Here is a 114,542-nt window from a genome sequence, read left to right as displayed (position 1 = left end):
AGATCGGGCTTTTTCCGTTGCAGAGGAAGGACCATGGAAAAGCTGGAAAAAACCCTGGAAGAATGGCGGGCGATGCTCGATCCGGAGCAGTACAACGTCTGTCGCCTCAAGGGCACGGAGCGGCCCTTTTCGGGCAAGTACAACGCCACCAAGACCGACGGGGTCTATCACTGCGTCTGCTGCAGCGAGCCGTTGTTCGATTCCAGGGCCAAATTCGACTCCGGTTGTGGCTGGCCCAGCTTCTACGAGCCGATTGCCGACAGCGCGATGATCGAGATCCGCGACCTGAGCCACGGCATGATCCGTACCGAAGTGGTCTGCGGCAAATGCGACGCCCACCTGGGCCATGTGTTCCCGGATGGCCCGCCACCCACCGGGCTGCGTTACTGCATCAACTCGGTGTGCCTGGACCTGGTGCCCCGCTAGAGCGACAGGCGGCTCCCGGGAGCCGCCTGATTTTTACTGATTTAAATTGCGTGCAATTTAATTGAGTACTACTTTTATCCCTTCTTATCCACCCATGGAGTCGCTGTCATGACCGATGCACTGCTGACCATCCCCTGCACCACCATCAAGGGCGAACAGAAAACCCTGGCGGATTACGCCGGCAAGGCCGTACTGGTGGTCAATACCGCCAGCAAGTGCGGCTTCACCCCGCAGTACAAGGGCCTGGAGCAGCTGTGGCAGACCTACAAGGACCAGGGCCTGGTGGTACTGGGCTTTCCCTGCAACCAGTTCGGCAAGCAGGAACCGGGTAACGAAGGGGCCATTTCCGAGTTCTGCGAGCTGAACTACGGCGTCAGCTTCCCCCTGTTCAAGAAGATCGAGGTCAACGGCGCCGGCGCCCATCCGCTGTTCGTGCAGTTGAAGAAGCGCGCCCCCGGGGTGCTCGGTTCCCAGGGCATCAAATGGAACTTCACCAAGTTCCTGATCGACCGGGACGGCAAGCTGGTCAAGCGTTTCGCCCCGGCAACCAAGCCCCAGGACCTGAGCCGCGAGATCGAAGCCCTGCTCAAATGAACGAACTGCCCGTGGATTCACTCAAGCTCGACCGCCAGCTGTGCTTCAAGCTGTACGCCGCGTCGCGAGCGGTGGTGCGTGGCTACAAGCCAATGCTCGACCGCCTGGGCCTGACCTACCCGCAATACCTGGTGATGCTGGTGTTGTGGGAATGGCAGGAACAGCCGCCACCATTGCCCACGGTCAAGGCCCTGGGCGAACGCCTGGCCCTGGATTCCGGGACCCTGACTCCGCTGCTCAAGCGCCTGGAGCAACTGCAACTGGTGCAGCGCCAGCGCTCTGGGCGCGACGAGCGTGAAGTGCACCTGAGCCTCAGCGCCTCGGGCTGGGCCCTGCGCGAGCAGGTGCCGTCGCTCAAGGCGGCGCTGTTGTGCGACAGCGGGGTCGACCTGAATAACCTGGATCAGCTGCGCGACGGTCTCGACCGGCTGCTGCAGCAGATCAGAGCCTGGTCGTAGTCGGTACCCAAAGGTCCAGCAGGGCGATCAGCTCTTCGCGACGAAACGGCTTGGCCAGGTAGTCGCTCATGCCGGCGGCGCGGCAGCGGTCGCGCTCCTCGGGCATGGCGTTGGCGGTCAGGGCGATGATCGGCAGGTCCGGCCAACGCCCGCTGCGGCGGATCTGCCGACTGGCTTCGTAGCCATCCATCACCGGCATATTGCAGTCCATCAGCACCAGGTCGAAACGGCCCTGCTCCAGCTGATTGAGGGCCTCGGCGCCATGGGCGGCCACGGTCACGGTGCAGCCCAGCTTGCTCAGCATGCCCTTGGCCACCAGTTGGTTCACCGGGTTGTCTTCCACCAGCAGGATAGTGGCCCGGCGGCTGGGGGTCGGCATTTCCAGCTGCGCATCGTTGAGGGTGATGGTTTCCGCAAGCAGCGAGCGGCGCAGGGTCTGGTACAGGGCATTGCGCGCCAGGGGCCGGGCCTGTTGCTGGAGCGGCGCCAGGGCGCTGGCCTGTTCGCTGGGCAGGAAGTTGCCGTAGGCGGTCACCAGCAGGATCGGCGCGGTAATGGCCGGGCGCAGGCCGAACAGGCATTCGGGGCAGTCGGTGATCAGCAGGTCGGGGTTGCGTCCGGCCAGGGAGTCCTCGATATCGCAGCGCTGGTAGTCCAGGCCCCAGGCCGGCAGCAGGCTGGCCAGCAGCTCGGCCAGGCCGCTGCCGGCCTCGGTGATGGCGATGATCTTGCCCGACAGCGCCGGCACCACGGCGGCTGGAGTGTGGCTGGGCAGCGGCAGGTCGGCGCAGAACTGGCTGCCGAAGCCCACTTCGGAGCTGATGCTCAGGCGCCCGTCCATGGCCTCGCAGAGGTTGTAGGTCAGGGCCAGGCCCAGCCCGGTGCCGCCGTATTGGCGAGTGATACCGGCCCCGGCCTGGGTATAGGGCTGGAAGATCTTGGCCTGGGCTTCCTGGGCGATGCCGATGCCGGTGTCGCAGACTTCGATGCGCACCCCGTTGCCCTGGGTGCTGAGGCGCACATCGACCCGGCCGAAGCGGGTGAACTTGAGGGCGTTGGACAGCAGGTTGCTGACGATCTGCCGTACCCGGGTCGGGTCCCCCAGCACCGTGGCCGGAAAGTCCGGGGCGATCAGGCACGCCAGTTCGACGCTGGCCGCGGCGTTCTGCGACAGCAGGTTGGCGGTGTCTTCCACCAGCACCCCGAGATCGAAGGGAATGCGCTCCAGCTCCAGTTGCCCGGCGTCGAACTTGGACATGTCGAGAATATCGTTGAGCAGTTCCACCAGGACCTTGCCCGAGTCGTGGGCAATGGACAACTGCTGGCGCTGCTCGGGGTTCAGCGGGCTGTCCAGGGACAGGGCGATCATCCCCAGCAGGCCGTTGAGCGGGGTGCGGATCTCATGGCTCATGTTGGCCAGGAAGGCGGAGCGGGCCTGGGCCATGTCCAGGGCGGTGCGCCGCGCCACTTCCAGTTCCTCATTGGACTGGCTGAGCCGGGTGTTGCTCGCCTTGAGCTCGGTGGTGCGCGCGGAAACGATGTTTTCCAGCTGGCCGAGGTACTCGGTCAGGCGGTTTTCGGCGTTGCGTCGTTGCTGGATTTCAGTGGCCATGATGTCGAACTGCTGGTTGGCGACCTTGACCAGCACCCCCACCTCATCCAGTTCATGGCCGTGGGGAAAGTCCAGCTTGGCCTGGTGCGAACTGCGCGGGTCACGGCTGCTGAGTTCGCGGATCACCCCCACCAGTGGCTTGGTCAGCATCACGTAGAACAGCGCCAGGAGAATCCCGGTGAGGATCAGGCTGCGGGCGAAACCGTTGATCAGGGTGACCTCGGCGCGGCGCAGGAAGCGGCTGCCGAAGGCGTAGGTGTCGACATCCAGGTGCAGGGTGCCGAGGGATTCGTCCGGCAGGTGGCTGAGGAACAGGCGGTCTTCGAACTGCCGGTCGGCACCGAACAGGAAGTCGCTCAAGGCCCGGTAGCCGCTCTCCTGCGGCGGGCGTTCGACATTGGCCAGCAAGGTATTGTTGTTGTCGATCAGCTGCGCGCGAATGATCGCCGGGGAACGCAGCAGGCCCAGGGTCAGTTCCTGGGCCAGTTCGGAGTCGATGTTGTAGGCAATGCGCGAGGCCGGGTTGTGACTGATTTCCAGCAGCGACTGGATTTCCCGGTTGATGGAGGCGTCTTCACTGGCATAATCGATGCCGATTTGCAGCAGACTGAGTGCGGTCCCCAATATAAAGCCCACCAGCACGGTGAGCCGGGCCTGTTTATAGGACAGGCGGTTGGTGAACTTGATATCCATGGGGGGCTGAACCACTTTCGTTTCCCTTCGCTGCGCAAGCATAGCTGATCATTTTCGGTTGCCGGCCTGGCCTGGCAGCAGCTGATAAGGCAGTTGACCCCTTGATCAGGGCTGCGTTTCGTCTGCGTGCCGCATCATTACCTTGAACGTGCCTGAGGAAAAGTCGTGGATGCTCGATTGATTGCATTTCTTGAACGTGCCGATGCGGTGCTGGCCCGGATCGAGCCGCTGTTGCCCACCCTGCGCCAGGCGATTGACTGGAACCAGTGCCTGGCGGCCCGTTGGCAGCGGGAAGGGCGCAGCGGTTTCCTGCTGCCCCTGGAGGTGAGCCTGGACATGCGCCTGAGCGACCTGATCGGGGTCGACAAGCAGCGCGAGCAGCTGGCGCGCAACACCCAGCAGTTCCTCGATGGCCTGCCGGCCAACCATGCGCTGCTTTGGGGTTCCCGTGGCACGGGTAAATCCTCCCTGGTGCGGGCGCTGCTGGCCGAACACGCCAAGGGCGGCCTGCGGCTGATCGAGATCGAGCGCGATCACCTGGCGGACCTGCCGCGGGTGGTGGAGCAACTGGTCAAGCTGCCCCAGCGTTTCGTGCTGTTCTGCGATGACTTGTCGTTCGAATCCGGCGAAGGTGACTACCGGGTGCTCAAGAGCGTGCTCGACGGCTCCCTGGAGCAGGCGCCGGAAAATGTCCTGCTATACGCCACCTCCAACCGCCGCCACCTGGTGCCGGAAAAGGAAAGCGACAACGAGAACTGGAAGCGTGTCGACGGCGAACTGCACCCCAGCGAGGCGGTGGAGGACAAGATCGCCCTGTCGGATCGCTTCGGCCTGTGGCTGTCGTTCTATCCCTTTACCCAGGAACACTTCCTCAATGTGGTGGAACACTGGATCGGCGAGCTGGCGCGCAAGGCCGGCCTGAGCTGGCAGCGCAGTGAAGAGCTGGACATCCTGGCGGTGCGCTGGGCCACCGGCCGGGGTAACCGCAATGGCCGTTGTGCCTATCAATTTGCCCGCTATTGGGTGGGCTTGCAGTTGTTGGAGCAAAAAGCATGATCGATTTGCAAAGTGCCGGCCAAGGCCTGGACGGCTATGGGCTGCTGTGTGCGCAGTTGGAGTCGCTGCTGGCCGATGAGCGTGATTTCATCGCCAATGCCGCGCAGTTCTCGGCCTTCCTGTTCAGCCAGCTGGATGATCTGAACTGGGCGGGTTTCTACCTCAACCGCAACCAGGAACTGGTGCTCGGCCCGTTCCAGGGGCAGATCGCCTGCGTGCGGATTCCCTTTGGCCGTGGCGTCTGCGGCACCGCGGCGGCCACCCTGCAGACCCAACGGGTGGAAGACGTGCATGCCTTCGCCGGGCATATCGCCTGTGACAGCGCTTCCAACAGCGAGCTGGTGGTGCCGTTGATCAAGGATGGCCGGCTGCTCGGCGTGCTCGACCTGGACAGCCCGCGCCTGGCGCGCTTTGGCGTTGCGGACCAAGCGGGTATCGAGCGCCTGGCGGCCATCTTCCTGCGCCTGACCGATTGCTGAGGCTTCAGCCGCTCAGCCCGGCCTTGTGCAGCAAGGCCGCCTGATCCACCGGGTCGATCTGCTGCGTGGTGAGGAAGCGCTCGGCGTACTGCTGGTAGATCCGCTGCTGGATAAACAGCTCGAACAGTTCCGGGTCGATATGCGCATCGCGGCACATCATCGCCATGATGTTCAGCGCTTCGCTCAGGGTCTTGCCCTTCTTGTAGGGCCGGTCTGCGGCGGTCAGGGCTTCGAAGATATCGGCGATGGCCATCATCCGCGCCGGCAGGCTCATCTGCTCGCGCTTGAGCTGCCTGGGGTAACCGCTGCCGTCCATCTTCTCGTGATGGCCGCCGGCGATCTCCGCCACGTTCTGCAGGTGGCTGGGGAAGGGCAGGCGCTCGAGCATGATGATGGTCTGCACTATGTGGTGGTTGATCACATAGCGCTCCTCGGCGGTCAGGGTGCCGCGGGGAATGCTCAGGTTGTACAGCTCGCCGCGGTTGTACTTGTGGGCCGGCACCTGCAGCTTGAAACCCCAGGGATTGTCCGCCGCCAGCAGGTCGCTGGCGCTGCGTTGCAGAAGGTGTTCGGGCTTGTCCGCCAGCAGTGGCTCCAGCACCGGCAGGCTTGGCGCGGGAGTGCGCTCCTGGCGACGCAGCTCTTCCCAGGACACCCCCAGGCGATCGTCCAGGGTACGGCTCCAGGTGCGCTGGGCAATGTTCTGCAGGCGTGCCTGGTCGGCCTCGGCCATGAATTCCGCGCCCAGGTTGCAGCGCGCGACAAAGGCGAATTCCTCATCCAGCTCCTGCAGCCGCGCATCGCGCTGGCTGGCTGGGAACGCTTCCCCGGTGCCTTCGGCCAGGGCGCGCCAGTAGTCGATCCAGGCATCGCGCTTGAGCACCTCGAAACGGGTGCGAATCTCATGGATGCGGTCGTTCAGGGTTTCCAGCTTGGTGGCCTTGTCCACCACGTATTCCGGGGTGGTGACCTTGCCGCAGTCATGCAGCCAGGCGGCAATATGCAAGGCTTCCCATTCGTCCTCGCTGGGCTGGTAGGCGGCGAACCTCGGGTCCTGGCTGGCGGCCGCGGCCTCGGCCAGCATCAACGCCAGGGCCGGCACCCGCTGGCAATGGCCGCCGGTGTAGGGGCTCTTGGCGTCGATAGCCCCGGCCAGCAGCTGGATAAAGGCGTCCAGCAGTTGCTTCTGCTTGTTCTGCAGGCGCTGGCTTTCGATGCACAGGGCCGCAGTAGCGGACACCGCCTGGACAAAGGCGATGCGGTCCGCGCTGAGCTTTTCCAAATCGGCTTCGGTGCCGCTGTCTACCAGCAGCAACAGCAGCATGCCCAGGGTTTCGTTATGCCGGTTGCGCAGGCGGATGCCCACCAGGTGGGCGCTGGGGCTGTCCAGGGCCTGCAGTACGCACTGCAGGTCGGCGGCCTGCTCGAAGCCCAGGGTGGTGACCAGGCTGTCATCACGGGTCAATTGCCTGAGCCATTCGGGGGTGGCGCTGTCGGCCAGGTCGCGGTTGCCGATGGGGTAGCTTTCCAGGTCCTGGGGCTGGCCGTCGATGATCAGGCCGTGGGGCTCCAGTTGCGTACCCTTGTTCTCGCAGAGGTAGATCAGCCCGGCCTGGGCCTGGGCGATCTTCACCGTTTCGAACAGCACCCGTTGCAGCAGGGGGTCGAAGCGGGTTTCGGCGGACAGGCTGGCGTTGATCTCGAAGAAACTCGCCAGGGTGTCCTTCATCCGCGCCATCGACAGGCTCAGTTGGTCCACCTCCAGCACCGGTGAACGCCGGGACACCGGGTAATCGAAATCGAAGCTGCGGATGGCGTCGGCCTCCTGCACCAGGGCGTGCAGCGGTCGCACCAGAATCCGCGAGATCAGCCAGCCCAGGGGCAGGCACAGCAGCAGGGTGGTCAGGGTGATCAAAGCACCCTGCCAGCGCAGGCGGTAGGCGTCGGCCAGCAGCTCGTCCTCGGGCACCAGCAGCGCCAGTTGCAGGCCGCCGGGACCGCCCTCGGCGATATGGCTGCTGGCGACTATCCAACTGCGCTCCTGGGCTTGCAGGCGGTTGTTCAAGATACGCCCATGCAGCAGCGCTTCGAGCACCGGGCTCAGGTCCTCGCCCTTGATCAGGCGCGCGCTGCGCTGCTCGGGCAACAGCTTGTGACTGTCGGGATAGGCCACCACATTGCCCTGGTCGTCCAGCAGGGCCACCTCGGTGGTGGGGGTGACCCGGTGCTTGGCCAGGGTCGCCGACAGTTGCTCGAGGGTCAGGTCGGCGGCGATCACCGCCATCTTGCCGCTGCGCCGGGCCAGGGTGGTGCCGACATTCAGGGTGGAATAGAACACATAGGGGCGGGTGGTGATCTGGTCGGTATTGCCCCGGGCATTGGCGAACCAGTCGCGGGTGCGCGGGTCGTAGCGCTCATCGCTACGCTCCAGGCGCTCGATCAGCGACAGCTCGCTGTCGTAGAACAGCGATTGCGAGTGGACCTGGCCGTTGTGCTCATCGCGCTCGATGCTCCAGACCTCATAGGCGCTGTTCGCCGGGGCCTGGCGTTTTTCCCTGAGTTCGGCCGTGCGCAGGGGGCGCACCATGAAGAAGTCGCCATTGGCGTAGCCCAGGTACAGCGAGGCCAGGTCCGGGTTGTCGCTCAGCGCCTGGCTGAAGGGCCGCAGCAGCGCCAGCCGTTGTACCAGGTCCGGGGCCTGGGCTGCCGGTGCTCCGGCCAGCAGGCTGAGCAGGTGGCGGATGGGTTCGTAGGTAGCCTTGAGGTCGCTGTGCACATCCTGTTCGATGCGCTGGAAGAGCTTTTCGCTGCTGCCCAAAATTAGGCGCGTGGTCTGCTGGTAGTTGTAGATCCCCAGCACCACTCCGGTCATGAGCAGCAATAGGGTGAACATCGCACTGATATGGATATGCAGAGGAAAGCGGCGTTGTACGGGCGCTGGCGTGCTCGGCATTCCAATACTCTCCAAAGGCGCATGCGGCATGGCTCAGGCCCCAAGCATAGTTAAGGCAGGCAGTCCCTGCCTCGGCACTGCCGGGGGATTGAAAGCGTGGTGGTTGCGTTAGCGCGAGTTGACGGAATGCAGCCAATCGCCGAGCAATACTGGCCTTTTGATATTTTTCTCGCAAGAGGGGTTTATGGCCGGTCCTGCAGGTCGGGGACATTGGGAGTTCGGCCTTGCACGGGTGCACCTGGCGCCTGGGCGGCGGCGTCGAGGTGGTGGTGCAAGGATTGGGCGAAGCGCACCAGGGCCAGGTCCAGGGCGCGAATCGCGCTGTCTGTCGGTGTGTTGGCGGGATCGAGGCAGGCCTGCTCCAGCGCTTCGCAGGCGGCTTGCAAGGGCTCGGCGCCGACCATCAGCGCCGAGCCCTTGATCTTGTGGGCCAGGGCTTCCAGGGCTCGAGGATCATCGGCGGCGATCAACCCCAGCTGGCGTCGGTCTGCACCGGCACAGCGCAGCAGTTCGTCGAGCATGCGCCGGGCGAACAGGGGCTCGCCACGGGTCAGGGTACGCAGGGTGTGCATGCTGAAACTGTCGACCCTGGGCAGCGGCGTAACCGCGGCCAGGCGCCGGCCCAGCAACTCGAGGCCCAGGGGCTTGCACAGGCAGTCCTGCATGCCGGCTTGCAGGCCGCGCTGCCGGGTCTGTGGATCGTCGCTGGCGCTGCAGCCGAGCAGGGTCACCGCTGGTCGCCGTTGCTGGCGTTCGCTGCGGCGGATGGCCCGGGCCAGTTGGTAGCCATCCATCGACGGCATGTTGCAGTCGAGGATCAGCAGGTCGAAATCCCCTTCCAACCACAGTTGATAGGCCTGCATGCCGTCCTCGGCGCAGGTGACCCGATGCCCGAGGTATTCCAGTTGGTCCTGCAGCAGGGTCAGGCTGGCGTGGTGGTCGTCCGCCAGCAGGATATCCAGGGGCGCGCCCGTGCTCGCAGCCAGGGTTTCCCCCGGGCTTGGCGCAGGGGCAGCGCGCCCGGCCAGGGTCAGTTGCACCCGCACCTCGCTGCCGGGCCCCTCGCGCCCGTGCAGGCTCAGGCTGCCGCCCATCTGCAGGCACAGCTGGTGGCTGATCGGCAGCCCGAGCCCGGTGCTGTCGCGGGGCGACTGGCGGCTCGGGTCAATCTGGGCAAAGGGCAGCAACAGGCGTTGGCGTTCCTCTTCGGGAATCCCGATGCCGCTGTCCAGTACCTGCAATTGCAGGTCGAAATACCCGGTGCGCGCCGTCGGCCGCAGCTGCAACCTGACCTGTACCTCTCCTTCGTGGGTGAACTTGATTGCGTTGCTCAGCAGGTTGCCCAGTACCTGTTTGAAGCGCAGGGCATCGATCAGCACTTGCGGCTCGGGGCTGGGCGCCTCGAACTCCAGGCTCAGTTGCAGGTGCTTCTGCCGGGCCAGGACCTGGAACACCCCCATTACGGCATCGACGCTGTCGCGCAGGTCGGCCCAGGCCGGGTTCAGTTGCAACTGCGCCGACTCGATGCGGCTGATATCCAGCAGGTCGCCGAGCAGTTCCCGCAGGTCCCGGGCAGCGCCCAGGGCCAATTGCAGCGAGGCGTAATTGCGCGAGTGGGCCTCGCTGCGTTGCAGCACCAGTTCCAGCAGGCCGATCAAGGCGTTCAGCGGGGTGCGGATTTCATGGCCGATCTGGCCCAGGAAGTGGCTTTTGCGCTGACTGGCTTCCTCGGCCCGGCATTTGTCCTTGGCCAGGGCGGCGTTCGTGCGCGCCAGGGCTTGCAGTTGCCCGTGGCTCTGGCGCCATTGCCAGCAGAACCAGGCCGAAGCCAGCAGCGGGAGCAGTAGCCAGACGAGGCCCGGAGGCTGGAGCAGGGCGGCGATCATCGCTGCAGTACTCGGTGCGGGTAGGGCTTTGGGGGCTGGCGTTTCATATCAGTTCGTTGCGCTTGGCCATTTCCACCAGTTCATTCATCGAGGTGGTGGCCATTTTCTGCATGATGCGTTTCTTGTAGGTGCTCACCGTCTTGTTGCTGAGAAACATGCCCGTGGCTATTTCCTTGTTGGTCTGGCCCATGGCGAACAGTTGCAAAACCATCAATTCCCGATCGTTCAGCGAGTTGAACTGCGCCAGTTCCAGGGTGATGCCAAAACCGCCGCGGCCCACTTGCAGGGCCTGGCTGGGGAAATAGTTGTAGCCGCTGCTGATGGCCTTGATGGCGCTGACCAGCTCGCTCAGCTCCTCTTGCTTGCACACATAGCCGCTGGCTCCGGCGCGCATGCAGCGGTTGGCGAACAGGGATGCCGACTGCGCTGTTAGCACCAGGGTACGCAAGGGTTTGGGCTGACCGTTGAGGCGCTCCAGCAGCTCCAGGCCGTCGAGCTTGGGAATGCAGATATCGAGGATGATCAGGTCCGGTTCGCACTCGCGGATCATCTGCAATGCATCGACGCCGTTATCGGTTTCACCGGCGATCCGATAGCCCTCGTGCTCCAGCAAAATGCGGATGGCCAGGCGTATGACCGGATGATCGTCAATGATAAGTACCGAACCCATGCTGGCCTCCTGTCGCTGGGGGAAAGCCCGAACAGTAGCCCAGCTGCAGTGGCGGATATAGGCGCAAAAGTGCCCTAAGACTCATTCTAAGACGGGTCTTACAGTGAATAAGGGGAGGGATTACAGGCAGTTGGCAGCGAAGGGAAATTGCGGCCGATAAGGCCGCCCTCCGGCAGGAGGGCGGCCCGGTCCTTATGGCTTGGGTTGATCGATACCGGCTTGCAGTTCCTGGCTGTCACTGTGACCGCCGATGCGCAGCGGGCCAAGGTTGAACACCTGGTCCTGGCGGGTGGCGTCATCCTGTTTGCGGGTCAGCTCGGCACCGCTGCCCAGGGCAACGTTGACCGGTGACTTGGACAGGTTGGCCCCGACATCCACGCGGTAGTCCGAGCCGGCCAGGGTGTTGCGGTTGACCTTGGAGCCACCGAGTTCGACCCGGCCCTGTTCGGTGCCGATGCGCGCCCCGATGAGGTTGGTTGCGCCGCTCACCCGCAGGTCGACGCCCTGTTGGGCACCGATGCCCGAGGCCTGTTCCACGCTGTCCTTGCTGGCGTGGCTGAGGTTCAGGTTGAGGGTCGGGGTGTAGTTGGTCTTGCCGCTCTTGTCGCCGAACAGCACGCCTTCGGCGGTATCGGCCACCTTGCTGCCGGTGCTGTCCTTGCCACTGACCGTGTAGCTGTCGCTGGTCTTGGGCCAGAAGCGCTCCTTCAGGCTGGAGAAACGGTTGCCCACGGCGTCGGCCTTGTCGGCCAGGTAGCCCTTGGCCTTGTCCACGCCATTGCCCAGGGCCCCGCGGGGTTCCGGGTTGACCTCATAGCTGCCGCTGCGGCTGAGTTTTTCCCCCAGGCGCTCCTTGGCGTCGCTGGCCTGGGCCACCAGGCTGTCCTTGGCCGAACCGAGCTTGTCGGCGCCCTTGTCGACGACCTTTTCCAGCTTCTCGCGGTGCTGCTCGAAGCCTTTCTCGGCCTTGGCCTGCAACTCGCCCTTGAGCGGGCCTGCGGGCTTGGCCAGCTTGCTCACCAGCCCTGGCTGGTTTTTCTCCACATCCAGCTTGGCATCGAGGTTGACCTGGGTGCTGCGCACCTGATCCTGGCGGCTTTCGATGTTCAGGTCGCCGCCAATCGCGCCGTCGACCCGTTGTGCATCGATCCGCGCACCGGCCAGGTGCAGGTCACCGGCGCTCTTGACCGTTACCTGGTCGGCCTTGACCAGGCTGTTGTGCTGGGTGAGGTTCTGGCGCCGATCGACATCGATCTTGGCCCGGGCATTGATCCCGCGGTCGATTTTCGCCGAGTCGTGCTCAGTGGCGTCGGCCTGGATGGTCTTGCCCATGCTGCCGCCGGCGCCCAGGGTCAGGCCCCAGTTGTTGTGCACCTGGGTGGACTGCGCCGATTCCTGGTAGATACCGCCCTGGGCGGCGTCCAGTACTACTTTGCCGGCATCGATCCGCGTGCCTTCGAGGTGAACCGCATCGCTACCGCTGGCGTTGCTGCCCAACAGCACCTGGCCCTGGCTGTAGAGCTGGGCGCCGCGCTGGCTCTGGTCGTTTTCCGAGACCCGGCCAATGTTGAAGTTGGCGCTGAGGTTGGCGCTCTTGCCGCTGCTTTGCTCGCTGCTGGTCTTGCTGCCACCGGCGGTCAGGCCGCCACCCAGGTTGCTGCCCTGGCTGGCGTGGCTGTCCCGCGCGGCTTGCAGGTCGAGCTTGCCGCCGGCGTTCAGGCTGATATCGCCAGCGGGGCGCGCGGCATTGCCGATTTGCGTGCCTTGCAGGGTCAGGCCGGCGCCGCTGTTGAGCTGCACCGGGCCCTGGCCCTGGATGCTGGCCACCCGGGCCTGGCTGTCTTGCTGGTCCAGGCGCTTGTGGTCCAGTTGCAGCCCGGCGCCGAGGTTGAGGTTGCTGCCGCTGGTGCCCGGGGTGGTGCCGACGGTCAACGAGGCATCGCCGCGCAGGCTGGAGTTGCCGCTGGTTTGGCGGTCATTGGCCTGGTTCAGCGCCAGCTCGCCGCCGCTGTCGATGCGCACGCCACTCTGGCCGCCATTGAACTGACTGCCTTCGAAGCGGCCATCGCCGGCCAGCTTGATCTCCACCCCCTGGCTGCCGGCATAGCTGCCGACCTGGGCCTTGTCGCTGCTGCTGGTGACCGTGCTGCTGCCACCGGCGCCACTGCCGCGAACATTCAGGTCTTCACCGGTATTGGTGTAGACCCGAACCCCGACCTTGGCGTCCAGGGCCTGTTCGCTGCTGCTCTGGCTATTGCTGGCGGCGCTGGCCACCAGGCTCTCGGCGCCGATTTTCAGGCTGCCGTCGGTGGCGCGGTACTGGGTGCCCTGGTCACGCAACTGGCCGTCGGCCTTGACCGTGACTTGCGCGCCGCTCAGCTGGCTGACCTGCGCGGTCTGGGCTGAGTTGTCGCTCTGGCGGTTCTGGTGGCTGACATCCACATCCAGGCCGACGTTGGGCTGGCCCAGGGCGTCGAGCACGCCGGGTTGATGGAACTTGCGCTGGGCCACGCCCTGGATGGCTTTCTCGATCGGCCGGGTGACGTCCTTGTATTCAACGTTGGCGCCCACATCCACCGCCCAGTTGTTTTCCCGGTGCTGGCTGCTTTCGCTGTTGTACGCGGCGCGGTTGTCGATCTCCCCGGCGTTGACCTGCAAGGCACCACCCGCCTGGACCTGGGCACCTTCGGTAGTCAGGCGATTGCCGGCAGTGATGCTGAGGTTGCCGCTGGCGTTGATGCCACTGGTTTGCGCGTTGTGCTGGCTGCTGCTGTCCTCGCTGCTGCGGTGTGCCACTTCCAGGCCATTGCCGGCACGATCCAGGCCGCCGGTGTAGTAGAAACCGCCACCGGTGGTGCGGCTGTCGCTGTGCTGCTCGGTGCTGTTGTCGGCGGCCAGCAATTGCACGTTCTTGCCGCTGAGGCTGGCATCGCCGGCGGTGGCCGTCACTTTGCTGCCTTGCACCTGCAGTTCGTCGCCGGCGCTCACGGCTAAGGTCGCGCCGCTGAGGCTGGAACCCTGCTGCCGGGTGCTGTCGCTGCTGGCGCTGCGCTGCTCATCCTGGTAACGCACGCCGGCGCGATATTGCCGGGTGCCCGGGGCGTTTTCCTTGGCGTAGGCGTCGAAGCCGCGCTGTTGCGAGCTGCTGCTGTCGTGCTGGGTGTCGGCGGCGGCCGTGACCTTGACCGAGCCCTTGGCGCTGGCGTCCAGCTGACCTGCAGCGGCCACTTGGGAACCGCTGATGTCGAGGTCTGCGGCACTCTGCAACTTGAGGTTGCTGTCCGAGCGCAACTGGCTGCCGACCGTGGTGCTGTGCTTGCTCTGCTGGCGGCTCTCGTCTTTGCTGATGCCGAAGAACTTGCTGTCATTGCTGTGGCTGTTGCTGTGGGCGGTGTCTTGCACGCCGTCGATGGTCAGCGAACCCTGCTCGCTGATCACGCTGGCCTGGGTGCCGCCACGGGCCTGGCTGCCGCTGATGCGCACGCTGTCGGCGCGGACGATCAGCTTGCCGTCGGCATTGACCTTGCTGCCCTGGTTTTCGGTCTTGCCCTGGTCGCCATCGGCGTTCTTGCCGAAGAAACCACCGCCCACCAGGTCGCCGGAGTAGTGCTGGTTGCTCTGGCTCTGCTGGCGGCTGGCGCTGTTGATGTCCACTTCCTTGGCCGCCAGCTGGATGTCGCCCTGGCTGTGCAGCTCGGCGCCCTGCAGTTGCAGTTTCTGCTGGCTGTTCAGGTCCAACTGCTTGCCGCTCTTGAGCTGGCTGGTGACGCTGCGCTGCTGGCTGCTGGCGTTGTCCCAGTTTTCCTTCCACAGGTGCTTGCGGTGCTGGCCCTGGTCGCGCTGGGTGTGGGTTTCGGTGGCGGCGGTGAGTTGCAGGTCGCCGCCGCTCTGGGCGCTCAGGCGCTGGCCGGCCTCGACACGGCTGCCCTGGATCTGGGTGTTGGCGCCGGATTTCAGCTCGGCGTCCTGCTGCGCCAGCACCTGGGTGCCGTGCTGACGGCTGTCGCTGTCGGTCTCGGTGCGCTCGTAGGTTTCCCAGGTGATGCCGATGGTGCTGTTGTCCCACTGCTGGCGCTTTTCCTGGAGCTTGCGGCTTTCGATGCTGCTCAGGGTCAGGTTGCGCCCGGCGTCGAGCTTGACGTTGCGGCCGTTGACGTCGGTGGCGGCGAGGCTCAGGTCCTTGGCCCCGTGCAACTCGATATCGCCCTGGCTGCGCACCCCGGCGCGGGTCGCGTCGAGGCTGTTGTCCACGGCCTGGCCGCGGATATCCAGGTCACCTGCGGAGCTCAGCTTGACCCCGTCACGGCCGTCCACCTGCACCGCGCCAACCCGTACCCCGGCGCCTTCGGCGGTGCTGACGATATTGATCCGCCCGGCCTGCATGGCGCCGAACAGGCTGGCGTCGATGCGCTGCTCCTGGGTGCGGCTGGCCGGATCGACATTCAGCACCTTGCCGCTGGGGTAATCCAGCTGGTTGCGGCCGACAGTGACATTCAGCTGGTCGCGGGCCTTGAGGGCACCCTGGCTGTCGATGCGCGGCGCGATCAGGTTGATCGAGCCCTCGGCGTTGGCCAGGCCCTTGCCGTGGATATCCAGCTGGCCGCGGGCGTCCTGGGTGTTGAGCCCTTGCAGCTTGCCGTCCTGGAGTTCCGGGCGGCCCACCACCAGGCTGGCGTTGGGGGTGTTGATAAAGCTGCCGCCATTGACCGAGATACCATTGGGGTTGGCCAGCACGAAGTCGGCGGCGTGGCCGAAGATTTCCTGGGCGCCATTGAGCTGGGAGGCGTTGCGGCTGATCACTTCATTGAGGATCACGCTGGCCGCCTGGCCCTGGAACTGGGCGTTGGCCGCCAGTTGCCCGGCCAGTTGCGACTGCCCGGCCTGCAAGGCGTTGTTCAGCACCACGCCCTGTTGCCCGACGTTGTAGTCGAGGAACTGGTTGTGGGACAGGCCGCCGGCATTGGGCGCGACGATATTGACGATGGGCACACCGCCCTGGTCCCGCAATTGCGGGGTGCCGCCGGGGCCGGTGACCACGGTGATGCCGCCGGCCAGGGCCAGGGGCAGGTGGGCGGCCAGCAACAGGCCGGCGATGGTCCAGCGCAAGGTGCCCTGGGGTGAAAGGTGAAAGCTGTGTGTGTTGTCAGGCATGAGAACCTCGTTCTGACTGGTTGAGCCGGGCGTTGCTTTCTGGGTGGCAACGGCGCTTGGGGCTCAGGTTCATCGGGTGATTCAGGCTAATCGGCGATCGCTCAAAGTTGCAGGCTGACCCTGGCCAGCCAGACTTCCGGCTCCGTTCGGAAGCCCTGTGGGGTGGTGAGACTGCGTTGGTAGTCGAGGTCGAACTGGAGGTTTTTCCAGGCCAGGTTGAGTCCCAGGCTGGCACCGCCCAGGCGCCGCCCCTGGGCTCCGTGCTCGGCCTTGAGCCAGCCGTTGTCCAGGCCCAGGCGCGGGGTGATGCTGACCGGCAGGTCAGTGTTCAGCGGCAGGCGCAGGGTGTTGCGCCACACCGCGCCGATGGCGCCGGAAGCACTGTTGAGGCGATAACCGCGCACCGCTGAATCGTCGGTGCCCAGCAGTTGTTCGATGGCCGGCAGCGGGTCGGCGCTGTATTGCGCCGAGAGCTGGCTCTGCCATTGCCAGCGCTGGTCGCCCAGCTGGCCGTTGCGCCACTGGCTGAGGCCGGCGCGGTACTTGCGAAACTGCGCCTGGGGCAGGTTGCGCTGCACCTGCTGCGAGTCGCGGTCGGCACCGAACCAGGTCAGGCCCTGGGCGTAGTTGAAATCCAGGTTCCACACTGCGCTGTCGAGCCAGAACAGGTTGAGCCCGGCTTCGGCCACGGTCAGGGTCGGGCTCTGGATCTGCAGGTGGGCCTTTTGCAGGTAGCTGTCGACGTCCTTGTAGGCCAGTTGCAGGTTGGCGCTGAGCTGGTGGCTCTGGTCGCGCCACAGCACCCGGTCGGCGCGGCCGCTGACCATGTCGGTGCGACCGCTGTTGTACAAGGTGGTGCGAGCCAGTTTCAGTGGCGCGCGGTATTCGGCATGGCTGGCGAACAGGCTGTAGGTCCAGTAGCCGTAGGGCACCGAGTAGAACAGGCTGCTGCTGCGGCTATAGCGCGGGCCCTGGTTGAGGGTGTCGCTGTAGTTCAGGTTCAGCGCGTCGTTGATCTGCAGCGGGCTGTCGAGGTTGAAGTTGATCGACTGCCGGTCGCGGCCGGTGCTGGCGCTGCCCAGGTTATCCACACCCAGGCCCAGGCCCCAGCGCACGGCGCTGCTGCGCGAGCGCAGGATGATTCGCGAGGCGCCGGGTTGGCTGCCGGGGGCGATATCGGCGGTCAGGTTCAGGGAGCGCAGGCGGTTCAGCTGATCCAGGCCCTGTTCCAGGTCACGCAGGTTCAGCGGCTGGCCGAGCATGCCGGGGAAGGCCCCGCGCAAGGATACCGGCAGGCTCTGGTCGGCCAGTTCGATGGCCTCCACGTAGCCTTCGTCCACCAGGATATCCAGGCTGTGCCCGGCCGCCGGGGCGCTGGCCAGATAAGGACGACTGGCGATATAGCCGGCCTCGACATAGAGCCGGGTAATGGCCGCCAGCAACTGGTTGATCTGGTTGACCCCCATGCACGGTGCTACATAGGGCTTGATGAAGTCGTTGAGCCGGGCCTTGGCGAACAGGCTGACGCCGCCGATGCGGGTGCCGCTCAGTGGCCAGCAGCGGCTGTCGCTGGCACCTGGTTCCGCCTGCTGCGGGGTGACCGGGCTGCTGCTGAAACTGCCGCGTTGCATCTGCCGCTGGCGCTGTTCCAACTGCAACTGTTGCAAGTCCCGCTGCTGTTGCTGCTGCAGGCGCAGGGCTTCCTGGCCGGGTTGAAGGCCGTCGCCCAGGGCCGGTGTCAGGGGCGCCAGGGCCAGCAGCAAGCCCAGGCAGCAATGGGTGCTGTAGCGCGGACGGGAACTGTCGGTATGTGATGTATAGGGCACTTGGCATCCTTACTTGAAAAGACCAAGTGACGAACAACAGAAAAGCCAGTCGTTGCGGCTCAACTAGTGACGTCGCTTCCAATTTCGCTCTGTAAACATAAGGCCCATTCGGCAGTGATATCCGGGGACTATGTTCACGTGCTCGCGAGTGACAATTCCTGATTGAGAGTTAGATGAAACAGTGCAAATTCAGGTATGACAAAAGGGTTGAGTGAGTTGCGGTGGAAAGATTACAGCGCAGAGCGGAATTATTTTATCGGAGGCGTTCGGCGGGGAAATTTCCTGTTGAAATCGAGACTATCCGAAACTAAAAAATCGATTTGTATGTAAATTGTAAATGCATAGAAGGCTAACAATATTTTCCTGCAAGCCTTGAACGGCAAGGGGCCTGGTCAATATTGTAGATTCTGAAAGGTAGGATCTTTGGTTGAATAGGCAGCGGAGTCGTTGAATTTGTAAACTTGGCCGGTTGTCCACTGCGCGAATAACAAGTGCGGATTGCTAGTTGCTGTTTTTATCTGAGTAGTTGCTCTATTTCTGTTTGTTCATGAACTAATTTTCATCGTTAAGGGAATGCCCTAGCTCTGTTTCCTGGGCTTTTGGCGGCAGTATGCCCGGCAGGCGGGCGCCTCGGCGAAGTGCTCGGTCAAGGGTTCAAGATTTGCCCCTAGGGGAATCCCTTAGTTGTGCGGCGAGCATTGCTCGCTGATATCCGGCACTTGGCGCTGTGCCAGGTGCCGGATGGGCGGGGTTATTGCGGGCTGGAGCGGCCGGTCATTTCCCGGGCCATTTCGCTGGCATAGCTGTCGGTCATGCCTGCGATAAAGTCGATCATCCGCAGGAATGACTTGTGCAACGGCCAGTGCGGGTCCGGTGCGTTGATGCCCAGCAGATCGAGAATCCGCCGGTTCTTGAATGATGGGGTCCTGCCGCCATGCTGCTCCAGCGCTGCGCCGCAGAAGGAGTTCAGGAGGATCTCCAGGGTGGTGTAGGCGCCGATCTCGTGCAGGGTCTTGCGCTTGTCCTGGAAGATCTTGCGCCGCGCCACGTCCTTGGCATTGAGCACGCAGCGTTTGGCCGGGCCGTGCATATGCTCCACCAGGTCGCCGTGCAGGGTGCCGGCCAGCAGGGCGTCCTGCTGCTCGACGAAGGCCCGGGCAGCGGCATTGGTCAGGTGCTCGATGGCCTTGCCGCGCAGGATCGCCAGGCGTCGCCGGCGCGAATCACTGGGGCCCAGCTGGCGATAGGTTTCCGGCAGGTCGTCGCCCACCAGGCCCAGCAGCAGCGCTTCGACCTCGGCGTACTCCAGCAGGTCCATTTCCAGGCCGTCCTCGAGATCGATCAGGGCGTAGCAGATGTCGTCCGCGGCCTCCATCAGGTACACCAGCGGATGCCGGGCCCAGCGCTGCTCCTCCAACTGCGGCAGGCCGAGCTTGTGGGCGATCTGCTCGAGCAACGGCAGTTCGCTCTGATAGCAGCCGAACTTGTGCTTCTTGTAGCCCAGGGCGTCGGCGTGGCGCGCGGTCCAGGGGTACTTGAGGTAGGTGCCGAGGGTGGCGTAGGTCAGTCGGGTGCCGCCGTCGAACTGGTGGTATTCGAGCTGAGTCAGCACCCGGAAGCCCTGGGCATTGCCTTCGAAATTGAGGAAGTCCAGGCGCTCGGTCTCGCTCATGGCATCCAGCCAGCCACGCCCGGCGGCCTGCTGGAACCAGTGGCGGATGGCGTCTTCGCCGGAATGGCCGAAGGGTGGGTTGCCGATGTCGTGGGCCAGGCAGGCCGATTGCACGATCATCCCCAGGTCGCTGGGTTCGCACCAGTCGGGCAGGGCGCCGCGCAGGGTCTCGCCAACGCGCATGCCCAGGGAGCGGCCGACACAGCTGACTTCCAGGGAGTGGGTCAGGCGCGTGTGGATATGGTCGTTACTCGACACCGGGTGCACCTGGGTCTTGCGCCCCAGGCGGCGGAAGGCGCCAGAGAAGATGATGCGGTCATGGTCTTTGTGGAAAGGGCTACGGCCAAGTTCTTCCGGGCTGTGCACTGGCTTTCCGAGGCGTTCGCGGTTGAGCAGGGTCTGCCAATCCAAGGCGGGTCTCTCCGAGAAATAACTGAGGCGCCCAGCTTCCGGGTTCCCGGCCATGGCCGCAAGAGGAAGAAAGGGCGCCATGGCCGCTACAGGCCGGCGGCATCGATATCGATCAGCAGCAGGCGCTGGCCATTGGCGAAGAACTGCCCGGCGGTCAGGCAGTACTGGTTGCTGGTGGCGTCACGGTAGGTGCTGGAGAGAATCAGCCGGCGCTCCTCCCAGCCTTCGGCCAGCAGGTGGTAGAAGTACGGGCGCCAGGACCAGTTGTGGCCCACATAGCTGCTGTCGGCCTGCCAACTGTTGTGCCGCCATTCCAGGTTCGGGGTCAGCTGGGTGCCGTGGCGGTCGCATTGGTAGAAGCGCAGCAGCCAGGGAAAGGCCTCGACCGTCGGCAGTTGGCTGATGGGCGCCTGGGCCTGGGCCCAGGCCTGCAGCAGGGTCATCAGTTGTGCCAGCTGCTGGCGCAGGCGCATCAGCCGGTTGCGCTCGGCCAGCTTGTGCCGCACATAGCGTTCGCGCAGGCGGGCAAAGGGCTGGACGAAGGCATCGCTGGCGAACAGCTGTTCCTCGGCCCGGGCAAACAGGAAACCCTGCACATAGCGCGAACCGCACTCCAGGGCGAAATCCAGTTCGGCCTCGGTCTCCACCCCTTCGGCGATGATCCAGCAACCGGTTTTTTCCGCCATCTGCGCCAGGGCCTTGACCACGTCGCTGCTGGGGCCGCCCCGAGCCGCGGCCTGGAACAGGCGCATGTCGAGCTTGAGAATGTCCGGTTGCAGGGCCAGCACCCGATCGAGCTGTGAATAGCCGGCGCCGAAGTCGTCGATGGCGATGCGTGCCCCGGCCTGGCGATAGCGCGCTACCACTTCCGCCAGGCGCTGGCTGTTGCCCCCCAGCTCGGTGATCTCGAAGACGATGCGTCGTGGATCGATGCCGTGCTGCTGCAACTGCCTGAGGCTGGGCAAGGGTTGCCCGGGGCGTAGCTGGCTGATCCAGCGCGGAGAGATGTTCAAGCTCAGGAACCAGTCCGCCGGGGCCTCGGGGAGGCGGCGCAAGGCGTCGTCGCGCACCTGGCGGTCGAGCCGGCGCAGGGCGCTGGAGGGGCTGCGGGGATCGGCGAACAGCGGGCCCACCGAGGCCAGTTGGCCATCGCCCTGGCGCAGGCGGCCCAGGGCTTCGACCCCGGCGATACGCCCGGTGGCGGTGTCGATAAAGGGCTGGAAGCAGGCGAGCGGTTGCCCGTCGATCACGGGGCCTCCTTAGTAGGCGTCTTGTTGGCGTGGCGTCGCGGCTGGCGGTTAGTCAGCCGGGAGCGCGGCCCCTGGGTTGAAGGGGCCGATCCGGGTTGCTTAGCAAGAATGCAGCCAGGTGTACCGCCGGCAGATCGCTACCGGCGGCGCAGGGCTCAGGGTTTGCGCGAGGCGCCTTGCAGCACCAGCTTGAGCAAGGGCAGCAAGCCAGTGCCCAGGCGCACCAGGCGCAGCAGATTGCCGCCACCGCCCTTGGCGCCCTTGCCGGTAATGAAACCCAGCACGGTGACCAGGGCCACGCCCCAGAGTGGCGCGTGCTTGATCCCCAGGCCCTGCTGCCAGCTCTGACCCAGGCCGCGGATGCGTTGCAGGGGTTGCAGCAGCTGCCGGGATTCGTTGCGGATTTCCTGGCGGTGCATTTCCATGCGCAGGCGGATCAGGGCCTTGCGCATTTCCTGGCGTGAAGCGTTCTGCGGGATATCAGGCAACTTCATGGCAGCAGTCGCTCCCGATCATTGGCCAGCTCTTCCAGCGTGGCGTGGAAGGGCGAGGACTCGTCGAACACCGCGGCCTTCAGGCGCAGGCCGCAGAACAGCGCCGCCAGGGCATAGAACAGGCACAGGCCGATGATCCCGGCCAGGCGATAGCTGTCCCACAGCAGGATCAGCACCAGGGCCGACAGCCCCACCAGCAACAGCAGGGCAAACACCAGGGCCAGCCCGGCGAACAGCAGCAGGCTGACGGTGCGTGCCTTCTGTTCCTGCAATTCGATGCCGAACAGTTCGACGTGGCTGTGCAACAGGCCCAGGACCGCAGCCCCCAGGCGTCGTGAAGAGGCGCTCGGGCCGCCGTCAGATGCAGTGGATGAGTCGTTGCTCATATCAGCGCCGCGTCGCCAGGAGGCCGATCAGGAAACCCACGCCGGCGGCGATGCCCACCGATTGCCAAGGGTTGCTTTGCACGTAGTCTTCGGCGGCGCTGACCGCGGCCTGGCCGCGCTGGCGCAGGGACTCCTCGGTCAGTTGCAGGGTCTCCCGGGCCTTGAGCAGGCTGTCGTGGATCTGTTCGCGCAGTTCATCGGCCTGGTCGCCGGCCAGGGTCGCGGTGTGTTCCAGCAGGCGTTCGGTGTCGCTGACCAGTGCCTGAAAATCCGCCATCAGTACTTCTTGAGCCGTCTTTGCCGTTTTGCTGGCCATGCTTGTTACTCCGTTGGTGGCTTGTGAGAGCTATGAGTGTGAGCCCTGCGTGAAGGTTCACTGCAATGGGCTGGTACAGCTTTTGCTACGTCCTGGTGCGCGCGGCCCCTGGTTTGCGCCGAAAACGAGCGAGGGTGGCGCGCTAGCCCGCGTAAACCCTGGCCAAAAAAAACCAACCCCCAGGTCAATCGCTTCCCGCTGACCTCGCGTCCGGCCCGTGACGCGCCAAAACGGTTCACCGATAGCGCGCCATGGCGCCTGCGGGGGCCAACTTGGTGCAAGGTCGAGCCAGGTATGCGGGCAGATGATGGCTGATTTCGGATCTGCCTACTCCATGGAAAATCTGCAAAGCGCTGTGGACACCCTGGTCCACGGTTCCAATACCCTGTTCATCCTGATCGGGGCGGTCATGGTCCTGGCCATGCACGCCGGTTTCGCCTTCCTTGAAGTCGGCACGGTGCGGCAGAAGAATCAGGTCAATGCCCTGTCGAAGATCCTCAGCGACTTCGCCGTCTCGACCCTGGCCTACTTCTTTATAGGCTACTGGATCTCCTACGGCGTGAGCTTCCTGCAACCGGCGGCGGTGATCAGCGCCGATCACGGTTACGGCCTGGTGAAGTTCTTCTTCCTGCTGACCTTTGCCGCGGCCATTCCGGCGATTATCTCTGGCGGCATCGCCGAGCGCGCGCGTTTTGTCCCGCAATTGTGTGCCACGGTGTTGATCGTGGCCCTGGTCTATCCGTTTTTCGAGGGCCTGGTGTGGAACGGCAACTTCGGCGTGCAGGCCTGGTTGCAGCAGCGCTTTGGCGCCGCCTTCCATGATTTCGCCGGCTCGGTGGTGGTGCATGCCATGGGCGGCTGGCTGGCGCTGGCGGCGGTGCTGTTGCTGGGCCCGCGTAATGGTCGTTATCGCGACGGCAAGCTGGTGGCGTTCGCGCCGTCGAGCATTCCCTTCCTGGCCCTGGGGTCGTGGATTCTGATTGTCGGCTGGTTCGGCTTCAACGTGATGAGCGCCCAGACCCTGCAAGGGGTCAGCGGGCTGGTGGCGGTGAATTCGCTGATGGCCATGGTCGGTGGCACGGTGGCGGCGCTGATCGTCGGCCGCAATGACCCGGGCTTCTTGCACAACGGGCCCTTGGCCGGGCTGGTGGCGGTGTGTGCCGGTTCGGACCTGATGCATCCGGTGGGCGCACTGCTGACCGGGGCGATTGCCGGGGCGCTGTTCGTCTGGTGTTTTATCGCCACCCAGAGCAAATGGAAGATCGACGATGTGCTCGGGGTCTGGCCACTGCATGGCTTGTGCGGCGTCTGGGGCGGCATCGCCTGCGGGATCTTCGGCCAGAGCGCCTTGGGCGGCCTGGGCGGTGTCAGCCTGATCAGCCAGTTGCTCGGCACCAGCCTCGGGGTGACGGTGGCGTTGCTCGGGGGCTTTGCCGTGTATGGCCTGATCAAGGCCACGTGCGGGCTGCGCCTGACCCAGGAGCAGGAGTACTACGGCGCCGATCTGTCGCTGCACAAGATCGGCGCGGTGAGCCAGGACTGACCGGCATCCACGGGCGGCCTGCCAGGCTTTAGCCACCCTGCAGGCGCGCCTCGCAGGCTTCGATCGCGGCCTGGGTGCCACAGATCAGCACCCGGTCGCCGGCCTGCAGGCGCGGTGCCGGGTTCAGCGGCAGGTCGCTGCCGTTGCGCTGGACGGCGCGCACATCCACGCCCAACTGGTCCAGGCCAAGCTCGGCCAGCAAGTGGTTGCAGGCATGGGCATCGGCGTCGAGGCTCACGGCATGCATCTGCACCGTCGGCGGTTCGTGGTTGTCCAGGGCGCTGTCCTGGGCGCCGTGGTAGAAACCGTGCAGCAGGCGATAGCGGCTGTGGCGCACTTCATCCACCGTGCGTTGCACCCGCTGCTCCGGCAGGCCGAGCATGATCAGTGCATTGGAGGCGAGCATCAGGCTTGACTCCAGGAGCTCGGGCACCACCTCATTGGCCCCGGCGGCCTTGAGCTCCGCCAGCTGGCTGTCGTCCCGGGTGCGCACCAGGATCGGCACGTTGCGATCCAGGCGCCGGGCGGCCTTGAGCACGGTCAGGGCGATGTCGCTTTTATCCACCGCAATCACCAGCAGGCGCGCCCGCTCCAGGCCCACCGCGGCCAGCAGGTCGGCGCGCCGGCAATCGCCGTAATGCACGCAGCTTTCCGCCGCCGAGGCTTCCTGGACCCGCACCGGGTCATCGTCCAGGGCGATGTAGCGCAGCTGTTCATGGCGCAGGAAGCGACCGATGGACTGGCCAACCCGGCCATAACCGCAGATCAGCACATGGCCTTGCAACTGGGCATTCTGCGCGCTGATTTCCTCCAGCTGTGCGGCCTGGTTGGGCTTGCGGTGCAGGCGCGCGGTGATGCGTGGTGCGGCACGCAGCAGCAGGGGGGTCAGCAGCATGGAGCAGAAGGTGGCGGCCAGCAGCAGGTTGCCAATGTGTGCGGGCAGCATCTGGTTGAGTTGCATCTGCGCCATCAGGGCGAAGCAGAATTCGCCGCCCTGGGCCAGGGCCAGGCCGCTGCGCCAGGCGGTTTCACCGTCGCTGCCGCGCAGCTTGAGCAGGGCCGCCACCACCGAACCCTTGATCAGCAGCAGGGCCAGGGTCAGGCCGAGGATCAACGGCGCATTCTGGATGAACAACTGCAGGTCGATGAGCATGCCGATGCTGACAAAGAACAGCCCCAGGAGAATGTCGCGAAAGGGCCGGATATCGGCTTCGATCTGGTGCCGGTAATGGCTTTCCCCCAGCAGCATGCCGGCGAGGAAGGCCCCCAGGGCCGGTGACAGGCCCAGCAGGTGGGTGAGCCAGGCGGTTAGCAGCACTATCACCAGGGCCAGCAGCACGAACAGCTCGGCGGAATGGGACGCGGCGACTTCATGGAACAGCCGTGGCAGCAGCCAGCGGCTGGCCAGCAGCAGGCCGAAGAACAGGATCAGGGTCTTGCCCAGGGTCAGGGGCAGGGCCCAGTACCAGGCCTGGTCGCTGCTGCCGGCGAACACCGGTACCAGGGTCAGCAGCAGCACCGCCACCACGTCCTGGAACAGCAGCACGCCAATGGCGTTCTGCCCGTGGCTGCTGAAGATCTCGCCGAGGCTGGTGAGTTCCTTGCTGACGATGGCGGTGGACGACAGGGCCAGGCCGGTGCCCAGCATCAGTGCCGCGCTCAGGGGCATGCCGAACAGTGTCAGCAGCGCACCGAGGATCAGGCCGCTGCACAGCACTTGCAGGCTGCCCAGGCCAAACACCACGCGACGCAGGGCGAGCATCTTCGACAGGGAGAATTCCAGGCCCAGGGAGAACAGCAGGAACACCACCCCCAGTTCCGCCAGGTGTGGCAGGTCTTCACTGTCGTCGACCCAGTCCAGGGCGGTGGGCGCCACCATCAGGCCGACGCTCAGGTAACCCAGCACCGGTGGCAGGCTCAGGCGCCGGAACAGCGCGATAACCACCAGCGAGGAGGCGAGAATGATCAGCAGATTGGCAAACAACGGGCATCTCCGGACAAGGGGCGAGCAGGGCAAAGCCTAGAGGCAAAAGGTTGCGAGAATCACCTGCAGGACAAAAAAGCGCCCTGACGCAGATCATTCTTGGTTGCGAATGTCTCATATTCACCAGCCTTCGCTATGCTCAAAAACTGTCGATAAAGGCTGTGCCAGGGCCACCGGATCAATGGCCGAAGCCCGCCAGTGTGGAGCCGGAGAGGTATATGGAGCGTCTGTATTCGCTGCAAGGGTTGCGCGGCGCCGCGGTGCTGGGGGTGGTGCTGTTCCACATGATGTCGGTTGAAAGCAAATACTCCGGTGGCGACACCCTGCTGCCCAGCGTGCTGAATTTCTTCCAGCTCGGGGTCGATCTGTTCTTTGTCATCAGCGGCTTCGTGATGGTCATCGTCAGCCGCGGGCGCTTCCAGAGCAGCGTCGAGACCCAGCGTTTTCTGTTCAATCGCCTGTCGCGGATCTACCCGACCTACTGGCTGTATTTCTTCATCACCCTGGGGGTGTACCTGTGGCAGCCGGGGTTGGTGAACAGCAGCCATGGCGGCTCGAACCTGTGGATGTCCTTCCTGCTGCTGCCCAATGACCGGGTGCTGTTGGTGATGGTGGCCTGGTCGCTGCTGTTCGAACTGTGGTTCTACCTGATGTTCACCCTGTTCCTGTTCTTCAAGGAGCGCTGGCTGCCACTGATCTTGCTGCTGTGGGCGCTGTTGCTGGTGGCGTTCAACCTGCTGCAGGACTGGCAGGACTATTCCCCGGCCCTGAAGATCATGCTGCACCCCTATGCCCTGGAATTTATCGTCGGCAGTGCCCTGGCCCTGTTCTTCTATGGGCCCTATAGCGCCAGGGTGCCCACGGCACTGGTCTGGGGCGTGCTGGCGGCGGCCTTGCTGGTGGGCTTTCCGCTGATCCATGTCTACCAGTTGTTCTTCACCGAGGGCTTGCCGAGGATGTTGGCGGTGGGCCTGACATTCGGCAGCCTGGTGCTGTCCCTGGCCTTGCTGGAGCGGCGTGAGTTGATTCGTATGCCGGCGTTTCTTACCGCCACGGGGGATATGTCCTACACCATCTACCTGTCCCATTTGCTGGTGCTGGGGGTGATCGGCAGGGCCTGGCAGGTGATAGGTGCCTGGCCCGCCAGCTATGTGGATAACCTGATTTTCTGCCTGCTGATGATGGCCGCGGTGGTCTGCTATGGCTGGCTGGGCTACCAGTTCTACGAGAAGCCGATCCTCGATCGTGCTACGGCCTACTGCAAGCGGCGCTTCAGTTCCGTGGCCCGGCGCAAACATTACGATCCGGTGTGATGTGCAGGATTCTCCCAGCCCGTTCGAGTAGCCATCGATGTCGAAAGTCCTGAATGCCAATCTTGATGCGCTGAAAGTCCTGCTGGCGATCATGGTGGTGGCCTTGCACTGCAAGCTGCTGGGGGGCAATTACACCTGGGCCGGCTATTTGCTGTGCAACGGCCTGTTCCGGGTGGCGGTGCCGACCTTCTTTATCGTCAACGGCTACTACCTGTACCAGACCCTCAATGGCGGGCATTCCTTTGCCCAGTGGTTCAAGCGCGGCTTGCTGATCTATCTGTTCTGGATGCTGGTCTACAGCCCGCAGTACGTCGACCCCGCAACCGTCGCCAGCCTTGGCGGGCTGCTGGGCATAGTGAAGAAGCTGCTGATCGGTTATTTCCACCTCTGGTACCTGCTGGGCATGCTCGGCGGCGGGGTGCTGTTGCTGGTGCTGCGCAAGCGCTCTTCGACGGTGCTGATCGGCCTGGCCCTGGCGGCCTTCCTGACAGGCCTGGGCCTGCAATATGCGCGAGTCTATGTGGAGTTCGCCAATGGCTTTGTCCAGCACTTCAACCAGAACGATTACACGGCGCGCAATTTCCTGTTCATGGGCTTTCCATTCATGGCCATCGGCTTTCTCTGTGCCCGCCATCAACTGGCGCAGCGCTTCAGCCGGCGTAGCCTGTGGTGCTGGCTGGTGCTGGGGCTGGCGGCGATCTTCGGCGAGGCGGCGTTGAATTTCGCGCTGCGGGCGGATGTCGAGCAGAACTTCGATTTCCTCCTGTCGCTGCTGGTGATAGCCCCGGCGCTGTTCCTGTTGCCGCTGGCGTACTTTCGCGCCGGCCACAGCAACTTCAGCGCCAAGCTGTCTTCGGCGGTTTACTACCTGCACCCCTGGTTCATCTATGGCGCGCTGGGGCTAGGCATGGCCTACGGCAACCTGATGGCGCTGCTGGTACTGCTGCTGGCCTTTGGCGTGGCGCCGTTGCTGGTCCTGGCCAGTCGCCGGGTCGCTTTCATTCTCTGAAGGGGCGGCGGTCGACGGCGGTTATTCCCGAGCCTAGAATGACCGCCTGTTCTTCAAGGGTTGTCCTGTCATGCCTTCCGAATGCCAATTGTTCGGCACCCTGGGTTGCCATCTGTGCGAGCTCGCCGAGGCCGAGCTGATGCCGCTGGTAGAGCACGGCCTGCTGGTCGAGCTGGTGGATATCGCCGACAGTCAGGAACTGTTCGAAGCCTATGGCCTGCGCATTCCGGTGCTACGCCGGGTCGACAATGGCGCCGAGCTGGGCTGGCCCTTCGATGCCGAGCAGGTGGTGGCTTTCCTGCGTTGACGAGGGTGCGCTAGCGGCAGGTTTCCATCTGTCGCCCGCGGTTGGAATTCGTTGGCGAGATCCGTCGATTGGTTTACTGTATATGCATACAGCTATCGAGGAGCCTCGCCATGTCTCTCACTTTCCTGACCCCTACTGCGCGTTCGCAGCCGCTGCCAACTTCCTTCCTGGATCTGCGCGACGGCGCTTGCCAGGCCCAGGAGCCCTGCGGCAGCGGTTTCTCCCTCGATCGCAGCCTGGGCCTGGGCGCTCCAGAGATCCATGGCCTGTCAGTTGATGACGAAACCTTGCTGGGCTTCGGCATCTACCCTGGTGATCGGCTGATCGTCGATCGTTCGGCCACGCCGGTGGTGGATCAATACCTGATAGTGCGTGCCGCGGGCGCCAGCGAATTCTCGCTGCGCCTGCTGGCGCACGACCCCCGTGGCGGCCTGCTGCTCAAGGCGGCGCGGCCTTCAATCCCTTCCGTGGTGCTGGATGATCTGGGCTCGATCGAGATCTGGGGCGTGGTGCTGTGGGTGGTCAGTTATGTGGGGCGCAAAGAGCCCTGATGGACGTGGCGCAAGCTTCACACCGTTAAAGGAATAGATGATGGTCAATGTTGAACAATTGAAGAACAGCGTGAACCGCATGTCCGCTGATGTGGTCCGCGAGGCAGTGCTGGAATTGCGCCTGGATGGTTTGGTGACCGAAGGCAAGACGCCCTTCAACAAGCTACATTTCAATACCTGCTTCGCCGAGATCGAGGCCTTGTTCCAGCGCGCGGGTTATCACCGGCAACTGGATGTGGTGGGTTACCAGGGGCTGCTGTATGCCCTCTATGATCCGGGGCGCTGGGAGGCTGTGGATGTGCTGCGCTGGCTCAAGGAGTTCACCGAGGCGGCAGCCGAGGGTAGGCAGTCCTGCGCTTGAGGTTGGCCTAGGCTCCTGGAGTGCGCTGTTGGATAATGCCGTCTTGCATTGGTCCTTCGAGCTTTTGTATGTCTTCCGCGAGTTTTTCCGCTGCACAGCATCAGGCCAGTACCTTGTACCTGCCTCCCGGTTCCTGGGCGACGGTACTGGATTGCCTGTGCGATCACTTCAAGGCCATCAGTCGCGAGCAATGGCTGGACCGCATCGCCCGTGGCCGGGTGCTGGATGGCAATGGGCAACCCATCGACCTGGGCCTGGCCTATCGCGAAGGTCTGCGCATTCACTACTTCCGCGAGGTGCCGGATGAGAAGGTGATCGCGGTGCAGGAGAGCATCCTGTATGCCGACGAGCATCTGGTGGTGGCGGACAAACCGCATTTCCTGCCGGTGACGCCTGCGGGCGAATACGTTGAGCAGACCTTGCTGCGGCGCCTGATCCGGCGCCTGGACAACCCCCATCTGGTGCCCCTGCACCGTATCGACCGGCACACGGCGGGGCTGGTGCTGTTTTCCGCTCACCCCGACAGCCGCTCGGCCTATCAGGCGCTGTTCCCCACCCGACAGATCGAGAAACGCTACGAAGCCATAGCCCCTGCCTTGCCGCAGCTGAACTTTCCCCTGGTGCATAAAAGCCGCCTGGTGGATGGCGAACCCTTCTTTCGCATGCAGGAAGGCGAGGGCGTGAGCAATACCGAAACCGCCATCGAGGTTCGAGAAAAACACGGCGACCTGTGGCGCTATGCGCTGTTCCCGGTAACGGGCAAGAAGCATCAGTTGCGGGTGCATATGAGCGCCCTGGGCGCGGCGATCTGCAATGACCCCTTCTATCCCGATGTGCTTCGGGATGCCGAAGACGATTTTGCCAAGCCCCTGAAGCTGTTGGCCCAGGGCCTGCGTTTCAGCGATCCGCTGACCGGGCAGGCGCGCGAGTTCGAAAGTCGCATCAGCCTGCAGTGGTGAAATTCCAGGCCACAGAAACAATAAAACCCGCAGCAAGCGGGTTTTATTCAGGACGGGTCGACAGGCGTCAGGCTTACAGCTCCTTGACGGTACGAACCTGATCCTTGTTGATGCGGGTCTTCTTGCCGTCCAGTTGTTCGAACTCGTAGAAGCCCGAATCCTTGTCGTAGTGCGGGGTGTCGACGGCCTGGATTTCGCGACCGTCATTCAGGGTGAGCACTGTCGGCGAAGCGCAACCGGCGAGAGTGGCCAGGCCCAGGGCGAGCATGAGAGTGGCGAGGGTCCGTTGAATCATTGTCTGTCTCCGAAATGGGGTCTTTAAAGTGCTGGTCTTCAGACGTATACAACGTCTGCAAGTTCCTTGGCCAGGGACATTCTGCCACGTCGCCAGGCGGATCGCAGGGGGGACTGTGGAAGATTAGCGCACGGCTTGTCGCCGTTCACGGACGGCGGGGCCAGGCGCTGTGATATAACTCCGGGCTGTTTTTTAACCTCTGGATCGAGCCTATGAAAGCCAAGGCTGATGTACCTTTTGTGCCCCTGAACATCGCGGTGCTGACTGTCAGTGACACCCGCACTCTGGAAACCGACACCTCCGGACAGGTCTTCGTCGAGCGCCTGGGCGCCGCAGGCCATCGGCTGGCGGCACGGGTCCTGCTCAAGGACGATCTGTACAAGATCCGCGCCCAGGTCGCCACCTGGATCGCCGACGATCTGGTGCAGGTGGTGTTGATCACGGGCGGCACCGGCTTTACCGGACGCGACAGCACCCCGGAAGCGGTGAGCTGCCTGCTGGACAAACAGGTCGATGGCTTTGGCGAGTTGTTCCGGCAGATCTCGGTGGCCGACATCGGCACCTCCACCGTGCAGTCCCGGGCATTGGCCGGCCTGGCCAATGGCACCCTGGTGTGCTGCCTGCCGGGCTCTACCAACGCGGTGCGTACCGGCTGGGACGGGATTCTTGCCGAACAGCTGGACTCGCGTCATCGCCCGTGCAACTTCGTTCCTCACCTGAAACAGGCCGCGCCCTGTGAATCCCGTGGGTAAGCCGGGCAAGCTCGGCACCTTGATGCCGGTGGAGGAGGCGCTGCAGCGCCTGCTGGCCATGGCCGAAGCGGCGCCCATCGTCGAGCGCGAACGCTTGCCCCTGGCGGCGACCCAGGGCCGGGTGCTGGCTGAGGCCCTGATTTCCGGACTGGACCTGCCGCCCTGGCCCAATAGCGCCATGGATGGCTACGCCTTGCGTCTGGAGGACTGCAAGGGCGAGCCGCTGCCGGTGAGCCAGCGGATTTTCGCCGGGCAGAGCCCAGAGCCACTGCAACCAGGCACCTGTGCGCGAATTTTTACCGGCGCACCGATGCCGGCCGGCGCCGATTGCGTCGAGATGCAGGAGAACGTCCAGGTCGAGGATGACCAGCGAGTACGGTTTCGCGAGCCGCTGAAGCTTGGCCAGAACATCCGCCCTCAAGGCCAGGAAACCACCGTGGGCGAGCAGGTACTGGCGGCGGGAAGCCGATTGGGCCCGATCGAGCAGGGCCTGGCCGCCTCCCTTGGGTGCGCCGAGCTGGAGGTGGTACGCCGAGTACGGGTGGCAGTGCTGTCCACCGGTGATGAATTGGTGGAACCGGGCCAGCCCCTGGGCCCGGGGCAGATCTACAACAGCAATCGGGTGCTGCTGTGCAGCTGGCTGCAACGCCTGGGTTGCGAGGTGCTGGACGCCGGAATCCTGCCGGACGACCTGCCCGCGACCCGCCAGCGCCTGGCGCAGTTGGCGGATGTCGACCTGATTCTGTCCACCGGCGGGGTCTCGGTGGGCGAGGCGGATTTCCTCGGCATCGCCCTGCGTGAAGCCGGCGAGCTGGCCTTGTGGAAGCTGGCGATCAAACCCGGCAAGCCCCTGACGTTCGGGCATTTTCGTGGGGTGCCGGTGATTGGCCTGCCAGGCAACCCGGCCTCCACCCTGGTGACCTTCGCCCTGCTGGCGCGGCCTTATCTGTTGCGCCGCCAGGGCGTGCAGCAGGTGCAGCCCCTGAGTTTTCCGGTGCCGGCAGGTTTTGCCTGGCCCCAGGCCGGCAATCGTCGCGAGTACCTGCGTGGGCGCCTGGAGAACGGTCGGGCGATCATCTACCGCAACCAGAGTTCAGGTGTATTGCGCAGTGCGGCCTGGGCCGAGGGTTTGGTGGAGGTGCAGGAAGGGCGGACTCTGGTGGAAGGTGATCAGGTCAATTTCATTCCCTTGAGTGAAGTGCTGGATTGACCCGGCGGGCCCGGCTCGACGCCGGGCCCGTGGCTTGCCGTTCAACGCAGCAGCAATAACAGCAGCAGGCCGAAACGGCTGTGGAAACCCCAGGTCAGCAGCCCCGCCAGTATTGATCCCGCCAGTGCCAGCCAAGCCAGGCGCCGAAGAATCGGCAGCAACCTGGAATGAGGCGGATGTGCTGGCGCGGTGAGCGGCAGATCGAAGTTCCGGGCGGGCTCGTCACTGAGCCAGGAACTGTCCTTGATGCGCTTGAGCGGCGAGTGCGCCCGTGGATAAAACCCCTTGTCGTTCATGACTCTGCACTTCCTTGTATCAGGCGTCAGCGCCTGCCCAGCACAGTCACTGATTGGCTCAAAAGGGTCAATTCAGGCAATTCTCTTTCTTCCGTCAGAAAATTCGCTTTAACTCTCGGACCGCGATTCAGGCGTAGGGGCTGTCCCAGTAACCCCGGTACATGCCGAGGTTTTTCTTCAGGCCCAGGGGCAGGTAGCGCTCCTGCTGGCTGAGTTTGTAGGCGAACAGTTTCACTGCGTTGCGCAGCAGCGACCCCGGCCACTCCAACAGGCGCCTGGGCCCGAGGAACTGCAATTCGGATTTGACATAGCGCAGCCCCTCGCCACCGGCACCGCCGAACGCCTGGCGGATCCAGGGTTCGCGGGCATGGAACACGCCGATGTCGAAATAGCGGCGAAATTCTTCCTTGAGGCTGTAGTTGTGGGAATGGCGACAGCAGGCCTGGCCTGCGTAGGCCACCTTCCAGCCCGCCAGGAGCATCTTGGCGGCGACGTACATGTCTTCAGAAAGGATCACATGGTTGGGAAAACCGCCGGCTTGCATCAACGCCTCGCGTCGGTAGGCGGAGAAGGAATTGGACATGAACGCGGTCTTGATCCCTAGCGCGGGGATGTCGGCCAGGCTTTTCACCTGGGAGCTCGCCGGGTAGTTGAACAGCCGTGCGTGGGTGGCCAGGGGGCTGGCATCCAGATGCGGCAGTTGGCGGCCGCACACGGCACCGACTTGCGGGTCGGCGAAGGGCGCGACGATGCGGGCGATGCCCTCGGCATCCTCCAGGTAGGCGTCCTGGGTCATGAACACGTAGACGTCGAAGTCGGGGTTGCGCTCCACCATCAGCTGTCGGGTGCCGCCGTGGTTGAAGTCGCGGCTGTCGATGCGCAGCACGTTGGCACAGCGCGACAGGGCCAGTTCATAGCTGCCGTCGCGGGAGCTGGAATCGACGATCAGGGTGGTGAACGGCGCGCTCTGCCGCTCCAGGGAATCCAGCAAGCGGGCCAGGTCCTGGCAGCCGTTGTAGGTGGGGATCACACAGGCCACGCGCAAGGTCGACATTGTCCATGCCTCCGTTCAGGTCAGGTTCTGCCGCCAGGGGCGCAGCCAGGCCGCCAGCAGCAGCAACAGCAGCAGGCCGCAGGCGCTGCTCAGGCCCAGTTGCCACCAGATCGAGGTCAGCGGATGCAGGAACAGCGCCGCCAGCGCCATGCCGCCGATACCGCTCAGCCAATGGCTGCGCCAGGGCACCGAGCCCAGCAACTGTTGACGGCGCATCAGCAGCAGGCCGGTGAGGATCACGCCGCAAATGGCCGCCAGGGCAATGCCGATCAGACCGAAGAAATACGGCAGCACGGCCAGCAGCAGGGCATTCAACAGGCTCCCGGTCAGCTCGCAGTTGAGCGGCATGCGGGTGTCGCCCGCGGCATAGGCGTAACGCGCCAGCAGGGCATTCCAGGCGCCGAACATCAAGGGCACCGAGAACCAGGCCAGCAGCTCCGGCAGCGGGCTGTCGGCGGCCTGATTGGGCAGCAGCAAATGCACCAGCGCGGCGGCCGCGCCAATCAGCCCCACCACCGCCGGGAGGGTCAGCAAGGTGGCGCCGCTCAGGCCCTTGCGCAGCAGGCTCAGGCGCGCTTCGCCGGAGGCACCGCTCATCAGTCCCAGCAGCACCTGGTTGAGGCTCATCAGGGCAATCAGTGGCAGGTTGATCAGCTTGCGCGCCAGGTTGATCCAGGTCACCGCTCCTTCGCCCAGTAGCGATGCCGCCATGCGTTCCAGCAGGGCCAGGCCCTGGCTGGCCAGATTGCTGCTGAGCAAGGGACCGATGCGTTGCAACAGCTCGCGCCCGGCGCCTGGGGCGGCCTCTAGGCGCCAGGGTCGCCAGCCGTCCCGCAGCAGGCTCGGCAGCAGCGCCGTGGGCATCAGCACACTGCCCAGCAGGCAGGCTGCGGCCAGTCCGTCGGGGGTCGAAGCCTGATGCAAGCTGACCAGGTAGATTACCGGCGGCAGGTTGAACAGCAGCGAGCCCAGGCCCGCCAGGACAAAACGCGCGCGGGCCTGCAAGGGCACGCAGAACAGGCTATGCAGGATAAACCCCGGTGCGCACCAGGCCAGCCAGTGCAGGCCGCCGCTGGCCAGGGCGTAGCCGTCGTTGCCCAGGCCGGGGCCGATCAGCCGTACCCACAGTGGCGCGCCAAGGCTGAGCAGGCCCCCCAGCAGCAGGCCGCAAAGCAGCAGGCGCGGCGCCAGGGCGTTGAGCCAGGCGCCTTGTTCCGCCTCCGTGCGTTGCTGGTAGAGGGGCAGCGCCGCAGCGCTGAGCAGCCCGGCGGCCAGGGCCATGCGCAGGGCCTCGGGCAGGAACATTGCCACCAGGAAACCGTCGCTCTGGCCGCCGGCGCCCCAGGCGGCCACCAGCAGCCATTCCCGGGCAAAGCCGGCGGCCAGCCCGGTCAGGGTCGCCAGGGTCAGCCACAGCGTCGCGCCGAACATGGGGCGGCTTCAGTGGAACAAAGTGAACAGGCCTTTGCCGCCCACTTTGTAGTTGAGGTTGCGGCAGCGTTCACCCTTGATCGCGGCATCCGGGCCACTGACGATGGCATAGGGCGGCACCGGCTTGGACACCACCGACTGGCCGCCGACCACCGCGCCTTCGCCGATATCGGCACCGAAGGACAGCAGCGCGCGGCTGGCGATCCAGGCGTAGTCGTGGATGTAGATCGGCCCGCCGATGGCCCAGAATTCCGGTTCCTTGAGGTCATGGCCGCCGGCGATGATCAGCACGTGGGAGGCGATGGTCACATGGTCGCCGATGATCAGCCCGCCCCGGGCATCGAGCTGGCAGTGCCAGGCCACGGTGCTGTCCTGGCCGATGCGCAGGCTGTCGACCCCGAGCACTTCGGTATTGCGCCACACGGTGGAACCCTTGCCGATCTTCGCCCCGCCCAGGCGCAGCCAGAACAGGCGCAGGGTGTGGCTGGGGATCTTGCAGATCAGAATGTTGTAGGCCTGCTCCCAGACCCGCAGCATGCGGTCGCGCAGGGTCGGCCAGTTGATCCCGTACATGGGGATCAGCGCGCCCTTGAGCTCGCGCCCCAGCAGGGCATAGAAGCGCCGGGGCAGGGCCGGCTCGATCTTCGATTCGATATTCAAGTAGCTGATATAGGTCAGCACATTGCCCTTGAGCGGCTGCTCGAAGATCACCTGGTTGTCCAGCATCCACTGGTAGGCGACCTCCAGTTCCTCGAGGCTCACACCCATTTTCTGCGCATATTCAGGCAGGGCCTGTTTCAGGTTCTGCGAATGGAAGAGGCGATGTTTCATCGATGAATTCCTGAGAGAAGGGAGTCTGGGATGGCCCTGGGCGCTGCGCTCCGGGCCTTGAGCTGCAGGCGCCGGGCTTCATGCAGGTTGAGCCCCAGCAGCAGCCAGAACAGTGCGATCAACACCTGGGTGAAACTGAAGTAGTGGTCGAACAGGCCGCTGATCAGGGCCGCGCTGAGGCCCGCGCCGCTACCGAGCCAGAGGGCGTTGTCGCGGTCGAGCTTGATCGGCAGCCCGCTGCTGCGGGTTTCGCGCCACCAGCTCCAGATCACCGCGACGAACAGCAGCATGCCGGGCACGCCGATCTTGTAGATGAAGTTCAGCCACAGGTTGGAAATTCCCCACAGGCCGCTGCCGGGCACGGGCGGGTCGACCTTGAAGCCGATGCCGAAGGGGAACATCGCCATGGCTGCGGGGAAGTGCGAGTACTCGTCGACGCGCACGCTGGTACTGGCGTCGTTGGAGCTGAACAGGGTCAGCAGCCGATCTTGCAGCGGTGGATAGGACATCAGCAGCAAGGCACCGAAAAACAGGCCGCCCAGCAGCATGCGCCCGGTGTAGGGCACGCGCTGGCGGGCCATCCAGATCAGCACCAGCAACAGGCTGAGCAAGGCGCCCCGCGAGCCCGAGAGCAGCAGCCCGGCAGCGCCGAGCAGGGCCACTGCCAGCCCCAGTTTGCGTTGCCAGCCGTCGCGGGTCAGTCCAATGCAGAAGGCCAGGGGCAGGGTCAGCGCCATGGCGCCGCCGGTGACGTTGGGGTGCATCCAGGGCGAGCCCATGCGATCGGCCAGGGCGCTGAGGCTGTCCCCCAGTACCGCGATACCGCCATAGCCGAGCTTCTCCAGGATCGGCGTCATGGCGGTGGCGCTGCCATTTTTCAGGAACACCGGGATCGACAGCAGCAACAGCAGCAGGGTCCCCAGCAGCAGGCCGCACACCAGCTGTTCCCGAGCCTTGGTTTCCTGCAGCAGGCGTCGCACCAGAAACAGCGCCGACAGGTTGAGCAGCCAGCGCACCCAGTTCACCGGCCCATTGCCATCGGCATTGATCGTCAACTGGCCAATCAGGAACGGCAGGGCACTGAAGGCCATCAGCGCCAGCAGCAGCTTCTCGGTGCGCAGCAGCCTGGGCGCTTGGGGCAGGTTGGAAAACAGCCCCTGCACCAGGATGCCGGCCCAGACCAACAGCAGCAGGGCTTCGGAAACCGTGGTACGCAGGCCGATCTGCACCGTGGAGTAGGGCAGGAAGGTCGCCAGCACCGCGAACAGCAGCAAGCCGCGCAGGGGCAGGCGGATGATGCTGATCGCCGCGACGATGCCGAGCATCAGTACCAGCACTTTCAAGGGCGGCAGCAGCCAGATCAGCACGCCGAACACCAGGCTGAAGATCAGCGCCAGCGGCATTGCGATGGGCATTACTTGAGCTCCTCGAGCAGTTCATCCAGGCGTTGCCGATAGGCCGTTTCGGCGTAGCCGGCGGCCCAGGCCTTGAGCGGCTCGGGGTCTGGTGCCTGGGCATTGGCCAGTTGCAGCATCAGCTGGCTTAGGGCGGCGCTGTCGGTGGGCGAGAAGCGCGGGCTGTCACCCGGGGTGATTTCATCCAGGGCCGAGCCGTTGGCCACCGCCACCGGGGTGCCGAGGCTCAGGGCCTCGATCACCGGCAGGCCGAAGCCTTCGGCGTAGGAGGGCTGCCATAGGCGCAGGGCCTGGAGGTAGACAGCGTGCAACTGGCTGTCGCTGAGCCCGCTGAGAAAGTGCAGGCCATGCAGGTTGCGCAGTTCGCCGGGCAGGTGCTCCGGGGCGCCGATCAAAACCAGCTCCGGCACCTCGGGCGATTGTTGGCGTGCAGCCTGCCAGGCGCCGATAAACCAGGGAATGTTCTTGCGCGGCTCGCGAGTGCCCACCAGCAGCCAGTAGCGCTCGGGCAGTTGCAGGTCGCTGATATCGGCGGGTTCGCCGGCAAAGCCGCTGACCAGGTTGGGCAGTACCCGGACCTTGTCCCGGGCCCCGGGAAAGAGTTTTACCAGCTCGTTGGCGGTGTACTGCGAAGGGGTCCAGACGCGATCGGCCTGCTGCACCGCATAGCCGATGGACAGCTTGTCGCTGAGCTTGTAGAAGCGTGCCTTGAGCCTTGAGCCGTGGCTGTTGTCCAGGGTCAGCTGGAACAGGTCGTGCAGTTGCAGGACATAGCGCATGCCCTGGGGTTTCTTGCCCAGGGGCAGGCCCATGTTGAAATTGCAGATATACAGCTCGATGCCGGCTTCACGCAGGGCACCGGGCAAGAAGCCACCCTCGAAACGCAGGCGCCCCGGCAACCGGTGGATGCCTTCGAAGGGCGCGCCCCAGCGCGGGCAATGCACCCGACGCCGCAGGGGATGGTCTTCCGGCGCCAGGCCGAAGAGTTGCAGGCTGACCTGCGGGTTGGCCCGCAGCGCCTGTTCCAGGGCCAGGTTCTGCCGGCCGATTCCTGTTTGGCTGTAGCCTGCGGTGGTGCGGTAATCCAGACCTATGCGCATACGGACACTTCTTCCTTGGCTGGGGGGAGTTGCTGGTAGACCGCTTCCAGTTGCGCGGCGGCGGCGCTCCAGTCGTGTTCGGCGCGCACGTAGTCGCGTCCGGCGGCGCCAATGCGTTGCAGGCGCTCGGGGTCGGCCAGCACTTCGGCCAGTAGTTGCGCCAGGGCGCCGGGGTCTTCGCTGCCCAGGTAATGCCGGCCGTTTTCCACCTGCAGGCCCGAGCTGCCCTGGGCCGTGGTGACCACCGGCAGGCCGGCGGCCATGGCTTCCAGCACCTTGAGCTTGGAGCCGCCGCCCTGGCGCAAGGGTGCGAAGAACAGCGCCGAGCGCCGCTGCAACTCGCGCAGGTCGGGGACGAAGCCTTGCCATTCGATGCGCGGGTCGCTCCAGCGCTGGCGGAAGGCGTCCGGCAGGGCATAACCGCAGATGGCGAAGCGCACCTGCGGGTTGAGCGCCCACAGGCGCGGCAGGATCTGCTCCAGCGCCCATTCCACGGCGTCCAGGTTGGGGCTGTATTCGTAGTTGCCGATAAACAGCAGGCGTTGGCTGCTGGGGTCTGGTTGCACCGAGGCGTAGTAGCCGCAGTCCACGCCGTTGACCACCACGGCAGCGGGCTTGCCGCTCAGGCGCGCCAGCACCTGCGCGTCCTGCTCGGTCACCGCCACCACCCTGGCTGCCTGCTGGAACACCCGGCGCTCCCAGCGGCGGTAGCGCCACTGGTCGTAGCGAGTGAAGGGCTTGGCCCAGGCCGGCAGGCGGTCGTAGCTGGCCGCACCCAGGGCCGACTCGACGTTGTGCTCGGTGAGGATAAAGTCTCGCCCGTGCTGCTTCAGCGGTTGCTCGAAGGGCTGGAAACTGTAGCTGTGTTCGATCTGCACCACGTCCCAGGGTTCCTCCAGCAGTTGGCCAAAACGCTGTTGCAGCGGCTCTGCCAGGCCGTTGATGGTGGTCAGCATGGGGTAGGGCGCCAGCAGCACCGAAAGCAAGGTCCTGAGGCTGCGCAAGGGCCGCCGCGGCAGCACGATCAGGCGTTCTAGCCAGGGTTCCAGGGCGGCGCGGCTGGCTTCGTCCAGCGGGGTTTTTGACTGCACCAGCAAGGTGATGCGGTGTCCACGGGCGGCCAGGGCCCGCAACAGGTGGTATTGCCGGGTCTTGCCGCCGCTGGTGGCGGGCCAGGGCAGGTAGGGCAGGGTCCAGAGAATTTTCATTGTCACCACACCAGAAGTTGCAGGCTGGTTTTCAACGGCACGCTGATCCCTTGCGCGCCACTCAAGGCGGTCTGGGTGCCGGCCAGCGGGTCGTGCAGGGTCGCCGCGCTGAGCGCGGGAATCTGCAAGCTGCTGCCGCTGGCACTCCAGAACATCCACACATGGGAGCCGTTGGGTCGGGTCCAGGCGATGCTGTACAGGTCGCTCGGGGCGTTGCTCAGCGCTGGCGCAGTATCGGGGGCCAGGCTGGGGCCGGTGATCTCGAAGAAGTACTTGAGGGCGCGGTACACCGGCTTGGGTTCGCCAGCCAGGTCCACCAGGCCATAGGACTGATCGCGGTTGCTGGCCCGGGCATCGAGGTCGCTGAGGTTGAACAGGAAGATCCGCTGGTAATCCATGGTGGCCATCAGCGCCAGGCGCCGCAGGGTGTAGTCGGCTTGGCCGTCGACTCCGATCATCGCCTGCATTTCCCGCTCGCCGCTGGTGTAGCTCGACCAGCCCCATTCCGTGGCCCAGACCTGTTGCACGCCCTGGCCATGCAGGCCGCTGTTGAGGAAGTTGCCGCGCACCAGGAAGTCCTGGGCGGCAGGGTCGTCGCCTTCCGGGTATTCGGAATAGGGGTGATAGGCGGCCACCAGGTTCTGGTTGCCCAGGCCCTGTTGCAGCAGGTCTTCGAGCATCAGCCCCGGGGTGCTGCGCATCTGGCTGTAGTAGGCCATGCCCGCGGTGGCCACGGGCTTGCCGGGAATCGCGCTGCGAATCGCGCTGGTGCTGGCGTCGAGCAGGCGGTCATAGGCGTCCGGGTCTTCCTTGGGCAACCAGACGATGTTGGGCTCGTTCCAGACCTGCCAGGTGTTCACCTGGGGATAGCGCTGGGCAAGCATGCGCATGCGCTGGGCGAAGACATTGAAATCCTTGGGCGGGTACTGGTCGGAAGGCGTGGCGCCGGCGGGCACGTTGGCGGCAAACGGCGCCGAGCCCACCAGGTAGGCGAGGATGTTGTATTGCCGACTCTGCATGGCGCTCATGGCGCCATCCAGGCTATCGAGCTGCAGGTCGTTCTCGGCAGGCTCGATCATTGCCCAGTGAATCGACAGGCGTACCCAGTTCAGGCCGAGGGCGTCGAGGCGATCCATCTGCTTCTGGTAGGCGCTGGGGCTGAAGTACTGGAACTGCGCATTGACCCCGAGAAAGTCCTTCCACACCACGGGGCGTGGCGCCCGCAGGCTGTTGTCTGCCAGGGCCGGACCGCACAGGCAGGCGAGGATCAGCAGGCCGCAGGCGCTAGGTCGCATAAGCATGGGCAGGGTCTCCACAGGCATCGGCGAACACTCGGGCAAAGCGTTCGGCGGTATGGCTCCAGACCCGCCGCGTACCTATCACCGCAGCGTGCTCGGCCCAGCGCTCCACCCGTTCCGGGCGGGTGTACAGGTGGCTGAGTTCGGCGGCCAGGGCGGCGACGTTGCCCTGGGGAAAGATCACCCCGTTGTCCTGGGCCACTTCTTCGGCAAAGGAGCGGGCATCGGAAGTAATGGCCCCGCGGCCGCAGGCCACGGCCCAGGACAGCGCGCCGCTGGTGCCCCGCAACTGGCCCAGGAGCCTGAGCTTGCTCGATTCGCGATAGGGCAGAACCATCACGTGGTGCGCCTGGATCACCTTGGGAATATCGCTGGCCGGCAAATCCAGCTGCCAGTCGATGCTGTGCTGCAGGTTCAGGCGCTGGATATGCTGGCGCAGTTGGTCGAGGTAGCTGCCGCCGCCGCCGAAGGCCATTTCCGGTTCGCTGCCGCCGGCCAGGGTCAGGCGCATGCTCTGGCGCATCCCGGGGTGCTGGGTGAAGGCCATGGCCAGGGCGTCCAGCAGGTCTTCGATGCCCTTGCCCCGGTAGATAAAACCGAAATACAGCAGCCGCAGTGGCGCCAGCGGTGGCAGCGGCTGTGCCGCAATCGCCAGGTTGCCATGGGGGATCACCACCATCTGCTCGGCCCGCAGGCCCATGCGCTGGCGCAGGCAGTCGCCGCCGGCATGGGTCAGGGTGATCAGACGGTCGAGGCTGCGGGCCAGCTGTTTTTCCTCATGCAGGCACAGTGGATCGGTCAGCACCGTGGCCACCTGGGGCAGCGGCGAGGGCAGCCGGGTGGCCAGTGACAGCGGCCAGGGCAGGCTGGCTCGGCGCCACACCAGGCGCTCGGGGTCATGCACCGTGGCGCAGAGTGGCAGCTTGGGGAAGCGTTGGCGCAAGGCACGCAGCGCATGGAACTCCGCCAGGCGCCCGCCGCCCAGCTCGGCGTGCACCAGGTCGACCCCTTGCCAGTCGTGTTGCGCCACCCGTTCCACGGCCCGCTGCGGATCGTTGCCCAGCCCCGCCAGGGGCGTGCTGATGTGCAATCCCAGGCCTTGCAGGGCGCTGCACAAGTGCGCGGCGTAGTCGGCGATGCCGTTCTGTTCGGGGGGCATGGGGGCCAGCAGCGCGATATGCATCAGTTGTGACTCCTGATCCGGGCCAGGAAGTTCAGCACGTTTTCCGGGATGCCGAAGCGCCGACGGTTGATGATGATGCCGTCGACCCGCTTAAAAGCCGTATTGAGAATCGACAGGGCGTTCTGCAGCACTGGCACTGTGGTGGTTTCAGCTTCGATGATCAGGGCGATCAGGTCGGCTTCGCGCAGGCTGACGAAGGCTTCCTGGTTGGAAAAGAAGCCCGAGGCTTCCAGCAGCACTATCTCTCCGGGGGAAGCCTTGGTGGCGCCATTGATCCTCACCTCGTGGCCGCGCTCCTGCAGCAGGTCGCGCAAGTGGCCGGTAACGAAACTCACCCCTTCGCCGCGCCGCGCCGAGGTCAGGCCGATCACCAGCCCCTGCTCGGCGACTCGCTCGAGCGGCAACACGCCGTACAGCCGGTAGAGACTGGCGGTGAAAGCGCTGTTGCGTTGTGGCAGGTGGCTGTCCAGGTCTTGCAGGCTGCTCCAGACCTTGACGCCGAAGCGCTCCTCGATCTGGTCGCCGTCATGGATGCGCTGGTCCAGCAGATAGAAGAAGTACAGCGCCAGAAGGCCCACCGCCAGGCTCAGGGGAATCGCCGCCAGAAGCATGCTCAGGCTCTTGGGGAACACCCGGCTGGGCTTGAAGGTGGCCTCCTCGATCACCGCGATATTGCTGATCTGGCTCTGGTCCAGCTCGCGGTCGATGCGGGCTTTCTCGGTGCTGTCGCTGTACAGCGCAAAGCTTTTCTCCGCCGCGCTGAGTTCCCGTTGTAGGCGTGCCAGTTCCGGTTCCAGGGCCAGGGCCTGGCGCCGGTCCTGTTCCAGCTTGAGCAGCTGGGTCTGCTGTTGCGCGGCTTGGGTCTGCAAGCGGCTGAGGCTTGCCTGCTGGTCGGCGAAACTGTTCTGCAGGCGGGTGTAGACCGGGTTTGGCGCCAGGTTCTCGCTGCGCTGCACGGTGCTGTTTTCCGACTTCAGCAAGGCTTGCAGGTTGGCAATCGCGGCGTCCATGGCGCGCACCGGCGGCGCCCCTTCCTTGAAGGTGCGGAGCATCTCCTGGCGCTCGATCTGCTTGGCGTTGATCCGCTGCTGCAGGTCCTGGCGATCGGGGTTGAGGCTCATCTGGCGGCCGATGCTGATTTCTTTCTTCATGCTGTTGAGCTGCTGCTGGATGGTGTCCAGGCCGCTCTTGGTGGAGGCCACCGCACGGGTGGTGTTGAGGTGCTCGCCGCGCAGGTTGTTGAGGTTGCGCGAGATATCGTTGAGCCGCTCGCTGATGCTGACTGCGCCCAGCTGGTTGAGGTAGTCGGTGATCTGCTTCTTGTAGCCGAGGATGCGCTGGTTGGTGTTGCTGCTTTCCCCTTCATAGAAGGCATAGAGGCTCTTGCGGCCCAGGGTCTGTGCGCGTTCCTGCTGGTATTGCTCGATCCAGCTCCTGACCACGGTCTGCGCCACTTGCGGGTCGTCCCAGGTGAAGCTGACCTCCATCACCGACGAGCCTGCGGCGTGGGTCACGCTGAAGTTCTTCAGCATGCGTTCGGTGAGGCGCTCGACCGGGGTCTGTTTCTCCACCAGCCCGACCAGTTGCAGGGCACCGCGCAGCAGATCGACGATGCCCTGCAGGGCGCCTTTGACCGCGCTTTTCAGCGAACCCAGAAAGCCGCCGGGCTGGGGCTGGCGGGACAGGTCGTCGAGGTACTTTTCCGCCACCTTGCGAGCAATGGGTTCGCCACCGAGAATGCGCTCCTCATCGAGGATCGGGTCTCGCTGGGCGCTGGGAATCACCACCGCCTGGCGGTCGGCGATCTCGATCGGCAGGGTGCTGGTGTCGCGTCCCGGCTTGACCAGCAGCAGGGCGGTGGATTCGAAGCGGTTGGGCAGCAGGAAGGCCCCGAGGACGATGATGATAAAGGTCACCAGCACGGTGATCTTGAATTCACGCTTGAAGATGAAGAACAACCGCAGCAAATCGCGAAAGGAACGGATATTGATCATGGGCGCTGTCCTTGGCGATCAGTTGGCCGATTGGCGGTTGATTTCGTAGCTGGCGCCAATACCGATCGACTTGGTGAACGGAATCAGCTGGTTGAGGTACACATCCACCCATTCGATGCCGTTGCCGACGCTGGACTTGGGTACGAACACCACGTCGCCACGTTGCAGCAGCACCGGCGCGGCCCCTGCGTTGCCGGCGATCATGAATTTGCGATAGTCGAAGAAGTAGGTCTTGTAGCGGCCATCCTCGCCTTCGCGCAGCAGGGCGATATTGCGGCTGTCGCCCACCGATAGCAGGCCGCCGGCGCCGACTATGGCTTGCTCCAGGGTGGTGGTCACGGTCACTGGCAGGGACGCCGGGTTGCGCACCGAGCCGCCGACAAACACCGTGTTGCCCGGCGCCTGGTTGATGTTCACGGTCAGGGCCGAGTCCTGGTAGATGTTCTTCAGCTTGCTTTCCAGCATCTGGGTCAGTTGCTGCGGCGTCAGCCCTGCCGCCTTGATCTGCCCGGCATAGGGGTAGGCGAAGGTGCCGTCGTTGAGCACGGTGAACAGGGTCAGCTCGTAGATCGAGTTGGCGGTGAAGGCCGAGATCGAAGGCGCCTCGCCGGTGTTGCGGACAATGCGCAGGGTGTCGCCGGGGCGGATCCGCTGCGGGGGCAGCGGCTGGCCGGCCAGGGCCTCACCGGCCCGATGAGCGGCTTGCAGGTCCTGGCCGGGAGGCAGTTCGACTTTCGCTGGAATGGAACAGGCACAGAGCACGAGAACACTGGAAATCAGCAGAAGTGTTTTCATCAAGCGGTCTTCCTGGCATGCATAGTCACTACTCCCTGTCGGGCCAGATTCAAGCCTGAAGCGCGGTATCAGCCCTTGCCGGGGTCGGCGGGGGCCCGTCCGTATATATCGTTGAAGCGCACAATGTCGTCTTCGCCAAGGTATTCGCCGCTCTGTACTTCGATCATCACCAGGTCGATCACCCCGGGGTTGACCAGGCGATGGGTGCGACCGGGCTTGATAAAGGTCGACTCATTGGTGTTGAGCAGGAATTCATCCTCGCCGTTGGTCACCCGGGCCATGCCGCTGACAACTATCCAGTGTTCGCTGCGGTGGTGGTGCATCTGCAGCGACAGCGAGGCATTGGGCTTGACCACGATGCGCTTGATCTTGAAGCGCGGTCCTTCCTCGAGCACGGTGTAGGTGCCCCAGGGCCGGGTCACGGTGCGGTGCAGCTTGTAGGTATCGTGGCCCTGGCGCTTGAGTTCCTGGGCGATCAGCTTGACGTCCTGGCTGCGCTCGCCGTCGGCGATCAGCAGCGCGTCCGGGGTGTCGATGATGATCAGGTTGTCCAGGCCGACCCCGCCCACCAGGCGCTGGCGCGAATCGATGTAGCAGTTGTGCACGTCATACAGCACGGTCTCGCCGTTGCACTGGTTGCCGTGCTCGTCTGCCGGGGTTAGTTCGCGCACCGCCTGCCACGAGCCGATATCGCTCCAGCCGAGCTGGCAGGGCACCACGGCGACCTTCTGCGAACGCTCCATCACTGCGTAGTCGATGGAAATGTCCGGGGCCAGGGCGAAGCTGTCGCCGTCCAGTTCCACTTGCAGTTCGTGCTTGCCGTCCTTGCGGTGGCTCTGCTCCAGGCAATGCTCGACAGCGCTGACCACCTCCGGGACGAGCTCGCGCAGTTCCTGCAGGATCACGTCGGCGCGCATGCAGAACATGCCGCCGTTCCACAGGTGCAGGCCGCCGTCCACATAGCGCTGGGCGGTGGCGGCATCGGGTTTTTCCACAAAGCGTGCAACCTGGAAGCTCTCGCTGCCCAGGGCCTGGCCCTTCTCGATATAGCCAAAGCCGGTTTCGGCATGGGTCGGCATCAGGCCGAAGGTCACCAGCCAGCCCTGGTCGGCCAGTTGCCGGGCGCGGTCCACGGCGGCGGCAAAGGCCGCCAGGTCCTTGATCAGGTGGTCGGCGGGCAGTACCAGCAACTGGGCATCGTCGCCGTACAGGCGGCTGACGTGCAGCGCCGCCGCGGCAATGGCCGGCGCGGTGTTGCGGCCGAAAGGTTCAAGGATGAAGTCCAGCTCGACCCGGGTCTTGTTCAGCAGGCGGTAGTCGTCGAGGGTGCGGAAGAATACCTCGCGGTTGGTCACCGTCAGCAAACGCTCAACGCCGTTGAGTGCCGTGGCACGGACAAAGGTTTTCTGCAGCAGGCTTTCGCCATCCGGCAGGCGCATGAAGGGTTTGGGCATTGCCTCGCGGGAAACCGGCCACAGGCGGGTGCCGGCGCCGCCAGCAATGATGCAGGGAATGAGAGTGCTCATTCAGAAGGCCTCGCGGGTCATGATGACGGACGGAACGGTGCGGAACAGGATGTACAGATCGAACCAGACCGACCAGTTTTCGATGTACTCCAGGTCGAATTCGACACGCTTCTCGATTTTCTCCAGGGTGTCGGTTTCACCTCGGTAGCCGTTGATTTGCGCCAACCCGGTGATCCCCGGCTTGACCCGGTGGCGCGACGTGTATTCCTTGACCGCTTCCTCGAAGAGGATGCCCGCTGCCTTGGTCGCGGTGGCGTGGGGGCGCGGGCCGACCATGGACATGCTGCCGCCGAACACATTGAACAGCTGCGGTAGTTCGTCGAGGCTGCTCTTGCGGATAAAGCGCCCGACCCGGGTGATCCGCGGATCGCCGCGAGTGGTCTGTTTTTCGGCGTTGGCATCGCTCAGGTGCTGGTGCATCGAGCGGAACTTGTAGACCTCGATCAGCCGGTTGTTGTAGCCATAGCGCTTCTGCTTGAACAGCACCGGGCCCTTGGAGTCGAGCTTGATCGCCAGGGCCACCAGCAGCATTACCGGTGCCAGCAGCACCAGGGCGATGCTCGACAGCAGCATGTCCTCCAGGCGCTTGAAGAATGGCGACCAGCCGCGCAACGGCACTTCGGAGGCATTGAACATCGGCAGGTTGGCGACTTCGGTGATGCGGTTATGGGCGTGCCGGAAGGCCACCATGTCCGGCACCAGCAGCACGTTCACCGGCAGCCGACGCAGTTCGCGAATCACATAGGCCATGCGGTTTTCCGCCGACCAGGGCAACGCCACTAGCACCTGGGTGACCTTTTCTTCGCGGATTAGCCGTTCCAGGTCGCTGGAGTTGCCCAGCAACGGCAGGTTGCACAGGGTCTTGGGCAGGCGGCCGATGCGGTCGTCGATAAAGCCGATGACCCCGGAGCGAATGTCCTGGTGCTGGGCCAGGTATTCGGCCAGGCGCTGGCCGTTTTCCGTGGCGCCGAGGATCACCGCGTTCTGCAGGAACACCCCGCGTTGCATCAGTTGCTGGAACAGGGTCAGGAGAATCAGCCGTTCGATGCCCAGCAGCACGAAGCTGGCGACGAACCAGGCGAGCAGTTGCGGGTTGTCGATGTTCTCGAACATCTGCATCGAATGATGCATGAACAACAGCACACAGAAGGACGAGGCCCAGGCGAACAGGGTTAGCTGGAAGCGCAGCCGGTTGCTGAAGATGGATTCGGCGTAGACCCCCAGCGCCTGGAAGATCAGCACGCTGATCACGCCGAAGAACAGCAGGATGGTCAGTTCGCTTTTCAACTCGTTCGGACTGCCGTTCGACAGCAGGAGCAGCAACAGCCCGGGGAAGATGGCGGTGATGCCATGGACCACACGGATGCCGAACAGAAAGTACTCGACCATGCTCGGGCGAGTCAGTAACAGGCTGTCTACAGGTTGCAAGCGCATAAGATCATTCCCTCGACCCAAGGCAAACGGGCTGACGGATAGGCGCGCCGGGAAGTTCGTAATAGTTACTGCCCGGCGCCCGCTCGCGCCCCCTGAAAAATCACGTCCACTTTTCCTTGCGTGGTCGGAATTCCCGTGAAGAGACAGAAGCCCATATCGGCACTGCTTGGGGCCCCCGACCCCAGACATGGCTTTATCTGCACCCCTTCATATAAGCGACTGGGGGTCAGTAAAGCTCATGAAACAGCGCCTGGCGAATCAAGATCCGACAGAGGTGAAAAATTTTTCCAGGGCCCGCACCAGACCCCATGATTGCCAGCACGCGCGCCGGCCAGACTGGCTGCGGCAAAAAAATAACCGCTGCGACAGACTTTTTTCCGCACCTCGAGGGTCAACATCCTTCATGCAATCGCCGAATGGAGGCAAGGTCGATGAATGAGCGCAGAGCACTGTTGATATTGCACGGCAAGCAAGCCCTCAACGAAGAGGTGCGGGCCGCGGTCGAGGCCAAGCGTGCGGCCGGCTGGGAGCTTGCGGTACGCCTGACCTGGGAAGCGGGGGATGCCCAGCGCCTGGTGCATGAAGCCCTGGCCGCCGGTCAGCGCCGGCTGATTGCCGGCGGTGGCGATGGCACCTTGCGCGATATCGCCGAGGCCCTGGCCCAGGCCGAGGCGCCGGCCAGCCTGGCATTGCTGCCGCTGGGTACGGCCAACGACTTTGCTCGGGCTGCGGGAGTGCCCCTGGAACCCGCCGCAGCCCTGGAGCTGCTGGAGGCTCCCGCCCGGGCGGTGGATCTGGGGGAGGTCGGCGGGCAGCTGTTTCTCAATATGGCTACCGGTGGCTTTGGCAGCCAGGTTACGGCCAACACCTCCGAAGACCTGAAGAAGGTCCTGGGGGGAGCGGCCTATCTGTTTACCGGGTTGTCGCGCTTTGCCGAGTTGAGTGCTGCCTATGGCGAGTTGCAGGGTCCGGATTTTCACTGGCGTGGCGAGTTGCTGGCCCTGGGGATCGGCAATGGCCGGCAGGCGGGGGGCGGGCATGAGTTGTGCCCGCAAGCCCTGGCCGACGACGGGCTGCTGGATGTCAGCATCCTGCCTGCCCCCAAGGACCTGGTGGGCACCTTGAAGGACCTGCTGGCCGGGGGGCTGGGCGTCGACAACCTGTTTGTCCGGGCGCGTCTGCCCTGGGTTGAAATCAAGGCTGCCCGTGGGCTGGACATCAACCTCGACGGCGAGCCGCTGCAAGGTGAAAGCCTGCGTTTCAGCGCCCGTCGCGCGGCCTTGCAGATGCATCTGCCGGCGAACTCACCCTTGCTGGCCGGGCCTTGAGTCAGTCGTCGAGGCTGATGATGCGTTCGCGCACGGCGAACAGCACCAGCCCGGCAACGTCAAAGATCTGCAGGCGCTTCATGATCTGCGAACGGTGGGTTTCCACGGTCTTGATGCTCAGGCCCAGGCCCAGGGCGATCTCCCGGGTCGATTTGCCGCGCACGATCAGCCGCAGGATCTCCAGCTGGCGGGCCGTGAGGTTGTGATTGTCCACCGGCTGCGGCTGTTGCTTCTGCGCGGCGCGGGTCAGGGCCTGGTTGATCACTGTATGGGCGATGGCCGGGCTCAGGTAGCGCTCATTGTTGCGCAGGGCTTGCAGGGCATGTTCCAGCTCGGTGGCGGTGGTGTCCTTGAGCAGGTAGCCGTGGGCGCCGGATTCCAGGGCTTGCATGATCAGCGTCGGATCGGTGTGCATCGAGAGGATCAGCACCCGGCTCTGCGGATGCACCTGCTTGAGCCGGCGCAGGGCGTCGAGGCCGCCGGTGCGCTTCATCGACAGGTCCAGCAGGATAATGTCCGGATGCAGTTTCTCCACCAGCTCCAGCAGGTGCGCGCCGTCATCGGCTTCGCCGACCACCGCGTACCCGGGAATATCCATGACCAGGGCGCGCACGCCAGCCCTGATGAGCGAGTGGTCATCCACCAACAGTAAATTACAGGTCAAGGTAAAGCCTTATTCGTGCGGGCCCGCTCCGCGGTGCGGGGAGCCCAGGGGAAGAGTGCTTCGATCTGAGTGCCTTGGTCGGCCTCGCTGGTGACCTTCAGCAGGCCGCCGAACTGGCTGATCCGTTCCTGCATCCCGGCCATGCCGCGCTGGCCCTGGGCGCCGGGGTCGGTCGCCGGGGCAAAGCCCTGGCCATCGTCGCTGATAAACAGCGAAAGGCCTTCGGGCAGCCGTTGCAGGCGCACCAGCAGGTTCTTCGCCTGGGCGTGGCGCAGCATGTTGGTCACCGCTTCCTGGGTGATGCGAAAGGCCGCGACGGCCATTTCCTCGGGAATGCCCGTCATGTGCTGGCGGCATTCCAGGCTCCAGTGCAGCGAGGTGTTTTCCAGGGCCTTGATCAGGTGCGCACGCAGGCTGGCTTCCAGCCCGAGGCTGGTCAGTTGCCGGGGATTGAGAATGGCCGATACATCGCGGACCTTGGTCAGGGTTTCTTCCAGGGTCGTGCCGAGCACCGCGCAGGAGTCTTGCAAGTCGTCCGGCAGGCGGCGCTTGAGCCAGTCGGCCTGCAGTTTCGCGGCTGTCAGCAACTGGCCGATATCATCATGCAGTTCGCGGCTGAGGCGGTGGCGTTCGTTTTCCTTGACCTGCAGCAGGCGCTCGGCGAGTTCCTGGGGCTGCAAACGGATGGATTTGCGCGAATAGCCGTACTGCACCCAGATGCAGGTCAACGCTGCGATATTGAGAACCAGCAGGGACAGTGGCAGGGGCTGGTCCAGGCAGTAGATCAGTACGTTGCCCAAGACCGTGCAGGAGCACAGCAGCAGGCTGAGCCCGCGCAGATGATCTCGAGAAGGGGGCCAAGAAAAGAGTGACTTGAGGCTGGCGTACATAGCGGATGGAGCCAATGAATGTTCGCTGCAAAGAGCCCGGTCAGGTTTGAACGACCGGGCTTGTTTGATAAACGCTAGGGCTTGAATAGCCGGTTTCAATCAACATTGTCTGTTTATCTTCCACAGGCCAAGTTATGGCGGTCGACAATGAAGTCAATGTGCCACTAACTATGTCCGTTTGTGCGCGGCATAATACCACCGAAGATACCGTTGGTCGCGTTTATACGCACAGTTATATATGTCTTGAAAGTCAGGAACAGGTTGGTTTGGGTACGATCGTGCCACTTTTCGCGGGTGTCCCTGGAGCACACCGCAATGCTGTGTTCGAGCTTGGTTTCATGGGGCTCAGCCTCTTCAAAAGGCCATTCCAGAGGGGCTGCTAGTTGCTGTTTGCGCTGGGCTGATGTCGCTTTTGGCTACGAATTATTCAAATACGACCGGGTGCTACAGGCTGCCCGATGTTTTATCGATGTTGTCTAACTTACGGGTTATTGCTGGGAGGAATTCTTATCCGCAGTCCGTCGCGCTAAGTACAACTTCAATGGCGGCAAGAAGCATCGGCACAGGTGCAGTTCTGTGACACTTGATCCGTCAGTTCCTCAATCAGCATCACCTGTTCGCTGTCGTCCAGATTAAGCTGGCCGTTGCGTGGATCTATCAGTTCCAGTTGCCAGGCCATCAGGGTCAGGCAGCTTTTCAAGGCGCCGAGGATCGGATCGTTGATATCCAGCGGGTGCTGGGTGCGTTGCAGTACGCCCAAGATATGCCGGGAGAACTCGGCCAGCGGGCTGATGGCATGGCGGGTAGCGATCTGTGCCAGGCACTGCAGGCTGGTGAGCAGGCAACTGATGGCTTCATCGTCGTTGCGGATCAGGTGCAGATGGCTCAGGCAGTCTTCCGACCTGGCCAGCAGGGTCTGGGCTTCCAGCAGGAACTCGGGCAAGGGTGTTGCGCCCTCATGGCCGTCCTTTAGCATGCTTATCTCCATGGCTGGGTGTCCGCTGGCGGGATAGGGCGTTGGCTGAACGGTTTAACCGTGGAACGCGGTTTCTGCAGTTGGCTATAGAACGAATCCGGGCAGTTATCAACGATCGCAACCTGGCGCGAAAAGCGATTTTCACCGTTTTCGCAGGCTTGCCAAACGCCGGCCACAGCGAAGCGGCGCATGGGCGCTGGGGCTGGATAAGCAAGGGAATTAAGGCTTGAAAGGGTGCCGAGCCACCTTTCTGCGATCAAAAACAAAAGCCTGACTCCATTCATGCAATGAGAATGGCGTCACATTAATGGCTATTGGATATTGCGAATATCAGGATGGTCCTGATTGTTACTAGGGGAATCCCCTAGGCGCGGGAACCTTCCACCGGAAACAGGGTCGTGCCGTCGGAGAGTTGTGCTGCTGAATTGACCGCTTCAGTAAACCATGATGTTAATGTGACATCAATGGCTTTGCATGGCATTTCGCATGCGGGTCAAGATCCGGCGCAGCCCGCCGATATCAGTCTTTAGTGAATTCATCAGAACAAGCCCAGGAGTCATTAATGGCCGGCATTCTCGACACGGTAGATCAACGCACGCAGCTGGTGGGTGAGAATCGCCTGGAAATTCTCATGTTCCGCCTGGCCGGTCGGCAATTGTTTGCGATCAACGTGTTCAAGGTCCAGGAAGTGCTGCAACTGCCGAAACTGACCCTGATGCCCCAGCGCCACCCGTTCGTCTGCGGCGTGGTCAACCTGCGTGGCCAGACCCTGCCGGTGATCGATCTGTCCCAGGCCATTGGCATGCGTCCACTGGTGCCGGGGCCCAACAGCACCATCATCGTCACCGAGTACAACCGCTCGGTGCAGGCGTTCCTGGTGGGCGGCGTGGACCGCATCGTCAACATGAACTGGGAAGCCATCATGCCACCGCCGACCAGCGCCGGGCGCCAGCATTACCTGACCGCCATCAGCAAGGTCGACGACCAACTGGTGGAAATCATCGACGTCGAGAAGGTGCTGGCCGAGATCGTGCCCTACAACGCCAAGGTTTCCCGGGACAAGCTCGACGACCCGGTCCTGGCTCGGGCCCGTGATCGCGAAGTGCTGCTGGTGGACGACTCCAATGTAGCCCTGTCGCAGTTGCGCGATACCCTCGGCCAGTTGGGGGTGAAGATGCATATCGCCAGCGATGGCCTCAAGGCCCTGAACATGCTCAAGGCCTGGGCCGACACCGGGGTCAATATGACCGACAAGCTGCTGATGGTGTTCACCGATGCCGAGATGCCGGAAATGGACGGCTACCGCCTGACCACCGAAATCCGCAACGATCCGCGCCTGCGCGGGCTTTATGTGGTGCTGCATACGTCCTTGTCCGGCAGCTTCAACGAATCCATGGTGAAGAAGGTTGGCTGCGACAACTTCCTCTCCAAGTTCCAGCCGGACAAGCTGGTGGACGTGGTGCGCCAGCGCCTGATGATGGATGGAGTCAGCGCCTGATTTGCCGCGATTCTTGCCCGTTACCGGCGTGCTTCTTTGTTTGCGCGAAGCGCTGGTATAGGGTGAGGGTTTTGTCCCCACAGGGAGCTGGACATGCGTCTTAGCGCGCTTTATCGATACCCGTTGAAATCTGCCAAGGGCGAAGCCCTGCAACAGATCGGCCTGGACAAGCTCGGCCTGCAAGGCGATCGCCGCTGGATGCTGGTGGATGAGGCCAGTGGGCGTTTCCTCACCCAACGCGCCGTGGCACGCATGAGCCAGCTGTCGGCCTTGTGGAATGAGCAGGGCGGCCTGACCTTGAGCGCCTCCGGCCATGCCCGCCTTGAAGTGGCGCTGCCGACGGCCGATGCGCCCTTGCGCGGCGTGACTATCTGGCAGGACAGCTTGCGGGTTCCCGACGCCGGGGATGAAGCCGCGGCATGGGTCAGCCAATTCGTCGGCAAGCCTACCCGTCTGGTGCAGGTGCCCCTGGAGCGCGCCCGGAGCACTGCCGCCGGCTACGGCAAGGACGATGACCAGGTAGCCTTCGCCGATGGTTTCCCGCTGCTGCTGATTGGCCAGGCTTCGCTCGAAGAGCTGTCGGGCCGTGTCGGGCGCCCGCTGGAGATGCTGCGCTTTCGTCCCAACCTGGTGATCGAAGGCAGCGAGGCCTTTGCCGAGGACGGTTGGAAGCGGGTGCGTATCGGCGATGTCGAGTTTCGCGTGGTCAAGCCCTGTGCCCGCTGCATCCTGACCACCATCGACCCGCAGACCGGCGAGCGCAGTGGCGATCGCGAGCCCCTGGCCACCCTGCAGAAATACCGTGCCAACGAGCATGGCGCGATGTTCGGGCAGAACCTGGTCAACGATGGCGCCGGGCAGTTGCAGGTGGGGATGCCGGTAACGGTGCTCGAGTAACCTGCCTCACCATGAAAAATGCCCGTCTCCTGGGAGACGGGCATTTTTTTTGCGATAAGGCCGCAGGCTCGATCAGCCGCGGTATTCGCACAGGTAAGCGGTGTCCACGGCGACTTTCAGCTGGAACTTGCTGTTGGCCGGTACGTTGAACTGGCTGCCGGCGGGGAAGGTTTCCCAGTCGGCGCTGTCGGGCAGGCGTACGGTCAGGGCGCCGGACACCACATGCATGATTTCCCGTTGTGCGGTGCCGAACTCGTATTCGCCCGGGGCCATGACGCCGATGGTGGCGGGGCCTTCGGCCGTGCCGAAGGCAATCGACTTGACGGTGCCGTCGAAGTACTCGTTGACTTTAAACATGGGCGATTCCTCAAGAAAGGGTCAAAAAGGCCGGCCAGTATGCACAAGGCCTTCGGGGTCGTCACCTGCTGCCATCAAGGAAGAATCAGCGGCAATAAACGCGCCGTATTGCGCGCATCTTCCAGGGCTCGATGCTGCTGGCCGCTGAACTGCATGCCCGCCAACTGCAAGGCTGCATTCAGGCCCAGGGGCCGTTCCAGACGCCTGGCCTTGGCAAAGCGCTGCTTGAGGTTCATGTGCGGCACATCATTGAGCAGGCTGTGCAACTGCTGGTTGTGCCACTCCAGTTGTAACTGCTTGCGGTCGTAGTCGCCCCAACTGGCCCAGCCCTCCAGGCGCGGCTGATGTTGCCCCAGCCAGCGCTCGAACAGGGTCCAGACCTCACTCAAGGGCGCGGCGCTGTCGATATTGGCCTGAGTGATATGGGTCAGTTCACGGCAGAAAGGGGTTAGACGGGGGCGGCGCAAGGGCCTTACAAACCGCTGGAAGTGGTCCTGTTCGCGGCCCTGGCGGTTAACCAGGGTGGCGCCGATTTCAATGATTTCCATCTCGCTCACCGGCCAACCCCCCTCGTCCGTTGTGGCTTCCAGATCTATTACCAGCCAGTGGGGCATCGTGCATTCCAGCCTTGAGCATCTTGATGAGCCTTGAGCGTAGCCAATGCCGCGGCATCCGCCTAGGGGCTCGCAGCGCGAGCTGGGCTATTGCACCTCCAGCAGGATCTGGCGGTTTTTCACCTGATCGCCGAGGTTGACCTGCAGTCGGGTGACTACGCCATCGATTCCGGCCTTGAGCGGGTGCTCCATCTTCATCGCCTCCAGCACCAGCAACAGTTGGCCCTGGCTGACGCGCATGCCCTCGCTGACCAGCACATCGACAATCGCCCCATCCATGGGGGCCTTGAGGGTGCCGGAATGGGCGCCCTGCTGGCCCTGGACTGGTGCCCGGGTCAAATCCTGCAGATGCAGGCCGGCATTGCCGCTGTCGAGCCAGATATCACCGTCCTGTACCTGATAGGCATAACGGCGGCGGATGCCGTCAAGCTCCAGGGTGGCGTAGCGGCCATCGGCGTCGATGATCTTCAGCGCCAACTGTTCCTGCTCCAACTGTTCCTGCTCCAGCTGTACCTGCAACAAGCCCGAGGTCGACGGGTTCAATTGCAGCGTCCATTGCCGGTCGTGGTGACCCAGGCGATAGCACAGGGGCACGCCGGCATTATTACGCCAGGCGCTGAGGGGCCCGGCGTGGGCCAGGGCACTGTGCTGGTACAGCAGCGCGGCGCCTATGGCCAGGTCCGCCGCGCTGGGCACCAGGGGTTGCAGGCTGGGGTCGTCGGCAAAATGCTCGGCGATAAAGGCGGTGCTGAACTCGCCGCTGGCAAACACCGGGTGACGCAGCAGATTGGCCAGCAACCGTTTGTTGCTGTGCAGTCCCAGCAGCAGGCAGTCCTCGACCCCGCGCAACAGCTTGCGCCGCGCTTCCTCGCGGTTGGCGCCGTGGGCGATCAGCTTGCCCAGCAGCGGATCATAGAAGGGGCTGACCCATTGGCCTTCCTGCAAGCCATGGTCGGTGCGGATTCCCAGCGCCGGTTGCCAGCGCAGCACCTGGCCGGTCTGTGGCAGAAAACCTTGCGCCGGGTCCTCGGCGTACAGCCGCACTTCAATGGCATGGCCATTGAGCTGCACCTGTTCCTGGCCCAGGGGCAGCGGCTCGCCGGCCGCTACCTGAAGTTGCAGGGCCACCAGGTCGAGGCCGGTGACCAGCTCGGTCACCGGATGCTCCACCTGCAGGCGGGTGTTCATTTCCAGGAAATAGAACCGGCCACGGGCATCCAGCAGGAATTCCACGGTACCGGCGCCGACATAGTTCACCGCGCGCCCGGCCTGGAGCGCGGTCTCGCCCATGGCCCGGCGCAGCTCCTCGGTCATCACCGGGCAGGGCGCCTCTTCGACGACCTTCTGATGGCGGCGCTGGATCGAACAGTCCCGTTCCCCCAGGTAGATAAGCCCGCCGTGCTGGTCGCCGAAGATCTGCACTTCCACATGCCGGGGCTCGATCAGCGCCTGTTCCAGAATCAGCTCGTCGCTGCCGAAGGCATGCAGGGCCTCGGAGCGCGCGGTGCGCAACTGTTCCAGCAACTGCTCGGGCTGGTGCACCAGGCGCATGCCGCGCCCGCCACCGCCGGCACTGGCCTTGATCATCAGCGGGTAGCCGATGCGCTGCGCTTCGCGGGTCAGGGTGGCGTCGTCCTGGGCTTCGTCCTGGTAACCCTGGATGCAGGGCACGCCGGCTTCGAGCATGGCGATCTTCGAACGGCGCTTGCTGCCCATCAATTCGATGGCGGCGGCGCTGGGGCCGATAAAGGTCAGGCCGGCTGCTACGCAGGCCGCGGCGAACTCGGCGTTCTCCGAGAGAAAGCCGTAGCCGGGGTGGATGGCGTCGGCGCCGCTGCGCCGGGCGGCATCGAGAATCGCCGCACTGTCGAGATACGACTGCTGCACCGCCGAGGGGCCGATATGCACCGCTTCGTCGGCCATCTGCACATGCAGGGCCTGGGCATCGGCGTCGCTGAACACGGCCACGGTGCGGTAACCCAGGGCTTGGGCGGTGCGCTGGATGCGGCAGGCGATTTCGCCACGGTTGGCGATCAGGATCTTATTGAAAGCGGGCATACAGGCTCCCGGGAATCGGTGGAGGGCGTTCGCCGGCAAGCCGGCTCCTACAAGGGCTCAGCTGGCCCAGGCCGGCTTGCGTTTCTGCACAAAGGCCAGAGTGCCTTCGAGGCCTTCCGCACCGGTGACAGCCTGGGCAAAGTCTTCGGCGGCCTGATCCAGCAAGGCCCCCAGAGGCTGGTCGACGCTGGCCAGGAGTAGGGCCTTGGTCGCAGCGTTGGCCCCGGGCGCGCAGCGCAGGACTTGCGACAACTGCTGTTCAAGGCGTTCTTCCAGGGCCCGGGGATCAGCCTCGGCAAAATGCACCAGGCCCAGGCGCTGAGCTTCGACAGCGTCGAAACGGGCGGCGCTCAGGGCCAGGCGCCGGGCCTGGGTCAGGCCGATGCGCTGCACCACGAAAGGGGCGATCTGCGCCGGCAGCAGGCCGAGGCTGGTTTCCGGCATGCCGAACTGGGCGCTGTGCTCGGCGATGGCGATATCGCTGACGCAAGCCAAGCCGAAACCGCCCCCCAGCACCGCGCCTTGCAGCACGCAAATCAGCACCTGAGGCACCTGTTGCGCCTCTTCCAGCAAGGCGCCGAAGGCCCGGTTCAGCTCGCGGTAGGCGCTGCTGCCGTGGGCCCGGGCGCCGGCCATGTCCTTGAGGTCGCCGCCGGCGCAGAAGTGCCCGTCGGCACCGCGCAGCACCAGGGCGCGCACGCTGCGCCGTTCCTGCACCGTGGCCAGTACCGTGCGCAGTTCCGCGACCATCTGCAGGCTCATGGCATTGCGGCTGTCGGGGCGGTTGAGGGTGATCGACAGCACCCCCTGCTGCAGGTCCAGCAGCAGGGTCTGGCAGTGGGGCAGCGGGCTCATTTCCTTTTCCCCGGCAAGATGCCCATCAGCTTGCAGATGATCCCCAGCATGATCTCGTCGGCACCGCCGCCGATGGACACCAGGCGTACATCGCGATAGGCCCGGGCCACCGGGTTGTCCCACATGAAACCCATGCCGCCCCAGTATTGCAGGCAACTGTCGCTGACCTCGCGGCCCAGGCGCCCGGCCTTGAGCTTGGCCATGGAGGCCAGGCGAGTCACGTCCTGGCCGCGCACGTACTGCTCGGTGGCCTGGTACACCAGGGCCCGCAGGCACTCGATCTCGGTGGACAGTTCGGCCAGGCGGAAGTGGATCACCTGGTTGTCGATCAGCGGGCTGCCGAAGGTCCGGCGTTCCTTGCAGTACTCGATGGTGCTGTCCACGCAGTACTCCAGGCCCTTGATCATGTTCGCGGCGCCGAACAGCCGCTCTTCCTGGAATTGCAGCATCTGCATCATGAAGCCCGCGCCTTCATGGCCGATGCGATTGCGCTGGGGCACCCGCACATTGTCGAAGAACACCTGGGCGGTTTCCGAACTGCGCATGCCGAGTTTGTCCAGGTGCGAGCTGAGGCTGATGCCCGGGGTGTTCATCGGCACCATGATCAGCGACTTGTTGACGTGGGGCTTGTCGTCCGAGGTATTGGCCAGTAGGCAGATGAAGTCGGCGCTGGGGGAGTTGGTGATCCACATCTTGCTGCCGTTGATCACATAGTCGTCGCCGTCCTTGCGGGCGTGGGTCTTGAGCCCCGCCACATCGGAGCCGGCGCCCACTTCGGAAACACCGATACAGCCCACCTGCTCGCCGCTGATGGCCGGACGCAGGAACTCATCGCGCAGCTCATCGGAGCCGAAGCGCGCCAGGGCCGGGGTGCACATGTCGGTCTGCACGCCGATGGACATGGGAATGCCGCCGCAATGGATGGTGCCGAACTCCTCGGCGGCGACTATCGAGTAGCTGTAGTCCAGGCCCATGCCACCGAACTTTTCCGGCTTGGAAATCCCCAGCAGCCCCAGCTCGCCGGCCTGGCGGAAAATCTCGTGGATGGGAAAGCGCCCGGCCTTCTCCCATTCCTCCACATGGGGGTTGATCTCGCGGTCGACAAATTGGCGCACCGTGCGCCGCAGTTCTTCGTGTTCCTGGGTGAAGATCATTCTGGTTGTGCTCCTCAAGTGGGGTCAGACCGCGAAGTTCCCTATCAAAAGCGTGCCACGCCAAAACTGTTGGGCTGCAAGCTGCGCACCTCGGCCTCATGGCAGATATCCAGCAGATAGCCCAGCAGGGTGCGGGTATCCCGTGGGTCGATCAGGCCGTCGTCCCACAGGTTGGCGCTGCCGTACAGGGCGGTGGACTGGCTGTCGAGTTTCTGCGCCGTGACCTGTTCCAGCATGTCGAGCATTTTCGGATCGGCCTCCTGGCCGCTTTTCGCATGCTTGGCCTCGGTGACGATGCGCAGCACCTTGCCGGCCTGGGCACCGCCCATCACCGCGGTGCGGCTGTTGGGCCAGGCGAAGATAAAGCGCGGGTCCAGGCCACGGCCGCACATGGCATAGTTGCCGGCGCCGTAGGAACCGCCCACGACTATGGTCAGCTTCGGCACTCGGGCATTGGCCACCGCCTGGATCAGCTTGGAGCCGTGCTTGATCACCCCTTGCTGCTCGGATTCGGTGCCCACCATGAAACCCGTGGTGTTGTGGAAGAACAGCAGCGGCGTGCGGCTCTGGTCGCAGAGCTGGATAAACTGCGCGGCCTTGCTGGCGCCCTGGGGAGTGATCGGGCCGTTGTTGCCGATAAAGCCGCAGGCCCGGCCCTGGATCTGCAAGTGGCCGCAAAGGGTCTGGGCGTCGAACTCACCCTTGAACTCCAGGAACTGCGAACCATCGGCCAGGCGCGCGACGATCTCCCGGGCGTCGTAGGGCTTTTTCGGGTCGGCGGGAATCAGCCCCAGCAGTTCCTCCTGCGGATACAGCGGCTCGCTCCAGGTCCTGGCGGGCGTCACTGGCAGCTGCGCGTTCCATGGCAGTAGGCTGACGATCTCGCGCACGATGCGAATGCCATCGGCGTCGTTTTCCGCCAGGTACTCGGCGGTGCCGGCCACCTGGGCATGCATCTCGGCGCCTCCCAGTTCCTCGTCGGTGGCCACTTCGCCGGTGGCGGCCTTGAGCAGCGGCGGCCCGGCGAGAAACAGCTTGGCCTTGCCGCGCACCACCACCACATAGTCCGAAAGCCCCGGCTGATAGGCCCCGCCGGCGGTGGCCGAACCGTGCACCACGGTGATTTGCGGCAGGCCCATGGCCGACATCCGCGCTTGATTGGCAAAGCTGCGCGCGCCTTCGACGAAAATCTCCGCCGCGTAATTGAGGTTGGCGCCACCGCTTTCCGCCAAGGTCACCACCGGCAGTTTGTTTTCCATGGCGATCTGCTGCAGGCGCAGGGATTTCTTCAGGCCGCTGGGGGAAATGGTGCCGCCCTTGATCGCACTGTTGTTGGCCACCACCAGCATGCGCACCCCGCACACATAACCGATGCCGGCGATCAAGCCGCCACCGGCCTGGCTGCCGTCCTTGTCATCGTGCAGCTTGTAGCCGGCGAGGCTGGCCAGTTCGAGAAAGGGCGCCCCCGGGTCCAGCAACAGGTTGAGGCGCTCCCGAGGCAGCAACTGGCCGCGCTGATCGAACTTGGCCTTGGCCTCGGCGGCCTTGTGCAGCAGGTTCTGTTGCAGCGCTTGCAGCTGTTCCAGGCCCGCCAGCAGGGCGGCGCGGTTCTCGGCGAATTCCGGGCAATGGGGGTCGAGCTGGGAGTGGATCACCGGCATGGCTTAGTCCTCGCCCTTGAGCACGTCGGGCAGATAGGCACGATGGAAGCCGTTGTAGGCGTGGCTGTTGCGCGCCTTGGTCAAGGGCCAGGCGCGGCTGCCGAGGCTGGCGGCGCCGTCGATGCGCAGGGTGCTGCCGCTGATAAAGGCCGCACCGGGGCTGAGCAGGAAGACGATGGCCGCGCTGACTTCCGACTCGCTGCCGATGCGCTTGAGCGGCACATGCTCGCGCAGGGTGGGAATCACCGCCTTGAACGCGCCTTCGTAGGTGTCCATGCCGCTGGAGGCGATCCAGCCCGGCGCCACCGCATTGACCCGCACCCCGGCGTGACCCCATTCGTAGGCGGCGGTCTTGGTGAAGTTGTCCATCCCCGAACGCGCGGCCCCGGAGTGGCCCATGCCGGGCATGCCGCCCCACATGTCGGCGAGCATATTGACGATGCTGCCGCCATGCTTGCTCATGGACTGGTTGAACACTTCACGGGCCATGAGGAAACCGCCCACCAGATTGGTGCGCAGCACGGTCTCGAAACCTTTCTGGTTGATCGAGGCCAGGGGCGCCGGGTACTGGCCGCCGGCATTGTTCACCAGGCCATGGATAGTCCCGTGCTGCTCGAGCAACTGGGCCACCAGGGCCTTGACCGCCTCCTCGTCGCGGATGTCGCAGGCCTGCCAATGGGCCTGGCCGCCATCCTCGATGATCTCGCCGGCAACCTTCTGCAGTTTTTCCGCCTTGCGCCCCACCAGCAGCACCCGGGCACCCAGGGCCGCCAGTTCGTGGGCGGTGCAACGGCCGATGCCGCTACCGCCGCCAGTCACGACTATGTTCTGGCCGGCAAACAATTGAGCTTTGAAGATCGAGTCGTACACCAGGGCAGCTCCTTTAGTTGAGGGCATCGGCGATGTGCTGGGGCAGCGGAATCTGGATTTCCAGCAACTGCTGGGCGAAGGCCTTGCCTTGCGGGTCGATGCGCAGGCTGGCGACCCCGCCGCCGCCCAGGGCATTTTCCAGGAGGAAATTCAGGCTGTGGCTGCCCGGCAGGTACCAGCGCTGCACCCGGCCGTGAAGTGGGTCCAGCACGTGGCCCATCCAGTCCACCAGCACTTCGGGGGTCAGGGCTTCGGCGATCCACGGCAGGTATTCGGGGCGGCGCGCCATGACCCCGATATTGCTGTGGTTGCCCTTGTCGCCGGAGCGCGCCACCGCCAGCTTGATCAGCGGCACGCTGGTATCGGCCCGGCCCTGGGGCACCGGTAGCGCATGGGCGAGGGGCAGGCTGGCGCTGTCCAGGTGGCCCGCCGCGGGCAGGGCGCAAGGGTGGCGCTGGCCGGCGAAGTCGATCTGCAACTGGCAGGCGTCCTTGTCCAACAGGAAGGAAAACAGGCGAATCACCGGGTACACCGTCGGCCGCCCGCCGACTATCCCGGTCAAGCCCGGGGCCATGCCAGTGGCCGCCTGGGCGATCTCCCGGGAGAACAGCACCAGCGCCGCCTTGTTCGGGTGGCGCACGGCCAGCTTGATCACCACTTCGCGGCTGTCCTGGCGCCGGCCGTGGGGGCCGTAGGTGGCTTCACTGCCCAAGAGCTCGATATTCACTTCGCTGTAGTCGGCCCAGCCACGCTGGCTGAACATCTCCCGGGTCTTGTCGATGATCGCCTGGCTGACCCGACGGGCCTTGGCCACCGCATCGATGCCGGCCATCAGGCAACTGGCGGTGCAGCGAAAACCATCCGGGTAGGTGGCGCTGACCTTGTACTGGTGGCTCGGCGGCAAGCCCTTGGCGCCCAGCACCCGCACCTCGTTGGGCGCCTGCTGCAGCAGCTGCACTTGGGAAAAGTCGCACACCACATCCGGGAGCAGGTAGGCCTGTGGGTTGCCGATTTCGTACAGCAGTTGCTCACCCACCGACAGCGGGCTGATCAGGCCACCGGTGCCGGGGGCCTTGCTCACCACAAAGCCGGCGTCGGCATCCACGGTAACGATGGGAAAGCCGATGTGCTCGTAGTCCGGCACCTCGCGCCAGTCGGTGAAGTTGCCGCCGGTGCATTGGGCGCCGCATTCGATGATGTGCCCGGCCAGGGCGGCCTGGGCCAGGCGGTCATAGTCCTGCCACGACCAGCCGAATTCATGCACCAGGGCGGCGCTGACTACCGCACTGTCGACGCCGCGCCCGGTGATCACGATATCCGCCCCCAGGCGCAGGGCTTCGACTATGCCCGGGGCGCCCAGGTAGGCATTGATGGACACGCACGCCGACGGCAGCGGCGCGTCGCTGAACATTTCCCGGACCCCGGCGCCGGCCAGCTGCTTGAGCTGCGGTTGCAAGTCATCGCCCAGCAGCACGGCGATCTTCAGGGGCACCCCGGCCCGCTCGCAGGCGGCCCGCAAGGCGTCGGCGCAGGCCAGCGGGTTGACCCCGCCGGCATTGCTGATCACCCGGATCTGTTGCTCGTGGATAGCCCCCAGCAGCGGTTGCAGCACCTCGACGAAATCCGTGGCGTAACCCGCTGTCGGGTCCTTCATGCGGGCCCCGGCCATGATCGACAGGGTGATCTCGGCCAGGTAGTCGAACACCAGGTAATCCAGGTGTGCGCCGTGCACCAGCTGGGCGGCGGCGCTGCTGGTGTCGCCCCAGAAGGCACTGGCGCAACCGATTCTTATGGTCTTGGACATGGCAGGGCTCTCGGAAAAACAACTGCGAGGAGGCTACCAAGCAAGCGCTTGGTTTGTAAATGCCCCGGCGGATTCTTTCGCCCAAGCGCTTGCTTGGTAACGGTCGGAGGCTTAAATTGCGCGCGCTACAGCCGTTTTCAGGCTGAGTTATTGCGCAAGTGAAGGTAGGAGAATGCCGGTGGACGAGCAAAAAGCCCTGCAAGTCGTACGCGAGCTTATCGCCAGCGGACAAGTGACCGACCCCGAGAGTGCCCGGGGCAAGCTGTTGCAGACCGCCGCGCACCTGTTTCGCAACAAGGGCTATGAGCGCACCACGGTGCGCGACCTGGCCAGTGCGGTGGGTATCCAGTCCGGCAGCATCTTTCACCACTTCAAGAGCAAGGACGACATCCTGCGGGCGGTGATGCAGGAAACCATCCACTACAACACCGCGCTGATGCGCGCCGAACTGGCCGAAGCCGGCAGTGTGCGCGAGCGAGTGCTGGCGCTGATCCGCTGTGAATTGCAATCGATCATGGGCGGCAGCGGCGAAGCCATGGCGGTGCTGGTCTACGAGTGGCGCTCGCTGTCGCCCGAGGGCCAGGTCGCGGTGCTGGCACTGCGCGATATCTACGAGCAGATCTGGTTGCAGGTGCTGGGCGAGGCCAAGGATGCCGGGTTTATCCGGGGCGATGTATTCATTACCCGGCGTTTTCTCACCGGCGCCCTGTCCTGGACCACCACCTGGTTTCGTGCCCAGGGCAGCATGACCCTCGAGCAATTGGCCGAGGAGGCCTTGCTGTTGGTGCTCAAGGAAGCTTGAGAGGCGGACTAATTGTTGGCCGCAACATTGTCGAAGCGCCTGAAAACGCCTAGCTTTAGCGCATTCATTTTCATTATTTCCGAGGTGTGTTGCCTTGATGTCCTTGCCGCTGCGGTCAGCCTTGCGAATGCTTCTGCTGGCGCTGGCAACACTCTGGGTTGCGCCGGTCTTTTCGGCGCAACTGGTGCGGGTTGCGGCGGCGCATTTCCCGCCCTATACCGTACGCCCCGAAAGTGGTGCCGACACCGGCTTGCTGCCGCAACTGGTAGAAGCCCTGAACCAGTTGCAGGGCGATTACCAGTTCGTGCTGGTGCCCACCTCGATTCCCCGGCGTTTTCGCGATTTCGAGCAAGGCCGGGTTGACCTGGCGATCTTCGAGAACCCGGCCTGGGGCTGGCAGAACATTGAGCACACCAGTGTCGACATGGGCCTGGAAGACGCGGAAATCTTCGTCGCCCAGCGTCAGTCGGGGCGCCAGGAGGATTACTTCAAGGACCTTTCAGGCAAGCGCCTGGCGCTGTTCAGCGGCTATCACTACGCCTTTGCCCAGTTCAACGCCGACCCCAAGTACCTGGCCGATACCTACAACGCCACGCTCACCTATTCCCACGACAGCAACCTGCTGATGGTGCTCCGGGGCAGGGCGGACATCGCCCTGGTGACCCGTTCCTACCTCAGCGACTTTCTCGCCCGTAACGCCGATAACAACGACAAGCTGCTGATTTCCCAGCGCATCGACCAGGTCTATCACCATTACAGCCTGATCCGCCCGCAGGCACCCATCAGCGCCAAGGCCTTTGCCGGGCTGTTGCAGAAACTCCGAGACAACGGCCAGATGCACAAGATCTTCGATCCCTATCGCATCGTGGTGATGCCCGTCCCCCGCAGTTGAGCCCGCGCCCTGTCGCGGCGGGCTAAATTTCCTACGGCGGCCCACGTCACTTGGTTGAAGCCCAACCAAAGGTGACGCTCGCCATGGCCGTCGTTAACTCGCTAAGTGTTGCTACCGCACCCGCGGTCACGGCAGGCATCGATGAAATCGGCGCCCGCCAGGTGCTGTTCGAGGCATTGCGGGGCAGGGCGGCGGAGCCGGTGGCGCTCAGCTCCCAGGCCGCTGAAGCGGCTCGTGAGGATCGCCTGGCCTTCTGGCTCTCGGCCCAGGTACATGCCCTGCACCTGGACCCACCCGGCACCCAGCGGCCTGTGCCGCCCAGCCCTGCGCACACCTGCGCGGCGTCCGACCGTTGCCGGTACTGTCAGCAGGAGTTCGATCTGTTGCACAAGCGTGCGGCGTTGCTGGTTCTTGGCCAGAGCGGCCTGCTTGAGTGGTGAGTGCTGCTCAAGCCGGATACTGCGCGGCGCCATGGGGTGGCGCCGATCGCGGCTCAGCGACGGGCGAAGGTGTCGGGGCGGTTGCCCGAGACTTTGCGGCAATGCACCAGGGCATCACGAATCATGAAGTTCACCAGGGTCGGCGACACGCCCAGTTCCTTGGCGATGTCCTTTTGTGGCACGCCGTGCAGGCGATACATCTCGAAGGCGTAGCGGGTGCGGCTGGGCAGCTCGGTCAGGGCGTCGGCGATGTTTTCCAGGGTGGAAAAGTTCATGTGCGAGGTTTCAGGCGAGGCGCCGTGCACCACCACGTTCAAGCCTTCCTCTTCGCTGCCTGAATACTTCTGCTCCAGCGCCTGCTTGCGGTAGTGATCGATGGCCAGGTTGCGCACGATCTGGAACAGGTAGCTGAGCTGGGCCTTGAACGAGGAGGTGATCTGCGGTGCCGACTGCAGGCGGAAAAAGGCGTCTTGAACCACATCTTCGGCCCGGGATCGGCAGCCGGTAATGCGCGCTGCGATCTTGACCAGGATCAGACGGTTGTCGACAAAGGCCTGGAGTAATGGTGAATCGCACCTGCTTGTGGATACTGGTTCCGTCATGGAAATCACCTGGTGGCAAAGAGGTTAGTGGGACGTCAGATAAATCCGACCTGTCCTACACATCGAGCGACAAATTAGGCTGAATGATAATGATTGTCAATTGAGAAAAAGAACTAATGCACTCTGCCGTTGCAGATTGAGAACGACGGCTCGTTCCCCCTCCCGATCGATGCCTGCCAAGCAGGATGCGGACTAATTATTTCAAGACGTCATCCGTTCTCATTGGAGAAAGATTCCGGGCAGCAGAGCCGCCCAGGGCCGCCTCAGGACGTCCATGTTTTTTTATAACTATTTGATATTCAAATAGTTTTTATATTCATGGCGGCGCCGGCCCCGATCTCCCTTGCATGCACACTCCTGGCAGGAAATCCCATGACGGACGCGTTCGAACTCCCCAGCACCCTGGCCCAAGCCCTGCAACGCCGGGCGGCGCAGACCCCCGACCAAGTGGCCTTGCGCTTCCTTGCCGAAGAGCAGGAACAGAGTGTGGTGCTCAGTTATCGGGACCTGGACCTTCGCGCGCGAAGCATTGCCGCCGCGCTGCAGGCCCATGCCGGCGTGGGCGATCGCGCGGTGCTGCTGTTCCCCAGTGGTCCGGATTACGTCGCCGCGTTCTTTGGCTGCCTGTACGCCGGGGTGATCGCGGTGCCGGCCTATCCACCGGAGTCGGCCCGACGCCATCACCAGGAGCGTTTGCTGTCGATCATGGCCGACGCCGAGCCGCGCCTGCTGCTGACCAGCGCCGGGCTGCGCGATGGGCTGTTGCAGATGGATGAACTGCAGGCCCAGGGCGCGCCGCAACTGCTGTGCGTCGATACCCTGGCAAGCGAACTGGCCGAGACCTGGCAGCCGGTGGAACTGGCGGATGACACTATCGCCTTCCTGCAATACACCTCCGGTTCCACCGCCTTGCCCAAGGGTGTGCAGGTCAGCCATGGCAACCTGGTGGCCAACGAACTGCTGATCCGCCGTGGCTTTGGCATCGACCTCAATCCGGACGATGTGATCGTCAGCTGGCTGCCGCTGTACCACGACATGGGCCTGATCGGCGGCCTGTTGCAACCGATCTTCAGTGGCGTGCCCTGCGTGCTGATGTCGCCGGCCTATTTCCTCGCTCGGCCACTGCGCTGGCTGGAAGCCATCAGCCAATACGGCGGCACCATCAGCGGCGGTCCGGATTTCGCCTACCGCCTGTGCAGCGAGCGGGTCAGCGAGGCCGCCCTGGAACGGCTCGACCTCAGCCGCTGGCGCGTGGCCTATTCCGGCTCCGAGCCAATCCGCCTGGACACCCTGGAACGCTTTGCCGAGAAGTTCAGCGCCTGTGGCTTTTGCGCCGAGAATTTCCTTGCGTCCTACGGCCTGGCCGAAGCCACCCTGTTCGTTGCCGGTGGCGTGCGTGGCCAGGGCATTCCGGCCCTGCACCTGGACGACCAGGCCCTGGCGCAAAACCGCGCCGAACCGGGGCAGGGCAGCGCCATGCTGAGCTGCGGCTACAGCCAGCCGGAGCACGCGGTGCTGCTGATGGACCCGCAGCAGCTCACGGAACTGCCGGACAACCGTATCGGCGAAGTCTGGGCCGCCGGGCCGAGCATCGCCCACGGCTACTGGCGCAACCCCGAAGCCACGGCCAAGACCTTTGTCCAGCACGCCGGCCGCACCTGGCTGCGCACCGGCGACCTGGGCTTTATGCGCGAGGGCCAGCTGTACATCACCGGTCGCCTGAAAGACCTGCTGATCGTGCGTGGGCACAACCTCTACCCCCAGGACATCGAGAAAACCATCGAGCGTGAAGTGGACGTGGTGCGCAAGGGCCGGGTGGCCGCCTTTGCCGTCACCGACCAGGGCCAGGAAGGCATTGGCATCGCCGCGGAAATCAGCCGCAGCGTGCAGAAAATCCTGCCCCCCGAAGCGCTGATCAAGGCCATCCGCCAGGCCGTGGCCGAAGCCTGCCAAGAAGCGCCGAGCGTGGTGGTGCTGCTCAACCCCGGGGCCTTGCCGAAAACCTCCAGCGGCAAGTTGCAGCGTTCCGCCTGCCGCACCCGCCTGGCCGATGGCAGCCTGGATCATTACGCGCTGTTCCCAGAGGTCGGTGGCGAAGCTGCCGACGCCGCTGAAGGCTGCGCCGACCCGTTGCAAAGCCTGATCGCGCGCCTCTGGCAGGAACAGCTGCAGTGCGCCGCGGTGGCGGCCGACGATCACTTCTTCCTCTTGGGGGGCAATTCGATTGCCGCCACCCAGGTCATGGCCCGCCTGCGTGAAGAACTGGGCCTGGAGCTGGGCCTGCGCTTGTTGTTCGAGGCCCCGACCCTGGCGGCCTTCAGCGCGGCAGTGGCGCAACAGCAAGGCAATGGCGGTGTTGCCCAGGGCAGCATCAACAGCCTGTCGCGCCAGCAGCCGCTGCCCCAGTCCCTGGCGCAGAACCGTTTGTGGATCACCTGGCAACTGGACCCGCACAGCAGCGCCTACAACATTCCCGGTGGCCTGCGCCTGCGCGGCGAGCTGGATGAAAACGCCCTGCGCGCCAGCTTCCAGCAACTGATCCAGCGCCACGAAGCCTTGCGCACGCGCTTCTTCGAGCGCGACGGCCAGGCCCTGCAACAGGTGGACGCCGCCGGCGAATTCAAGCTGCAGGTGATGGATATCAGCGACCTGCCGCCGGCCGAGCGCGAAGCCCGGGCCCGGCAGATTCGCGAGGATGAAGCCCGGACCCAGTTCGACCTGGAGCAGGGCCCGCTGTACCGGGCGACCCTGGTGCGTCTGGACGATGAAGAACACCAACTGCTGCTGACCCTGCACCACATCATCGCCGACGGCTGGTCGCTGAATGTGCTGATCGACGAGTTCTCGCGCCTCTACGCCGCCGCTGCCCAGGGCCAGAGCCTGGAACTGGCGCCGCTGGCCCTGCAGTACGCCGACTACGGCAGCTGGCAGCGCCAGTGGCTGGCCCAGGGCGAAGGCCAGCGCCAGCTCGACTACTGGAAACAGCAACTGGCCGACCAGGCCCCGGTACTGACCCTGGCCGGCGACCACCCGCGTTCGGCCCAGGTTCGCCATAGCGCCGCGCGCCACAGCCTACGCCTGAGCGCGAGCCTCAGCGAGGCCGTGCGCCAGGCCGCCCAGGCCCAGCAGGCCACGCCCTTCATGCTGTTGCTGGCGGCGTTCCAGACCTTGCTCTACCGCTACAGCGGTCAGGGCGATATCCGCATCGGTGTGCCCAACGCCAACCGCCCGCGCCTGGAAACCCAGGGCCTGCTGGGTTTCTTTATCAACACCCAGGTGCTGCGCGGCCAGCTGGATGCGCGCCAGTCCTTCGCTGCACTGCTGCAACAGACCCGCAGCACCGCCCTGGAGGCCCAGGCCCACCAGGACCTGCCCTTCGAACAACTGCTCGAAGCCTTCCCCGCCGCCCGTGAGCAGGGCCTGTTCCAGGTCATGTTCAACCACCAGCAGCGCGACCTGAGTGCCTTGCGCCGGCTGCCGGGGCTGCTGGCCGAAGAGCTGCCGTGGCACAGCCGCGAAGCCAAGTTCGACCTGCAACTGCACAGCGAGGAAGACCGCAACGGCCGCCTGAGCCTGGCCTTCGACTACGCCGATGAACTGTTCGAAGCCGTCACCATCGAGCGCCTGGCCGGGCATTTCATCAGCCTTCTGCAGCACGCCTGCCAGCAACCGGACTGCGCCTTGGGCGACCTGCCACTGCTTAGTCCTGCCGAAACGGAGCAATTACAGCAGTGGAGCCAGGCCCCTAGCGCGCCCGCCCGGCACTGGCTACCGGAACGCTTGCAGCAACAACTGCAGCAGACCCCGGAACGCACCGCGCTGGTGTGGGATGGCGGGCAACTGAGCTTTGCCGAACTGCACACCCAGGCCAACCGCCTGGCCCATTACCTGCGGGACAAGGGCGTGGGCCCGGATGTCTGTGTGGCGATTGCCGCCGAGCGTTCGCCGCAACTGTTGATCGGCCTCTTGGCCATCATCAAGGCCGGCGGCGCCTACGTGCCCCTGGACCCGGACTACCCCGCCGAGCGCCTGGCCTACATGCTCGCCGACAGCGGCGTGGAGCTGCTGCTGACCCAAACTCACCTGCTGGGGCAGATGCCCGAGGCCGCAGGGGTCAGCGCCATTGCCATGGACAGCCTCAAGCTCGACAGCTGGCCGAGCCAGGCACCGGGCCTGCACCTGCACGGCGACAACTTGGCTTATGTGATCTACACCTCCGGCTCCACCGGCCAGCCCAAGGGCGTCGGCAATACCCACAGTGCCCTGATGGAGCGCCTGCAATGGATGCAGGACAGCTACCAGCTGCAGGCCGACGATGTGCTGATGCAAAAGGCCCCCGTCAGTTTCGATGTGTCGGTGTGGGAGTGCTTCTGGCCCCTGATCACCGGTTGCCGCCTGCTGATGGCCGCCCCCGGCGAACACCGCGACCCCCATCGCATCGCCCAGCTGGTGCAGCAATACGGGGTGACCACGCTGCACTTCGTGCCGCCGCTGTTGCAGCTGTTTGTCGATGAGCCGCTGAGCGCCGAATGCCACAGCTTGCGCCGGGTGTTCTCCGGTGGCGAAGCCTTGCCCGCCGAGCTGCGCAACCGCCTGCTGCAGCTGTTGCCCAACGCGCAACTGCACAACCGCTATGGCCCGACCGAAACCGCGATCAACGTCACCCACTGGCCGTGTTCGCTGGCCGATGGCGAGCGCTCGCCCATTGGCCGCCCCCTGGGCAACGTGCTGTGCCGGGTGCTGGACGCCGATCTCAACCCGCTGCCGGCCGGGGTGCCTGGCGAGCTGTGCATCAGCGGCCAGGGCCTGGCCCGGGGTTACCTGGGGCGCCCGGCACTGACCGCCGAACGCTTTGTAGCCGACCCGCTGAGCGAGCAGGGCGCCCGTCTGTACCGCACCGGTGACCGGGTGCGCTGGTGCGCCGATGGGGTGCTGGAATACCTCGGCCGCCTCGACCAGCAGGTCAAGCTGCGAGGCTTTCGCGTCGAGCCGCAGGAAATCGAAGCCCGGTTGCTGGCCCAGGCCGGTGTGGCCCAGGCCGCGGTGCTGGTGCGCGACACCCAGGCCGGCCCGCAACTGATCGGTTACTACACGGCGGTTGCTGCCGATGAAGATGCAGAACAGCAGAGCGCCCAACTGAAAACCGCGCTGGCCGCCGAACTGCCGGAATACATGGTGCCGGTGCAGCTGCTGCGCCTGCACGCCATGCCCCTGAGCCCCAGTGGCAAGCTGGATCGCCGGGCCCTGCCGGAGCCGCAATGGCAGGTGCGCGAGCACGTTGAACCGGTTAGCGCGCTGCAGCAGCAAATTGCCGCCATCTGGCGTGAAGTGCTGGGCCAGCCACGCATCGGCCTGACGGACGATTTCTTCGCCCTGGGCGGGCATTCCCTGCTGGCCACCCAGATCATTTCCCGCACCCGCCAGGCCTGCGATGTCGAGCTGCCGCTGCGGGCGCTGTTCGAAGCCAGCGAACTGGGGGCCTTCGCCGAACAGGTGCGGTTGATTCAGGAGAGCGGCGCACGCAACCAGCAGCCGCCCATCGCCAAGGTCGACCGCAGCCAGCCGGTGCCGCTGTCCTATTCCCAGCAGCGCATGTGGTTCCTCTGGCAGATGGAACCCGACAGCCCGGCCTATAACGTCGGCGGCATGGCGCGCTTGAGTGGCGTGCTGGATGTGGGGCGTTTCGAGGCGGCGCTGCAGGCGTTGATCCTGCGGCACGAAACCCTGCGCACCACCTTCCCCAGCATCAATGGCGTGGCCCGCCAGCAGGTGCATGCCGACACCGGCCTGCGCATGGCCTGGAAGGATTTCTCGGCCCTATCCGCGGAAGACCGCCAGGGCCGCCTGCAACAACTGGCCGACAGCGAAGCGCACCAGCCCTTCGACCTGGAAACCGGCCCGCTGCTGCGCGCCTTCCTGGTCAAGGCCGGCGAGCAGGAGCACTACTTTGTCCTGACCCTGCACCATATCGTCACCGAAGGCTGGGCCATGGACATCTTCGCCCGTGAGCTGGGGCTGCTCTACGAAGCCTTTCTCGACGATCGCGAATCGCCCCTGGAAGCCCTGCCGGTGCAGTACCTGGACTACAGCGTGTGGCAACGCCAGTGGCTGGAATCCGGCGAGCGCCAGCGCCAGCTGGACTACTGGACCGAGCAACTGGGCCGCGAGCATCCATTGCTGGAGCTGCCCAGCGACCGGCCGCGCCCGGCGTTGCAAAGCCACCAGGGCGAGCTCTATCGCTTCGACTTGAGCGACGAGCTGGCGGCCCGGGTGCGCGCCTTCAATGCCGAACACGGCCTGACCTTGTTCATGACCATGACCGCAGCGCTGTCGGTGCTGCTGTACCGCTACAGCGGCCAGACCGACCTGCGCATCGGTGCGCCAGTGGCCAACCGCATCCGCCCGGAAAGCGAGGGGCTGATCGGCGCCTTCCTCAATACCCAGGTGCTGCGTTGCCAGCTCGACGGGCAGATGAGCGTCGGCCAGTTGCTGGAGCAGGTACGGCATACCGTGATTGAGGGCCAGTCGCACCAGGACCTGCCTTTCGACCACCTGGTGGAAGCGTTGCAGCCACCGCGCAGCGCCGCCTACAACCCGCTGTTCCAGGTGATGTGCAACGTCCAGCGCTGGGAGTTCCAGCAGAGCCGGCAATTGGCGGGGATGACCGTGGAGTACCTGGTCAACGATGCCCGGGCCACCAAGTTCGACCTCAACCTGGAAGTCACCGACCTGGATCAACGCCTGGGTTGCTGCCTGACCTACAGCACCGACCTGTTCGACGAGCCGCGCATTGCGCGCATGGCCGGCCATTGGCGCAACCTGCTGCAGGCGCTGCTGGGCGATCCGCAGCAGCGCCTGTGCGAACTGCCGTTGCTGCAAGATCAAGAGCAACAGCAACTGCTGGACAGCCTGGGCCAGGAGCCCGGCGAACAGCGCCTGGACCAGTGCATCCACCAGCTGTTCGGCGAACAGGCCCTGGCGCGCAAGGACGCCCCGGCCCTGACCTTCGCCGGCCAGACCCTGAGCTACAGCGAGCTGGACAGCCGCGCCAACCGCCTGGCGTGGATGCTCCGCGAGCGGGGCGTGGGCCCGCAGGTGCGGGTCGGCCTGGCCCTGGAGCGTTCCCTGGAAATGGTCATCGGCCTGCTGGCGATTCTCAAGGCCGGCGGTGCTTATGTGCCGCTGGACCCGGAATACCCCCTGGATCGCCTGCACTACATGATCGAGGACAGTGGCGTTGGCCTGCTGCTCAGCGATGCGCGGATGTTCGAGGCCCTGGGCGAGTTGCCGGCCGGTGTCGGCCGCTGGTGCCTGGAAGAAGACGGCGCGCTGCTGGCCGACTACCCGGCCAGCGAGCTGCCTTTTGTCAGCCTGCCCCAGCATCAGGCGTACCTGATCTACACCTCCGGTTCCACCGGCCAGCCCAAGGGCGTGGTGGTGTCCCACGGGGAAATCGCCATGCACTGCCAGGCGGTGATCCGGCGTTTCGGCATGCGCGCCGATGACTGCGAGCTGCACTTCTATTCGATCAACTTCGACGCCGCCACCGAGCGCCTGCTGGTGCCCTTGCTCAGCGGCGCCCAGGTGGTACTGCGGGCGCAAGGGCAGTGGGATGCCGAAGAGATCTGCCAACTGATCCGCCAGCACCGCATCAGCATCCTTGGTTTCACCCCGAGCTACGGCAGCCAGTTGGCCCAGCACCTGGCCTCCCAGCAGCAGAGCCTGCCGGTGCGCATGTGCATCACCGGCGGCGAGGCCCTGACCGGCGAGCACCTGCAACGCATCCGCGCGGCCTTCCAGCCGAGCCTGTTCTTCAACGCCTACGGCCCCACCGAAACCGTGGTCATGCCCCTGGCCAGCCTGGCGCCGCAGCAGTTGGCCGAAGGCGTGGCCAGCGTGCCCATCGGCCGCATCGTTGGGGCGCGGGTGGCCTATGTTCTCGACGCTGATCTGGCCCTGGTGCCGCCAGGCGCCACCGGTGAGCTGTATGTGGGCGGTGCCGGCCTGGCCCAGGGTTACCACCGGCGTCCGGGGATGAGCGCCGAACGCTTTGTCGCCGACCCCTTCGCCACTGATGGCGGGCGCCTGTACCGCACCGGCGACCTGGTGCGCCAGTGCGCCGACGGCCAGCTGGAATACATCGGCCGGGTCGACCATCAGGTGAAAATCCGCGGCTTCCGCATCGAGCTGGGGGAAATCGAAACCCGCCTGCTGGATCACCCTGCGGTGCGCGAAGCGGTGGTGCTGGCCCTGGATACGCCGTCCGGCAAACAACTGGCCGGCTACCTGGTAAGCGAGGTCGCCGAGCAGGATGAAGTGCAGCAGGCCAACCTGCGCGAAGCCCTCAAGCAACAGCTGAAAACCCAGCTGCCGGACTACATGGTGCCGACCCACCTGATGCTTCTGGCGAGCATGCCGCTGACCGCCAACGGCAAGCTCGACCGCCGGGCCCTGCCAACGCCCGACCCAGAGCTCAATCGCCAACAGTACGTGGCACCGAGCAACGAGCTGGAGCAGACCCTGGCCAGGGTCTGGGGCGAGGTGCTGAACCTTGAGCAAGTGGGGCTCAACGACAATTTCTTCGAGCTGGGGGGCGACTCGATCCTGTCGATCCAGGTGGTCAGCCGTGCCCGCCAGCTGGGCATTCACTTCACCCCGCGCGACCTGTTCCAGCACCAGAGCGTGCAGGCCCTGGCCCGAGTGGCCAGCCACAGCCAGCGGATCAGTGCCGAGCAGGGCCTGCTCAGTGGTGAAGCGCCGCTGACGCCAATCCAGCACTGGTTCTTCGACAGCTCCATGCCCCAGCCCCAGCACTGGAACCAGGCCCTGCTGTTGCAACCTGTGGCCACCCTGGATGCCCAGCTACTGGAGCACGCACTGCTGGCGGTGCTGGAGCAGCACGACGCCCTGCGCCTGCGCTTCAACCAGAGCGGCGGCCAGTGGCGCGCCGAATACCTGCCGCTGTCCGATGCGCCGTTGCTGTGGCAAGTGCGGGTGCCGTCCCTGGCCACCTGCGAAGCGTTGTTCGCCGATGCCCAGCGCAGCCTCGACCTGGAGCAGGGGCCGCTGCTGCGGGCGGTGCTGGTGGATGCGCCTGAAGGTGAACAACGGCTGTTGCTGGCGATCCACCACCTGGTGGTGGACGGGGTGTCCTGGCGGGTGCTGCTGGAAGACCTGCAGAACACCTATCGCCAGTTGGCATCCGGCCAGGCCGTGCAACTGCCGGCCAAGACCAGCGCCCTGCGGGACTGGTCGAGCCGCCTGCAAGCCTATGCCGGCAGCGAATCCCTGCGTGAAGAACTGGGCTGGTGGCAACAGCAACTGGCCGGCCCGGCCGCGCAACTGCCAGGCCTGAATGCCGCGGGCCGCCAGCAGCAGCAACAGGCGCAAAGCCACAGCGTGACCCTGGATGCCGAGCGCACCCGGCAACTGCTGCAACAGGCCCCGGCGGCCTATCGCACCCAGGTCAACGACCTGCTGCTGACTGCCCTGGCCCGAGTGCTGTGCCGCTGGAGCGGGCAGCCTTCGGCCCTGGTACAACTGGAAGGCCACGGTCGCGAGGCGCTGTTCGACGAGATCGACCTGACCCGCACCGTGGGCTGGTTCACCAGCGCCTACCCGCTGCGCCTGACCCCGTTGCAGGTGGAAGAAGCGGCCGGGCAGGGCGCCTCGATCAAGGCCATCAAGGAACAACTGCGCGCCGTGCCGCACAAGGGCCTGGGCTATGGCGTACTGCGCTATCTGGCGGATGACGCCAGCCGCCAGACCCTGGCGGCGCTGCCGCTGGCGCCGGTGACCTTCAACTACCTGGGGCAGTTCGACCAGAGCTTCGGCGCCGATGCCTTGCTGCGTCCGCTGGATGAATCGGTGGGCCCGGCCCATGCGCCGGAAGCGCCGTTGCCCAACGAGCTGAGCATCGACAGCCAGGTGTATGGCGGCGAGCTGGTGCTGCGCTGGACCTACAGCGCCGAGCGTTTCGACGCCGAGCTGATCGGCGAACTGGCCAGCGCCTACCTGGCTGAGCTGCACAGCCTGATCGGCCATTGCCTGAAGGACGATGCCGGTGGCCTGACGCCGTCGGACTTCCCCCTGGCGCGCCTGACCCAGGCCCAGCTCGATGGCCTGCCGGTGCCAGCGGCGCAGATCGAGGACGTCTACCCACTCACCCCCATGCAGGAAGGCATGCTGTTGCACACCCTGCTGGAACCAGGCACTGGCCTGTACTACATGCAGGACCGCTACCGCATCAACAGCGAGCTGGACCCCGAGCGTTTCGCCCAGGCCTGGCAGGCGGTGGTGGCGCGTCACGAAGCCCTGCGCGCATCGTTCTGCTGGAACGTCGGCGAGGACATGCTGCAGGTTATCCACAAGCCGGGCCGCACCCCGATCGAGTTCCTCGACTGGAGCGCAGTGCCCGAGGCCGAGCAGGAAGCCAAGTTGCAAGCCCTGCATAAACAGGAGCGTGAAGCCGGTTTCGATCTGCTCAACCAGGCGCCGTTCCACCTGCGGCTGATCCGCGTGGGGGCTGCGCGCTACTGGTTCATGATGAGCAACCACCACATCCTTATCGATGCCTGGTGCCGTTCGCTGCTGATGAACGACTTCTTCGAGATCTACACCGCCCTGGGCGAAGGCCGCGAGGCGCAGCTGGCACTGGCGCCGCGCTACCGCGACTACATCGGTTGGCTGCAACACCAGAGCCTGGCGGAGGCGCGGCAATGGTGGCGGCAGAACCTGCAAGGTTTCGAACGCACCACGCCGATCCCCAGCGACCGGCCGTTCCTGCGCGAGCATGCCGGTGACAGCGGCGGCATGATCGTCGGTGACTGCTACACCCGCCTGGATGCCCGGGACGGCGCGCAACTGCGGGAGCTGGCGCAGCAGCATCAGCTCACCGTCAACACCTTTGCCCAGGCGGCCTGGGCCCTGGTGCTGCGGCGCATGAGCGGCGATCGCGACGTGCTGTTCGGGGTCACAGTGGCCGGGCGCCCGGTAGAGATGCCGGAGATGCAACGTACCGTTGGCCTGTTCATCAACAGCATCGCCCTGCGGGTCAAGCTGCCCGCAGACGGTGAGCGCTGCAGCGTGCGCCAGTGGTTGGCGGCCTTGCTCGACAGCAATATGCAGCTGCGTGAATACGAGTACCTGCCGCTGGTGGCGATCCAGGAAACCAGCGAACTGCCCAAGGGCCAGCCGCTGTTCGACAGCCTGTTCGTGTTCGAGAACGCGCCGGTGGAAGTCTCGGTGCTGGACCGTGCCCAGAGCCTGAACGCTAGTTCGGATTCCGGTCGTACCCACACCAACTTCCCGATCACCGCCGTGTGCTACCCGGGGGATGACCTGGGCCTGCACCTGTCCTACGACCAGCGTTACTTCGAGCAGGCCACCATCGAGCGCATGCTCGGCGAGTTCAAGCGCCTGCTGCTGGCCCTGATGCACGGCCTGCAGGGCGACATGGCCGAGCTGCCGCTGCTGGGTGAAGACGAACAGCAGTTCCTGCTGGCCGGCTGCAACCAGAGCCAGCATGACTACCCGCTGCAGCGCAGCTACGTGGAGCTGTTCGAAGCCCAGGTAGCGGCCCATCCGCAACGCGTTGCCGCCAGCTGCCTGGACCGGCACTACAGCTACACCGAGTTGAACCAGTGCAGCAACCGCCTGGGCCATGCCCTGATCGCCCATGGCGTGGGCTTTGATCAGCCGGTGGCGCTGCTGGCCGAGCGCAGCCTGGAACTGCTGGGCATGATCATCGGCAGCTTCAAGGCCGGGGCCGGCTACCTGCCCCTGGACCCGGGCCTGCCGAGCCAGCGCCTGGGGCGCATCATCGAGCTCAGTCGCACGCCGATCCTGGTTTGCACCGCGGCCTTGCGCGAGCAGGCCCAGGCCCTGCTGGACGAGTTCGGCTGTGCCGGCCGTCCGCGGCTGCTGGTGTGGGAAGAGCTGCAAGGCGCCGGGCATGCCGCGAGCAACCCGGGCCGCTACAGCACCCCGGACAACCTCGCCTATGTGATCTACACCTCCGGTTCCACTGGCCTGCCCAAGGGCGTGATGGTGGAGCAGCGCGGCATGCTCAACAACCAGCTGAGCAAGGTGCCGTACCTGCAGTTGAGCGAAGCCGATGTGATCGCCCAGACCGCTTCCCAGAGCTTCGATATTTCGGTCTGGCAGTTCCTCGCCGCGCCGCTGTTCGGCGCCCGGGTGGACATAGTGCCCAATGCCATTGCCCATGATCCCCAGGGCCTGTTGGCCCATGTCCAGGAGCAGGGCATCACGGTGCTGGAGAGCGTGCCGTCGCTGATCCAGGGCATGCTCGCCCAGGACGCCATCGCCCTCGATGGCCTGCGCTGGATGCTGCCCACCGGCGAGGCCATGCCGCCCGAGCTGGCGCACCAGTGGCTGTTGCGTTATCCACAGATCGGCCTGGTGAACGCCTACGGCCCGGCGGAATGCTCGGATGACGTGGCCTTCTTCCGCGTCGACCTGGCCTCGACCCGTGGCGCCTACTTGCCGATTGGTACGCCCACCGACAACAACCAGCTGTACCTGATGGACGAAGCCCTGGAGCTGGTGCCCCTGGGGGCGGTGGGCGAGTTGTGCGTGGCCGGCACCGGTGTCGGTCGTGGCTACGTCAGCGACCCGTTGCGTACTGCGCAAGCCTTTGTGCCCCATCCGTTCGGTGCTGCGGGCCAACGCCTGTACCGCACCGGCGACCTGGCACGGCGGCGCAGCGACGGTGTGCTGGAGTACGTCGGGCGGATCGACCATCAGGTGAAGATCCGCGGCTACCGCATCGAACTCGGCGAGATCGAAGCGCGTCTGCATGAGCAGCCGGAAATCCGCGATGCGGCGGTGGGCGTGCAGGAAGGGGTCAATGGCAAGCATCTGGTGGGCTATCTGGTCGCCAGTGACTCAAGCCTGAGCCCGAGCGAATGCCTGGAGCGGATCAAGCCGCGCCTGCGTGCCGAACTGCCGGAATACATGGTGCCGCTGCACTGGTTGTGGCTGGAGCGCCTGCCGCTCAACGCCAACGGCAAGCTCGACCGCAAGGCCCTGCCGGCCCTGGAGATCGGCCAGTTGCAGAGCCAGGACTATGTGGCCCCGAGCAACCAACTGGAGCAGACCCTGGCGGCTATCTGGGCCGAGGTGCTCAAGGTCGAGCAGGTGGGGGTTCGCGACAACTTCTTCGAGTTGGGCGGGCACTCGCTGCTGGCCACCCAGATCGCCTCGCGGGTACAGAAGACCCTGCAACGCAACGTGCCGCTGCGGGCCATGTTCGAGTGCAGCACGGTGCAGGAACTGGCCGCCTACATCGACGGCTTGGGCGCCAATCAAATCAACGAGGAGAAGGTCGATCGCCTGAGTGACCTGATGGCCGAGCTGGAAGGCCTATAAAGCAGTTGTGGCGAGGGAGCTTGCTCCCGCTGGGTGGCGCAGCCACCCCAAAGGCTGCACCTTGTTCCTCTAGGAAGATCGTGGATTCAGGCCTTACGGCCGCTGCGCGCCCGAGCGGGAGCAAGCTCCCTCGCCACATGGGGGGCTTAGGCCACACGGGATGCTTCGGCCGCACTGTACTTGCTATAGTCCGCGGCCCATTGCCCGACCGCAGCGCTGTCGGGCTTTGTCGTTGCAGACAGTTCAAGGACCGGAACCATGGCAGAGCCGCTTTACTGGCACGATATCGAAGATGCCCACGGCCGCTGGAACGGGCTCGGGGTGACGGTAGGCGAGGCCGCCGGTGACAAGCCGCCGCTGTACCTGCGCAGTGGCAGCAATGCCCGGATCAAGCTGATGCACCACCACAACACGCTGTTTTGGGCCACGCCGGTGCGGGGTTCGGGTGGCGTCTGGCTGGTGCGCAATCGGCTGGCCCAGGGGGCTGAGTGCCGGCTGCTGTCGCCCATCGATTCGCCCACCGTCGAGCAACATGCGGCCCTGGCTCCGGCGTTGCGGATCAAGGCCTGGAGCCGTTACTTCGTCAGCCGCCTGAGCGAAAGCGCCAGGCACTTCCTGACCCCCGGCTACTGGCTGGCCCAAGGCCTGTTGCCGGAGCAGGGCCCGCCCGCTCCCGGCCTGGACAGCTGGCGCTTCAGCTCCTCGGCAGAGCCCTTCAGCCACCTGCCCAGCTGGCGCCTGTACGGCGAGGATTTTCTCGACAACCTGCAACCCCAGACCCTGGAGTGGATCGACTGGTGGCACGGCGGCGGCAAGCTGATCGGCCTGCACTCGGTGGACCTGCAGGCTGGGCGCTTGAAGTGGTGGCGCAAGAAGGCCCGGGAAGGCAGCCTGCCGCCGATCCTCTTGTGGTATGTCGGCGGCCTGGCCTCCTATGTGGTGATCGACGGCCATTACCGCTTGCAGGCGGCCATTGCGGAAAACCTGGCGCCGACCTTTATCGTGGTGTGCGCCACCCGCGAACGTCCGACCCTAGCCTGCCCGCAACAGCAGCAACGGGTGCTGGATTCACTGCGCAAACGCGGCGACGCCGTTCCACGCAACAAACTGCTTAGCACCGAGCACCTCAACCAGGTGCTGATCCAGGCCTTCGACGATCGCCCGGATTACCGCAGCGCCACCTACGCCTGGGCCGACCATGAGCCGGAGTCGCAGTGGTGCGAGGAGGTGCGGCAGTGCCTGAGCGAACAAGGGCTGGGCCAGCAGGCGGAGGCGGTGATCGCAAGGCGCGGGTAGGGTGCTGCCGCGTTCGCTGGCAAGCCAGCGCCTACAGGTAGGGAGGGGCACCTGCCGGCGAATGCTATAGTCGCGCCCGTTCGCCCCAGGGCAGGCAATGAACAGGGACCATCGTGGAACAGATTTTCTGGCGTGATATCGAGGATTTGGCGGGCCACTGGAATGGCCTGGGGGTCGATGTACCCGGCCCGGCCCGTGGCAAGCCGAACCTGCGACTGCTGAGCGGCGACAACCGCCGCATGCAACTGGTGCTGGGGGAGCAGACCCTGCTCTGGGGCACGATGTCGAGCTGCCTCTACGGTGTGTGGCTGGTGCGCAATCACCTGCTGGAGCACCTGCCGCAAACCCTGGTGGGCCCCATTGATTCGCCCCAGGTGGAACAACAGGCGGGCCTTGCGCCTAGCCAGCGCTTGAAGGCCTGGAGCCGGTTCTTCGTCCAGCAGTTGCGCCAGCACCAGGCGGAATTCTTCTACCCCGGCTACTGGCTGGTGCGGGCGCTGCGGCCGGCTTCCCACCCTTATGGGCGAGCGCGGCTCAGCGGTATCGACACCTGGTACTTCAAGGGCGGCGACGATGCCTTGAGCCATCTGCCGAACTGGTCGATCGATGGCCGCAATATCCTCGACAACCAACAACCTGGCCCGGCGCGCTGGGTCGAACTGTGGGAGGGCGGTGGGGCGGTGGTCGGCCTGCATGGCGTCGACCCCCTGGCCGGGCGCCTGAAGTGGTGGCGCAAGAAAGCCCGGGAAGGCAGCTTGCCGCCGATCCTGCTGTGGTATGTCAGCGGTTTGAACAGCTACCTGATTCTCGATGGGCATTACCGGTTGCAGGCGGCCATCGATGAAAACCTGCCGCCGGAGTTTCTGGTGCTCAGCTCGCCGCGGGTGTCGAGCTATGCGCCGAACCCGCAGGAGCAGCAGAAGGTGCTGGGGGCGCTGCAGGTGCAGGTGCAGCGCAACAAGCTGGACACGGGGCGCCTGAATCAACTGTTGATCAGCACCTTTGATGACCGGCCGTATCACGGCTTTGGCAGCCAGTCGTGGGCGGCGATTGCTTCGCAGCAGGAATGGGTCGAGCAGGTCAGCGCGATTCTTGCGCAGCGGGATGATCTGGGGGAGCTGGAGAACATCCTCGAGCGCGAGGCGCCTGAGGAATTTCGCTGAGGCGCGTTGTCAGTTGCAGCCTGGGGGAGGCTGTTACTGGGTACATATCCGTTGCTGAGGTCATGGCGGCTTAGGGTTCCGCTTTTACAGCGGGTCACTTTGGAAAAGGCCCAAAGTAACCAAAGGCCTCCTGCCCCCGCATCCGGCGCCTCGCCAAGGCTCGGCGTTCCCTCGCTCCGGCATTGCTCCGGGGGCACGCCGCCACAGGCCATCCATGGCCTGGGGCGGCTAGCTCGGCATCCATGCCGAGCTACCCCCTACGCAATGCCTGTGCTCGGCCTCCTGAAGGGGCAGGACAATCAAGATCAAAAGCCCAAGCGCGTTTTACGCGCTTTTTCGTAGGAGCCGGCTTGCCGGCGAAGGGGCCTGTGAGTGATGCATCGCCCTGGCGGACGCCTTCGCCGGCAAGCGGAACGCCGCCCGGCCAGCTCCTACGGGGGAGGGGTGGGCCGGGAGTGCGCTGGAATGGTGTTTAGTCTCTTTCTTTTGTAAGGCATTTCCGAGAAACTGCGGGCCGCTTGAATGCGCCAGATGGGCGGGCTAGGGTGCTTGGGCCATCGCCAAATCGATGGCTCGGATGTGCAAGTCCGAGCTCTATCTGGTGCACAAACGCTCAGCGCTGATTGAGCGTTTTTCGTGTCCGCCATGTTATGGCGGCCGTACGCGGGAGATCTTCGGATCTGCCGAGAAGCGCCAGTGGACTCGGTCTTGCACCCCTGCGTACGGCTGCCACCCTCATTTCGTGTGCAAGCGAATGGTGTCGGCTCCTTTAATCCACTGGAGTCAACCATGAAAAAGATTGTCCCCGATCCACCCACGTCCTACCGCGATCCCGCCCTTAAAGCCGCCAACGCCACTTTGCGCGTGGCCCTGGCCCAGCAACCGGCAGACCCGGCGCTGTTCCGGCTCAGCACTCAAGCCAGGTCCGTTGCCCCTGATTCTCTGTTCAGCGTTCGTCCGGGCGTCAGTGCCGAAGAGGCCCTGGTGCATATCTCGCTGCTGCTCAAATGCGCCGAGGAGGTCTGCGATGAAATCACCCAGCAGGGCAGCGGGGTCGAGCGCGGCCTGATCTGGTCCATGGTGCATTCCGTGGAGATGGCTCGGGCCGTGGTCGAGGCCTTGCTGGACAGCCGCCGCGGGGCTTGAACCTCAGGATTGGCCAAGCGCCTTTATCGTCCGGGTCCGATTGATCGTGGTGCTTGCGCGCCACAGTCTGTCGGGCCCGGCCAGGGAATCGAGGCGGTTGCCGAGTGCGAAATGCATCGGATATTGATGGAGCTTTCCTACAGAGCAATGGAATGGTCCTGCATATCGGCGAATGGCCAAGGCCGATACTCGGACCGGTTTCAGCACGTGGAAGGGGCCTCAAGGGCGCTTTCAGCGGCTGTCGACTTCCATTTTCTGGCAGGCAAGGGGTATGAGATGAAAATCAACAAGCGTCTATGGGTCACCACGGTGGCATTGGGTATCGCTTCGGCGGCGGTGGTGGCGGTCAAGGACACTGCCCATGGCGAGGTCGCCGGGCCCGCCGCTGCCACGCCTTGCCCGGGGGCGAAGGGGCAGCAGGTGGCGGGCGGTCCGGCCACCCAGGTGGACCTGACCGTGGTGGACGGTGGCGCCGCCGAGACCTCCCGGGACATTCAGATTCATGTGGCCAGTTGCAGCCAGTCCACTGTCAATGCGCGGGTGGAAAGCCTGGCCGGTGCTTCCCGGCAGGGGGCCGATCATTCTGTACCGGCGTCCGAGCCGCGCGGCGATGTGCAGCACCCATCGCACCACGACGGGGCCGCGCGGGTGAATGCCTCGATACCGCAACCGGCGAGAATTGCCGGTTAGTGCGCGGTGCGGTCGGGGCCGTGCTGCCGATGGGCTGAACCCTTGCCGCGCATTCGTGGTTGTCGTCTGTGCATGACTGACTTTGACGCTTTGACATGAGGTTTACGCCGATTGCCTTTGTCGCCGATCTGCCATTCAAGCGGTTGCCCGCAGAGGCGTACCGGGCTCGGGCCCGCCTGCGCACAAGGCCCGGGCAATGCTTGCCAAGGGCACAGGCTCAAGCCTTCCCTGGCCTGTGCCGACCGGCCTGGGCGGGCCGCAGCCGGCCCACTCGAGGCCGGGCCCGGCGTGGCGGGCTGCCGCGAACGGCGGTGGCGCTATCGGTCTCCGGGCTTTTTGACCACCCCCTGACCGCGTGTTAATGCTCGGCGTTTGCCCTGGCAGCGATGGCCGGCTCAGGCCTCGATGCGCCTCTACAAGGCTCATTCACTTCTTTTTGCGATCGATGCCGACCCATGGCGTTGACGCTTCCATTCGGATAGCACCTGGTCGAACAGGTGCATGAAGGATCATGAATATGGCAAGACTGCTACTGATCGATGACCACCCCATGGTGCGCATGGCCGCACGGCTGATGCTCGAGCGTGCCGGACACACCATCGCCGGCGAAACCGGCACCGGGGTCGAAGGCCTCAGCCTGACCCGTGAGCTGCAACCGGACCTGGTGCTGCTGGACCTGGATATTCCCGGCCTTGGCGGCCTTGAAGTGATCAGCCGGATCATGGCCCAGGAAGCACCACCGCGTATCCTGGTGCTCAGCGGCCAGGACCCGGCGTTCTTTTCCGGGCGCTGCCTGCGGGCCGGGGCCCATGGCTTCGTCTACAAACAGGAGGACCCCAACGGCTTGCTGGATGGGGTACGTGCGGTGCTCGCCGGCTACCGCTATTTTCCTGATGCGGCGGTGGCCAGTAGCCGCGCCCTGGGTTCCGATGCCGATGAGGGCGTGCTGCTCGACAGCCTTTCGGACCGTGAACTGACGGTGCTGCGCTACCTGGCCCTGGGCTACAGCAACAAGCAGATCGCCGACCAGTTCCTGATCAACAACAAGACCGTCAGCTCCTACAAGACCCGCTTGCAGGACAAGATCGGCGAGATCAGCCTGCTGGGGCTGATCGACTTCGCCAAGCGCAACGGCGTGGTGTGATCCCTCCCTGGCGTACCCCGCTCTTGAGGTACGCCGAATGGCCCGCGCCAGCCGTTGCTGGCGCAGGGCAGCCTGACTCTTAAAGCAAAAAATCCCCTTCGACGCGGCCTGGCTGCGGGCATCGGCTCGGGCCAGAGGTGCTCAGCCTGGTGCTGATCGCCCCGGCGCATGGGGCGGGGTCAGGCCTGCTCCAGCAGTTGCTGCAAGTCATCGTCGAACTCCAGCATCAGTTGCTGCAACCCGGTCAAGTGCTGCTTGAGCTGCGCTAGCGGCGCACTCTGGCGCCAGGCCTGTTCCAGCTGCTGGCAACTGGCAATCAGGCGCTGGGCGTTGATGATGCGCGCGGCGCCCTTGATGCTGTGGGCCAGCTCGGCGATGCCAGCGTCGTGGTCCGCCAGCAACAGGCGGCCGACCTTTTGCAGGTCTTGGCGGTGGCTGTCGAGAATGTCCAGCAATACCTGGCGCAGCACCTCGGGGTTGTCGCCGGCGAACTGGCGCAGAGCGTCGAGGTTCAGGTGGGGCATGCGTGGCAACTCCGGCGGGAGGGGAGCAGAGCGCGCCAGCTCTTCGAGGGCCTGCTGCAGTTCGTCCAGGGCCATGGGCTTGAACAGGCAGGCGTCCATACCGGCTGCCAGGCAGCGCTGGCGTTCCTCGGCCTGGACTTGGGCGGTGTAGCCCCAGATCGGCAGGGCGCGACGTTGCTGCTGGCGCTCGAGCTGGCGGATCTGCCGGGCCAGTTGGTAGCCATTCATCTGCGGCATATTGCAGTCGGTGATCAGCAGGTCGAAGGTTTCGGCCTGCCACAGTTCCAGGGCGGCGGCGCCCCATTGCGCCGGGCGTGGCTGGTGGCCAAGAAACTGCAGCTGCTTGCACAGCAAACGGCGGTTGGCCGAGTTGTCATCCACCACCAGCACCCGCAGCACTCTGTGGGTGTCGAGCGGCCGGGCCAGTGGGGCGGCCGGCGGTTCCTGGGTCGCCGCTGGCAGTGAGGTCAGCGGCAAGTGCAACCAAACTCGGGTGCCCACCCCGGGGGTGCTTTGCAGTTGCAGGCGCCCGCCCATCATTTCGCACAATGAACGGGAGATCAGCAGGCCCAGGCCGCTGCCGCCATGACCGGCCTGGTGGGCGCCGTGAATCTGGCTGAAGGGCTGGAACAGGCGCTGCTGGTCGGCATCGCTGATGCCCGGGCCGCTGTCTTGCACACAGAGTTGCAGCTGTACCTGGTCGCTGCCGGCGGGCAGCAACTGGGCGCAGATCCGAACCTGGCCCCGCTCGGTGAACTTCAGCGCATTGCTGGTGAGGTTGGAGAGGATCTGCTTGAGCCGCAGCGGGTCCACCAGTACATCGCCCGGGGCGCTGTGCTGGATTTCCAGCTGCAGTTGCAGGCCTTTGCCTCGGGCCGTGGGTTCGAACACCCGCACCAGGGTTTCCAGCAGGGTGCGCAGGTCGGTGCGCTGCGGGTTGAGCTGGAGCCGGCCGCTTTCGATCCGGCTGATGTCCAGGCTATCGCCGAGCAAGGCCAGCAGGCCCTGCGTCGAGTCATGGGCCAGGGCCAGCGACGGGCGATCTGCCTGGCCCAGGTCCGCGCGCTTGAGGGCCAGCTCCAGCAGGCCGAGCACGGCATGCATCGGCGTACGGATTTCATGGCTCATGCTGGCCAGGAAGTCGCTCTTGGCCTGGTTGGCGCTGTCGGCCCGGGCCTTGGCCTGGCGCAGTTGTTCAAGCAGCTGCTGGCGTTGCAGCACCTGGCGACGCATGCCCCAACCCCAGCCCAGGGCCATCAGCAGCAAGAGCCCGGCGCCTGCTGCCAGGCGATAGAGGGTGGGCTGGTAGTCGCGCCACGAAGGTGAGGCAAGGGGCACCTGCCGCCGCCAGTGGTGGCTCAGCTCCATCAGCACATCGGCAGGAATATCGGCCAGGGCCTGTTCCAGGATGGCGAACAATTCCAGCTGATCGCGGCGCACCGCCAGGGACATGACCGACTGCGGCCGATCCAGGGCGGCGCTGAGCTTCAGGTGATTGCTGTGGATCTGCGGCAGCGCGTGGCTGGCGCTGAGTTCGTTGATCAGGGTGGCGTCGGCGCGGTGGTCGGCGAGCATGTCCAGGGCTTGGGGCCGTGAGTCGGCGGTTTGCAGGCGGATGCCTGGGTAGTGCTTGCGCAGTGTCGGCAGCAGGCTGTGGCCAATGGGCAGCACAAGGGTTTTGCCGTGCATTTGCTCGAGGCTCTGGGGCGCCTGCGCCTGATTGCGGGTCACCAGCACATAGGGCGCGTAGAGCAGCGGCCGGGTGAAGTGCAGCAGCGTTTCCCGCTCCGGGCTGCGGGCCAGTGGCGTCAGTACCTGGACCTTGTGCTGCTGCACGGCGCTGTACATCTGCTCGACGTCGTCGAACGCCTGGATCTCGAAGCGCAGCCCGGTCTGGGCACTGATCAGTTGCAGCAGGTCGGCGGTCAGGCCCTGGTAGCGATTGTCCGGGCCGAAATAGGACAGCGGCGCCAGGCCGCGGCTGACCCCCACCTGCACCCGTGGGTGCTCATGTATCCAGCGGCGCTGCTCGATGCTGAGTTCGAGCGGGGTGAGGCTGAGCATGCGTTTGTCGCCCCAGCGCCGGTGTATGCCGATCTGCTGTTCGTGGGGGATCTGCGCCAGTGCTTGGTTGAGCATCCGTCGTAGCTGCGGGTTGCGTCGGGCCACCGCGAAGCTGAAACCGGGAAGCACCGGGGCTTCGCTGCGGAGCACGTGAACCTGCTCCGAATAGCTCAGGTTGAGCAGGAACTGCGCGCTGAGGGAATTGCTCAGCAGCAGGTCGGCCTGGCCGAACACCACTGCGCGCAGGGCCGCTTGCGCCGAGGCATAGGGCATGAGGATGGCGCGCGGATAGAGCTCGCGGACTTTCTCCAGGGGCAGGTAGTCGGGGGCCAGTGCCAGGCGGCTGCCCTTGAGCGGCGGTGCCTGCCCGACTCGGGCCACCAGGGTCGGGGTGTCGCTGACATAGGCCTTGCTCAGCAGCAAGCCATGGGCCTGGGCCTCGAAGGGTGTTGCATTGCCCAGCAGGTCGATGTCCCCGGCCACCAGCGCTTTGAGTGCGGCCTGGCGGCTGGGGTAGCGCCGCACCTGCACCCTCAGCCCCAGCGAGCTGGCCATCAGCTTCAGGTAGTCGGCCGTCAGCCCCTGAAATTCGTGATGGGCGCTGCTGATCTCCATGGGCAGGGCATTGGGCGAGGCGGTGCCCAGCAGCAGCCCCCGCTTGTTGCGCAACCAGCGCCAGTCGGCTTCGGAGAGCTTGAGTTCGCGGTGTTGGGCGGTGCTTTGGCTGATCAGTGTCAGGCGCTCTGCGGCCAGGCTCTGGTGCATGTAGCAACAGCCCAGCAGCAATCCTAGGACAAGGCTGCGAAGTGGCATGGGTACTCCGGGGCGTCACGTCGGACGGGCCGCTGCGCTGTGGCAAGTGGCGACCGATGCGGTGCTATTGATGAGGGGGCTTGAGCGGCTTTCATCCGCGTGGGGCAGGCAGAGGCTGCGGCGCAGGCTCTGCAAACTGGGTTTTCAGACTAATCAGCACGGCCAGGGGGGTATGCAGGAAACTTCCGCGAATCAGAGGGGAAAGTCCTGAGTGACAGCTCGCCTTTGCACGGCCTTCCGACGCGCTGCGGCTGCGCTGAAGCGGCTGTTGGAAAGGCGCTGGGTGGCGTTTGGGCGGAGCAGGGGTTGGGTTTAAATCGTGAAAATTCTGACGCTTTTTGTCGAACAGGTCCGATTGACTGAAGCGCTTCAGCGGCACAGTCTGTCGGACCTTTCTTCGTACACAGGAGACACTCGATGCCTTTCGCGATCATCGACGGACAAGCGCTGCACTACCTCGACCAGGGGCAGGGACCGGTGGTGCTGCTGGCTGGCAGTTACCTATGGGACACGGGCATGTGGGCGCCGCAGATCGAGGCCTTGGCGGCGCAGTACCGAGTGATCGCCGTGGATTTGTGGGGCCATGGCCAGTCCGGGCCGCTGCCGGAAGGCACGGCATCGCTGGACGACCTGGCGCGGCAGATGCTGGCGTTGCTGGATCATTTGTGGATCGAGCAGGCCACCCTGGTGGGGCTGTCGGTGGGTGGCATGTGGGGCGCGCGACTGGCGTTGGCGGCACCGCAGCGGATCAATGGGCTGGTGCTGATGGACACCTACCTGGGGGCCGAGCCGGAGCCGACCCGGCAGTATTACTTTTCGCTGTTCCAGCAGATCGAAACCACTGGCCAGATCAGCCCGATGCTGCTGGATATCGTGGTGCCGATCTTCTTCCGTCCGGGCATCGACCGGCAGTCGGCGCTGTTCCAGGCGTTTCGTGCCACGCTGGCCCAATTGCCGGCCGAGCGCCTGCGCCAGAGCGTGATTCCCATGGGGCGCATCACCTTCAGCCGGGCGGATGTGTTGGATCAGTTGGGGCGTCTTGATGCCGCGAAGACGTTGCTGCTGTGCGGCGATCAGGACCAGCCGCGGCCGCCTGCGGAAACCATCGAGATGGCCGAGCGCATCGGTTGCCCGTATCAGCTGGTGCCCGAGGCGGGGCATATTTCCAGCCTGGAGAACCCCGAGTTCGTGACCCGGGCGTTGCTGGAGTTCCTGGAGGCGCGGCATTCGCGTTAACCCGGTGGCGAGGGAGCTTGCTCCCGTTCGGCTGCAGGGCAGCCGTAAAGCCTGCATCGGGGATGTTCTTGATGCACGGTGCTGCAAAGGGTTGGGGCGGCGGTGCCGCCCAGCGGGAGCAAGCTCCCTCGCCACGGATTTATTTCGGGCCGAGTATCTGCGTCAGCTTGCCCGGGGCCGGGGCGCCTTGCTGCTGTTGCAACTCGCCCTTGTCGTCGAGGTAGAAGATCGCCGGGGTGGCCGACAGCTCCAGTTCTTCCATCAGCTTCATATTGGCGTCGAGCTTGGCCTGCACCGCCGCAGGAATGCTGGCCAGGGGTTTCAGGCTGCTGCCCTTGCCGGCTTTCTCGTGATCCTGCAGGGCCTGTTGCGGGTCCTTGGCGGCCAGCAGCGCGGCGGATTTGCCCGGGCTGTCTTCGCGGATGATGCCCACCATGATGTGCCGCAGCTGCACCTTGCCAGCCTTGACCCAGGGCCGTGCCTGCTCCCAGAACATGTTGCAGTAGGGGCAGTTGGGGTCGCTGAACAGGTAGACGATGCGCGGTGCATCAGCCTTGCCGTCGGCGATCCAGTTGCTCTTGTCCAGGTTGCCCCAGACTTCCTTGGCCATGGGGGCATACACCAGTTTCTGCAACGGCTCGGCGCTCAGGTCCTTGCCGTCGGCGTCGTACAGGTTGCCCAGCAGCACGTGCTTGCCGTCGGCGGTCAGGTACAGGGTCATGCCGCGGTTCTGGTATTGCGCGGCATAGCCCTTGAGGCCATCCGGGGCGTCGAAGCTGCCGATGATCTTGGCGCCTTTTTCTTCGATCTTGCGGATCGGCGCAGGCAGCTCCTCAGCGTGCAGCAGCGGGACGTTGAGCAGCGCCGCGCCCAAAGACAGGCTCAGCAGGTGGCGGATGAAGGGCATGGCAGTTTCCTTGAAGGGGCGACCGGAGTCGGATGGGCACCGTCGAAATTTTCCAGGGCCCGGGCCAGGCTGGCCTCGGACAGTTCGCCCAGATGGCTGCCCAGCAGGCGGCCATCGGCGCTGTAGAACAATGTGGTGGGCAGGGCCATGGAGCCCACGGCCTTGCCCAGGCGGCCACTGCCATCGAACAGCACGTTGTCCAGGTTGAGGTCCTGGGTGGCGAGGTAGGTGGCGACGCTTTGCATGCTTTCGGCCTGGTTGACGAACAGGAAGGTCAGGTCCGGGCGTTGTTGCTGGGCTTTTTCCAGCACCGGCATTTCACGCCGGCAGGGCGGGCACCAAGTGGCCCAGAGGTTGATCACCAGCGGGCCACCCTGGTAGTCGGTGAGTTGCACGGTATCGCCGGCGGCGTTGCGCAGGGCCACCTCCGGCAGGCGCGTGCCCTGGTCGTAGAGGGTCAGGCCCAGGGTGGCCAGCAGCCAAAAGGCCAGGCCGCTGGCCACCCCGGCACCCAGCGGGCGGCGCAGGGACGGGCGTTTCCAGCCCCAGGCCAGGGCCGCCAGGAGCATGACGATGACCCCCGGCCAGGCCAGGAAACCGCCATCGCGCAGGTCGATGATCATCCACAGGTCGTGCTGGTAGTGCTTCCAGTAGGCGAGCACGAAGCTGACCCGGGCGGCCAGCATGCCCAGCAGGAACAACGAGAACAGCACCGACTCGGGGTTGTCACCGCCGCGCTTGGCCACCCGCCAGCCCACCAGGGTGGCCAGGGCCAGGGCACTGATCAGCAGCAGGTGGTTGAGGGCGATGGCGAAGGTGCCGATGGTAAAGGTCAGCATCAACGGGCTTCCCGGGTCTGGGTCCAGCGTTGCAGGAAGGCCGCGGCATCCACTTCGCCGGTGATGCGCTGGCTGCGGCGTTCGCTGCCATCAGGGCCGATCCACAGCATGCTCGGTGGCCCCGGCACCTTGTAGCGGCTCAGCAGTTCGCGGCCGTCGGCGTTGTCCAGGGTCACGTCCAGGCGCAGCAGGCGCACGTCCTTCAGGGCGTCCAGCACCTGGGGTTGGCCGAACACGGTTTTTTCCATGATCTTGCACGACACGCACCAATCGGCGTAGTAATCCAGCAGCACCCACTGGCCCTGGGCCTGGGCGCTGTCCAGTGCGCTTTGCAGCTCGGCGGGGGACTTGACCGTGGTGAAGGCATCGTGGGCCGTGACGCTGTTAGCGCCGCTGCCACCGCTGTAGACCTTGAGCGGGTGCCACAGCTCGTCGCTGCCACCGGCGGCGCCCACCAGCAGCAGGCTGCCCCAGACCCCGAACAGCACCGAACCGGCGCCGAAGGCATGCAGCAAGCGGCCGGCGATGCCCCGTTGCTGCCAGGCACAGTAGGCCAGTACCAAGGCCAGGGTGCCCCACAGGCCAATCCACAGGCTGGCGCCCAGCACCGGGCGCAGCATATAGATGGCGGTGCCGAGGAACAGGAAACCGAACACGCCCTTGAGCAGGTTCATCCAGGGGCCGGGCTTGGGCAGGAAGCGGTTGCCTACCATTACCAGCAGCAACAGCGGCAGGCCGATGCCCAGGCCCAGGGCGAAGAGTGCCAGGCCGCCGAACAGGGCGTTGCCGGTCTGGGCGATATACAGCAGGCCGCCGGCCAGGGGCGCGGTCATGCACGGGCCCACCAGCAGGGCGGAAAGGGCACCGAGTGCACCGCAGCCGATCAGGCTGCCGCCCTGGCGCTGGCGGCTGGCGCCTTCCAGGCGGTCGCGCAGGAAGGCCGGCATCTGCAGTTCGAAGAAGCCGAACATCGGCAGCGCCAGCAGCACGAACAGCGCGGCGAAGCTGCCCAGCACCCAGGGTTGCTGCAACCAGGCTTGCAGGTTGCTGCCCAGCAGGGCGGCGATCACCCCCATGCCGGCGTACACCAGGGCCATGCACAGCACATAGCTTGAGGCCAGGGCCAGGCCGCGACGCGGGCTGGCGCCGCTGCCCACCACCATGCCGGCGAGGATCGGCAGCATCGGCAGCGAGCAGGGGGCGAAGGCCAGCAGCAGGCCGAAGCCGAAGAAGGCCAGCAGGCCCAGGCCCCAGGATTTCTGCTGCAGTTCATTGGCCAGCAACTGGTCCTGGGCGGCGGCTGCGGCTTGGCCGGCAGCGGCGGTCGCCACGGGTGCGCCGCCCAGGTCCACTTCCAGGGTTTGCGGCGGGTAGCACAGGCCGGCGTCGGCGCAGCCCTGCCAACCGAGCTTGACCTTGCCGCTGGCGGTTGCCGGCAGCTTCACTTCCAGGCCCTGGCGGTACACCGTCTGCTGGCCGAAGAACTCGTCACTGTGGTCTTCGCCGGCCGGCAGTGCAGGTTGCTGCTCTGGCGGCAGGCCGTCGAACTTCAGGCGTTTCTGGTACAGGTAGTAGCCGTCGGCGATCTGCCAGAACAACTGGGTTTCGCCGGAAGGCAGGCGTTCGGAGCTGAACACGAAGGCCTGGCCCACCGGCAGGAAGTCGGGCTTGACCTCGAACGGGTTGTTGCCGGCTTGCGCCAGGGTGGTGAATAGCATGAACAGCAGAATCAACAGTCGACGCATGGTCAAGCCTTAAGCCGGTGCAATTAACGAGCACAATGGTCGGTTCTGATTAACCGATGATTAACCCACCTGGCTTGTGGCCCGTGAGTGGCAGGCATAATGTCCGCTTAATCCGCCGCCTGCTTAATCAGCGCCTTTATACAGGACCGACCATGCACGTACTTGTCTGTGAAGATGATGAGCTGATTGCCAGCGGGATAGTCGCCGGCCTCACGGCCCAGGGCCTGACCGTCGAGCATGTGGCCACCGCTTCCGCAGCGCGGGCCATGCTCGGCGTGGCCGAGTTCGACGTGATGGTACTGGACTTGGGCCTGCCGGATGAAGATGGTTTGAAGCTGCTCAAGCAACAACGCCAGCAGGGCCTGGATATTCCGGTGCTGATTCTCACGGCCCGGGATTCGGTGACCGACCGGGTCGACGGCCTGCAGGCTGGCGCCGACGACTACCTGCTCAAGCCTTTCGATTTGCGCGAGCTGGCGGCGCGCCTGCACACCCTGCTGCGCCGGGTAGCCGGGCGCAGCGTCAACCTGATCGAGCACGGGCGCCTGAGCTACGACCCCAGCACCCGCGAAACCCTGCTGGGCGGGGTGCCGGTGGACCTGTCCCGGCGCGAGCAGTCGCTGCTCCAGGCGCTGTTGCACAATCGCGGCCGGGTACTGTCCAGCGAGCAACTCAAAGACAGCGTCTACGGCTTTAACGATGAGCTGGAAAGCAACGCCCTCAACGTGCATATCCACCACCTGCGACGCAAGCTCGGCAACGGCATAGTCGAGACCGTGCGTGGCCTGGGCTATCGCCTGGGCCCGGCCGATGGCGAGGAGCATTCCTAAGTGCGCAGCCTGCGCTTGCGCCTGAGCATGACCCTGGGCGCCGCCTTTATCCTGATCTGGGCCCTGGCGGCGGCCTGGATGCTCAGCGACCTGCGCAACCAGATGATGTTTTCCCTGGACCAGCGCCTGGTGGCGTCGGCGCGGATGGTCGCCGGGCTGCTGGAGCAGATGCCGGCCTTCCCCGAGCATGAGCGCGGAAAGTCCATCGCCAGCGCGGCGCTGACCATTCCCGGCGGCATGGCCTGCCAGGTCAGCTCGTTGCGCGGGCAGGTCCTGGCCCGCAGCCACGGCGACCAGGAGCACACCCTGGAGGCCGAGAAACTGGGTTTTCACGACCAGATGATCGACGGTGCGCCCTGGCGCACCTTCACCCTGGTGCGCGGCGACTTGCGCATCACCACCGCCGATCGCCAGGTGGAACGCGAGGCCCTGAACATGTCAGTGCTGCTGGCCGCCTCGGTGCCGGTGGGGGTGGCCCTGCTGGGTTGCCTGTGGTTGCTGTGGCTGGGCATCGGCCAGAGCCTGGCACCCTTGAACCGGATTCGCGACGCGCTGATGCGGCGCAGTGCCGACTCCCTGGAACCGTTGCAGATCCAGCCCATGCCCAGCGAACTGCGGCCCTTGCTGGAAACCCAGAACCAGTTGTTCCAGCGCATTGCCAAGACCATTGAGCGTGAACGCCGCCTGACCGGCGACGCGGCCCATGAGTTGCGCAGCCCGCTGACCGCGATCAAGACCCACCTGCAGGTGGCGCGCATGACCGAGGGCGCGGCCCGGGAACAGTCCCTGGCCCGGGCCGAGGAGGGCGCCGACCGCATGCACCGGACCCTGGAGCAATTGCTGTTGCTGGCTCGGGTCGAGGGCAGCCTGTCGTTCGACGATGGCGTGCATTGCAGCGCCGAAGAGGTGGCGCGCCTGGCGATCCAGGATGCCGCCGTGGGCGCCCGCAGCCGGGTTCGCTTGCAGATTCAGGAGCAGGCCGGGACGGCCCAGGTGGAGATGCCTTCGACCCTGGCCATCGCCGCGGTGCGCAACCTGCTGGACAACGCCCTGCGCCATACCCCGGTGGAGTGTCCGGTGGAGTTGAACCTGACGCGGGTGGATGGCCGGGTGCGTTTCCAGGTACGTGATCATGGCTCGGGGATTCCCGAGCAAGACCTGCAACACCTGACCCAACGCTTCTGGCGTGACAGCCAGAGCAGCGGTTGCGGGCTGGGCTTGGCGATTGTCCAGGCGATTGTCCAGCGTTGCGGCTGCGAGCTGCGCTTCGACAGTCAGCCCGATGGCCTGCGGGTGGAGCTGACCTTGCCGGCCCACCGCGGCTGATCTTGCCAGCGTCCACAACCGCTGCCATAAACGCCGACTCGTAGGCGCTGGCCGGGCGGCGTTCTGCTTGTCAGCGAAGGCGCCCGCGAGAGCCGAACAAGGCTTGCGGGCCTCTTCGCCGGCAAGCCGGCTCCTAGGGTTGATTGTGGCGGGTGGCGAAGCTGCGCCTCTCTTTGTGCAATTTCCCCGCGCCGGGGTGTAAATCCCGGCCTGGCTGGTGCGTTTCCAGAACAGGAAAACCTGTCCGTGCGCACCCTGCTTCGGCTGCGCATCCGGCCGGTGGCCGTTTTGCTCAAATTGCAGCCTGAGGGTGTCAGACATGTCAGCCGTTACCAGCCTTGTGGAAGATTCGCCGGTGGGCCTAGCCACTCCGGCACAAACGCTTTACCAGTTCGACGAGTCGCCTCTGCTGGCCCGTCAGAGCCGCCAGGAATCCAATGCCCGCAGCTATCCGCGGCGCATTCCCCTGGCCCTCAAGCGCGCCAGCGGCATCCACGTCGAAGACGTCGAAGGCCGGCGTTTCATCGATTGCCTGGCCGGCGCCGGGACCTTGGCCCTGGGCCACAACCACCCGGTGGTGATTGCCGCGATCCAGCAGGTGTTGGCCGATGAGTTGCCGCTGATGACCCTGGACCTGACCACCCCGGTCAAGGACCAGTTCGTCCAGGACCTGTTCGGCCTGCTGCCTGAGGCCCTGGCCGCCGAGGCCAAGATCCAGTTCTGCGGCCCCACCGGCACCGACGCCGTGGAAGCCGCGCTGAAGCTGGTGCGCACCGCCACCGGGCGCAGCACCGTGCTGTCGTTCCAGGGTGGTTACCACGGCATGAGCCAGGGCGCCCTGAGCCTGATGGGCAGCCTGGGGCCCAAGCGCCCGCTGGCGGGGTTGCTGAACAATGGCGTGCAGTTCCTGCCGTTCCCCTACGACTACCGCTGCCCGTTCGGGCTGGGGGGCGCCGAGGGGGTCAAGGTCAACCTGCATTACCTGGAAAACCTGCTCAATGACCCGGAAGCCGGGGTGGCGTTGCCGGCGGCGGTGATAGTCGAGGCGGTGCAGGGCGAGGGCGGGGTGATCCCGGCGGACCTGGACTGGCTGCGCGGCCTGCGACGGATTACCGAGCAGGCCGGGGTGGCCTTGATCGTCGATGAGATCCAGAGCGGTTTCGGTCGCACCGGCAAGATGTTCGCCTTCGAACACGCCGGCATCGTTCCCGATGTGGTGGTGATGTCCAAGGCCATTGGCGGCAGCCTGCCGCTGGCGGTGATGGTCTATCGCGACTGGCTCGACACCTGGCAGCCGGGGGCCCATGCCGGCACCTTCCGTGGCAATCAGATGGCCATGGCCGCCGGTTCCGCAGTGATGCGCTACCTCAAGGAACACAACCTGCCGGCCCATGCCGCCGCCATGGGCGAGCGCCTGCGCGAGCACTTGCTGATTCTGCAGCGCGATTTCCCGCAATTGGGGGATGTGCGGGGTCGCGGGCTGATGCTCGGCGTGGAACTGGTGGACCCGGCCGGTACGCCGGACGCCCAGGGCCATCCGCCGCAGCACGGGCGCCTGGCGCCGCTGGTGCAGCGTGAGTGCCTCAAGCGCGGGTTGATCCTGGAGTTGGGCGGACGCCATGGCAGCGTGGTGCGCTTCCTGCCGCCGCTGGTGATCAGCGCGGCGCAGATCGACCAGGTGGCACAGATTTTCAGCAAGGCGGTGGCGGCGGCAGTGGCCGGCCTCTAATTTTTCCCGACCTTGATTCGTTCCTTCTACAGCATCGCCGTGCCTGGGTACGGCGAACCTAATCAGTGATGGAGACAAGCAATGACTTCAGTATTCGACCGCGAGGACATCCTGTTCCAGGTGGTGGTCAACCATGAAGAGCAGTACTCGATCTGGCCCGACTACAAGGCGGTGCCGCAGGGTTGGCGCACCGTGGGCAAGAGCGGCCTGAAAAAGGAATGCCTGGCCTATATCGAGGAAGTCTGGACCGATATGCGCCCCCTGAGCCTGCGCCAGAAGATGGATCAGCAGGCCGTGGCCGGCTGAACCCTGGCGCGTCGATTGCAAAAAGCCCGCTGAACCTGATGGATCAGCGGGCTTTTTTTGTGCCTGGCAATCAGGCCAGGGGCTTGATCGCCTGCAGGCTGTAGCTCAGTGGCAGGCGCCATGGGGCTTCCTTGAGCCGCCATTCGCCGCGCTCGTCCATGACCATCTGCCCGGGCAGGGCTTCCCAGGGAATGCTCTGGTGTTCCACCAGGCCGGTGATCTGCAGCCCCTGGCCCAGCAAGGCGCTGATGATCTCCCCGAGGCCGTGGTTCCACTCGTGGGTCTGGGTGGCCTTGAGCGTGCTGTCGGTTTCCACGTAGGTGCTGTCGTCGTCCCAGAGCAGCGGCTCGGCGCGCTCGAAATAGGGATATTCCACCCGCAGCGAATCTTCGTGGCTCTCGTTGATGGCCCAGAGCATCGGATGCCCCTCGCGGATAAACAGCCGGCCGCCGGGCTTGAGCAGGGCGCCGACGGTTTGCGCCCAGCGCTCGATGCTCGGCAGCCAGCACAGGGCGCCGATGCCGGTGTAGACCAGGTCGAATTCGCCCCGGGGCAGAACATTGGCAGCCTCGAACACATCCGCCTGGTGATAGTCGATGGCGGTGTTGCAGCGCTGGGCCAGGGTGCGAGCCTCGGTGAGCGAGGCCGGGGAAAAGTCCAGCCCGCTCATCCGCGCGCCAAGGCGTGCCAGGGACAGGGTATCGGTGCCGATATGGCATTGCAGATGCACCCCGCGCAGGCCCTGGATATTGCCCAGCAGGGGCCGGTCGAACTGCACCACTTCGGAGAGAAACCGTGGGTCGTTGACAAAGCGCTGCACGGCGTAATCCGCCGAGGCCGCGTGCAGCGGCGCGCGTTCGTCCCAATTGCTCTGGTTGAGTTTCAGGTAGTCGCTCATGGCGTGGGTTTCCGGTCTGGGCAGGTTTGCAGCGCGCAGACTAGCACCGGGCAATGGGCACAATCTTCAGGGAATGTGTAAGCGCCGCCGCCCAGTAGGCGGCAGCGGCGATAGGCGGGAGGCTCAGCTTTTCGGGGCCAGGGCCTGGGTGACTTGTTGCAGGTTGCCTTGCAGTTCGCTCAGTGGGTCGGCGCCATCGGTTTGCAGTACCAGCAACTGGCTGCCGCCGGCGCTGATGGCGGCCTTCAGGGCATCGGAGGGCTGGCGATGGTGCAGCACAATGGCTACATCCTGCTCCTTGAGCCGGGCTTGCAACTGCTGCAGGGCGTCGGCCGTCCACTCGTTGTCGGCGCGGGCATCCACTGCCACCAGTTCCAGGTTGAGGCCACTGACCAGGTAGCCGAAATGCTCGGACAGGCTCAGCACGCTGAGGTTGTCGGCCTCGGCCAGGCGTGCCTCGCTGTCGGCGCTGAGTTTTAGCAGGCGCTGCTTGAGGTTGGCCAGGTTGCTGTCGATCTGTGGCTTGGCCTCGGGGGCCAGGCGCCCGAGGTCGGCCGCCAGCACGTCGGCCATGCGCCCCAGGTTGTTGCTCGATTGCCAGGGTTGGGCGCTCAGGCCATCGCTCTGCCCCGGTTGCAGGGCCACCCCGGGCAGGGCGCCGTCCACCGGGCGCGCGGCGTCGATCTCGATGATGCGGATATTGCTGCGCCGAGCGTTGGGGTACAGCGGATCGTCGGCCCAGATCGAGCGCAGGCCGATCACCGCGTCGGCCTCTTGTGCCTGCTTGGCCAGGGCCGGGGCGCCGCGTCCGGTGAAATAGGCGGTTTGCCGCGAGCCGGGCAGGTTGGCCGGGGCCGCCCGTTCCAGCTTGACTTCGGTGCCTTGCAGCAGCAGCTGGCCGAGGCCGAAGGTCACCGGCAAGGCGGCGAGCACGGTCAGCGGCTTGCTGGAGGTGGCGCTGTGCAGCGCGGTGTTGCCCATGCCGCTGTTGGCCAGCATGCGCATCGGTTCGAAGTGGTCACGCTCGGCCTGGGCCGGGGCGGCGAGCAGGGTGCCGAGGACCAGGGCGAGGCTCAGGTGAGCGAATGGCGTGCGCATTTATCCGATATTCCCTTTCAGGCTGGGGACGGTGCCCCGGGCGATGGCGGCCAGGGCGAAGGCGACGCCGGCCACCAGGATGATCGCGGCGCCGGAAGGCACCGGCAGGTCGAAGACGATTGGCAGCAGGATGCCGCACAGGGTGCTTACGGTGGCGATCAGCACCGAGATCCAGAAGAAGCCCTTGAGCGACTGGCTAAGCAGGCGCGCCGCCGCGGCCGGGATCACCAGCAGCGCGCCCACCAGGATAGCGCCTATGACCTTGACCGCGGCCACGGTGATCAGCGTTACCAGGATCACGAACAGGTAGTCCAGGGCCTTCACCGCCACCCCGCGCACCGCCGCCAGCTGCGGGTTGAAGCTGGCCAGCATGATGCGGTTGTACAACGGCAGGCTCAGGCCCAGCACCAGGGCGCCGACCACCAGCAGCACCAGCAGGTCGTTGCCGTTGACCGTGAGCACCGAGCCGAACAGTACGTTCTCGAGGATGTGCACGTTGATCTTGCCGGCCAGGATCAGCAGCAGGCTGGCGCCCAGGGCCAGGGACACCGAAAGAAACACCCCGATCAGGGTGTCCGGGGCCAGGCCGGTGCGGTTGCGCAGGTAGTTGAGCAGGATGCCGAACAGCAGGCAGTAGCCGAACAGGCTGCCATAGGGGCCGGTGTAGGGTTCGCCCAGCAGGATGCCGATGGCCACCCCGGTGAGGGCGGCGTGGCCCACCGCTTCGGAGAAGAAGGCGAAGCGCTTGACCACCACCAGGGTGCCCAGGCCGCCGAGCACCGGGCCGATCAGCAGCCCGGCCAGCAGCGCGTTGACCACAAAGCCATAGGCCAGGGCTTCTGGCAGGTAACCGGAGGAGGCCCAGCCCTGGATCATCAGGCGAACAGCTTCATAGCTCATCAGGCGGCACTCCCGGCAGTACGTGGGTGGGTGGAGAACAGGCTGAGCAGGCGTTCCGGGGTCAGGGTCTGCTGCGCCGGGCCGTCGAACAGCACCCGCCGGTTGAGGCCGGTGACCCGATCCGCCAGGCGCCCCACAGCTTCCAGGTCGTGCTCGATCCACAAGAGGGTGATGCCGCTCTGGCGCCAGTCGTGGAGCAGGCGTTCGAAGACCTGGATACCGGCTTCGTCCAGGGCCGACATGGGTTCATCCAGCACCAAGAGTTGCGGCGCCGGGATCAGGCCCTGGGCCAGCAGCACGCGCTGGCGTTCACCGCCGGACAGCGCGCCCATGCGGCGCTTGCGCTTGTCTTGCATGCCAACCCGTTCCAGGGCCTCGCCTATGGCCTGGGCGTAGTGCCGGCTAAGGCCGAGAAAGGCCGGGCGGCGCTGGCACATGGCGGCCATGAAATCGTCCACGGTCATCGGCAGGCCACGGTCGAACTCCAGGGCCTGGGGCACGTAGCCGATGGTGCCGGGGGCATCCGGCCATTGCAGGCGCAACTGGCCCTGGTGCGGCATCTGCCCCAGCAGGGTCTTGATCAGCGAGCTCTTGCCGCCGCCATTGGGGCCCACCAGCGCATGCACCTTGCCGGGCTGCACCTGGAAGGTGACGTGGTCGAGGATGGTGGTGCGGCCCAGGGTCAGGCTGACCTGGTCGAATTCGATGGCCGGGCCGCGCTGCAGGGTTTCGATGGCGGTCATGCGCCGGCCTCCTGGATGGCGCGGACCACGGTGTCGAGGTTGCCCTTCATTTCCTTCTCGTATTTCTCGGCGCTGTAGTCGCCGTAGGAAATGTGCGACAGCGGGTAGAGCTTGACCCCGGACTCGCGCTGGATGGTGTCGACGTAGGTGGAGGGGAAGTCCATTTCCGAGAAGATCACCTTGACGTCCAGCTCGCGCAGTTGGTCGATGGTCTTCTTCAATTGGCTGGGGCTGGGCTCGATGCCGTGGGCCGGTTCCACCACCGCGGTGACTTGCAGGCCGAACTCGCGCAGCAGGTAGTCGTAGGCGGCATGCACCGTGGCCACCCGCAGGTCGGCGTTGGGCGCCTGGGTCAGCTTGGCCAGGGCGTCGGCGCGCATCTGCCGCAGGCGCTTGCCGTAGGCGCGGGCGTTCTGGGTGTAGGTCTTGGCGTTGGCCGGGTCCATCTTGCCCAGCTCCCGGGCGATGTTGTTGACCTGGGCGATGGAGGCGCTGATGGAGAGGAAGGTGTGCGGGTTGACCACCTTGCCGGCGCCACGGGCGGCGACCCCGGTGGCGGCCAGCAGCGGCACGTTTTCGTTGGCTTCGATCAGCGGGATGTCCGGGCGCTCGCTGGCGGCGATCATGCGGTCGGCGAAGTCATCGTGGCCCACGCCGTTGAGCACTATCACGTCCAGGCCGCCGATGCGCTTGATGTCCTCGGCCCGGGGTTCGTAGGCGTGGGGGTTGAAACCGGCGGGGATCAGCGGCACCACTTCGGCCTTGTCGCCGACGATATTGGCCACGTAGCTGTAGTAGGGGTGCAGGGTGATGCCGATGCGCAGGCGCTTGGCCGGATCGGCGCTGGCCAGGGGGCTGAACACCAGGGCCAGCAGGCTGACCAGCAGCACCCGCAGGAAGGGGCGGCGTTGCGATGAAATAGGCATGGGCTAGCGGTCTTCTTCTGGGGGTGAATGCAAGGGTTCAGTGACGATGCTGGCGGGTCACTCCGGCATCGAATTGCGCGACCACCTGTTGCCAGCCGGCGCTGATCAGCTGTTGCTCGTCCAGTGCCTTGGGGAGGGGCGCGGAGGGGCTGCGGTTGAGCCAGATTTCCACCTTGTCCGGTGCATCGGCAGCGATGTGCATCAGGAACGAACCGGCCACTTGCGGGTTGTGGCTCAGGCCCAGGTAGGCCTGGCCCTGCAGTTGCCAGGCATGGCCACCGCGGCTGACCGAGCTGGCGTCCTGGGCGAAGGGCGCGAAGCCTTCGGCGGCCAGCTCCTCGGGGCTCGGCAGGGCCTGGCTTTCGGCCTGCAGCAGGCGGATTTCGTCGAGGGTCACCCGCAGGTCGGCGTAGATGCCCTGTTCCCCGGCGCTGAGGTCGCGGCGGGCATCGAGCTGGTGGCTGGCCAGGCTCTGGCTTTCGCTCTTCTCGCCACGCCACAGCACCACCGTGGCCGCCACGCTCAGAATCAGCGCGCACAGCAGCAGGACGTAGAGGGTTTCGTGGCCGGCGCCGGCGGGGCGCACGACCTGGGTGCTGGCTGGGTTCATGGGGCCTCGATATCCGCTTGGTCGATCTCCACCACGTGGCCGGGGCCGGCGTCGAAGAGCACGTAGAACTCGGCGGAAGGCTTTTTGAAGGTCAGGGTCGAGTCGCTGCCGAGCTTGCCTGGCACCAGGATGGTTTCGTCGTAGCCGATCACGTCCAGGGTCACCCCGGGGGCGCCGCTGCCATCGGAGAAGCCGCCGGTGCAGCGGATTTGCTCGGCGTCTATGGCCTTGCATTGGCACAACGGGTTGTGGGCCAGGGCACTGTGGCTGAAGGCTGCGCCCAGCAGCAACAGGGCCAGGGCGCCAAGACGCCGTGGGGATACTGCGCAGATCATCGTTTGCCTCCTTGTTTTTCGAGCCAGGCCACCGTGGCCGGTGATGCCTGGCTCAGTGGAATGGATGCCTGGTGCATGCTGCCGTCCCAGCCTTCGAGGGTGATCCACAGTTCGGCGTCGGCCTGGGTCTTTTCCGGGACCGGCAGGCTGGCACCCATGCGGTACGGGCTGCCGAAGAAGATCACCCCGGCGGCGCGCAGGCTGCGGGGCTTGCCAATGCGCAGGTAGGTGGCCTTGACCGGCTCGATGCAGGCCTGGCACAGGGCGGCGTTGAAGCTTTTCAGGTAACCGGCGGGACCGTCGCTGAGCGGTGCTTCATCGCGCAGTTCGGCCAGGCGCAGGCTCCAGGGGCCGACCTGGATCTCACCGATCTCCCGCTCGCCCAGGCCGCTGTCGCCACGAAACAGCGAGGCATCGGCGAAGTACTTGGGCATGAAGCCCAGGGGAATCAGCAACAGCAGGATGTTCAGGTGGAAACGCCATTTGTGCCACAGCCGGCTCAGGGGCGAGGCTGGGGTTGGGCTACTGGACTGGCTCACAGGCGGCCCTCCGAGGTTTCGATGCTCAGCGCCGGTGCCGGGGTTGGCGCGGGTTTGCCGGCGGGGCGGGCGCGGGCGGCTTTCGCTTCGCGCTTGAGGGCATTGGCGGTGGCCAGGGCGGTGCGCTTGGTCCAGATCAGCAGGCCGCTCAACACCATCATGCTCAGCACCAGGCCGAAGAAGAACCAGATCAGCTTGACCCAGATGCCGCCGAAATCACCGGTGTGCAGGGGGCGCATGGATTCGGTGACGAATTCCAGGGTGCTGCGGTCGCCCAGCAGGTATGAGGAGTCCAGGGAGCCGGTGTAGGGGTTGATGTTGGCGGTCTGGTACATCAGCGGGTACCAGCCGCGACCACCGACGAACAGGTGGCTGTAGGCGTTGCTCGGCAGGCTGACGAAGCTGATGTCGAAACCGGGGATCTTCTGCGTGGCGATGCCGATGGCCTGGTCCAGGCTGATCATCGGCGACGGGCTGCCGTCGGCGGTGACCGGCACCTGTTCGCGGGCGATCACTGGGACTATGGGTTCGCTGGAAATGCTGATGTGGTTGTCAGCGAGGATGGCGCGGATCAGGAACCAGACGCCGGTGATGGAGATCACCGCGATAAACCAGATCGACCAGATGCCGCTCAGGCGATGGAAGTCGCCCCAGAAGATCCGCGCGCCGTGGCGCAGGCGCAGGGTCGGCTTGAGAAAGCCCTTCCAGAACTTCTTGTAGACCACCAGGCCAGTGATCAGTGACACCAGCATCGGCAGGCCCAGCAGCGACACCAGGTACCAACCCCAGCTGTAGCCATTGGTGAAGGGCACCAGCCACCAGCCATGCAGGGCACGGGTGAATGCCTGGAAATCGAACTCCGGGCTGCTGCCCTGGATGGCCCCGGTGTAGGGGTTGACGTAGAGGGTTGGCGAGCGGCCGTCCGGGTAGCTGACGCTGACGCTCAGGGCGAAATGGCTTTCGTCCGGGGTGATGATGGTGTCCACCCGGGTCTGGGGCTCGGCGCGCTGGATGGCCTGGACGATCTGGTCGTAGTTCAGCGGTTGCGCGTCATCGCTGGGTTTGCTGGCGCGCACGTCGGGGTTGGCCAGCCAGACGATTTCCTGGCTGACCACCGCCAGGGTGCCGGTGACACAGACAATCAGCACAAAGAACCAGATAGGCAGGGCCAGCCAGCTATGGACCAGAAACCAGATTTTTGAACGGGACTTCTTCGACATTGAGTGGGCGTCTTGATTCGAGGAGTGGAGCGGCGTTGGAGCCTGAGCTCAAGCCGAGCACAAAGGCACCGGGCATGGCCGTGGCCAACGCGGCCTGCTGCATCTAATTAAGACGAATGAGAATCGTAAATCCCGAAAGGCGATATGAAAGTAAATGTAACAAAGCCGCGAAAGCCCCGAAAACCGGTGGTTTCGGGGATTTAGATTTGGCCAAGGTGCACGCTGTCGATGGGATTTGCCGATGGCATGCCTGGCGCCGTAGGAGCTGGCTTGCCAGCGAATAGGTCCGCAAGACCGCCTTCGCCGGCAAGCCGGCTCCTACAGGTGTTGGGGCCGGTGATACAGGGCTCAACCCGCGTTTTGCAGGTACATCTCCCGCGCCCGGCGGTTGATTTCCTCGATGCTCAGGTTTTCCTGGCGGCTGGCCAGAAACCAGACATGCCCGAACGGGTCGCGCAGGCTGCCGCTGCGGTCGCCATAGAACTGGTTCTTCACGGGTTCTACTGCAACTCCGCCCGCCGCCACCGCCCGGGCAAAGCTGCGGTCGACATCTTCGACGTACAGGTGCAGGCCGACCGAGGTCTTGTGGGCCTCGGGGCTGGCCATGGGGGTTGCCTCGCAGGGGCTGCCGAGCATGATGGTGGAGCCGCCGATGCGCAGCTCGGCATGGCCGACACTGCCGTCGGGCATGTCCAGGCGCATGATTTGCTCGGCGTCGAAGGCTTTCTTGTAGAACTCGATGGCTTCGGCGGCTTGCTTGATGCCCAGGTAGGGGGTGACGCCGATGAAGCCTTCTGGAATGGGTTTTACGCTCATCGAGATGCTCCTTGCGGGTGGGGTGGGAACGATTCCGTCGCCGGATCGACCAAGTTTCACTCTATACCCGGTACTCATCGACGCCGGCCCGCACCGACGAAATGTTGTCGAACAACAGTGACTGACGGATGCCCCGGCTATAGCCCATTCGCCTAGGGCGTTTCGTCGGGGGCATGGGGCTCGAGCAGGCGCGCGCCTGGGCCGCTGTCGCCCAGGTAATCGCTGTGGTTGCGCAGCGGGCAACCTTCCATGGACAGGCAGCCACAGCCAATGCACAGGTTCAGGCGCTCGCGCAGCAGGCTCAATTGGCGGATGCGCTCGTCCAGTTCGCGGCTCCATTGTTCCGACAGGCGTTGCCAGTCTGCGGCACTGGGGGCGCGGTCGGCGGGCAGGGTCTTGAGCGCCTGGCCGATCTCCGCCAGGGGAATGCCCAGGCGTTGCGCGACCTTGATCAGGGCCACCCGGCGCAGCACCGAGCGCGAGTAGCGCCGCTGGTTGCCGGCGTTGCGGTGGCTGCTGATCAAGCCCTTGGTTTCGTAGAAATGCAGCGCAGTGACGGCCACGCCGCTGCGGGCCGAGAGTTGGCCAACGGTCAGTTCCTTGTGGACGGCTTCGGGTTCGATCATTGAATGGCACCAGAGTGAAAAACGCGCTTGACCTTGACTTAACTAGAGGTTTTACCCTGCGGCGCATTCCATCGCAATATTCCGTCCGCACGCAGTAGGGAGCCGTCCATGGCCGCGTTTGAGAGAAATCGCAGTTTCACCCAGTTGATTGAATTCGAGATCGAACCTCACCAGCAGGAGGCCCTGGTGCTGGCCCTGTCCGAGCAGACCGAGCGCCTGGCCCAGGGTTACGGCGGTTTTCTCAGCGCCAGCGTGCAGGCCAGCGATGATGGTCGGCGGGTGCTCAATTACCTGCAATGGCAAACCCGGGAGGCCGGTGAAGCGGCGTTCCAGAGTTTCGAGAGCGGTGAACAGGATTTCTGGCAACTGATCCTCGCACACAAGGCCAAGACGGTGACCTTCGGCTCCTTCCAGGTGCTGCAGAGCATCGCTCGCAGCCAGGACAATGCCTTGCATTGCGCTCTGCCGGGCTAGGTCGACAGGTGCGGGGGGACTCGCTGGCAGCACCGCTGAAGGCCGTTTTCCAGGGTGAGCGGTGCGGTCTCCAACAGGGATCGACTAAGGCGCCGATGCCGGCTTGTGTGGCAGTCGATAGCGACTATCGAGCGGGGTGATTTTTGCCGCTGTGGGCCCGGGAGTAGCCTGTGTCCATTGTTCGCAACCCGCTGCAGGTGCTTGTCATGAAGGCTGTTTCCCTTGTTCTGTTAATGGCTGTGCTGGCCGGCTGCGCCAGCCCGGGTGCTCCGGAATTGCGTCCTTATAGCGCCGAGGAAACCCGTGAGCTGGCCCTGGAGGCATTGAGCCGGCGTGGTTTGTCGTTCGACGAGTACCAGCAGAAAAAAGCCCAATTGCTGGGGCTGCCTGCGCCTTTCGATGGTCAGGGTGAGATGAGCGCCCAGAGCACTGTCAGCCGTCATCATCCGGCCAGTTGAAGGCCGCTGTAGGGATTGAAGTTTTACACAGCTGTCCATGGGGCTTAGCCCCCCGGGGCCCAACCACACCATGCTGGTGGTGTCCCGGCTGTCCTTGTTGCTGGAAAACATGAGTTGAGTGGCGCTTCAGGCACAAGCCCCGAGCCTGTTAAGCTGCGTCCCCAGGAGCGTTCCTACGCACTTTTGAGTGAAGTTGTATTCCTTTAACTGCATTCGAGCGGTATTGCTTCGAGGCCCTGCCCAGCCGTCATCCTGGTATGCCGGCTGATGGCATTGCGGCCTCAAAGCCAATTTCGCTCGAGGAACAAGCTCTGCGGGTTTTCAAGTCATGAACCAACGTCCTGTTTATTTCGACTATGCCGCCACCACCCCGGTGGATGAGCGGGTGATCCAGGTGATGCTGGAGTGCCTCGGGTTCAACGCCAACTTCGGCAATCCAGCCTCCAGCTCCCATGCCTTTGGCCAGCAGGCGCGACGCACTGTCGAGCATGCCCGGCAGCAAGTGGCACAGTTGGTCGGCGCCCAGCCGCAGCAGATGGTTTGGACCTCCGGCGCCACCGAATCCAACAACCTGGCGCTCAAGGGGGTGGTGCAGGCGCGGGGGCTGAGTGGTGGGCATATCATCAGCAGCCAGATCGAGCACAAGGCGGTGCTCGATACTCTGCACCAGTTGCAGGGCAGTGGGGTGGCGGTGACCTACCTGACGCCGGATGCCGATGGCCTGATCAGCGCCCAGGCGCTGAGTGAGGCCTGGCGCGAGGACACCTTTCTGGTGTCGCTGATGCTGGTCAACAACGAGCTCGGCACCCTCAACGATATCCCTGCCATCGGCCAGTTGGTGCGTGAGCGGGGTGCGCTGCTGCATGTGGACGCGGCCCAGGGCGCGGGCAAGGTGGTCATCGACTTGGCCCAGTGGCCGGTGGACCTGATGTCGTTTTCCGCGCACAAGCTGTATGGCCCCAAGGGTATCGGTGCGCTGTATGTTGGGCCGCGGGCGCAGCAGCGCTTGCAGGCGCAGATGCATGGCGGCGGCCACGAGGGCGGCTTGCGTTCCGGGACTTTGGCGACCCATCAGATTGCCGCCATGGGCGCAGCTTTTGCCCTGGCTGGTGAGCTGTTCGAAGAAGAAACCACAAGCATCATTCGCTTGCGCCAGCGTTTGCTGGAGCAACTGGCGGGGATCGCCGGCCTGCGCTTGAATGGCAGTGCCTGCCAACGCATTCCCCATACCCTGAGCCTGACCTTTACTGAAGGTTCTTTCGATGCCGCGGCCTTGAGTGCATCCCTGGCGTTTTCCGCGACCTCGGCCTGCAACTCGGCGAGCAATGCGCCTTCCCACGTGCTGCTGGCCCTGGGATATGACGCCCGCTTGGCCGGTCGCACCATACGTCTGAGCCTCGGGCGTTTTACCGGTGAAGAGGATGTGGACCGCGCGGCACAGTTGATCAAGGCGGCCTGCGCCGCTGCCCCGGCATTCTGGGCCGGGGCCCAACCCTGAAGGGCGAGTGATCTCGACCTCATATAACAATGATTAAGCCGGTTAAGGAGACACAATGAGTACCCAGCCATCGACCCAAGGAGTGGTCCCCCAGCGCCTGGCGCGTGTGCGCCAATTGATGAGCCGCGAGGGCATTCATGCCTTGCTGGTACCTTCGGCCGATCCGCACCTTTCCGAATACCTGCCCGGTTACTGGCAGGGGCGCCAGTGGTTGTCGGGCTTTCATGGCTCGGTGGGCACCCTGATCGTGACCGCGGATTTCGCCGGGGTCTGGGCCGACAGCCGTTACTGGGAGCAGGCCAGCAAGGAGCTCAAGGGCAGCGGCATCGAGCTGGTGAAATTGCAGCCGGGGCAGCCCGGGCCCCTGGACTGGCTGGCCGAGCAGACGCCGCAGGGTGCGGTGGTGGCGGTGGATGGCGCGGTGATGGCGGTGGCCTCGGCCCGTACCCTGGGCGGCAAGTTGCAGGAGCGCGGAGCCCGCCTGCGTACCGATATCGATCTGTTGCTGGAGGCCTGGAGCGATCGCCCGGCCTTGCCGGATCAGCCGGTGTATGAGCATCTGCCGCCGCAGGCAACCCTGAGCCGTGCCGAGAAGCTTGGCAGTTTGCGTGAAGCGCTCAAGGAGCGCGGCGCAGACTGGCATTTCATCGCCACCCTGGATGACATCGCCTGGCTGTTCAACCTGCGCGGCGCCGATGTTTCCTTCAACCCGGTGTTTGTGTCCTTCGCCCTGATCGGCCAGCAGCAGGCCACTTTGTTCGTGGCCCTGGACAAGGTCGATGCGCAGTTGCGCGGCGTGCTCGAGGCGGATGGGGTCAACCTGCGGGATTACTCGGAGGTGGCGGCGGCGCTGGGTGAAGTGCCCGAGGGCGCGACCTTGCAGATCGACCCGGCGCGGGTGACCTGTGGCCTGCTGGACCATCTGCGTTCTGGAGTGCAGCTGCTGGAAGGGCTCAATCCCACCACTCTGGCCAAGTCGCGCAAGAGCCTGGCGGACGCCGAGCATATTCGTCAGGCCATGGAGCAGGACGGCGCGGCGCTGTGTGAATTCTTCGCCTGGCTGGAGAGCGCACTGGGGCGTGAACGCATTACCGAGCTGAGCATCGATGAGCACCTGACGGCGGCGCGGGAGCGGCGGCCGGGGTATGTGTCCCTGAGCTTCAACACCATCGCGGCGTTCAACGCCAATGGCGCCATGCCGCATTACCACGCGACACCGGAGGAGCACGCGGTGATCGAGGGTGATGGCTTGCTGTTGATCGACTCTGGTGGCCAGTACCTGGGGGGCACCACGGATATCACCCGGATGGTGCCGATCGGTACGCCGAGCGCCGAGCAGAAGCGCGATTGTACCCGGGTGCTCAAGGGCGTGATTGCCTTGTCCCGGGCGCAGTTCCCGCGGGGCATTCTTTCGCCCTTGCTGGATGCCATCGCCCGGGCGCCGATCTGGGCCGAAGGCGTGGATTACGGGCACGGCACTGGACATGGCGTGGGTTATTTCCTGAATGTGCATGAGGGCCCGCAGGTGATTGCCTATCAGGCAGCGCCGGCGCCGCAAACCGCGATGCAGCCGGGGATGATCACCTCTGTGGAACCGGGGACTTATCGCCCTGGGCGTTGGGGGGTGCGGATCGAGAACCTGGTGTTGAACCGTGAGGCGGGAAGCAGCGAGTTCGGCGAGTTCCTCAAGTTCGAAACCTTGACCCTGTGCCCGATCGACACCCGTTGCCTGGAGCCTGCGCTGCTCACTCAGGAGGAGCGTGACTGGTTCAACGGCTATCACCAGGAGGTGCGCCAGCGCCTGAGCCCGTTGTTGCAAGGCGCCGCGCTGGAGTGGTTGCAGGCGCGCACGGCCGCGATCTGAAGGAAGGCGGCACCCGCGTCAGGCGGGTGCTACTGATGCAGCTGTCCCTGGTGCTCGCCAGGGACACGGGTTACTGCTGGCTCAGGGCTTCCTGGACGAAGTCCAGGCGGTCCTGGCCGAAGAACAGCTGGTCCCCCACGAACATGCTGGGGGCGCCGAAGACTCCCCGTTGCAGTGCTTGTTCGGTCTTGTCCTTGAGGGCGTTCTTGACCCCTTCGTCATTGCTCAGGTCGAGAATCTGCTGCGGATCGAAACCGCTCTGCTTCAGGACCTGGGCCACGGTGGCCGGGTCGTTGAGGTTGCGCTTGTCGACCCAGAGGGCGCGGAACAGGCAGTCGACGAACTCATTGAAGCGCTCTGGCAGGTGCAACTGCACCCCGGTGACGGCTCGCATCAGCAGCAGGGTGTTGATGGGGAAGTGCGGGTTGAAGTTCAGCTCCACCTGATAGCGCCGGGCGAAGCGTGCCAGGTCCTGCAGCATGTAGCGCCCCTTGGCGGGGATGCTGATGGGCGAGGCATTGCCGGTGCTCTTGAACACGCCGCCCAGGAGCATGGGCTGGTAGACCAGCTGGCTGCGGGTTTGGGCACAGATCTTCGGCAATTGGGTATGGGCCAGGTAGGAGGTCGGGCTGCCCAGGTCGAAGAAGAATTCCACGGTGTTGCTCATGATTCGGACTCCCTGATTGTTGTTATGGCGGAGGGCTTACCAGCGTTCGTTCCAGGGGCGCAGATCGAGCTCGAAGGTCCAGGCGTCCCGGGGCTGGCTGTGCAGGTACCAGTAGTTGTCGGCGATGTGCTCGGGGTTGAGGATGCCGTCCTGCTCCTTGAGGGCGTATTTCTCGGGAAAGCTGGTGCGGATGAAGTCGGTGTCGATGGCGCCGTCGACAATGATATGGGCAACGTGAATGTTCAGCGGTCCCAGTTCCCGGGCCATGCTTTGGGCCAGGGCGCGGATGCCGTGCTTGGCTCCGGCGAAGGCGGCGAACCCTGCGGCGCCGCGAACCCCGGCGGTGGCGCCGGTGAACAGGATGGTGCCGCGTTTGCGGGTGGCCATGCGCCTGGCTACCTCGCGGGCATTGAGGAAGCCGGAGAAGCAGGCCATTTCCCAGATCTTGAAATACTTGCGCGCGGTTTCCTCGAGGATGCTGCAGGGCACGTTGGCGCCGATGTTGAAGACGAAGGCTTCGATCGGGCCGATCTGGGTCTCGATCTGTTCAATCAGCGCCACCACCTCTTCTTCCTTGCGCGCATCGCAGGCAAAGCCATGGGCCTGGCCGCCGCTGTGCTGGATGCTGTCCACCAAGGGTTGCAGTTTGTCTGCACTGCGCCTGGTGACGCAGGCAATGAATCCTTCGGCGGCGAAACGCTTGGCAATGGCGCCGCCGGTGGCATCACCGGCACCAACCACCAGTACGACTTTGTTGTTGTTCGGGGTAGTAGTCATGGGGGCTCGCTCTTTAGTAAACGATCGTTAGCTAAACGAACGTTATGCTATGATCTGGCGGTCGTCAAGAAGCTGGGGGTTGATCAGGAAATGCGTTATTCAGTCGGTCACAAGCAGGAAACACGCGAGCGGCTGTTGCACAGCAGTGCGGCACAGGCCAAGACCGAAGGTTTTTCTAGCGTCGGTGTGGATGGCCTGATGAAGGCCATCGGCCTGAGCGGTGGGGCTTTTTATAGTCACTTCTCTTCCAAGGACCAGCTGTTTGGCGCGATCGTCCAGCGTGAACTGAGTCAGAGCCTGGAGCGCTTGGGTGGGGAAGGGCAGCAGAATCGGGAAAAACTGCGGCGCTGCCTGAAGCAGTACCTGAGCCTGGCCCATCTGCAGCAGCCGGACGCGGGTTGTGCGCTGCCTGCGCTGGGGGCGGAGATTTCCCGCAGCAGTGTCGAGGTTAGGCAGGAGGCGCAGGACTGGATCTGTCGCTTGCAGCAGGCCTGGGCGCAGACCCTGGGCAGTGAGAGCCTGGCCTGGTCGATTCTGTCGCAATGCGTGGGTGCGTTGGTGGTGGCGCGAATGCTGGTGAGCCCGAGTGTTCAGCAGCAGGTGCTGGCATCGAGTCATGAACAGATCATCGGGCAGTTGCAGCAACTGCCCGAAGAGTGAGTGGCGAGGCTATTTGCAGATGACGATCATGCTGCGGCTGGTGTAGCCGGCGGGGTTCAGGCCGAAGGGGTAATCCCCAGGGTCTTCCACGGCATCTCCCGACTTGGCGATCACCTTGTAGCCTTTGGGGCCGCAGGACTGGGTTGCCTTGGTGTAGCACTTGTCCCAGGAAGAAGACAGGCCCGAGCAGTTGATATGCAGCCCTTTCTTGCCTCGTTTGACTTCGGTTTTCGCGGTCGCAGCGCACCCTGCAATAGCGAGCACAGCCAACAGTATCAAAAATCGTTTCATCCCCGTCCTTATCGCTAGCCCCGGATCTGGTGTCCGGGTATGGCTGCATTACCTGTCGTCTTGCGTGTGCGATATCCCTGTCGTAAATCTCCATGGTCGACGTTGAGTAGCCGGCTAAACATGGCTTAATCGAGCGCTAATTACCAGAGCTGAATGTCAATCGACTGCAACTAATGGCTTGGACTCACGACGCATGGTCAGGGTGGCGCCCACGGAAGCCAGGATGATGCAGGCGATCGCCATCCACTGCGCCAGGGAAAGGTATTCGTGCAGGAACAACAGGCCGGAAAGTGCACCGAAGGCTGGCTCGATGCTCATCAGGGTACCGAAGGTGCGGGCGGGCATGCGGGTCAGGGCGACCATCTCCAGGCTGTAGGGGAGGGCGGTGGACAGTACCGCGACGCCCAGTGCAACGGGGATCAGGGATGGAGTCAGCAGGGCCGAGCCAGCATGGACGATGCCGATCGGTGCAACGAACAGTGCGGCGATCATGACGCCCAGTGCTGCGGTCTGAATGCCGTTTTCGGCACCGGCCTTTTGTCCAAACAGAATGTACAGGGCCCAGCAGACTCCGGCGCCCAGAGCGTAGCTTGCGCCTGTCAGGTCGAGGCTGGTTTCGGTGGCGCCGCTGGGAATCAGCAATAGCAATCCGACGATGGCCAAGGCGATCCACAGGAAGTCGATGGCCTTGCGCGAGGCATAGATGGCGACGGCCAGGGGGCCAGTGAATTCCAGGGCGACGGCAATGCCCAGGGGCACACTGCGCAGGGACATATAGAAGAGGAAGTTCATTCCGCCCAGGGCCATCCCGTAGACGATGACGGTGCGCAGGGTCTTGGCGGTGAACTTGGCACGCCAGGGTCTTAATAGAAGCAGCATGATGATGCTGGCGAAGATCAGTCGTAGGGTGGTTGTGCCTTGTGCGCCTACGACAGGGAACATGCTTTTGGCCAGTGAGGCTCCTGATTGAATCGAGGCCATGGCGATAAGTAGCAGCCCCACCGGAAACAAGGTCGAGGCAAGGCTGCGTGGTTGGTCGTTCATGCAGGGGTCATCCAGAATATTTGGGGGCGGGCGCCTGGAGCATGATGCTCAACTAATCGGTAATGAGCAATATATTGCGCAAAGACTTTTTAGGTCTTCTATATAGAAGCTGTGTGCGAGGTGTTTTGCGCTGAATCATAGAAAATTGAAAATAGCGGTTGACGGCTGATTATATCTCTCTATAATTCGCCCCAATTCCGGCGCAGTCGAAACGGAAAACTCCTTGAGATTCAATGAGTTAATCAGTTTCAGCAGCGCTTAGTCTTCAGTTCATCGAAGTCGGAAGCAGTGAGTAAGGCAGTGCGTTTTCGCCTTATTAACGATTCGATCCTCTCGGTCGAAAGCGGTTAAAAAGAGGTGTTGACAGCAGCGTGTAACGCTGTAGAATTCGCCTCCCGCTAACGAGA

General features: G+C 64.7%; 93 protein-coding genes. 36 read left to right on the top strand and 57 right to left on the bottom strand.

Going from position 1 to position 114,542, the window contains the following annotated elements; genetic code table 11:
* Positions 1-33 precede the first annotated feature (33 nt).
* From msrB to J4P02_RS12965, 3 genes are all read left to right on the top strand, one after another.
* Entirely contained in the window at positions 34-426 is a 393-nt protein-coding gene (msrB, locus tag J4P02_RS12975; protein WP_426190774.1) for a peptide-methionine (R)-S-oxide reductase MsrB, read from the top strand.
* A 108-nt stretch (positions 427-534) separates the two neighbouring features.
* Positions 535-1,020: a glutathione peroxidase gene (locus J4P02_RS12970; RefSeq protein ID WP_426190772.1), complete on the top strand. Its 486-nt coding sequence runs from the start codon at positions 535-537 to the stop codon at positions 1,018-1,020.
* Positions 1,017-1,478: a MarR family winged helix-turn-helix transcriptional regulator gene (locus J4P02_RS12965; protein ID WP_426190770.1), complete on the top strand. Its 462-nt coding sequence runs from the start codon at positions 1,017-1,019 to the stop codon at positions 1,476-1,478. Before J4P02_RS12970 ends, J4P02_RS12965 begins: the two co-directional genes overlap by 4 nt.
* Here J4P02_RS12965 and J4P02_RS12960 read toward each other — a convergent pair.
* Positions 1,462-3,783 (bottom strand): response regulator, encoded by a 2,322-nt coding sequence (locus J4P02_RS12960; protein ID WP_426190768.1) that lies wholly within the window; start codon positions 3,781-3,783, stop codon positions 1,462-1,464. The genes J4P02_RS12965 and J4P02_RS12960 overlap by 17 nt on opposite strands.
* A gap of 165 nt (positions 3,784-3,948) precedes the next feature.
* On the opposite strand from J4P02_RS12960, the gene J4P02_RS12955 reads away from it, so the two are divergent.
* Both J4P02_RS12955 and J4P02_RS12950 read left to right on the top strand, forming a co-directional pair.
* Complete coding sequence (locus J4P02_RS12955) at positions 3,949-4,839, top strand: ATP-binding protein (RefSeq protein WP_426190766.1); 891 nt, start codon at positions 3,949-3,951, stop codon at positions 4,837-4,839.
* Positions 4,836-5,318, top strand: coding sequence for a GAF domain-containing protein (locus J4P02_RS12950; RefSeq protein ID WP_426190764.1), 483 nt, complete (start codon positions 4,836-4,838; stop codon positions 5,316-5,318). The genes J4P02_RS12955 and J4P02_RS12950 overlap by 4 nt, the downstream gene beginning before the upstream one ends.
* Before the next feature lie 4 nt (positions 5,319-5,322).
* On the opposite strand, the gene J4P02_RS12945 is transcribed toward J4P02_RS12950, so the two are convergent.
* The 10 genes from J4P02_RS12945 to J4P02_RS12900 form a co-directional block, all read right to left on the bottom strand.
* Positions 5,323-8,271, bottom strand: coding sequence for an HD domain-containing phosphohydrolase (locus J4P02_RS12945; protein WP_426190763.1), 2,949 nt, complete (start codon positions 8,269-8,271; stop codon positions 5,323-5,325).
* A gap of 182 nt (positions 8,272-8,453) precedes the next feature.
* Positions 8,454-10,157 (bottom strand): ATP-binding response regulator, encoded by a 1,704-nt coding sequence (locus J4P02_RS12940; protein WP_426190762.1) that lies wholly within the window; start codon positions 10,155-10,157, stop codon positions 8,454-8,456.
* Positions 10,158-10,200: 43 nt separating this feature from the next.
* Positions 10,201-10,827 (bottom strand): response regulator, encoded by a 627-nt coding sequence (locus J4P02_RS12935; RefSeq protein WP_426190761.1) that lies wholly within the window; start codon positions 10,825-10,827, stop codon positions 10,201-10,203.
* Between the two features lie 192 nt (positions 10,828-11,019).
* A complete protein-coding gene (locus tag J4P02_RS12930; RefSeq protein ID WP_426190759.1) occupies positions 11,020-15,978 on the bottom strand; it encodes a hemagglutinin repeat-containing protein in 4,959 nt (1,652 codons plus the stop codon).
* A gap of 101 nt (positions 15,979-16,079) precedes the next feature.
* Positions 16,080-17,804, bottom strand: a complete 1,725-nt coding sequence (locus J4P02_RS12925; RefSeq protein WP_426190757.1) for a ShlB/FhaC/HecB family hemolysin secretion/activation protein — start codon at positions 17,802-17,804, stop codon at positions 16,080-16,082.
* A gap of 751 nt (positions 17,805-18,555) precedes the next feature.
* Positions 18,556-19,887 (bottom strand): deoxyguanosinetriphosphate triphosphohydrolase, encoded by a 1,332-nt coding sequence (locus tag J4P02_RS12920; RefSeq protein ID WP_426190755.1) that lies wholly within the window; start codon positions 19,885-19,887, stop codon positions 18,556-18,558.
* A gap of 86 nt (positions 19,888-19,973) precedes the next feature.
* Complete coding sequence (locus tag J4P02_RS12915; RefSeq protein ID WP_426190753.1) at positions 19,974-21,137, bottom strand: EAL domain-containing protein; 1,164 nt, start codon at positions 21,135-21,137, stop codon at positions 19,974-19,976.
* Between the two features lie 155 nt (positions 21,138-21,292).
* The gene (locus J4P02_RS12910) at positions 21,293-21,631 is read right to left on the bottom strand and encodes a hypothetical protein (protein ID WP_426190751.1); all 339 of its coding nucleotides are present in this window, start codon (positions 21,629-21,631) and stop codon (positions 21,293-21,295) included.
* Positions 21,628-22,017, bottom strand: coding sequence for a phage holin family protein (locus tag J4P02_RS12905; RefSeq protein WP_426190749.1), 390 nt, complete (start codon positions 22,015-22,017; stop codon positions 21,628-21,630). The genes J4P02_RS12910 and J4P02_RS12905 overlap by 4 nt, the downstream gene beginning before the upstream one ends.
* Before the next feature lies 1 nt (position 22,018).
* On the bottom strand, positions 22,019-22,333 hold the full coding sequence (locus J4P02_RS12900; protein ID WP_426190747.1) for a DUF883 family protein: 315 nt from the start codon (positions 22,331-22,333) through the stop codon (positions 22,019-22,021).
* 334 nt (positions 22,334-22,667) lie between these two features.
* On the opposite strand from J4P02_RS12900, the gene J4P02_RS12895 reads away from it, so the two are divergent.
* On the top strand, positions 22,668-23,876 hold the full coding sequence (locus tag J4P02_RS12895) for an ammonium transporter (RefSeq protein WP_426190745.1): 1,209 nt from the start codon (positions 22,668-22,670) through the stop codon (positions 23,874-23,876).
* A 28-nt stretch (positions 23,877-23,904) separates the two neighbouring features.
* Here the strand turns inward: J4P02_RS12895 and J4P02_RS12890 are convergent, their stop codons facing one another.
* Positions 23,905-25,860: a monovalent cation:proton antiporter-2 (CPA2) family protein gene (locus tag J4P02_RS12890; protein WP_426190743.1), complete on the bottom strand. Its 1,956-nt coding sequence runs from the start codon at positions 25,858-25,860 to the stop codon at positions 23,905-23,907.
* A 218-nt stretch (positions 25,861-26,078) separates the two neighbouring features.
* Between J4P02_RS12890 and J4P02_RS12885 the strand changes: the two genes are divergently transcribed.
* The 6 genes from J4P02_RS12885 (at position 26,079) to J4P02_RS12860 (ending at position 30,360) form a co-directional block, all read left to right on the top strand.
* Entirely contained in the window at positions 26,079-27,173 is a 1,095-nt protein-coding gene (locus tag J4P02_RS12885; RefSeq protein WP_426190741.1) for an acyltransferase family protein, read from the top strand.
* A gap of 37 nt (positions 27,174-27,210) precedes the next feature.
* Complete coding sequence (locus J4P02_RS12880) at positions 27,211-28,182, top strand: acyltransferase family protein (RefSeq protein ID WP_426190739.1); 972 nt, start codon at positions 27,211-27,213, stop codon at positions 28,180-28,182.
* A 70-nt stretch (positions 28,183-28,252) separates the two neighbouring features.
* Entirely contained in the window at positions 28,253-28,489 is a 237-nt protein-coding gene (locus J4P02_RS12875) for a glutaredoxin family protein (protein WP_426190737.1), read from the top strand.
* 110 nt (positions 28,490-28,599) lie between these two features.
* On the top strand, positions 28,600-29,040 hold the full coding sequence (locus tag J4P02_RS12870) for a S24 family peptidase (RefSeq protein ID WP_426190735.1): 441 nt from the start codon (positions 28,600-28,602) through the stop codon (positions 29,038-29,040).
* A gap of 40 nt (positions 29,041-29,080) precedes the next feature.
* On the top strand, positions 29,081-29,401 hold the full coding sequence (locus J4P02_RS12865; protein WP_426190733.1) for a transcriptional regulator: 321 nt from the start codon (positions 29,081-29,083) through the stop codon (positions 29,399-29,401).
* Between the two features lie 68 nt (positions 29,402-29,469).
* Positions 29,470-30,360: a pseudouridine synthase gene (locus tag J4P02_RS12860; RefSeq protein ID WP_426190731.1), complete on the top strand. Its 891-nt coding sequence runs from the start codon at positions 29,470-29,472 to the stop codon at positions 30,358-30,360.
* A gap of 73 nt (positions 30,361-30,433) precedes the next feature.
* Here the strand turns inward: J4P02_RS12860 and J4P02_RS12855 are convergent, their stop codons facing one another.
* Positions 30,434-30,655, bottom strand: coding sequence for a YgdI/YgdR family lipoprotein (locus tag J4P02_RS12855; protein WP_426190729.1), 222 nt, complete (start codon positions 30,653-30,655; stop codon positions 30,434-30,436).
* Positions 30,656-30,867: 212 nt separating this feature from the next.
* On the opposite strand from J4P02_RS12855, the gene moaB reads away from it, so the two are divergent.
* On the top strand, positions 30,868-31,407 hold the full coding sequence (gene moaB, locus J4P02_RS12850; RefSeq protein ID WP_426190727.1) for a molybdenum cofactor biosynthesis protein B: 540 nt from the start codon (positions 30,868-30,870) through the stop codon (positions 31,405-31,407).
* Between the two features lie 22 nt (positions 31,408-31,429).
* Positions 31,430-32,617, top strand: coding sequence for a gephyrin-like molybdotransferase Glp (gene glp, locus J4P02_RS12845; RefSeq protein ID WP_426191092.1), 1,188 nt, complete (start codon positions 31,430-31,432; stop codon positions 32,615-32,617).
* A gap of 41 nt (positions 32,618-32,658) precedes the next feature.
* On the opposite strand, the gene J4P02_RS12840 is transcribed toward glp, so the two are convergent.
* The 13 genes from J4P02_RS12840 to J4P02_RS12780 form a co-directional block, all read right to left on the bottom strand.
* On the bottom strand, positions 32,659-32,913 hold the full coding sequence (locus J4P02_RS12840; protein ID WP_426190725.1) for a hypothetical protein: 255 nt from the start codon (positions 32,911-32,913) through the stop codon (positions 32,659-32,661).
* Between the two features lie 127 nt (positions 32,914-33,040).
* Entirely contained in the window at positions 33,041-33,967 is a 927-nt protein-coding gene (locus tag J4P02_RS12835; RefSeq protein WP_426190723.1) for a glycosyltransferase, read from the bottom strand.
* 15 nt (positions 33,968-33,982) lie between these two features.
* A complete protein-coding gene (locus tag J4P02_RS12830) occupies positions 33,983-35,398 on the bottom strand; it encodes a lipid II flippase MurJ (protein ID WP_426190721.1) in 1,416 nt (471 codons plus the stop codon).
* A 9-nt stretch (positions 35,399-35,407) separates the two neighbouring features.
* Entirely contained in the window at positions 35,408-36,229 is an 822-nt protein-coding gene (locus J4P02_RS12825; RefSeq protein WP_426190719.1) for an acyltransferase, read from the bottom strand.
* Positions 36,226-37,644, bottom strand: a complete 1,419-nt coding sequence (locus J4P02_RS12820) for an O-antigen ligase family protein (protein ID WP_426190717.1) — start codon at positions 37,642-37,644, stop codon at positions 36,226-36,228. The genes J4P02_RS12825 and J4P02_RS12820 overlap by 4 nt, the downstream gene beginning before the upstream one ends.
* Positions 37,644-38,744, bottom strand: coding sequence for a glycosyltransferase family 4 protein (locus J4P02_RS12815; protein ID WP_426190715.1), 1,101 nt, complete (start codon positions 38,742-38,744; stop codon positions 37,644-37,646). The genes J4P02_RS12820 and J4P02_RS12815 overlap by 1 nt, the downstream gene beginning before the upstream one ends.
* Positions 38,735-39,952, bottom strand: coding sequence for a glycosyltransferase family 4 protein (locus tag J4P02_RS12810; RefSeq protein ID WP_426190713.1), 1,218 nt, complete (start codon positions 39,950-39,952; stop codon positions 38,735-38,737). Before J4P02_RS12810 ends, J4P02_RS12815 begins: the two co-directional genes overlap by 10 nt.
* A 2-nt stretch (positions 39,953-39,954) precedes the next feature.
* Positions 39,955-41,253, bottom strand: coding sequence for a cellulase family glycosylhydrolase (locus J4P02_RS12805; protein ID WP_426190711.1), 1,299 nt, complete (start codon positions 41,251-41,253; stop codon positions 39,955-39,957).
* Positions 41,237-42,433 (bottom strand): glycosyltransferase, encoded by a 1,197-nt coding sequence (locus J4P02_RS12800; protein ID WP_426190709.1) that lies wholly within the window; start codon positions 42,431-42,433, stop codon positions 41,237-41,239. The genes J4P02_RS12805 and J4P02_RS12800 overlap by 17 nt, the downstream gene beginning before the upstream one ends.
* Positions 42,433-44,427: a GumC family protein gene (locus J4P02_RS12795; protein ID WP_426190707.1), complete on the bottom strand. Its 1,995-nt coding sequence runs from the start codon at positions 44,425-44,427 to the stop codon at positions 42,433-42,435. The genes J4P02_RS12800 and J4P02_RS12795 overlap by 1 nt, the downstream gene beginning before the upstream one ends.
* 18 nt (positions 44,428-44,445) lie before the next feature.
* Positions 44,446-45,222, bottom strand: a complete 777-nt coding sequence (locus J4P02_RS12790) for a polysaccharide biosynthesis/export family protein (protein WP_426190705.1) — start codon at positions 45,220-45,222, stop codon at positions 44,446-44,448.
* Positions 45,223-45,290: 68 nt separating this feature from the next.
* Positions 45,291-46,748, bottom strand: a complete 1,458-nt coding sequence (locus J4P02_RS12785; RefSeq protein ID WP_426190703.1) for a mannose-1-phosphate guanylyltransferase/mannose-6-phosphate isomerase — start codon at positions 46,746-46,748, stop codon at positions 45,291-45,293.
* Positions 46,749-48,182: an undecaprenyl-phosphate glucose phosphotransferase gene (locus J4P02_RS12780; RefSeq protein WP_426190701.1), complete on the bottom strand. Its 1,434-nt coding sequence runs from the start codon at positions 48,180-48,182 to the stop codon at positions 46,749-46,751.
* Positions 48,183-48,613: 431 nt separating this feature from the next.
* On the opposite strand from J4P02_RS12780, the gene yegS reads away from it, so the two are divergent.
* Positions 48,614-49,510 carry a lipid kinase YegS gene (yegS, locus tag J4P02_RS12775; RefSeq protein WP_426190699.1) on the top strand — a complete coding sequence of 299 codons (897 nt, stop codon included), beginning with the start codon at positions 48,614-48,616 and terminating at the stop codon, positions 49,508-49,510.
* 1 nt (position 49,511) lies between these two features.
* On the opposite strand, the gene J4P02_RS12770 is transcribed toward yegS, so the two are convergent.
* From J4P02_RS12770 to J4P02_RS12760, 3 genes are all read right to left on the bottom strand, one after another.
* Positions 49,512-50,174 (bottom strand): response regulator, encoded by a 663-nt coding sequence (locus J4P02_RS12770; protein WP_426190697.1) that lies wholly within the window; start codon positions 50,172-50,174, stop codon positions 49,512-49,514.
* Positions 50,171-51,064 carry a sensor histidine kinase gene (locus J4P02_RS12765; protein ID WP_426191090.1) on the bottom strand — a complete coding sequence of 298 codons (894 nt, stop codon included), beginning with the start codon at positions 51,062-51,064 and terminating at the stop codon, positions 50,171-50,173. Before J4P02_RS12765 ends, J4P02_RS12770 begins: the two co-directional genes overlap by 4 nt.
* A gap of 538 nt (positions 51,065-51,602) precedes the next feature.
* Entirely contained in the window at positions 51,603-52,040 is a 438-nt protein-coding gene (locus J4P02_RS12760) for a hypothetical protein (protein ID WP_426190695.1), read from the bottom strand.
* A gap of 562 nt (positions 52,041-52,602) precedes the next feature.
* Between J4P02_RS12760 and J4P02_RS12755 the strand changes: the two genes are divergently transcribed.
* Both J4P02_RS12755 and J4P02_RS12750 read left to right on the top strand, forming a co-directional pair.
* Entirely contained in the window at positions 52,603-53,538 is a 936-nt protein-coding gene (locus tag J4P02_RS12755; RefSeq protein WP_426190693.1) for a chemotaxis protein CheV, read from the top strand.
* A 93-nt stretch (positions 53,539-53,631) separates the two neighbouring features.
* The gene (locus J4P02_RS12750; RefSeq protein WP_426190691.1) at positions 53,632-54,435 is read left to right on the top strand and encodes an MOSC domain-containing protein; all 804 of its coding nucleotides are present in this window, start codon (positions 53,632-53,634) and stop codon (positions 54,433-54,435) included.
* Positions 54,436-54,507: 72 nt separating this feature from the next.
* Here J4P02_RS12750 and J4P02_RS12745 read toward each other — a convergent pair whose 3' ends face one another.
* From J4P02_RS12745 to J4P02_RS12710, 8 genes are all read right to left on the bottom strand, one after another.
* The gene (locus J4P02_RS12745; protein ID WP_011062476.1) at positions 54,508-54,792 is read right to left on the bottom strand and encodes a pyrimidine/purine nucleoside phosphorylase; all 285 of its coding nucleotides are present in this window, start codon (positions 54,790-54,792) and stop codon (positions 54,508-54,510) included.
* 74 nt (positions 54,793-54,866) lie between these two features.
* On the bottom strand, positions 54,867-55,406 hold the full coding sequence (locus J4P02_RS12740) for an exonuclease domain-containing protein (protein WP_426190688.1): 540 nt from the start codon (positions 55,404-55,406) through the stop codon (positions 54,867-54,869).
* A gap of 87 nt (positions 55,407-55,493) precedes the next feature.
* Positions 55,494-57,464 carry an acetyl/propionyl/methylcrotonyl-CoA carboxylase subunit alpha gene (locus tag J4P02_RS12735; protein WP_426190686.1) on the bottom strand — a complete coding sequence of 657 codons (1,971 nt, stop codon included), beginning with the start codon at positions 57,462-57,464 and terminating at the stop codon, positions 55,494-55,496.
* A gap of 57 nt (positions 57,465-57,521) precedes the next feature.
* Positions 57,522-58,319: an enoyl-CoA hydratase/isomerase family protein gene (locus tag J4P02_RS12730; RefSeq protein ID WP_426190684.1), complete on the bottom strand. Its 798-nt coding sequence runs from the start codon at positions 58,317-58,319 to the stop codon at positions 57,522-57,524.
* Positions 58,316-59,473: a citronellyl-CoA dehydrogenase gene (atuD, locus tag J4P02_RS12725; RefSeq protein WP_426190682.1), complete on the bottom strand. Its 1,158-nt coding sequence runs from the start codon at positions 59,471-59,473 to the stop codon at positions 58,316-58,318. The genes J4P02_RS12730 and atuD overlap by 4 nt, the downstream gene beginning before the upstream one ends.
* A gap of 44 nt (positions 59,474-59,517) precedes the next feature.
* Positions 59,518-61,134, bottom strand: coding sequence for a geranyl-CoA carboxylase subunit beta (gene atuC, locus J4P02_RS12720; RefSeq protein ID WP_426190680.1), 1,617 nt, complete (start codon positions 61,132-61,134; stop codon positions 59,518-59,520).
* A 3-nt stretch (positions 61,135-61,137) separates the two neighbouring features.
* The gene (locus J4P02_RS12715) at positions 61,138-62,007 is read right to left on the bottom strand and encodes an SDR family oxidoreductase (RefSeq protein WP_426191088.1); all 870 of its coding nucleotides are present in this window, start codon (positions 62,005-62,007) and stop codon (positions 61,138-61,140) included.
* Positions 62,008-62,017: 10 nt separating this feature from the next.
* Positions 62,018-63,808: an acyclic terpene utilization AtuA family protein gene (locus J4P02_RS12710; protein ID WP_426190678.1), complete on the bottom strand. Its 1,791-nt coding sequence runs from the start codon at positions 63,806-63,808 to the stop codon at positions 62,018-62,020.
* A gap of 178 nt (positions 63,809-63,986) precedes the next feature.
* On the opposite strand from J4P02_RS12710, the gene J4P02_RS12705 reads away from it, so the two are divergent.
* From J4P02_RS12705 to J4P02_RS12695, 3 genes are all read left to right on the top strand, one after another.
* The gene (locus J4P02_RS12705; protein ID WP_426190676.1) at positions 63,987-64,610 is read left to right on the top strand and encodes a TetR/AcrR family transcriptional regulator; all 624 of its coding nucleotides are present in this window, start codon (positions 63,987-63,989) and stop codon (positions 64,608-64,610) included.
* A 97-nt stretch (positions 64,611-64,707) separates the two neighbouring features.
* Positions 64,708-65,502, top strand: coding sequence for a substrate-binding periplasmic protein (locus J4P02_RS12700; RefSeq protein WP_426190674.1), 795 nt, complete (start codon positions 64,708-64,710; stop codon positions 65,500-65,502).
* Between the two features lie 83 nt (positions 65,503-65,585).
* Positions 65,586-65,942, top strand: a complete 357-nt coding sequence (locus tag J4P02_RS12695; protein ID WP_426190672.1) for a hypothetical protein — start codon at positions 65,586-65,588, stop codon at positions 65,940-65,942.
* Between the two features lie 53 nt (positions 65,943-65,995).
* On the opposite strand, the gene J4P02_RS12690 is transcribed toward J4P02_RS12695, so the two are convergent.
* Positions 65,996-66,544, bottom strand: a complete 549-nt coding sequence (locus J4P02_RS12690) for an RNA polymerase factor sigma-70 (protein WP_426190670.1) — start codon at positions 66,542-66,544, stop codon at positions 65,996-65,998.
* A 372-nt stretch (positions 66,545-66,916) separates the two neighbouring features.
* Here J4P02_RS12690 and J4P02_RS12685 point away from each other — a divergent pair, with 372 nt between their 5' ends.
* The 6 genes from J4P02_RS12685 (at position 66,917) to J4P02_RS12660 (ending at position 85,372) form a co-directional block, all read left to right on the top strand.
* Positions 66,917-79,933: a non-ribosomal peptide synthetase gene (locus J4P02_RS12685; protein ID WP_426190668.1), complete on the top strand. Its 13,017-nt coding sequence runs from the start codon at positions 66,917-66,919 to the stop codon at positions 79,931-79,933.
* 258 nt (positions 79,934-80,191) lie between these two features.
* On the top strand, positions 80,192-81,229 hold the full coding sequence (locus tag J4P02_RS12680; RefSeq protein WP_426190666.1) for a hypothetical protein: 1,038 nt from the start codon (positions 80,192-80,194) through the stop codon (positions 81,227-81,229).
* Positions 81,230-81,342: 113 nt separating this feature from the next.
* Positions 81,343-82,392: a hypothetical protein gene (locus J4P02_RS12675; protein WP_426190664.1), complete on the top strand. Its 1,050-nt coding sequence runs from the start codon at positions 81,343-81,345 to the stop codon at positions 82,390-82,392.
* A 789-nt stretch (positions 82,393-83,181) separates the two neighbouring features.
* A complete protein-coding gene (locus tag J4P02_RS12670) occupies positions 83,182-83,538 on the top strand; it encodes a DUF6124 family protein (RefSeq protein ID WP_426190662.1) in 357 nt (118 codons plus the stop codon).
* A 276-nt stretch (positions 83,539-83,814) separates the two neighbouring features.
* Positions 83,815-84,228: a hypothetical protein gene (locus J4P02_RS12665; protein ID WP_426190660.1), complete on the top strand. Its 414-nt coding sequence runs from the start codon at positions 83,815-83,817 to the stop codon at positions 84,226-84,228.
* Between the two features lie 517 nt (positions 84,229-84,745).
* On the top strand, positions 84,746-85,372 hold the full coding sequence (locus J4P02_RS12660; protein ID WP_426190658.1) for a response regulator: 627 nt from the start codon (positions 84,746-84,748) through the stop codon (positions 85,370-85,372).
* A 179-nt stretch (positions 85,373-85,551) separates the two neighbouring features.
* Here the strand turns inward: J4P02_RS12660 and J4P02_RS12655 are convergent, their stop codons facing one another.
* Positions 85,552-88,773, bottom strand: a complete 3,222-nt coding sequence (locus J4P02_RS12655; RefSeq protein WP_426190656.1) for a transporter substrate-binding domain-containing protein — start codon at positions 88,771-88,773, stop codon at positions 85,552-85,554.
* Positions 88,774-89,190: 417 nt separating this feature from the next.
* Between J4P02_RS12655 and J4P02_RS12650 the strand changes: the two genes are divergently transcribed.
* Entirely contained in the window at positions 89,191-90,009 is an 819-nt protein-coding gene (locus J4P02_RS12650) for an alpha/beta fold hydrolase (RefSeq protein ID WP_426190654.1), read from the top strand.
* A 139-nt stretch (positions 90,010-90,148) separates the two neighbouring features.
* Here the strand turns inward: J4P02_RS12650 and dsbG are convergent, their stop codons facing one another.
* The 3 genes from dsbG to dsbD are packed head-to-tail and all read right to left on the bottom strand — an operon-like array spanning position 90,149 to position 93,500.
* On the bottom strand, positions 90,149-90,916 hold the full coding sequence (gene dsbG / locus J4P02_RS12645) for a thiol:disulfide interchange protein DsbG (protein WP_426190652.1): 768 nt from the start codon (positions 90,914-90,916) through the stop codon (positions 90,149-90,151).
* A complete protein-coding gene (locus J4P02_RS12640; RefSeq protein ID WP_426190650.1) occupies positions 90,892-91,755 on the bottom strand; it encodes a prolipoprotein diacylglyceryl transferase family protein in 864 nt (287 codons plus the stop codon). The genes dsbG and J4P02_RS12640 overlap by 25 nt, the downstream gene beginning before the upstream one ends.
* Positions 91,755-93,500, bottom strand: a complete 1,746-nt coding sequence (gene dsbD / locus J4P02_RS12635; RefSeq protein WP_426190648.1) for a protein-disulfide reductase DsbD — start codon at positions 93,498-93,500, stop codon at positions 91,755-91,757. Before dsbD ends, J4P02_RS12640 begins: the two co-directional genes overlap by 1 nt.
* A gap of 152 nt (positions 93,501-93,652) precedes the next feature.
* Between dsbD and J4P02_RS12630 the strand changes: the two genes are divergently transcribed.
* The 4 genes from J4P02_RS12630 (at position 93,653) to J4P02_RS12615 (ending at position 97,691) form a co-directional block, all read left to right on the top strand.
* Complete coding sequence (locus J4P02_RS12630; protein ID WP_426190646.1) at positions 93,653-94,330, top strand: response regulator; 678 nt, start codon at positions 93,653-93,655, stop codon at positions 94,328-94,330.
* Complete coding sequence (locus J4P02_RS12625) at positions 94,331-95,656, top strand: ATP-binding protein (protein WP_426190644.1); 1,326 nt, start codon at positions 94,331-94,333, stop codon at positions 95,654-95,656. It abuts the gene before it with no gap.
* A gap of 319 nt (positions 95,657-95,975) precedes the next feature.
* A complete protein-coding gene (locus J4P02_RS12620) occupies positions 95,976-97,385 on the top strand; it encodes an aspartate aminotransferase family protein (RefSeq protein ID WP_426190642.1) in 1,410 nt (469 codons plus the stop codon).
* An 81-nt stretch (positions 97,386-97,466) separates the two neighbouring features.
* A complete protein-coding gene (locus J4P02_RS12615) occupies positions 97,467-97,691 on the top strand; it encodes an MbtH family protein (protein WP_426190640.1) in 225 nt (74 codons plus the stop codon).
* 70 nt (positions 97,692-97,761) lie between these two features.
* Here J4P02_RS12615 and J4P02_RS12610 read toward each other — a convergent pair whose 3' ends face one another.
* The 11 genes from J4P02_RS12610 to soxR all read right to left on the bottom strand — a co-directional run bounded on the left by J4P02_RS12610 (position 97,762) and on the right by soxR (position 106,402).
* Positions 97,762-98,589: a class I SAM-dependent methyltransferase gene (locus J4P02_RS12610; protein ID WP_426190638.1), complete on the bottom strand. Its 828-nt coding sequence runs from the start codon at positions 98,587-98,589 to the stop codon at positions 97,762-97,764.
* 123 nt (positions 98,590-98,712) lie between these two features.
* Entirely contained in the window at positions 98,713-99,687 is a 975-nt protein-coding gene (locus tag J4P02_RS12605; protein WP_426190636.1) for a metal ABC transporter solute-binding protein, Zn/Mn family, read from the bottom strand.
* Positions 99,688-100,587, bottom strand: a complete 900-nt coding sequence (locus J4P02_RS12600) for a metal ABC transporter permease (RefSeq protein WP_426190634.1) — start codon at positions 100,585-100,587, stop codon at positions 99,688-99,690.
* Positions 100,587-101,330, bottom strand: a complete 744-nt coding sequence (locus tag J4P02_RS12595; RefSeq protein WP_426190632.1) for a metal ABC transporter ATP-binding protein — start codon at positions 101,328-101,330, stop codon at positions 100,587-100,589. The genes J4P02_RS12600 and J4P02_RS12595 overlap by 1 nt, the downstream gene beginning before the upstream one ends.
* Positions 101,327-102,256 carry a metal ABC transporter substrate-binding protein gene (locus tag J4P02_RS12590; protein ID WP_426190630.1) on the bottom strand — a complete coding sequence of 310 codons (930 nt, stop codon included), beginning with the start codon at positions 102,254-102,256 and terminating at the stop codon, positions 101,327-101,329. Before J4P02_RS12590 ends, J4P02_RS12595 begins: the two co-directional genes overlap by 4 nt.
* Positions 102,257-102,293: 37 nt before the next feature.
* Entirely contained in the window at positions 102,294-102,866 is a 573-nt protein-coding gene (locus J4P02_RS12585; protein WP_426190628.1) for a DUF6162 family protein, read from the bottom strand.
* Positions 102,863-103,201, bottom strand: coding sequence for a hypothetical protein (locus J4P02_RS12580; RefSeq protein WP_426190626.1), 339 nt, complete (start codon positions 103,199-103,201; stop codon positions 102,863-102,865). Before J4P02_RS12580 ends, J4P02_RS12585 begins: the two co-directional genes overlap by 4 nt.
* Positions 103,198-103,740 (bottom strand): thiamine pyrophosphate-binding protein, encoded by a 543-nt coding sequence (locus J4P02_RS12575; protein ID WP_426190624.1) that lies wholly within the window; start codon positions 103,738-103,740, stop codon positions 103,198-103,200. The genes J4P02_RS12580 and J4P02_RS12575 overlap by 4 nt, the downstream gene beginning before the upstream one ends.
* Positions 103,737-104,960 (bottom strand): PepSY-associated TM helix domain-containing protein, encoded by a 1,224-nt coding sequence (locus J4P02_RS12570; protein ID WP_426190622.1) that lies wholly within the window; start codon positions 104,958-104,960, stop codon positions 103,737-103,739. Before J4P02_RS12570 ends, J4P02_RS12575 begins: the two co-directional genes overlap by 4 nt.
* 348 nt (positions 104,961-105,308) lie before the next feature.
* Positions 105,309-105,776: a VOC family protein gene (locus J4P02_RS12565; RefSeq protein WP_426190620.1), complete on the bottom strand. Its 468-nt coding sequence runs from the start codon at positions 105,774-105,776 to the stop codon at positions 105,309-105,311.
* A 152-nt stretch (positions 105,777-105,928) separates the two neighbouring features.
* Positions 105,929-106,402, bottom strand: coding sequence for a redox-sensitive transcriptional activator SoxR (gene soxR, locus J4P02_RS12560; RefSeq protein WP_426190618.1), 474 nt, complete (start codon positions 106,400-106,402; stop codon positions 105,929-105,931).
* Positions 106,403-106,510: 108 nt separating this feature from the next.
* On the opposite strand from soxR, the gene J4P02_RS12555 reads away from it, so the two are divergent.
* From J4P02_RS12555 to J4P02_RS12540, 4 genes are all read left to right on the top strand, one after another.
* A complete protein-coding gene (locus J4P02_RS12555) occupies positions 106,511-106,876 on the top strand; it encodes an antibiotic biosynthesis monooxygenase (RefSeq protein WP_426190616.1) in 366 nt (121 codons plus the stop codon).
* A 206-nt stretch (positions 106,877-107,082) separates the two neighbouring features.
* Positions 107,083-107,334, top strand: a complete 252-nt coding sequence (locus tag J4P02_RS12550; RefSeq protein WP_426190614.1) for a hypothetical protein — start codon at positions 107,083-107,085, stop codon at positions 107,332-107,334.
* A 328-nt stretch (positions 107,335-107,662) separates the two neighbouring features.
* The gene (locus tag J4P02_RS12545; protein WP_426190612.1) at positions 107,663-108,832 is read left to right on the top strand and encodes a cysteine desulfurase family protein; all 1,170 of its coding nucleotides are present in this window, start codon (positions 107,663-107,665) and stop codon (positions 108,830-108,832) included.
* Between the two features lie 55 nt (positions 108,833-108,887).
* Positions 108,888-110,696 (top strand): aminopeptidase P family protein, encoded by a 1,809-nt coding sequence (locus J4P02_RS12540; protein WP_426190610.1) that lies wholly within the window; start codon positions 108,888-108,890, stop codon positions 110,694-110,696.
* A gap of 70 nt (positions 110,697-110,766) precedes the next feature.
* Here the strand turns inward: J4P02_RS12540 and J4P02_RS12535 are convergent, their stop codons facing one another.
* Together J4P02_RS12535 and J4P02_RS12530 are read right to left on the bottom strand one after the other, a co-directional pair.
* Positions 110,767-111,363 carry a 2-hydroxychromene-2-carboxylate isomerase gene (locus tag J4P02_RS12535; RefSeq protein ID WP_426190608.1) on the bottom strand — a complete coding sequence of 199 codons (597 nt, stop codon included), beginning with the start codon at positions 111,361-111,363 and terminating at the stop codon, positions 110,767-110,769.
* Between the two features lie 36 nt (positions 111,364-111,399).
* The gene (locus tag J4P02_RS12530) at positions 111,400-112,140 is read right to left on the bottom strand and encodes an SDR family oxidoreductase (RefSeq protein WP_426190606.1); all 741 of its coding nucleotides are present in this window, start codon (positions 112,138-112,140) and stop codon (positions 111,400-111,402) included.
* A gap of 90 nt (positions 112,141-112,230) precedes the next feature.
* Here J4P02_RS12530 and J4P02_RS12525 point away from each other — a divergent pair, with 90 nt between their 5' ends.
* Positions 112,231-112,800: a TetR/AcrR family transcriptional regulator gene (locus J4P02_RS12525; protein ID WP_426190604.1), complete on the top strand. Its 570-nt coding sequence runs from the start codon at positions 112,231-112,233 to the stop codon at positions 112,798-112,800.
* A 9-nt stretch (positions 112,801-112,809) separates the two neighbouring features.
* On the opposite strand, the gene J4P02_RS12520 is transcribed toward J4P02_RS12525, so the two are convergent.
* Together J4P02_RS12520 and rhtA are read right to left on the bottom strand one after the other, a co-directional pair.
* The gene (locus tag J4P02_RS12520) at positions 112,810-113,091 is read right to left on the bottom strand and encodes a hypothetical protein (protein WP_426190602.1); all 282 of its coding nucleotides are present in this window, start codon (positions 113,089-113,091) and stop codon (positions 112,810-112,812) included.
* 156 nt (positions 113,092-113,247) lie between these two features.
* Positions 113,248-114,135, bottom strand: coding sequence for a threonine/homoserine exporter RhtA (rhtA, locus tag J4P02_RS12515; RefSeq protein WP_426190600.1), 888 nt, complete (start codon positions 114,133-114,135; stop codon positions 113,248-113,250).
* Positions 114,136-114,542 lie beyond the last annotated feature (407 nt).

It is taken from the genome of Pseudomonas sp. NFXW11 (genome assembly GCF_049887815.1).
GTDB lineage: Bacteria > Pseudomonadota > Gammaproteobacteria > Pseudomonadales > Pseudomonadaceae > Aquipseudomonas.
This window is presented reverse-complemented; position numbering and strand designations above follow the sequence as displayed.

Excerpts from the sequence above, each read along its gene's own strand:
- msrB (WP_426190774.1), top strand. The coding sequence starts at position 34 with ATGGAAAAGCTGGAAAAAACCCTGGAAGAATGGCGGGCGATGCTCGAT.
- J4P02_RS12970 (WP_426190772.1), top strand. The coding sequence starts at position 535 with ATGACCGATGCACTGCTGACCATCCCCTGCACCACCATCAAGGGCGAA.
- J4P02_RS12965 (WP_426190770.1), top strand. The coding sequence starts at position 1,017 with ATGAACGAACTGCCCGTGGATTCACTCAAGCTCGACCGCCAGCTGTGC.
- J4P02_RS12960 (WP_426190768.1), bottom strand. The coding sequence starts at position 3,783 with ATGGATATCAAGTTCACCAACCGCCTGTCCTATAAACAGGCCCGGCTC.
- J4P02_RS12950 (WP_426190764.1), top strand. The coding sequence starts at position 4,836 with ATGATCGATTTGCAAAGTGCCGGCCAAGGCCTGGACGGCTATGGGCTG.
- J4P02_RS12945 (WP_426190763.1), bottom strand. The coding sequence starts at position 8,271 with ATGCCGAGCACGCCAGCGCCCGTACAACGCCGCTTTCCTCTGCATATC.
- J4P02_RS12940 (WP_426190762.1), bottom strand. The coding sequence starts at position 10,157 with ATGATCGCCGCCCTGCTCCAGCCTCCGGGCCTCGTCTGGCTACTGCTC.
- J4P02_RS12935 (WP_426190761.1), bottom strand. The coding sequence starts at position 10,827 with ATGGGTTCGGTACTTATCATTGACGATCATCCGGTCATACGCCTGGCC.
- J4P02_RS12930 (WP_426190759.1), bottom strand. The coding sequence starts at position 15,978 with ATGCCTGACAACACACACAGCTTTCACCTTTCACCCCAGGGCACCTTG.
- J4P02_RS12910 (WP_426190751.1), bottom strand. The coding sequence starts at position 21,631 with ATGAAGTTGCCTGATATCCCGCAGAACGCTTCACGCCAGGAAATGCGC.
- J4P02_RS12905 (WP_426190749.1), bottom strand. The coding sequence starts at position 22,017 with ATGAGCAACGACTCATCCACTGCATCTGACGGCGGCCCGAGCGCCTCT.
- J4P02_RS12900 (WP_426190747.1), bottom strand. The coding sequence starts at position 22,333 with ATGGCCAGCAAAACGGCAAAGACGGCTCAAGAAGTACTGATGGCGGAT.
- J4P02_RS12895 (WP_426190745.1), top strand. The coding sequence starts at position 22,668 with ATGGAAAATCTGCAAAGCGCTGTGGACACCCTGGTCCACGGTTCCAAT.
- J4P02_RS12885 (WP_426190741.1), top strand. The coding sequence starts at position 26,079 with ATGGAGCGTCTGTATTCGCTGCAAGGGTTGCGCGGCGCCGCGGTGCTG.
- J4P02_RS12880 (WP_426190739.1), top strand. The coding sequence starts at position 27,211 with ATGTCGAAAGTCCTGAATGCCAATCTTGATGCGCTGAAAGTCCTGCTG.
- J4P02_RS12875 (WP_426190737.1), top strand. The coding sequence starts at position 28,253 with ATGCCTTCCGAATGCCAATTGTTCGGCACCCTGGGTTGCCATCTGTGC.
- J4P02_RS12870 (WP_426190735.1), top strand. The coding sequence starts at position 28,600 with ATGTCTCTCACTTTCCTGACCCCTACTGCGCGTTCGCAGCCGCTGCCA.
- J4P02_RS12865 (WP_426190733.1), top strand. The coding sequence starts at position 29,081 with ATGGTCAATGTTGAACAATTGAAGAACAGCGTGAACCGCATGTCCGCT.
- J4P02_RS12860 (WP_426190731.1), top strand. The coding sequence starts at position 29,470 with ATGTCTTCCGCGAGTTTTTCCGCTGCACAGCATCAGGCCAGTACCTTG.
- J4P02_RS12855 (WP_426190729.1), bottom strand. The coding sequence starts at position 30,655 with ATGATTCAACGGACCCTCGCCACTCTCATGCTCGCCCTGGGCCTGGCC.
- moaB (WP_426190727.1), top strand. The coding sequence starts at position 30,868 with ATGAAAGCCAAGGCTGATGTACCTTTTGTGCCCCTGAACATCGCGGTG.
- glp (WP_426191092.1), top strand. The coding sequence starts at position 31,430 with ATGCCGGTGGAGGAGGCGCTGCAGCGCCTGCTGGCCATGGCCGAAGCG.
- J4P02_RS12840 (WP_426190725.1), bottom strand. The coding sequence starts at position 32,913 with ATGAACGACAAGGGGTTTTATCCACGGGCGCACTCGCCGCTCAAGCGC.
- J4P02_RS12835 (WP_426190723.1), bottom strand. The coding sequence starts at position 33,967 with ATGTCGACCTTGCGCGTGGCCTGTGTGATCCCCACCTACAACGGCTGC.
- J4P02_RS12830 (WP_426190721.1), bottom strand. The coding sequence starts at position 35,398 with ATGTTCGGCGCGACGCTGTGGCTGACCCTGGCGACCCTGACCGGGCTG.
- J4P02_RS12825 (WP_426190719.1), bottom strand. The coding sequence starts at position 36,229 with ATGAAACATCGCCTCTTCCATTCGCAGAACCTGAAACAGGCCCTGCCT.
- J4P02_RS12820 (WP_426190717.1), bottom strand. The coding sequence starts at position 37,644 with ATGCCCATCGCAATGCCGCTGGCGCTGATCTTCAGCCTGGTGTTCGGC.
- J4P02_RS12815 (WP_426190715.1), bottom strand. The coding sequence starts at position 38,744 with ATGCGCATAGGTCTGGATTACCGCACCACCGCAGGCTACAGCCAAACA.
- J4P02_RS12810 (WP_426190713.1), bottom strand. The coding sequence starts at position 39,952 with ATGAAAATTCTCTGGACCCTGCCCTACCTGCCCTGGCCCGCCACCAGC.
- J4P02_RS12805 (WP_426190711.1), bottom strand. The coding sequence starts at position 41,253 with ATGCTTATGCGACCTAGCGCCTGCGGCCTGCTGATCCTCGCCTGCCTG.
- J4P02_RS12800 (WP_426190709.1), bottom strand. The coding sequence starts at position 42,433 with ATGCATATCGCGCTGCTGGCCCCCATGCCCCCCGAACAGAACGGCATC.
- J4P02_RS12795 (WP_426190707.1), bottom strand. The coding sequence starts at position 44,427 with ATGATCAATATCCGTTCCTTTCGCGATTTGCTGCGGTTGTTCTTCATC.
- J4P02_RS12790 (WP_426190705.1), bottom strand. The coding sequence starts at position 45,222 with ATGAAAACACTTCTGCTGATTTCCAGTGTTCTCGTGCTCTGTGCCTGT.
- J4P02_RS12785 (WP_426190703.1), bottom strand. The coding sequence starts at position 46,748 with ATGAGCACTCTCATTCCCTGCATCATTGCTGGCGGCGCCGGCACCCGC.
- J4P02_RS12780 (WP_426190701.1), bottom strand. The coding sequence starts at position 48,182 with ATGCGCTTGCAACCTGTAGACAGCCTGTTACTGACTCGCCCGAGCATG.
- yegS (WP_426190699.1), top strand. The coding sequence starts at position 48,614 with ATGAATGAGCGCAGAGCACTGTTGATATTGCACGGCAAGCAAGCCCTC.
- J4P02_RS12765 (WP_426191090.1), bottom strand. The coding sequence starts at position 51,064 with ATGTACGCCAGCCTCAAGTCACTCTTTTCTTGGCCCCCTTCTCGAGAT.
- J4P02_RS12760 (WP_426190695.1), bottom strand. The coding sequence starts at position 52,040 with ATGCTAAAGGACGGCCATGAGGGCGCAACACCCTTGCCCGAGTTCCTG.
- J4P02_RS12755 (WP_426190693.1), top strand. The coding sequence starts at position 52,603 with ATGGCCGGCATTCTCGACACGGTAGATCAACGCACGCAGCTGGTGGGT.
- J4P02_RS12750 (WP_426190691.1), top strand. The coding sequence starts at position 53,632 with ATGCGTCTTAGCGCGCTTTATCGATACCCGTTGAAATCTGCCAAGGGC.
- J4P02_RS12745 (WP_011062476.1), bottom strand. The coding sequence starts at position 54,792 with ATGTTTAAAGTCAACGAGTACTTCGACGGCACCGTCAAGTCGATTGCC.
- J4P02_RS12740 (WP_426190688.1), bottom strand. The coding sequence starts at position 55,406 with ATGCCCCACTGGCTGGTAATAGATCTGGAAGCCACAACGGACGAGGGG.
- J4P02_RS12735 (WP_426190686.1), bottom strand. The coding sequence starts at position 57,464 with ATGCCCGCTTTCAATAAGATCCTGATCGCCAACCGTGGCGAAATCGCC.
- J4P02_RS12730 (WP_426190684.1), bottom strand. The coding sequence starts at position 58,319 with ATGAGCCCGCTGCCCCACTGCCAGACCCTGCTGCTGGACCTGCAGCAG.
- atuD (WP_426190682.1), bottom strand. The coding sequence starts at position 59,473 with ATGATCTTCACCCAGGAACACGAAGAACTGCGGCGCACGGTGCGCCAA.
- atuC (WP_426190680.1), bottom strand. The coding sequence starts at position 61,134 with ATGCCGGTGATCCACTCCCAGCTCGACCCCCATTGCCCGGAATTCGCC.
- J4P02_RS12710 (WP_426190678.1), bottom strand. The coding sequence starts at position 63,808 with ATGTCCAAGACCATAAGAATCGGTTGCGCCAGTGCCTTCTGGGGCGAC.
- J4P02_RS12700 (WP_426190674.1), top strand. The coding sequence starts at position 64,708 with ATGTCCTTGCCGCTGCGGTCAGCCTTGCGAATGCTTCTGCTGGCGCTG.
- J4P02_RS12695 (WP_426190672.1), top strand. The coding sequence starts at position 65,586 with ATGGCCGTCGTTAACTCGCTAAGTGTTGCTACCGCACCCGCGGTCACG.
- J4P02_RS12690 (WP_426190670.1), bottom strand. The coding sequence starts at position 66,544 with ATGACGGAACCAGTATCCACAAGCAGGTGCGATTCACCATTACTCCAG.
- J4P02_RS12685 (WP_426190668.1), top strand. The coding sequence starts at position 66,917 with ATGACGGACGCGTTCGAACTCCCCAGCACCCTGGCCCAAGCCCTGCAA.
- J4P02_RS12680 (WP_426190666.1), top strand. The coding sequence starts at position 80,192 with ATGGCAGAGCCGCTTTACTGGCACGATATCGAAGATGCCCACGGCCGC.
- J4P02_RS12670 (WP_426190662.1), top strand. The coding sequence starts at position 83,182 with ATGAAAAAGATTGTCCCCGATCCACCCACGTCCTACCGCGATCCCGCC.
- J4P02_RS12665 (WP_426190660.1), top strand. The coding sequence starts at position 83,815 with ATGAAAATCAACAAGCGTCTATGGGTCACCACGGTGGCATTGGGTATC.
- J4P02_RS12660 (WP_426190658.1), top strand. The coding sequence starts at position 84,746 with ATGGCAAGACTGCTACTGATCGATGACCACCCCATGGTGCGCATGGCC.
- J4P02_RS12655 (WP_426190656.1), bottom strand. The coding sequence starts at position 88,773 with ATGCCACTTCGCAGCCTTGTCCTAGGATTGCTGCTGGGCTGTTGCTAC.
- J4P02_RS12650 (WP_426190654.1), top strand. The coding sequence starts at position 89,191 with ATGCCTTTCGCGATCATCGACGGACAAGCGCTGCACTACCTCGACCAG.
- dsbG (WP_426190652.1), bottom strand. The coding sequence starts at position 90,916 with ATGCCCTTCATCCGCCACCTGCTGAGCCTGTCTTTGGGCGCGGCGCTG.
- J4P02_RS12640 (WP_426190650.1), bottom strand. The coding sequence starts at position 91,755 with ATGCTGACCTTTACCATCGGCACCTTCGCCATCGCCCTCAACCACCTG.
- dsbD (WP_426190648.1), bottom strand. The coding sequence starts at position 93,500 with ATGCGTCGACTGTTGATTCTGCTGTTCATGCTATTCACCACCCTGGCG.
- J4P02_RS12630 (WP_426190646.1), top strand. The coding sequence starts at position 93,653 with ATGCACGTACTTGTCTGTGAAGATGATGAGCTGATTGCCAGCGGGATA.
- J4P02_RS12620 (WP_426190642.1), top strand. The coding sequence starts at position 95,976 with ATGTCAGCCGTTACCAGCCTTGTGGAAGATTCGCCGGTGGGCCTAGCC.
- J4P02_RS12615 (WP_426190640.1), top strand. The coding sequence starts at position 97,467 with ATGACTTCAGTATTCGACCGCGAGGACATCCTGTTCCAGGTGGTGGTC.
- J4P02_RS12610 (WP_426190638.1), bottom strand. The coding sequence starts at position 98,589 with ATGAGCGACTACCTGAAACTCAACCAGAGCAATTGGGACGAACGCGCG.
- J4P02_RS12605 (WP_426190636.1), bottom strand. The coding sequence starts at position 99,687 with ATGCGCACGCCATTCGCTCACCTGAGCCTCGCCCTGGTCCTCGGCACC.
- J4P02_RS12600 (WP_426190634.1), bottom strand. The coding sequence starts at position 100,587 with ATGAGCTATGAAGCTGTTCGCCTGATGATCCAGGGCTGGGCCTCCTCC.
- J4P02_RS12595 (WP_426190632.1), bottom strand. The coding sequence starts at position 101,330 with ATGACCGCCATCGAAACCCTGCAGCGCGGCCCGGCCATCGAATTCGAC.
- J4P02_RS12590 (WP_426190630.1), bottom strand. The coding sequence starts at position 102,256 with ATGCCTATTTCATCGCAACGCCGCCCCTTCCTGCGGGTGCTGCTGGTC.
- J4P02_RS12585 (WP_426190628.1), bottom strand. The coding sequence starts at position 102,866 with ATGAACCCAGCCAGCACCCAGGTCGTGCGCCCCGCCGGCGCCGGCCAC.
- J4P02_RS12580 (WP_426190626.1), bottom strand. The coding sequence starts at position 103,201 with ATGATCTGCGCAGTATCCCCACGGCGTCTTGGCGCCCTGGCCCTGTTG.
- J4P02_RS12570 (WP_426190622.1), bottom strand. The coding sequence starts at position 104,960 with ATGTCGAAGAAGTCCCGTTCAAAAATCTGGTTTCTGGTCCATAGCTGG.
- J4P02_RS12565 (WP_426190620.1), bottom strand. The coding sequence starts at position 105,776 with ATGAGCGTAAAACCCATTCCAGAAGGCTTCATCGGCGTCACCCCCTAC.
- soxR (WP_426190618.1), bottom strand. The coding sequence starts at position 106,402 with ATGATCGAACCCGAAGCCGTCCACAAGGAACTGACCGTTGGCCAACTC.
- J4P02_RS12555 (WP_426190616.1), top strand. The coding sequence starts at position 106,511 with ATGGCCGCGTTTGAGAGAAATCGCAGTTTCACCCAGTTGATTGAATTC.
- J4P02_RS12550 (WP_426190614.1), top strand. The coding sequence starts at position 107,083 with ATGAAGGCTGTTTCCCTTGTTCTGTTAATGGCTGTGCTGGCCGGCTGC.
- J4P02_RS12545 (WP_426190612.1), top strand. The coding sequence starts at position 107,663 with ATGAACCAACGTCCTGTTTATTTCGACTATGCCGCCACCACCCCGGTG.
- J4P02_RS12540 (WP_426190610.1), top strand. The coding sequence starts at position 108,888 with ATGAGTACCCAGCCATCGACCCAAGGAGTGGTCCCCCAGCGCCTGGCG.
- J4P02_RS12535 (WP_426190608.1), bottom strand. The coding sequence starts at position 111,363 with ATGAGCAACACCGTGGAATTCTTCTTCGACCTGGGCAGCCCGACCTCC.
- J4P02_RS12530 (WP_426190606.1), bottom strand. The coding sequence starts at position 112,140 with ATGACTACTACCCCGAACAACAACAAAGTCGTACTGGTGGTTGGTGCC.
- J4P02_RS12525 (WP_426190604.1), top strand. The coding sequence starts at position 112,231 with ATGCGTTATTCAGTCGGTCACAAGCAGGAAACACGCGAGCGGCTGTTG.
- J4P02_RS12520 (WP_426190602.1), bottom strand. The coding sequence starts at position 113,091 with ATGAAACGATTTTTGATACTGTTGGCTGTGCTCGCTATTGCAGGGTGC.
- rhtA (WP_426190600.1), bottom strand. The coding sequence starts at position 114,135 with ATGAACGACCAACCACGCAGCCTTGCCTCGACCTTGTTTCCGGTGGGG.